This window comes from Actinomadura sp. NPDC048955 (genome assembly GCF_040649435.1).
GTDB classification, from domain to species: Bacteria; Actinomycetota; Actinomycetes; order Streptosporangiales; family Streptosporangiaceae; genus Spirillospora; species Spirillospora luteofluorescens.
The window spans coordinates 1-92,219 of the sequence record NZ_JBEZJI010000035.1 but is presented as its reverse complement, the minus strand read 5'-3'; the positions used below and the strand labels follow the sequence as shown (position 1 = coordinate 92,219).

The 92,219-nt window shown below is 72.9% G+C and carries 88 protein-coding genes, 3 tRNA genes and 1 pseudogene; 66 read left to right on the top strand and 26 right to left on the bottom strand.

What is annotated here, in order from left to right:
• Positions 1–140: 140 nt before the first annotated feature.
• Positions 141–923 (top strand): enoyl-CoA hydratase-related protein, encoded by a 783-nt coding sequence (locus AB0C84_RS28840; RefSeq protein ID WP_258944786.1) that lies wholly within the window; start codon positions 141–143, stop codon positions 921–923.
• Here AB0C84_RS28840 and AB0C84_RS28835 read toward each other — a convergent pair.
• Positions 910–1,281 (bottom strand): helix-turn-helix domain-containing protein, encoded by a 372-nt coding sequence (locus AB0C84_RS28835; protein ID WP_361072526.1) that lies wholly within the window; start codon positions 1,279–1,281, stop codon positions 910–912. The two genes, AB0C84_RS28840 and AB0C84_RS28835, sit on opposite strands and share 14 nt — an antisense overlap.
• Before the next feature lie 83 nt (positions 1,282–1,364).
• Between AB0C84_RS28835 and AB0C84_RS28830 the strand changes: the two genes are divergently transcribed.
• The 8 genes from AB0C84_RS28830 to AB0C84_RS28795 all read left to right on the top strand — a co-directional run bounded on the left by AB0C84_RS28830 (position 1,365) and on the right by AB0C84_RS28795 (position 10,237).
• The gene (locus tag AB0C84_RS28830) at positions 1,365–2,030 is read left to right on the top strand and encodes an NAD(P)-binding domain-containing protein (protein ID WP_361072523.1); all 666 of its coding nucleotides are present in this window, start codon (positions 1,365–1,367) and stop codon (positions 2,028–2,030) included.
• Between the two features lie 67 nt (positions 2,031–2,097).
• Positions 2,098–2,865: an SDR family oxidoreductase gene (locus AB0C84_RS28825; RefSeq protein ID WP_361072520.1), complete on the top strand. Its 768-nt coding sequence runs from the start codon at positions 2,098–2,100 to the stop codon at positions 2,863–2,865.
• Positions 2,866–3,036: 171 nt separating this feature from the next.
• Positions 3,037–3,987 carry an acyl-ACP desaturase gene (locus AB0C84_RS28820; protein WP_361072517.1) on the top strand — a complete coding sequence of 317 codons (951 nt, stop codon included), beginning with the start codon at positions 3,037–3,039 and terminating at the stop codon, positions 3,985–3,987.
• A 43-nt stretch (positions 3,988–4,030) separates the two neighbouring features.
• Positions 4,031–4,840 (top strand): serine/threonine-protein kinase, encoded by an 810-nt coding sequence (locus AB0C84_RS28815; RefSeq protein WP_361072514.1) that lies wholly within the window; start codon positions 4,031–4,033, stop codon positions 4,838–4,840.
• A gap of 48 nt (positions 4,841–4,888) precedes the next feature.
• Positions 4,889–6,844 carry a serine/threonine-protein kinase gene (locus AB0C84_RS28810; protein ID WP_361072511.1) on the top strand — a complete coding sequence of 652 codons (1,956 nt, stop codon included), beginning with the start codon at positions 4,889–4,891 and terminating at the stop codon, positions 6,842–6,844.
• Positions 6,845–6,905: 61 nt separating this feature from the next.
• Positions 6,906–8,210 (top strand): hypothetical protein, encoded by a 1,305-nt coding sequence (locus AB0C84_RS28805; protein WP_361072508.1) that lies wholly within the window; start codon positions 6,906–6,908, stop codon positions 8,208–8,210.
• A gap of 275 nt (positions 8,211–8,485) precedes the next feature.
• Positions 8,486–9,265 (top strand): electron transfer flavoprotein subunit beta/FixA family protein, encoded by a 780-nt coding sequence (locus AB0C84_RS28800; protein WP_179843434.1) that lies wholly within the window; start codon positions 8,486–8,488, stop codon positions 9,263–9,265.
• A 21-nt stretch (positions 9,266–9,286) separates the two neighbouring features.
• Positions 9,287–10,237, top strand: a complete 951-nt coding sequence (locus AB0C84_RS28795; RefSeq protein ID WP_361072505.1) for an electron transfer flavoprotein subunit alpha/FixB family protein — start codon at positions 9,287–9,289, stop codon at positions 10,235–10,237.
• A gap of 63 nt (positions 10,238–10,300) precedes the next feature.
• Here the strand turns inward: AB0C84_RS28795 and AB0C84_RS28790 are convergent, their stop codons facing one another.
• The 3 genes from AB0C84_RS28790 to AB0C84_RS28780 form a co-directional block, all read right to left on the bottom strand.
• Positions 10,301–12,103: a serine/threonine-protein kinase gene (locus AB0C84_RS28790; RefSeq protein ID WP_361072502.1), complete on the bottom strand. Its 1,803-nt coding sequence runs from the start codon at positions 12,101–12,103 to the stop codon at positions 10,301–10,303.
• A gap of 48 nt (positions 12,104–12,151) precedes the next feature.
• Positions 12,152–13,372, bottom strand: a complete 1,221-nt coding sequence (locus AB0C84_RS28785; protein ID WP_361072499.1) for an MFS transporter — start codon at positions 13,370–13,372, stop codon at positions 12,152–12,154.
• 140 nt (positions 13,373–13,512) lie between these two features.
• Positions 13,513–14,034, bottom strand: coding sequence for a TetR/AcrR family transcriptional regulator (locus AB0C84_RS28780; protein ID WP_338741153.1), 522 nt, complete (start codon positions 14,032–14,034; stop codon positions 13,513–13,515).
• 144 nt (positions 14,035–14,178) lie between these two features.
• Between AB0C84_RS28780 and AB0C84_RS28775 the strand changes: the two genes are divergently transcribed.
• Together AB0C84_RS28775 and AB0C84_RS28770 are read left to right on the top strand one after the other, a co-directional pair.
• Positions 14,179–15,354: a cysteine desulfurase family protein gene (locus AB0C84_RS28775; RefSeq protein WP_361072533.1), complete on the top strand. Its 1,176-nt coding sequence runs from the start codon at positions 14,179–14,181 to the stop codon at positions 15,352–15,354.
• 39 nt (positions 15,355–15,393) lie between these two features.
• A complete protein-coding gene (locus tag AB0C84_RS28770; protein WP_361072496.1) occupies positions 15,394–16,221 on the top strand; it encodes a DUF1206 domain-containing protein in 828 nt (275 codons plus the stop codon).
• A 183-nt stretch (positions 16,222–16,404) separates the two neighbouring features.
• On the opposite strand, the gene AB0C84_RS28765 is transcribed toward AB0C84_RS28770, so the two are convergent.
• Complete coding sequence (locus AB0C84_RS28765) at positions 16,405–17,490, bottom strand: DUF695 domain-containing protein (protein WP_361072493.1); 1,086 nt, start codon at positions 17,488–17,490, stop codon at positions 16,405–16,407.
• Positions 17,491–17,557: 67 nt separating this feature from the next.
• Here AB0C84_RS28765 and mnmA point away from each other — a divergent pair, with 67 nt between their 5' ends.
• Genes mnmA through AB0C84_RS28750 form a run of 3 tightly spaced genes read left to right on the top strand, consistent with a single transcriptional unit; the run spans position 17,558 to position 20,505 of the window.
• Positions 17,558–18,634: a tRNA 2-thiouridine(34) synthase MnmA gene (gene mnmA, locus AB0C84_RS28760; RefSeq protein ID WP_361072490.1), complete on the top strand. Its 1,077-nt coding sequence runs from the start codon at positions 17,558–17,560 to the stop codon at positions 18,632–18,634.
• Positions 18,635–18,658: 24 nt separating this feature from the next.
• Positions 18,659–19,471 (top strand): LLM class F420-dependent oxidoreductase, encoded by an 813-nt coding sequence (locus tag AB0C84_RS28755; protein WP_361072487.1) that lies wholly within the window; start codon positions 18,659–18,661, stop codon positions 19,469–19,471.
• A 32-nt stretch (positions 19,472–19,503) separates the two neighbouring features.
• Positions 19,504–20,505, top strand: coding sequence for a methionine synthase (locus AB0C84_RS28750; RefSeq protein WP_361072484.1), 1,002 nt, complete (start codon positions 19,504–19,506; stop codon positions 20,503–20,505).
• Between the two features lie 127 nt (positions 20,506–20,632).
• Here AB0C84_RS28750 and AB0C84_RS28745 read toward each other — a convergent pair whose 3' ends face one another.
• Positions 20,633–21,598 (bottom strand): hypothetical protein, encoded by a 966-nt coding sequence (locus AB0C84_RS28745; protein WP_361072481.1) that lies wholly within the window; start codon positions 21,596–21,598, stop codon positions 20,633–20,635.
• Between the two features lie 391 nt (positions 21,599–21,989).
• On the opposite strand from AB0C84_RS28745, the gene ligA reads away from it, so the two are divergent.
• Positions 21,990–24,158 carry an NAD-dependent DNA ligase LigA gene (gene ligA, locus AB0C84_RS28740; RefSeq protein ID WP_258944802.1) on the top strand — a complete coding sequence of 723 codons (2,169 nt, stop codon included), beginning with the start codon at positions 21,990–21,992 and terminating at the stop codon, positions 24,156–24,158.
• Between the two features lie 258 nt (positions 24,159–24,416).
• On the top strand, positions 24,417–26,531 hold the full coding sequence (locus AB0C84_RS28735; protein WP_344434288.1) for a bifunctional diguanylate cyclase/phosphodiesterase: 2,115 nt from the start codon (positions 24,417–24,419) through the stop codon (positions 26,529–26,531).
• 356 nt (positions 26,532–26,887) lie between these two features.
• Here the strand turns inward: AB0C84_RS28735 and AB0C84_RS28730 are convergent, their stop codons facing one another.
• A complete protein-coding gene (locus AB0C84_RS28730) occupies positions 26,888–27,136 on the bottom strand; it encodes a DUF6458 family protein (protein ID WP_179843423.1) in 249 nt (82 codons plus the stop codon).
• A 177-nt stretch (positions 27,137–27,313) separates the two neighbouring features.
• Here AB0C84_RS28730 and gatC point away from each other — a divergent pair, with 177 nt between their 5' ends.
• The 3 genes from gatC to gatB all read left to right on the top strand — a co-directional run bounded on the left by gatC (position 27,314) and on the right by gatB (position 30,803).
• The gene (gene gatC / locus AB0C84_RS28725; RefSeq protein WP_179843422.1) at positions 27,314–27,613 is read left to right on the top strand and encodes an Asp-tRNA(Asn)/Glu-tRNA(Gln) amidotransferase subunit GatC; all 300 of its coding nucleotides are present in this window, start codon (positions 27,314–27,316) and stop codon (positions 27,611–27,613) included.
• Between the two features lie 191 nt (positions 27,614–27,804).
• Positions 27,805–29,304, top strand: a complete 1,500-nt coding sequence (gatA, locus tag AB0C84_RS28720; RefSeq protein WP_179843421.1) for an Asp-tRNA(Asn)/Glu-tRNA(Gln) amidotransferase subunit GatA — start codon at positions 27,805–27,807, stop codon at positions 29,302–29,304.
• 14 nt (positions 29,305–29,318) lie between these two features.
• Positions 29,319–30,803: an Asp-tRNA(Asn)/Glu-tRNA(Gln) amidotransferase subunit GatB gene (gene gatB / locus AB0C84_RS28715; RefSeq protein ID WP_258944825.1), complete on the top strand. Its 1,485-nt coding sequence runs from the start codon at positions 29,319–29,321 to the stop codon at positions 30,801–30,803.
• A gap of 84 nt (positions 30,804–30,887) precedes the next feature.
• On the opposite strand, the gene AB0C84_RS28710 is transcribed toward gatB, so the two are convergent.
• The gene (locus tag AB0C84_RS28710; RefSeq protein ID WP_361072475.1) at positions 30,888–31,994 is read right to left on the bottom strand and encodes a PQQ-dependent sugar dehydrogenase; all 1,107 of its coding nucleotides are present in this window, start codon (positions 31,992–31,994) and stop codon (positions 30,888–30,890) included.
• A gap of 405 nt (positions 31,995–32,399) precedes the next feature.
• On the opposite strand from AB0C84_RS28710, the gene AB0C84_RS28705 reads away from it, so the two are divergent.
• The 4 genes from AB0C84_RS28705 (at position 32,400) to ilvC (ending at position 38,830) form a co-directional block, all read left to right on the top strand.
• Complete coding sequence (locus AB0C84_RS28705; protein WP_361072472.1) at positions 32,400–35,228, top strand: EAL domain-containing protein; 2,829 nt, start codon at positions 32,400–32,402, stop codon at positions 35,226–35,228.
• A 145-nt stretch (positions 35,229–35,373) separates the two neighbouring features.
• The gene (locus AB0C84_RS28700) at positions 35,374–37,245 is read left to right on the top strand and encodes an acetolactate synthase large subunit (protein ID WP_361072469.1); all 1,872 of its coding nucleotides are present in this window, start codon (positions 35,374–35,376) and stop codon (positions 37,243–37,245) included.
• A 5-nt stretch (positions 37,246–37,250) separates the two neighbouring features.
• A complete protein-coding gene (ilvN, locus tag AB0C84_RS28695) occupies positions 37,251–37,775 on the top strand; it encodes an acetolactate synthase small subunit (RefSeq protein WP_179833280.1) in 525 nt (174 codons plus the stop codon).
• A gap of 71 nt (positions 37,776–37,846) precedes the next feature.
• A complete protein-coding gene (gene ilvC / locus AB0C84_RS28690) occupies positions 37,847–38,830 on the top strand; it encodes a ketol-acid reductoisomerase (protein ID WP_179843417.1) in 984 nt (327 codons plus the stop codon).
• A 72-nt stretch (positions 38,831–38,902) separates the two neighbouring features.
• On the opposite strand, the gene AB0C84_RS28685 is transcribed toward ilvC, so the two are convergent.
• On the bottom strand, positions 38,903–39,697 hold the full coding sequence (locus AB0C84_RS28685) for a hypothetical protein (protein ID WP_361072466.1): 795 nt from the start codon (positions 39,695–39,697) through the stop codon (positions 38,903–38,905).
• A gap of 133 nt (positions 39,698–39,830) precedes the next feature.
• Here AB0C84_RS28685 and AB0C84_RS28680 point away from each other — a divergent pair, with 133 nt between their 5' ends.
• The 11 genes from AB0C84_RS28680 to AB0C84_RS28630 all read left to right on the top strand — a co-directional run bounded on the left by AB0C84_RS28680 (position 39,831) and on the right by AB0C84_RS28630 (position 53,354).
• Positions 39,831–40,418, top strand: a complete 588-nt coding sequence (locus tag AB0C84_RS28680; RefSeq protein ID WP_361072463.1) for a PadR family transcriptional regulator — start codon at positions 39,831–39,833, stop codon at positions 40,416–40,418.
• Positions 40,415–41,131 (top strand): ABC transporter ATP-binding protein, encoded by a 717-nt coding sequence (locus AB0C84_RS28675; RefSeq protein WP_361072460.1) that lies wholly within the window; start codon positions 40,415–40,417, stop codon positions 41,129–41,131. The genes AB0C84_RS28680 and AB0C84_RS28675 overlap by 4 nt, the downstream gene beginning before the upstream one ends.
• Positions 41,128–43,107: an FtsX-like permease family protein gene (locus AB0C84_RS28670; RefSeq protein ID WP_361072457.1), complete on the top strand. Its 1,980-nt coding sequence runs from the start codon at positions 41,128–41,130 to the stop codon at positions 43,105–43,107. Before AB0C84_RS28675 ends, AB0C84_RS28670 begins: the two co-directional genes overlap by 4 nt.
• A gap of 56 nt (positions 43,108–43,163) precedes the next feature.
• Entirely contained in the window at positions 43,164–44,705 is a 1,542-nt protein-coding gene (locus AB0C84_RS28665) for a DUF2079 domain-containing protein (protein WP_361072454.1), read from the top strand.
• Between the two features lie 426 nt (positions 44,706–45,131).
• Positions 45,132–45,770: a hypothetical protein gene (locus tag AB0C84_RS28660; RefSeq protein WP_258944813.1), complete on the top strand. Its 639-nt coding sequence runs from the start codon at positions 45,132–45,134 to the stop codon at positions 45,768–45,770.
• Between the two features lie 174 nt (positions 45,771–45,944).
• Positions 45,945–47,534: a phosphoglycerate dehydrogenase gene (gene serA / locus AB0C84_RS28655; protein ID WP_258944814.1), complete on the top strand. Its 1,590-nt coding sequence runs from the start codon at positions 45,945–45,947 to the stop codon at positions 47,532–47,534.
• Positions 47,535–48,335: 801 nt separating this feature from the next.
• Positions 48,336–49,280: an NAD(P)-dependent oxidoreductase gene (locus tag AB0C84_RS28650; RefSeq protein WP_361072450.1), complete on the top strand. Its 945-nt coding sequence runs from the start codon at positions 48,336–48,338 to the stop codon at positions 49,278–49,280.
• 6 nt (positions 49,281–49,286) lie between these two features.
• Entirely contained in the window at positions 49,287–50,213 is a 927-nt protein-coding gene (locus AB0C84_RS28645) for an RNA polymerase sigma-70 factor (protein WP_361072447.1), read from the top strand.
• Positions 50,214–50,492: 279 nt separating this feature from the next.
• Entirely contained in the window at positions 50,493–50,978 is a 486-nt protein-coding gene (locus AB0C84_RS28640) for a (2Fe-2S)-binding protein (RefSeq protein ID WP_361072444.1), read from the top strand.
• A 58-nt stretch (positions 50,979–51,036) separates the two neighbouring features.
• The gene (locus AB0C84_RS28635; RefSeq protein WP_361072441.1) at positions 51,037–52,086 is read left to right on the top strand and encodes a 3-isopropylmalate dehydrogenase; all 1,050 of its coding nucleotides are present in this window, start codon (positions 51,037–51,039) and stop codon (positions 52,084–52,086) included.
• 164 nt (positions 52,087–52,250) lie between these two features.
• On the top strand, positions 52,251–53,354 hold the full coding sequence (locus AB0C84_RS28630) for a branched-chain amino acid aminotransferase (RefSeq protein ID WP_179843406.1): 1,104 nt from the start codon (positions 52,251–52,253) through the stop codon (positions 53,352–53,354).
• Positions 53,355–53,406: 52 nt separating this feature from the next.
• Here AB0C84_RS28630 and AB0C84_RS28625 read toward each other — a convergent pair whose 3' ends face one another.
• A complete protein-coding gene (locus AB0C84_RS28625; RefSeq protein ID WP_361072438.1) occupies positions 53,407–53,961 on the bottom strand; it encodes a hypothetical protein in 555 nt (184 codons plus the stop codon).
• A 77-nt stretch (positions 53,962–54,038) separates the two neighbouring features.
• A complete protein-coding gene (locus AB0C84_RS28620) occupies positions 54,039–54,278 on the bottom strand; it encodes a cold shock domain-containing protein (RefSeq protein WP_338741195.1) in 240 nt (79 codons plus the stop codon).
• 385 nt (positions 54,279–54,663) lie between these two features.
• Here AB0C84_RS28620 and cimA point away from each other — a divergent pair, with 385 nt between their 5' ends.
• From cimA to AB0C84_RS28570, 10 genes and pseudogenes are all read left to right on the top strand, one after another.
• A complete protein-coding gene (gene cimA, locus AB0C84_RS28615; protein WP_179833293.1) occupies positions 54,664–56,241 on the top strand; it encodes a citramalate synthase in 1,578 nt (525 codons plus the stop codon).
• A 36-nt stretch (positions 56,242–56,277) separates the two neighbouring features.
• A complete protein-coding gene (locus AB0C84_RS28610) occupies positions 56,278–56,556 on the top strand; it encodes a GNAT family N-acetyltransferase (RefSeq protein WP_179843403.1) in 279 nt (92 codons plus the stop codon).
• A 263-nt stretch (positions 56,557–56,819) separates the two neighbouring features.
• Complete coding sequence (locus tag AB0C84_RS28605; protein ID WP_179843402.1) at positions 56,820–57,188, top strand: hypothetical protein; 369 nt, start codon at positions 56,820–56,822, stop codon at positions 57,186–57,188.
• 84 nt (positions 57,189–57,272) lie between these two features.
• Positions 57,273–58,793, top strand: coding sequence for a cellulose binding domain-containing protein (locus AB0C84_RS28600; protein ID WP_361072435.1), 1,521 nt, complete (start codon positions 57,273–57,275; stop codon positions 58,791–58,793).
• Between the two features lie 63 nt (positions 58,794–58,856).
• Positions 58,857–59,624 (top strand): fumarylacetoacetate hydrolase family protein, encoded by a 768-nt coding sequence (locus AB0C84_RS28595; RefSeq protein WP_361072432.1) that lies wholly within the window; start codon positions 58,857–58,859, stop codon positions 59,622–59,624.
• A gap of 10 nt (positions 59,625–59,634) precedes the next feature.
• Positions 59,635–60,270 (top strand): DUF2461 domain-containing protein, encoded by a 636-nt coding sequence (locus AB0C84_RS28590; RefSeq protein ID WP_361072429.1) that lies wholly within the window; start codon positions 59,635–59,637, stop codon positions 60,268–60,270.
• A 101-nt stretch (positions 60,271–60,371) separates the two neighbouring features.
• Positions 60,372–60,443, top strand: a tRNA-Gln gene (locus AB0C84_RS28585).
• A gap of 24 nt (positions 60,444–60,467) precedes the next feature.
• Positions 60,468–60,540 (top strand) — tRNA-Glu (locus AB0C84_RS28580).
• 489 nt (positions 60,541–61,029) lie between these two features.
• Positions 61,030–61,102: transfer RNA gene (locus AB0C84_RS28575), tRNA-Glu, on the top strand.
• A 79-nt stretch (positions 61,103–61,181) separates the two neighbouring features.
• Positions 61,182–61,772: pseudogene (locus tag AB0C84_RS28570) on the top strand (hypothetical protein); the annotation flags it as partial.
• A 10-nt stretch (positions 61,773–61,782) separates the two neighbouring features.
• Here AB0C84_RS28570 and AB0C84_RS28565 read toward each other — a convergent pair.
• Positions 61,783–62,544 (bottom strand): TioE family transcriptional regulator, encoded by a 762-nt coding sequence (locus AB0C84_RS28565; RefSeq protein WP_361072530.1) that lies wholly within the window; start codon positions 62,542–62,544, stop codon positions 61,783–61,785.
• A gap of 90 nt (positions 62,545–62,634) precedes the next feature.
• Between AB0C84_RS28565 and AB0C84_RS28560 the strand changes: the two genes are divergently transcribed.
• The 3 genes from AB0C84_RS28560 (at position 62,635) to AB0C84_RS28550 (ending at position 64,709) form a co-directional block, all read left to right on the top strand.
• Positions 62,635–63,774, top strand: coding sequence for an erythromycin esterase family protein (locus AB0C84_RS28560; protein ID WP_361072426.1), 1,140 nt, complete (start codon positions 62,635–62,637; stop codon positions 63,772–63,774).
• A 118-nt stretch (positions 63,775–63,892) separates the two neighbouring features.
• Complete coding sequence (locus tag AB0C84_RS28555) at positions 63,893–64,363, top strand: MerR family transcriptional regulator (RefSeq protein WP_361072423.1); 471 nt, start codon at positions 63,893–63,895, stop codon at positions 64,361–64,363.
• Between the two features lie 13 nt (positions 64,364–64,376).
• Complete coding sequence (locus tag AB0C84_RS28550; protein ID WP_361072420.1) at positions 64,377–64,709, top strand: YnfA family protein; 333 nt, start codon at positions 64,377–64,379, stop codon at positions 64,707–64,709.
• A 3-nt stretch (positions 64,710–64,712) separates the two neighbouring features.
• Here the strand turns inward: AB0C84_RS28550 and AB0C84_RS28545 are convergent, their stop codons facing one another.
• Together AB0C84_RS28545 and AB0C84_RS28540 are read right to left on the bottom strand one after the other, a co-directional pair.
• Complete coding sequence (locus AB0C84_RS28545) at positions 64,713–65,153, bottom strand: DUF6069 family protein (protein ID WP_361072417.1); 441 nt, start codon at positions 65,151–65,153, stop codon at positions 64,713–64,715.
• An 11-nt stretch (positions 65,154–65,164) separates the two neighbouring features.
• Positions 65,165–66,139: an NADP-dependent oxidoreductase gene (locus tag AB0C84_RS28540; RefSeq protein ID WP_361072415.1), complete on the bottom strand. Its 975-nt coding sequence runs from the start codon at positions 66,137–66,139 to the stop codon at positions 65,165–65,167.
• Between the two features lie 170 nt (positions 66,140–66,309).
• Between AB0C84_RS28540 and AB0C84_RS28535 the strand changes: the two genes are divergently transcribed.
• On the top strand, positions 66,310–67,299 hold the full coding sequence (locus AB0C84_RS28535; protein ID WP_361072412.1) for an AraC family transcriptional regulator: 990 nt from the start codon (positions 66,310–66,312) through the stop codon (positions 67,297–67,299).
• A gap of 55 nt (positions 67,300–67,354) precedes the next feature.
• Here AB0C84_RS28535 and AB0C84_RS28530 read toward each other — a convergent pair whose 3' ends face one another.
• The 3 genes from AB0C84_RS28530 to AB0C84_RS28520 are packed head-to-tail and all read right to left on the bottom strand — an operon-like array spanning position 67,355 to position 69,219.
• Positions 67,355–68,227, bottom strand: coding sequence for an alpha/beta hydrolase (locus AB0C84_RS28530; RefSeq protein ID WP_361072409.1), 873 nt, complete (start codon positions 68,225–68,227; stop codon positions 67,355–67,357).
• Positions 68,199–68,696: a hypothetical protein gene (locus AB0C84_RS28525; RefSeq protein WP_361072406.1), complete on the bottom strand. Its 498-nt coding sequence runs from the start codon at positions 68,694–68,696 to the stop codon at positions 68,199–68,201. Before AB0C84_RS28525 ends, AB0C84_RS28530 begins: the two co-directional genes overlap by 29 nt.
• A gap of 34 nt (positions 68,697–68,730) precedes the next feature.
• On the bottom strand, positions 68,731–69,219 hold the full coding sequence (locus AB0C84_RS28520; RefSeq protein WP_258938475.1) for a cupin domain-containing protein: 489 nt from the start codon (positions 69,217–69,219) through the stop codon (positions 68,731–68,733).
• A gap of 57 nt (positions 69,220–69,276) precedes the next feature.
• Here AB0C84_RS28520 and AB0C84_RS28515 point away from each other — a divergent pair, with 57 nt between their 5' ends.
• The 10 genes from AB0C84_RS28515 (at position 69,277) to AB0C84_RS28470 (ending at position 78,666) form a co-directional block, all read left to right on the top strand.
• Positions 69,277–69,972: a helix-turn-helix domain-containing protein gene (locus AB0C84_RS28515; protein ID WP_361072401.1), complete on the top strand. Its 696-nt coding sequence runs from the start codon at positions 69,277–69,279 to the stop codon at positions 69,970–69,972.
• 731 nt (positions 69,973–70,703) lie between these two features.
• Positions 70,704–71,150 carry a hypothetical protein gene (locus AB0C84_RS28510; protein WP_361072398.1) on the top strand — a complete coding sequence of 149 codons (447 nt, stop codon included), beginning with the start codon at positions 70,704–70,706 and terminating at the stop codon, positions 71,148–71,150.
• Positions 71,151–71,237: 87 nt separating this feature from the next.
• Positions 71,238–71,582, top strand: a complete 345-nt coding sequence (locus AB0C84_RS28505) for an NADH-quinone oxidoreductase subunit A (RefSeq protein ID WP_179843387.1) — start codon at positions 71,238–71,240, stop codon at positions 71,580–71,582.
• Positions 71,573–72,451 carry a hypothetical protein gene (locus AB0C84_RS28500; protein ID WP_361072395.1) on the top strand — a complete coding sequence of 293 codons (879 nt, stop codon included), beginning with the start codon at positions 71,573–71,575 and terminating at the stop codon, positions 72,449–72,451. The genes AB0C84_RS28505 and AB0C84_RS28500 overlap by 10 nt, the downstream gene beginning before the upstream one ends.
• Positions 72,444–73,307 carry a complex I subunit 1 family protein gene (locus AB0C84_RS28495; protein WP_361072392.1) on the top strand — a complete coding sequence of 288 codons (864 nt, stop codon included), beginning with the start codon at positions 72,444–72,446 and terminating at the stop codon, positions 73,305–73,307. The genes AB0C84_RS28500 and AB0C84_RS28495 overlap by 8 nt, the downstream gene beginning before the upstream one ends.
• Positions 73,308–73,317: 10 nt before the next feature.
• Positions 73,318–73,833: an NADH-quinone oxidoreductase subunit J gene (locus tag AB0C84_RS28490; RefSeq protein WP_258938480.1), complete on the top strand. Its 516-nt coding sequence runs from the start codon at positions 73,318–73,320 to the stop codon at positions 73,831–73,833.
• The gene (gene nuoK, locus AB0C84_RS28485; RefSeq protein WP_179843384.1) at positions 73,830–74,135 is read left to right on the top strand and encodes an NADH-quinone oxidoreductase subunit NuoK; all 306 of its coding nucleotides are present in this window, start codon (positions 73,830–73,832) and stop codon (positions 74,133–74,135) included. Before AB0C84_RS28490 ends, nuoK begins: the two co-directional genes overlap by 4 nt.
• Positions 74,136–74,175: 40 nt before the next feature.
• The gene (locus AB0C84_RS28480; protein WP_361072389.1) at positions 74,176–75,813 is read left to right on the top strand and encodes a proton-conducting transporter membrane subunit; all 1,638 of its coding nucleotides are present in this window, start codon (positions 74,176–74,178) and stop codon (positions 75,811–75,813) included.
• Positions 75,814–75,817: 4 nt separating this feature from the next.
• Positions 75,818–77,299 carry an NADH-quinone oxidoreductase subunit M gene (locus tag AB0C84_RS28475; protein ID WP_361072386.1) on the top strand — a complete coding sequence of 494 codons (1,482 nt, stop codon included), beginning with the start codon at positions 75,818–75,820 and terminating at the stop codon, positions 77,297–77,299.
• On the top strand, positions 77,299–78,666 hold the full coding sequence (locus AB0C84_RS28470; RefSeq protein ID WP_361072383.1) for an NADH-quinone oxidoreductase subunit N: 1,368 nt from the start codon (positions 77,299–77,301) through the stop codon (positions 78,664–78,666). The genes AB0C84_RS28475 and AB0C84_RS28470 overlap by 1 nt, the downstream gene beginning before the upstream one ends.
• Here the strand turns inward: AB0C84_RS28470 and AB0C84_RS28465 are convergent.
• Positions 78,663–79,778 (bottom strand): hypothetical protein, encoded by a 1,116-nt coding sequence (locus AB0C84_RS28465; RefSeq protein ID WP_361072380.1) that lies wholly within the window; start codon positions 79,776–79,778, stop codon positions 78,663–78,665. The genes AB0C84_RS28470 and AB0C84_RS28465 overlap by 4 nt on opposite strands.
• A gap of 124 nt (positions 79,779–79,902) precedes the next feature.
• Positions 79,903–80,301, bottom strand: a complete 399-nt coding sequence (locus AB0C84_RS28460) for an NUDIX domain-containing protein (RefSeq protein WP_258938485.1) — start codon at positions 80,299–80,301, stop codon at positions 79,903–79,905.
• Positions 80,302–80,385: 84 nt separating this feature from the next.
• Here AB0C84_RS28460 and AB0C84_RS28455 point away from each other — a divergent pair, with 84 nt between their 5' ends.
• Positions 80,386–81,339, top strand: coding sequence for a LysR family transcriptional regulator (locus AB0C84_RS28455; protein ID WP_361072377.1), 954 nt, complete (start codon positions 80,386–80,388; stop codon positions 81,337–81,339).
• Here AB0C84_RS28455 and AB0C84_RS28450 read toward each other — a convergent pair.
• The 5 genes from AB0C84_RS28450 to AB0C84_RS28430 form a co-directional block, all read right to left on the bottom strand.
• A complete protein-coding gene (locus tag AB0C84_RS28450; RefSeq protein ID WP_361072374.1) occupies positions 81,336–82,568 on the bottom strand; it encodes an NAD(P)-binding domain-containing protein in 1,233 nt (410 codons plus the stop codon). The two genes, AB0C84_RS28455 and AB0C84_RS28450, sit on opposite strands and share 4 nt — an antisense overlap.
• 83 nt (positions 82,569–82,651) lie before the next feature.
• On the bottom strand, positions 82,652–82,954 hold the full coding sequence (locus tag AB0C84_RS28445) for a DUF202 domain-containing protein (protein WP_179843378.1): 303 nt from the start codon (positions 82,952–82,954) through the stop codon (positions 82,652–82,654).
• Positions 82,951–83,340 carry a DUF202 domain-containing protein gene (locus tag AB0C84_RS28440; RefSeq protein WP_179843377.1) on the bottom strand — a complete coding sequence of 130 codons (390 nt, stop codon included), beginning with the start codon at positions 83,338–83,340 and terminating at the stop codon, positions 82,951–82,953. The genes AB0C84_RS28445 and AB0C84_RS28440 overlap by 4 nt, the downstream gene beginning before the upstream one ends.
• A 67-nt stretch (positions 83,341–83,407) precedes the next feature.
• Entirely contained in the window at positions 83,408–84,064 is a 657-nt protein-coding gene (locus AB0C84_RS28435; RefSeq protein ID WP_361072369.1) for a MerR family transcriptional regulator, read from the bottom strand.
• Between the two features lie 141 nt (positions 84,065–84,205).
• Positions 84,206–84,925 carry an IclR family transcriptional regulator gene (locus AB0C84_RS28430; protein ID WP_179843375.1) on the bottom strand — a complete coding sequence of 240 codons (720 nt, stop codon included), beginning with the start codon at positions 84,923–84,925 and terminating at the stop codon, positions 84,206–84,208.
• A 118-nt stretch (positions 84,926–85,043) separates the two neighbouring features.
• Here AB0C84_RS28430 and leuC point away from each other — a divergent pair, with 118 nt between their 5' ends.
• From leuC to AB0C84_RS28410, 4 genes are all read left to right on the top strand, one after another.
• On the top strand, positions 85,044–86,495 hold the full coding sequence (gene leuC, locus AB0C84_RS28425) for a 3-isopropylmalate dehydratase large subunit (RefSeq protein WP_361072365.1): 1,452 nt from the start codon (positions 85,044–85,046) through the stop codon (positions 86,493–86,495).
• 9 nt (positions 86,496–86,504) lie between these two features.
• Complete coding sequence (leuD, locus tag AB0C84_RS28420; RefSeq protein ID WP_361072362.1) at positions 86,505–87,092, top strand: 3-isopropylmalate dehydratase small subunit; 588 nt, start codon at positions 86,505–86,507, stop codon at positions 87,090–87,092.
• A gap of 203 nt (positions 87,093–87,295) precedes the next feature.
• Positions 87,296–87,484: a hypothetical protein gene (locus tag AB0C84_RS28415; protein WP_246395863.1), complete on the top strand. Its 189-nt coding sequence runs from the start codon at positions 87,296–87,298 to the stop codon at positions 87,482–87,484.
• A gap of 158 nt (positions 87,485–87,642) precedes the next feature.
• Positions 87,643–87,921, top strand: a complete 279-nt coding sequence (locus tag AB0C84_RS28410; protein ID WP_026403810.1) for an HU family DNA-binding protein — start codon at positions 87,643–87,645, stop codon at positions 87,919–87,921.
• A 105-nt stretch (positions 87,922–88,026) separates the two neighbouring features.
• On the opposite strand, the gene AB0C84_RS28405 is transcribed toward AB0C84_RS28410, so the two are convergent.
• Both AB0C84_RS28405 and cofC read right to left on the bottom strand, forming a co-directional pair.
• A complete protein-coding gene (locus AB0C84_RS28405) occupies positions 88,027–88,239 on the bottom strand; it encodes a hypothetical protein (protein WP_179843371.1) in 213 nt (70 codons plus the stop codon).
• Between the two features lie 10 nt (positions 88,240–88,249).
• Entirely contained in the window at positions 88,250–88,927 is a 678-nt protein-coding gene (cofC, locus tag AB0C84_RS28400; RefSeq protein ID WP_361072358.1) for a 2-phospho-L-lactate guanylyltransferase, read from the bottom strand.
• Positions 88,928–89,011: 84 nt separating this feature from the next.
• Here cofC and AB0C84_RS28395 point away from each other — a divergent pair, with 84 nt between their 5' ends.
• The 3 genes from AB0C84_RS28395 to AB0C84_RS28385 all read left to right on the top strand — a co-directional run bounded on the left by AB0C84_RS28395 (position 89,012) and on the right by AB0C84_RS28385 (position 92,123).
• Positions 89,012–89,920 (top strand): lysophospholipid acyltransferase family protein, encoded by a 909-nt coding sequence (locus AB0C84_RS28395; protein ID WP_361072354.1) that lies wholly within the window; start codon positions 89,012–89,014, stop codon positions 89,918–89,920.
• A gap of 17 nt (positions 89,921–89,937) precedes the next feature.
• Positions 89,938–90,927 (top strand): NAD(P)H-dependent glycerol-3-phosphate dehydrogenase, encoded by a 990-nt coding sequence (locus AB0C84_RS28390; protein ID WP_179849280.1) that lies wholly within the window; start codon positions 89,938–89,940, stop codon positions 90,925–90,927.
• Positions 90,928–90,998: 71 nt separating this feature from the next.
• Complete coding sequence (locus AB0C84_RS28385) at positions 90,999–92,123, top strand: D-alanine--D-alanine ligase family protein (RefSeq protein ID WP_338741285.1); 1,125 nt, start codon at positions 90,999–91,001, stop codon at positions 92,121–92,123.
• Positions 92,124–92,219: the final 96 nt, after the last annotated feature.

Genomic DNA, 92,219 nt, shown 5'->3' with positions numbered 1-92,219 from the left:
CCGGGCAGATCGCGAAGCGATGCCGCGTTCGCCCAGGCCCGGTCACGTAGCGAGCCGCCAGGCGAGCGAAGTGGGCCGGGACTCTGCAACACAGCTTAGGCTCGGGGCGTCCGCCGTTGGGTTGCACAGGGAGGGTCGCCGTGGGCGAGTTCGTACGGGTCGAGGTCGAGGACGGGATCGCGACGATCAGGCTGGACCGTCCGAAGATGAACGCCCTGAACGCCCAGATGCAGCGCGAGCTGATCGACGCGGCCCGGCAGGTCACGCAGGACGAGGCGGTCGGCGCGGTCGTGCTGTACGGGGGCGAGCGGGTGTTCGCGGCGGGCGCGGACATCAAGGAGATGGCCCCGATGTCGTACGCGGAGATGTCGGCGGGCCACTCGCGGCTGCTGCAGGACTTCGCCAAGGCGCTCGCGGCGATCCCGAAGCCGGTCATCGCCGCGATCACCGGGTACGCGCTCGGCGGCGGGCTGGAGGTGGCGCTGACCGCCGACTTCCGCGTCGCGGGCGAGAGCGCGAAGGTGGGGCAGCCGGAGATCCAGCTCGGCATCATCCCCGGCGCGGGCGGCACGCAGCGGCTGGCCCGGCTGGTCGGCCCGTCGAAGGCCAAGGACCTGATCTTCTCGGGACGGCACGTCGCCGCGGACGAGGCCCTCGCGATGGGCCTGGTCGACCGGGTCGTCGCGGACGACGCCGTCTACACCGCCGCCCGGGAGTGGGCGGCGACGTTCGTCGGCGGCCCCGCGATCGCGCTGCGCGCCGCCAAGCAGGCCATCGACCGGGGCCTGGAGGCCGACCTCGACACCGGGCTGGAGATCGAGCGGACGCAGTTCGCGGCGCTGTTCGCCACCGAGGACCAGGCGAGCGGTATGAAGAGCTTCATGGAGGAGGGCCCCGGCAAGGCCACCTTCACCGGTCGCTGAGCGCGCCGTCCCGCGTGTCGAGCACCTCCTCGGCGTAGCGCTCGGTCCAGCGGCCGAGGGCGGCGAGGGGTTCGAGCATCCCGCGCCCCGGCGCGGTCAGCTCGTACTCGACGCGCGGGGGCGCCTCGGCGTAGCGGCGGCGGGCCACCAGGCCGTCGCGTTCGAGGCGGCGGAGCGTCTCGGTCAGCACCTTGTGGCTGATGCCGCCGATCCGCGCCCGCATCTCGCCGGGACGCAGCGGGCCGTGCTGGAGCGTCCACAGCACGACGCCCGTCCAGGTGCCGGACAGCAGGTCGAGGCCGAGCCGCGTCCGGCAGTCGGCGATGTACTCGTACTCGTCCATGGGTTCGCCCGCCATCCTGCCCCTTCCGATACGCACCGGATGGTGCGGAACGGACCGCCTAACGTCCCGACCGACGGTAAACGAACGGGAGGGACGTCATGCGGATCGGAGTGCTCGGCGCGGGCGCCATGGCGGAAGCGCTCGCCACGCAGTGGGCGCGCAAGGGACACCGGGTGCGGATCGGGGCGCGGACGCCCGCGAAGGCGGTCGCGCTGGCCGGACGGATCGGGCACGGCGCGACCGGCGGCACGCTGCGGGAGGCCGCGGAGTCCGGGGACGCGGTGCTCCTCGCCGTCTGGCACGAGGGCGTCCAGGACGTCCTGCGCGAGGCGGGGCCGCTGGAGGGCCGCGTGCTGATCGACTGCACCAACCCCATGGAGCCGCCCTTCGAGCGGCTCAAGACGGCGGGCGGCCCGTCCGCGGCGCGGCGAATCGCCGACGCCACCGGCGCGCGGGTCGTCAAGGCCTTCAACACCTGCCACGAGAGCGTGTGGCGGATGACGCCCCCGGCGTTCGCGGGGCGTCCCCTCGGGGTTCCCCTGTGCGGGGACGACGAGGCGGCCCTCGCCGTGGTGCGGGGCCTGGTGGGCGACCTCGGCTGCGTGCCGATGGACGGCGGGAGCCTGGAGAGGGCCGGGCTCCTGGAGGCGGCGACCGCGTTCATGGTGGGGTTGTGGGTGGCCGGCGAGGACCCGGCCACGATGCTGCCGCCTCCGAAGTACGCTGGGGGCGACCCTGAGCGCACCTCAGAACTCGCGGGCTGAAACGTTATTTGTGTTTTTTGGGCGTGCTGTGGGGGTGCGCGAAGAACCGCCGATAGCATCTGCCGCCATGCGACATGCGTACCGGACCGCGCTCGTGACGGGGGCGTCCAGCGGTATCGGCGAGAGCTTCGCCCGCCTCCTGGCCGGCGGCGGCACCGACCTGGTGATCGTGGCCCGCCGGAGCGAGCGGCTGGACGGACTGGCCCGCGAACTCGTCGAACGGTACCGGGTGGCCGTGGAGGTCATGGCCGCCGACCTCACCGATCCCGCGCGGCGCGCCGAGGTCGAGGGGCGGCTGCGCGCCGAGCCGGTCGAGTTGCTGGTCAACAACGCCGGGTACGGGGCCTTCGGGGCGTTCGCGGAACTGCCGGTGGACGACCACCTGGCGCAGATCGAGCTGAACGTGGCCGCCCTCGTGCGGCTCACCCACGCCGCCCTGCCCGGGATGATCGCGCGCGGCCGGGGCGGGGTGCTGAACGTCGCGTCGATGGCGGGGTTCACGCCCTCGCCCGGCAGCGCCACCTACGGGGCGACGAAGGCGTACGTGGCGTCGTTCTCCGAGAGCCTGCACTCGGAGGTCGCGGCGAAGGGCGTCCATGTGACGGCGCTGTGCCCGGGATTCACCCGCACCGACGACGACGTCCCGGCCAACCTCCTCTGGCTGCGGCGCGAGGACGTGGCGCGGGCGGGGCTGGAGGCGGTGGCGACCGGCCGCGCGCTGTGCGTTCCCGGCATGCAGTACAAGGCCGCGCTCCCCGCGCTGCGCCTCGTTCCGAGGCCGCTGCTCAGGGCCGCCGTGAACCGCATGTGGCAACAGGCCGCCGACACGCGGTGACATGACGTCACGCCGTTTCGCGCGGATCTACAAAAGTTCCCGCGCCGCGCTTGTCGCGGTGCTGACTTGACGGGGCTCGTGCCGACTCGCGACGATCGAACCTACGCTTGAGTAGGTTGTGAACGGCCTGCTGGCGCCCGCAAAGACGACCTCGTCCAGCGAAGGAACCGCATGTCCCTGACCCCCGAAGAGAAGTCCCAGACCGGCCTCATGCTCGACCTCGAGCCGGTGGTCGAGCAGGAACTGAACCGGCACCTGTCGATGGCCAAGGAATGGTTCCCGCACCAGTACGTCCCGTGGAGCGAGGGCCGCGACTTCGACGGACCGCTGAACGGCGAGCCGTGGTCCATCGAGCAGTCGAAGGTGACACCCGAGGCGCGCGACTCGCTGATCGTGAACCTGCTCACCGAGGACAACCTCCCCGGCTACCACCGCGCCATCGCCACGGTCTTCGGCCGCGACGGCGCCTGGGGCACCTGGGTGAACCGCTGGACGGCCGAGGAGAACCGGCACGGCATCGCCCTGCGCGACTACCTCACCGTGAGCCGCGCGGTCGACCCGGTCGCGCTGGAGCGCGCCCGCATGCACCACATGGAGGCCGGCTACGAGGCCGACCACGGCGACTCGTTCCTGCACGGGACGGCGTACGTGTCGTTCCAGGAGCTCGCGACCCGCGTGTCGCACCGCAACACCGGCAAGGCGTCCGGCGACCCCGTCTGCGAGCAGATGATGACCCGCATCGCCGCCGACGAGAACCTCCACATGATCTTCTACCGGAACCTGATGGCCGCCGCGCTGGAGGCCGCCCCGAACGAGACGATGCGGGCGGTCACCGACGTCGTGACGTCGTTCCAGATGCCCGGCCACAGCATCGACGGCTTCCTGCGCAAGTCGGTCGTCATCGCCAACGCCGGCATCTACGACCTGCGGCTCCACCACGACGACGTGCTCGTCCCGGTGCTGCGCAAGTGGGGCGTCTTCGACCGCACCGACCTGACCGGCGACGGCGAGAAGGCCCGCGAGGAGCTCGCCGAGTTCCTGGATCACCTCGACGCCGCCGCCACCAAGTTCGAGACCCGCCGCGAAGAGCGCCGCGCCCGCCAGGCGGCCCGCAAGGGCTGACGAGCCGGGAAACCGGGGGGCGCTTTCCGGCGTCAAAGGGTGCATGGGGACGCACAGGCGACTGGGCGGATATCGGTTACTGGACGAGATCGGCCGGGGGAGCACGGCGGTGGTCTACCTGGCCATGGACGCCGGCGGCCGGGAGGTCGCGGTCAAGGAGCTCGTTCCGGAGCTCACGGGGGAGCCGGAGGCGATCAGCCGGCTGGCGCGGGAGGTGCGGGCGCAGGCGCGGGTGCGCAGCGCCTACGTCGCCCGGCTGCTGGACGGCGCGCTCGCGGCGCCGCGGCCGCACGTGGTCATGCAGTACGTGCCGGGCTGCCCGCTGAACGACCTCGTCGCGGCGTACGGGCCGCTGCGCGGCGACCGGCTCGTCCGGTTCGCGCGGCGGCTGGCGCTGGCGCTCGGGGACGTCCACGACGCGGGCGTGCTGCACCGCGACGTGTCGCCCGGCAACGTCATCGTGCTGGGCGACCGGCCGACGCTGATCGACTTCGGTATCGCGCACGAGTCCGGCGCGGAGCAGATCACCAGGCGCGGCATGGTCGTGGGGACGCCCGCCTACCTGGCGCCCGAGCTGATCGAGGGGGAGCGCGCCACCACCGCGTCGGACGTGTTCTCGTGGGCGTCGACCGTGGCCTACGCGGCGACGGGCCGCCCGCCGTTCGGGCGCGGGTCGCTGCACGGGGTGTGCTTCAGGATCCTGCGCGGCCAGGCCGACATCGGCGGTGCTCCGGAGCCGCTGGCGGGGCTGCTGCGGGCGGCGTTCCGCCGCGACCCCGCGCAGCGCCCCTCCGCGCGCTGGTTCGCGGGGGCGCTGGCCGCCACGGAGGGCGACGGGGTGGTGGCGGCCTGATGGCTGGATCTCGTCGGCGGGATGGGCAAGGGTAGGGTTTCGGAAACGATGAAGGGAGCCGTCACGTCCGGGGACCGTATCGGCCACTACAGCGTCCAGCAGACCCTGGGGGAAGGGGGCATGGGCGTCGTCTACCTCGGCGCCGACCCCGAGGGGCGCAACGTGGCCATCAAGGTGCTGCGGCCCGCGGTCGCGGGGGACGCCACGGCGCGTCGCCGGCTGGCCCGCGAGGTCGACTCGATGCGCAGGGTGCACAGCCCGCACGTCGCCGAGATCCTCGACGCCGACGTGACGGCCGACCAGCCCTACATCGTGACCCAGTACGTGCCCGGCCGCACGCTGGAGGAGATCGTCGAGGAGTCCGGCCCGATCTACGGGCCGGCGCTGCAGCGGCTCGGCGTGGGACTGGCCTCGGCGCTGTCGGCGATCCACGGCGCGGGGATCGTGCACCGCGACATGAAGCCCGGCAACGTGATGCTCGTGGACGGCGAGCCCGTCGTGATCGACTTCGGCATCGCGCAGGCCGCCGACGCGACCCGGCTGACCGCGACCGGCATGGTCATCGGCACCCCCGGCTACCTCGCCCCGGAGATCATCGAGGGCGAGGACGCGGGCCCGCCGTCGGACGTGCACGCCTGGGGCGGGACGGTCGCCTACGCCGCGACCGGCCGCCCGCCCTTCGGCTCCGGCACCTTCGAGTCGATCTTCTACAAGATCATGCAGAGCACGCCCGACCTGGACGGCGTGCCCGAGGCGATGCTGCCCGTGCTGCGGTCGGCGATGGCGCGGCACCCGGCCGAGCGCCCGACGGCGGTCAACCTGGTGCAGCTCACGCGCCGCATCCACCTCGAAGCCACCATCACCGACCAGACGCGCGTCGACCGGCACTACCCGGCGCCGGGCGCGGCGGGCGCGGCCGGTGCGGTCGGCGCGGTCGGAGCGTCGCGGCCGGATGATCCGGCGGCCGACCACTCCCGGCAGTTCTCCATGCCGGCGTCGTCGCCGCAGGACCCGCCGTCGCCCGGAACGTCCTCGGCGGCGGCCGGGCTGCCGGTTCCCTCGCCCGCGCCCGTCCCGTCGCCCGCGCCCGTCCCGGCCCAGCCGAAGGACTTCGTGGGCCAGCTGCCGCCCGCCGCGCCGCCGCCCGTCCCGCCGCCCGGGCCCGCGCCGTTCAAGGCGGGGGAGCAGTACGGGCAGCGCGGCTACGGGCCGCCCGCCCCCTACGACCAGGGGCCCTACCAGGGCGGCTATCCGCCGCCGCAGTACGGGCCCCCGCAGAACCAGCCCCCGCAGCCCCCGCAGGGCGCGCTCCAGCGCGGCCCCTACGAGCCGGAGGCGCGGCAGCGTCCCGACCAGGCCCGCGCCGACGGGTCCGAGCGCGACAAGGAACGGCGCAAGCCCTACGGCTGGTACCGGGTGCTCAGCCTCATCGTGCTGGTGGCGCTGCTCGGGTTCGCCAACATCGCGCCGCTGCTCGCCCTCGGCGTCACCGTCGCCGGCGTGTTCGTCCTGCGGATGGGCGACAAGGCGGCCAAGGGCATGGAGGGCCGCCAGACGCGGCGGGGGCCGCGCTCGGGCGACGCCGTGGCGGCGGCGTTCCGGACGCCGCTGCACCTGCCCGGCGCCCTGATGTCCACCGTGCTGTGGACGTCGCTCAGCGGCGTCGCCGGGCTGGTCCTGCTCGGCGTGCTGATCTTCGCGAACCCGGACATGAACGCGGCCAAGGCCATCGCCTACACGGCCATGGCGGTGATCGGGCTGCTGTGCCTCGCGCCGGGCAGCGGCGCGCCCCGCCGCCAGCTCGCCCGCGTCTGGGGCGCTGTGCTGCCGCGCGCCGAGGCCGCGCTCGTCGGCGCGCTCATCCTCGGGATCTTCGCCGCGGTGCTGGTCGGGCTGTCGCAGCGGCAGCCGCCCGACACCACGCCGGTGGACGGGATGAGCCAGGACCTGGAGAGCCTGCGCACCGACGTCCACGATCTCGTCGCGAGCATCCCCGGGACGTGACGCGCGGCGCTCCCGCGACGGGGGCGCGGCCCCTCTCGGGTCGGTAGGGTGGCGACCCATTATGAGCGGTGAGACGAGCCACCAGGCGCACATCGGTCCGTACCGGCTGCTGTCCAGGCTGGGCGGCGGTACCGGCGACGTCCACCGCGCCGCGGGTCCCGATGGCCGCGACGTGGCTATCCGGCTCCTGCCTCCGGGCGCCGCCCCCGATGTGGCGCGGATGCGCGAGGTGCTCAGCCCCTACGTGGCGGACGTCCTGGACGGCGAGGCCGCCGGCCCGCGCCCCTACGTGGTGTTCCGGTTCGTCCCCGGGCGCCCGCTCGCGGAGACGGTCGCCGGGCAGGGGCCGATGTCGGGGGACGCGCTGCGACGCATGGCCTTCGGGCTGGCCAAGGCGCTCGCCGCCATCCATCTGACCGGCCTCGCGCACGGCGAGCTCGGGCCGGGGACGGTCCTGGTCGTGGACGACGCGCCGGTCGTCGTCGACTTCGCGCTGACCGCCGGCGCCGACGCGGGCGACGACGTCAGCGCGTGGGCGGCCACGGTAGCGTTCGCCGCCACCGGCCGTCCGGACGCGCCCGCCGAGGCGCTGCCCGCCGACCTGCGCCCGCTGGTGGCGGCCGCCTCGCATCCGGACCCGGCCGCGCGGCCGTCGGCGGCGGAGCTGGCGGAGGCCTCGTCCCGCCTGAAGCTCCCGGCCGCCGCCCCCGCCCCCCGCCCCGCCGAGGCGCCCGCGCCCTCGGCTCCCGCCGCGCCGCCCGGCCCCGCCGCGCCGGGCCCCGCCGCGGAGCGGGAGACGGCGGCGCATGAGACGGCGGCCCATGACATGGCGGTGACGCTGGGCTGGGCGCGGCTGCTCGCGGCCATGGTCGTGGTGGCCGGCGTCGGTGTCGTGATCATGCTGCCGATCGCGGGACTCGTCCTGACCCTGGTCGCGGTGACGCTGCTGCGCGTGGCGGGCACCACGGCGCGCGGCTGGGCGTGGGCGTTCGGGCGGACGCTGCTGACCGTCCCCTACGCGGCGGTGTTCACGGTCGCCGTCCCGCTCGGGCTCGCCGCGGCGTCGGCGGTCGGCGGGAAGCTGGACTCCCTCACGGCCTGCGCGTTCGGAGCCGGAGCCGGGGCCGCGGTGCTGTGGACGGCGCCGGGCGTCAGCGCCCCGCGCCGCCAGTTGGAGCGGATGTTCCTGCCGGTGGCGCGGCGGCCGCGCGCCGTCGCCGCCGCGGTCGTGGGCCTCGGCGTGCTGTGCCTGCTCGTCGGCGTCGGCGCGATGACGCTGACGCCGAGCTTCTCGCCGACCTACGGGCTCCAGCGGACGCTGGAGAGCTCGATGGACCGCCTCCAGCACGCCGTCAACAGGGTGTGAGGCATGATGTCCGTCACGTCCGGTTCGGAACGCCTCATGCACCGCAAACCCCCCGGGCACGTGGGTAAGGTCTCACGAACTGGGATTTGCCAGTAGGCTACCGGTGAGTAACATTAGGGTGCACGGCCGAACCGGGGACCCGGCTCCGAAGCACGTTCGGGTGTTTGGCAGGCTGTGACTGCGAAAGCGCATGCCCGCGTCGACCCGTCATGGGCGGCGCCCCTCTGCCGCTTACCTCAGCGGCCAACTGAGTGCAGGGAGGTCGGCCACCGGCCATGAACATCGTCGTCCTGGTGAAGCAGGTTCCCGATACGGAGAGCCCGCGCAAGCTGAAGTCCGATGACAGCACGCTCGACCGCGCCGCGGCGGACGGCGTCATCAACGAACTCTGCGAGTACGCCATCGAAGAGGCGCTGCGCATCAAGGAGGCCCACGGCGGCGAGGTGACCGTCCTCACCATGGGCCCCGACAAGGCCACCGACTCCATCCGCAAGTCGCTGGCGATGGGCGCCGACAAGGCCGTCCACCTCCTCGACGACGGCCTCGCGGGCTCCGACGCGCTGTCGACCTCGTACGCGCTGGAGCAGGCGCTCGGACGCACCGGGTTCGACCTGGTCGTCCTCGGCGCGGAGTCCACCGACGCGCGCACCGGCATGATCGCCGCGATGCTCGCCGAGCGCCTCGGCGTCCCGCAGCTGTCGCTCGCCAACAAGGTCGAGATCGACGGGACGTCCATCAAGGTGCAGCGGCAGACCGACTACGGCTTCGACCGTGTCGAGGCCAGCCTGCCCGCGGTGGTGTCCGTGGTGGAGAAGATCAACGAGCCGCGCTACCCCTCGTTCAAGGGGATCATGGCGGCCAAGAAGAAGCCGGTCGAGACGCTCGGCATCGGCGACGCCGGCATCGACGCGTCCCGGGTCGGCCTGGCGAACGCTTCGACCGAGGTGGTCGACTTCGCCGAGGCGCCGCCGCGCGCCAAGGGCGAGATCGTCACCGACGAGGGCGACGGCGGTGCGAAGATCGCCGAGTTCCTCGCGTCGAAGAAGTTCGTCTGACCGAGGAAGGGGATTGCAGACATGGCCGAGATTCTCGTCCTCGTCGACCACGTCGACGGTGAGGTCAAGAAGGTCACGCTCGAACTGCTGACGCTGGCGAACCGGCTCGGCGAGGCCGCCGCGGTATGGGTGGGCCCGGGCTATGAGAACGCCAGGGACAGGCTCGCCGAGTACGGTGCCGGCAGGGTCTACGTGGCCGCCGACGAGGAGCTGACCTCCTACGTCGTCGCCCCGAAGGCCGCGCTGCTGGCCCAGCTCGTCGGCGAGAAGTCCCCGGCCGCGGTGCTGGTGGCCGCGACCGGCGAGGGCAAGGAGATCGCGGGCCGCCTCGCCGTCAAGACCGGCTCCGGCGTGCTCACCGACGTCGTGGACGTCGCCGACGGCTTCGTCGGCGAGCACTCCATCTTCGGTGGCGCGATCATCGCGCACGCCAAGGTGAAGACGGGCACGCCGATCATCGCGGTGCGGCCGAACTCGGTCGCCCCGGTGGCGTCCCCGGCCACCCCGGCCGAGGAGCAGGTGTCGGTCACGCTCTCGGACGCCGACAAGGGCGCCAGGATCGTGGAGAAGGTCGTCCAGGAGAAGGGCGAGCGCCCGGACCTGACCGAGGCCGCGATCGTGGTCTCCGGCGGCCGCGGCGTCGGCGGCGCCGAGAACTTCAAGATCATCGAGGGGCTGGCCGACTCGCTCGGCGCGGCCGTCGGCGCCTCCCGCGCCGCGACCGACGCCGGCTGGTACCCGCACTCGTTCCAGGTCGGCCAGACCGGCAAGACGGTGTCGCCGCAGCTGTACATCGCGGTCGGCATCTCCGGCGCCATCCAGCACCGGGCCGGCATGCAGACCTCGAAGACCATCATCGCGGTCAACAAGGACCCCGAGGCGCCGATCTTCGAGCTCGTCGACTACGGCGTGGTGGGCGACCTGTTCCAGGTCGCGCCGCAGCTCACCGAGGAGATCAGCAAGCGCAAGTGATCTCGCGCGGACGGCCCGGCGACGCTCCGTCGCCGGGCCTTTCGCGGTTCCGGCCCCCGTCGGTCAGGAGCGTTCGGGCGACGGGTACGGGACGGCCTTGAGCAGCGCCGGCTTCACCACGTCGTTGACCTCCGCGTAGGGCAGGACGGTGTCCAGCTGGCCGCACGCCGACTCGTACCCCAGGACCGAGAGGTAGAAGGCGACGCGCAGGCCCCTCGGGGTGAGCGCCATGGTGACGTCGCCCGACTTGACGAAGGCGGACGGGTTGTCGGTGCCCTGCGGCAGGCCGGCGCCGCCGCCCGTCTCGCCCCTGCCGCAGAAGGCTCCGCCCGGCTGGCCCGCCTTGATCCTGCGGTCCAGCGGCTTGAGGCCCTGCTCGGTCGGGACGCGGAACAGGTCGAGCGGCTTGTAGGACGCCCCCGTCTTGAGATCGACGGTCGCGGCCTGGGACTGGTCCCAGCCCGTCCCGCGCTCGCCGCGCAGCTCGACCTTGTACCAGACGGACAGCAGCCGGTCGTTGCGCAGGAGGATCTCCGGCGTCACGACATCGGTGTAGGCGCCGCGGCCGATGTCCTTCAGGCCGCCGCGCGTCTTCGCCCAGCGCTGGTCGAGCGGCGCCCGCAGCGCTTGGTTGATCTTGCGGTTGAGTGCGGCGCCCCCGCCCGTGACACGCACGAACCGGCCCTGTGCCTGGAACGTCATCCCGCCGCCGAGGCTCTGCCGCGGCTCGCTGAGCGCGACCAGCCGCGCGACGATCGGCTTGGGCGCCTCCTCCGCCGTCGCGACGTAGACCGCCGCGCCGCCGCCCACGGCCACGGCCGCGGCACCGCCCGCGACGGCCGCCGTGCCCTTCGCGCCGAGCGTGCCGATGACGCCCTTGCCCGCCGCGCCGGCCGCGCCGGCGCCGCCCGTCCCCGCGGCGCCTCCCGTCCCGGCCGCCCCGGCGGCGCCCGCGGCTCCGGCCGCCCCCGCCGACGCGCCGCCTCCGCCGAGTCCGAGCGCGGTCAGCGGGAACAGCACCGACAGCGCGGCGGCGGCGCCCGCGAGCGTGCGGACGCCGCGCCCCTCCCAGTCGGGCCCGTACGCGGCGGCCGCCACCGACTCCAGTTCGGAGACGAACGCGGCGGCGCCCATCGGACGGTCCCACGGGTTCTTCGCCAGCCCGCGCTCGATCAGCGGGCGGAGCGGCCCGGGGACGTCGTGCACCGGGATCGGGGCCGTGAGGTGGCGGCCCATCAGCGCGGTCTGGTCCTGCGCGGTGTACGGGCGGCGTCCCGTCACGCACTCGAAGAACACGCACGCCGCCGCGTAGACGTCGGTCGCGGGGGAGGCGGGCTCGTCCCGCCACTGCTCGGGCGCCATGTAGACGGGCGTCCCCGACCGGCCGGACGCGCCCGCGTCCACCGCGATGCCGAAGTCGATCAGCTTGCTCAGCCCGTCGGCGCGCACGATCACGTTCGCGGGCTTGTAGTCGCGGTGGACGATGCCGAGGCCGTGCGCGGCGGCGAGGCCGAGCAGCGAGCCCTTGAGCACCGCCAGGGCGGCCTCGGGCGCCAGCGGCCCCCGCTCGGCGAGCACCGACTTCAGCGGCGCCCCGTCCACCGCCTCCATGACGATCGCCGCGCCGTCCGGCGTCTCGACGAGCCCGAACAGCTGGGCGACGAACGGGTCGCGCAGCCGGCTGAGCAGGCCGGCCTCGCCGCGGAACCGCTCGCGGAACTCCGCGTCCCCGGCGAGGGCCGGCGAAAGATACTTGATCGCCGCCGGGCGGCCCGTCGCGTCGTGCCGCGCGAGCACGACGCGACCCTGCGCGCCCTCGCCGAGCACGCGCAGCTCGCTGTAGCCCGGAACCCGCCATCCGCTCATAACGCCCCCACACACCCGTCGTGGAAGGGGTTATATCGGATGGCGGCCTCAGGCGGCGACGGGTTCCGGCCGCGAGCCGTCCCGCGCCGGAGCCTCCGCGGGCTCGGCCGGGGCGGGAACGGAGACGTCCGCGGCCGTGCGCAGCGGCGCGTACCGGGCGCCCGCCGCGATCAGCAGCGCCAGCACGACGACCACGCCGACGCCGACCCGCAGGGACGTGGCCTCCGACAGGAAGCCGACCACGACCGGGCCGAGCAGCAGGCCGCCGTAGCCCATCGCGCCGACCTGCGCGACGGCCGCGGCGGGACGGTCCGGCGCGGCGGAGCCCGCCAGCGAGATCGTCGTCGGGACGACCGTGCAGACCACGAGCCCGGTCAGGAAGAACCCGGCGATCGCCACCGCCGGGACCGGCGCCAGCACGACGACGGTCATCCCGACGGCGGTGCCGAGGCCCGCGCCGACCAGCAGCCGGCGGGTGCCGACCCGCATCCGGACGCGGTCGCCGACGAGCCGGCCGAGCAGCATCGCCAGCTCGAACACCGGGTAGCCCGCCGCGGCGACGGCCTCGGTCGCGCCGAGCTCGTCGTGCAGCAGCAGCCCGCTCCAGTCGGCGATCGACCCCTCGGTCATGAACGCGATGAACGCGAGCACGCCGATCAGGTAGACGGCGGCGGGCATCCGGCGCGCCCTGCGTCCCGTCCCGGACGCGGCGGGCGCGGCGGGGTCGGGCAGGTAGCTGCGGCCGAGCGCGAGCCCGGCGGGCACCGACAGCAGCGCGGTGACCAGCACGGTCTCGGTGAACCCAAAGCCGGCCGCGGCCGTGGCGACGCCGAACAGGCCGCCGCTCATCGCGCCGACGCACCAGCCGGCGTGCATGCCGCTCATGATGGACCGGCGGTACGCCTGCTCGACGACGCTGCCCTGCGCGTTCATCGCGATGTCGGTGATCCCGAACGTCATGCCGAACAGCGCGACGGCGCCGAGGAGCACGCCGTAGGTGGGGGCGAGCGCCACCGCCGCGTAGGACAGTCCCGTCAGCGGCAGGGCGACCCGCAGGACGGTGCGGCTGCCGGCGCGCGCCATCACGCCGCGCAGCGCCTGCATGGCCGCGATCGCGCCGAGCCCCCAGACGAGGACGACGATGCCGATCTCGCCCTCGTTCGTCCCGAACTTGCCGGCCAGCGCGGGCATGCGCGCCACCCACACTCCGGTCAGCAGACCGGCCAGTGCGAAGGTCAGGAACGTCCCCGAACGGGCACGGAACAGCATTGTTCACCTCTTTCTCGGCTCGGCGGGGCGCACCCCGGCGGATGGCATGCGGCGTCGTGTGACGTGCGTCATGGAACGCTCCAAGCCCGGATGAGGGCGGAACGTCCGGAAGATCGGGTGGGGCGCGCGGCGCCCCGGCGTCAGCGCTCCAGCAGCTCCAGCAGCCGCTGTCTCAGCGCTCGGAGCTGTTCGGCGTCGTACAGCCCGGGGTCATGGCTGACCACCTCCCAGAGGCCCTCGGCCGCCAGCCTGACGACCGCCGCGTTGCCCGGGTCGGGACCGCCCGCCGGGTCGGGCGCGTGCCAGCGGCGCATCGCCTCGTTCAGCGGCTCGGCCTGCTCGGGGTCGGCGGCCGCGGCCGTGATGGCCGACCACCGCCGGTAGGCGCGGGCCTCACCGGTGAGGATCTCGAACGTGGCCTCGACGTAGGCGCGGGTGTAGGAGCCCGGCGTGCCGTCGTCGTGGGAGGCGATCAGGTCGTCGAACTCCTCGATGACCCGCGCCACCATGGCCCGCACGAGCGCCTCCTTGGTGGGGAAGTGGTAGAGCAGCCCTCCCTTGCTGACGCCGGCGCGGTCGGCGACCGCGCTGAGCGTCAGCGCCTGCGTCCCCTGCTCGAAGAGCACGGACTCGGCGGCGTCCAAGAGGGCTTCTCGTTTCATGACGCTCCTACTGTACCGGCTGGACGGTATACGGCCAACAGCGCCGTACCGGCCGCTATTCCGCCCTGGTCGGGAGGCGGGTTCCGGCCGTCCCCCCGGCCCCGCGAAGGGAACAGGAAGGGCGCGGATACTGTTGTCGGCGTGGTGACCTACCTCGACCATGCGGCGACCACTCCGATGCGGCCCGAGGCCGTCGAGGCGATGACGGCGGAGCTGCGCGAGCTCGGCAACCCCTCGTCGCTGCACGCGGCGGGCCGGCGGGCCCGGCGCGTCGTCGAGGAGTCCCGCGAGATCATCGCCGAGGCGTTCGGCGCCCGCCCGAGCGAGGTCGTGTTCACCTCCGGCGGCACCGAGGCCGACAACCTCGCCGTCAAGGGGATCTACTGGGCGCGCCGCGCAGCCGACCCGGCCCGCACCCGCGTGCTCGTCGGCGCCGTCGAGCACCACGCCGTCCTGGACGCGGTCCAGTGGCTCACCACCCACGAGGGCGCCCGGGTCGACGTCGTCCCGGTCGACGGGCTCGGCCGCGTCACCCCCGACGCGCTGCGCGAACTGCTCGGCTCCGGCGACGACGTGGCGCTCGCCACCGTGATGTGGGCCAACAACGAGGTCGGCACCGTCCAGCCCGTCGCCGAGCTGGCCGCCGCCGCCGGAGAGCGCGGCGTCCCGCTGCACACCGACGCCGTCCAGGCCGCTGGCCAGCTGCCCGTCGGGTTCGCGGCGAGCGGCGCGCAGGCCCTGACCATCACCGGCCACAAGCTCGGCGGCCCCATCGGCGTCGGCGCCCTGCTGCTGGCCAAGCCGAAACCGCCGGTGTTCCTCGACCCGGTGCCGCTGCTGCACGGCGGCGGCCAGGAGCGCGACGTCCGGTCCGGGACGCTCGACGCCCCCGCCATCGCGGGGTTCGCCGCCGCCGTCCAGGCCTCGCTCGCCCACCGCGACGCCGAGGCCGCCCGCCTCGCCGGGCTGCGCGACGAGCTGATCGCCGCCGTGCGGGACGCCGTCCCCGAGGCGGTGCTGAACGGCGACCCGGACGACCGCCTCCCCGGCAACGCGCACTTCTCCTTCCCCGGCTGCGAGGGCGACGCCCTCCTCATGCTGCTGGACGCGCGCGGCATCGCCTGCTCCACCGGCTCGGCGTGCTCGGCGGGCGTCTCCCAGCCCAGCCACGTCCTGGTCGCCATGGACGCGGGGGCCGAACGCGCCCGCGGCTCGCTGCGCTTCTCCCTCGGCCACACCAGCACCGAGGCCGACGTGAAGGCCCTCGCCGGCGCCATCGGCCCGGTCGTCGAGCGCGCCCGCCGCGCGGGTCTCAGCTGACGCTGGTTTGACCGTTCCTTGAACGGGGACAGCGTGGCCGTGACGACGGATGTGAGCCACGGGCTCAAGCAGGCGGCGGGACACCCCTGGTTCCACCACATGTCCCGGGTGGGGCTGGTCGCGCGCGGCCTGCTCTACCTCCTCATCGGCTGGCTGGCCCTCCAGGTCGCCTTCGGCGGCGGCGGGAAGGAGGCCGACCGCACGGGCGCGCTGGAGACCATCGCCGACAAGCCGGGCGGCCTCGTCCTCATCGGGCTGATGGCGGTCGGCTTCGCCGCGCTCGTCCTCTGGCAGGTCGCGGAGGCCCTGCTCGGCCGTCCCGTCCCGGACGGCGACAAGGCGACCAAGCGCCTGGGGTCGGCCGCACGCGCCGTCATCTACGCGGTCGCGTTCGTGGGGACCCTCGCGTTCCTCTTCGGCCACCACGGCTCGTCCAGCGACAAGCAGTCCAAGACCTACACCGCGCGGCTCATGGAGGCGCCCGGCGGCCGCTGGCTCGTCCTGGCGGTCGCGGTGGGCTTCGTCGTCGTGGGCGCGGTCATGGTCGTGAACGCTTTCCGGCACAAGTTCATGAAGGAACTGAAGTCCTGGGAGATGGGCAAGACCGCCCGCCGCGTCGTCAAGCCCCTCGCCATGGTCGGCAACACCGCCCGCGGCCTCGTCGTCGCCGCCGTCGGCGCCTTCCTCGCCTACGCGGCCATCAGCTTTCAGCCCGACAAGGCCCAGGGCCTGGACGGAACGCTCCGCGAGTTCGCCGACACCCCCGCCGGCCCCTGGGGCCTGGCCGCCATAGCCCTGGGCGTCATCACCTTCGGCCTCTACAACTTCTGCGAGGCGCGCTACCGCAAGGTGGATGCAAGCAACTAGCTCACAGGCTCGAACCCCGGCCACCGGTCACGGGCAGGCGCGTGGAGCGAGCGCAGCGAGCATGCGTCGAGCCGGGCGACCGCAGCGACACGCAGACAACCCGCACGGGCACGGAAACCCGCACCGTGGCGTGAGGATCGCCCGGCTCGCAACGGGGGTTCCAGGGGGTCGCCCCCCTGGAAGTTATGGCTGGTAGGGGGCGAGGGCTCGCCAGCCGGGGTCGTTGGTGGAGGCGACCTTGGCCTTGCCCTCCGGCCAGCCTGCGGCGAGCTGGTCGAGCTCGGAGATGACGCCGGAGTCGGGGTCGGCGTACAGGTGGAAGACGCGCAGGCCGTCGCCCGTCTCGCGGACGGCGAGGACGGCCCGGTCGCCGAGCTTGGCGAGCTTCTTCTCGAACGCGCGCAGCGCGCCCGACGACGGCTCGACGGGCAGCCGGTCGGGGTTGCTGTTGGCGTACGGGACGCTGATCGCCACGTGCAGGTCGCAGAGCGGGTAGTCCTGCCGGTGCAGCGGGAACCGGGCGCCGAGGCGGGCGGGGTGGCCGCGGGGCGTGCGGCCCTCGCCGGTCAGCCACGCGGGCTCGGCGAACGGCTCGGAGATCTGCTCCACGACCGCGGACAGCATGGACGGCGGCAGCGAGTCGATCGGCGCCTCGGTCGCGATCGTGATCTCGCCGACCCAGCGGGCCACGTCGTCCTCCCCGAGCGCCCAGTGCAGGACGTTCAGCGCGACCTGGAGCTGCTGCTCCTCGGAGACGAACAGGAAGTCGGGGTGGTAGGCGGTGATGTGCACGCGGGCGCGGTCGGCGTCGGCGCGCATGCCGAGCCGGACGTACTCCAGGTCGAACTCGTGGTCGCCGAGGATGAGGTCCTGCCCGAGCATCTCCGGGTCGGCCTGGCGGGACGGGTGGAAGCTCCAGCCGCCCGCCGCGGAGCCGGTCGGGGCGGAGCGCGCCCAGCGCTCGGTCAGGCCGCGCAGCTCGGGGTCGCCGCCGCCGGTGACGGTCAGCGAGGGGTTGCGGTCGTCGGCGCCGCCGATCTCCCACTGCAGCCCGGGATGGATCTTGTGGACGCGGCGGGACAGCTCCTCCATCGTCTCGGCGGACAGGCCCTCGCCGGGCACGGCCGGATCGGACTCCTCGGACTGCTCCGGCCCGGGGGCCAGCGAGGCCTCGATCGTCGGGCGGGCCTGCGCCCACCACTCCCAGAACTCGCTGATGGCGGGCGGTGCGGCGGCGGACGCCTCGCGCGGACGGCGGAAGATTCCCATAGCGGCCCCAATCGTACGCGGAAATGACGTCGGCGGACCGGGCCACGCCGCGTACGCTCGAAGGACTATGCCTCTCCGTGTACTCGCCGCCATGTCGGGCGGCGTCGACTCCGCCGTGGCCGCAGCCCGCGCCGCCGAGGCCGGGCACGACGTGACCGGCGTCCACATGGCCCTGTCCAGCAACCCCCAGTCGTACCGGACGGGGGCGCGCGGATGCTGCACCCTGGAGGACTCCAGGGACGCCCGCCGCGCCGCCGACGTGATCGGCATCCCGTTCTACGTCTGGGACCTCGCCGAACGCTTCCACCGGGACGTGGTGGAGGACTTCGTCAGCGAGTACGCGGCGGGCCGCACCCCGAACCCGTGCCTGCGCTGCAACGAGAAGATCAAGTTCGCCGCGCTGCTGGACCGCGCGATGGCGCTCGGGTTCGACGCCGTCTGCACCGGCCACTACGCGCGGCTCGACGGCGGCGTCCTGCGCCGCGGTGTCGACGCGGGCAAGGACCAGTCGTACGTGCTGGCCGTCTGCACGCCCGAGCAGCTCGCGCACGCCCTGTTCCCGCTCGGCGACACCTCCAAGGCCGACATCCGGCGGGAGGCGGAGCGGCGCGGCATCCAGGTCGCCGACAAGCCCGACAGCCACGACATCTGCTTCATCGCCGACGGCGACACCCGCGGCTTCCTCGCCGAGCGGCTGGGGGCGGCGCCCGGCCCGATCATCGACGCCGACGGCAACGAGGTCGGCGAGCACGACGGCGCGTACGCCTACACGATCGGCCAGCGCAAGGGCCTGCGGATCGGCACCCCGGCGCCGGACGGCCGGCCCCGCTACGTCCTGGACATCTCCCCGGTCACCAACACCGTGACCGTGGGGCCGCGCGAGTCGCTGGACGTCCACGAGATCACCGGTGAGCGCCCGGTGTGGCTGAGCGAGGCCCCGCAGGGCCCCTTCGGCTGCCAGGTCCAGCTCCGCGCGCACGGCGAGGTCTACGACTGCACGGCCGAGCAGACCGGGGACGATCTCCGCATCCGGCTGGCCACCCCCGCGCGGGGAGTGGCGACCGGCCAGGCCGCCGTCCTCTACGACGGCGACCGCGTCCTCGCCTCCGCCACGATCGCCGAGACCGCGCGCGTCACCGCCTGACCAGGGCGCCGGAAGGAGAGCGTGATGCGCTTCGGAGTCTCGACGTTCGTGACCGATGAGGGAATTGGTCCCACCGCGCTCGGGCGGGCGCTGGAGGAACGCGGGTTCGGTTCCCTGTTCGTCACCGAGCACACGCACATCCCGGTGAGCCGGGAGACGGCCTATCCGGGCGGCGGCGACCTGCCGCGCGTCTACTACCGGACGCTCGACCCGTTCGTCGTCCTGTCGGCGGCCGCCGCCGTCACCGCGCGGCTCCGGCTCGGGACGGGCGTCGCGCTGGTCGTCCAGCGCGACCCGATCACCCTGGCGAAGGAGGTCGCCTCCCTCGACCTGGTCTCCGGCGGCCGCGCCGCGCTCGGCGTCGGCGCCGGCTGGAACCGGGAGGAGATGCGCGACCACGGCACCGACCCGGCGACCCGGATGCGGCTGATGCGCGAACGGGTCCTCGCGGTCAAGGAGCTGTGGACGCAGGAACACGCCGAGTTCCACGGCGAGTTCGTCGACTTCGACCCGGTGTTCTCCTACCCCAAGCCCGTCCAGGACCCGCATCCGCCCGTACTGGTCGGCGGCTCGGGGCCGACGGCTCTCGACCGGGTCGCCGAGTACGGCGACGGATGGATGCCGCTCTACGGAACCGGCGACCTCGCCACCCGCATCGCGGACCTGCGCGGACGAACGAACCGCCGGGTGCCGGTCACCGTCTTCGCCGTCCCGGGCAGACCGGAGGCCCTCGCCGAACTGGAGGCCGCGGGCGCCGACGAGGTCCTGTTCCACCTGCGCACCGAGCCGGAGAACGACACACTCCGCAACCTCGACCGGCTCGCCGCGCTGCTGTGATCAGCGCATCGCGGCGCCGATAGGCTTCGAGGGTGACGAGCTTTCCGTGGCAGGCCGGGTCGGCGACCGGCGTCGGGTCCTATCCGGGGGAGGACCCCGCCGAGGCGCTGCGGATCGTCCTCGGCGAACTGCCCGACCTGCCGCACCTGCCCGAACTGCCCGCCCGCGGCCCCGGCGCCGACCTGGCGGGACGGACCGCCGGCCTGCTGGTCGAGATGCCCGTGCACCTGGAGCCGTCCGGCTGGCGCTTCTCCGACCGCCCGGGCCGCGACATGCAGCGCTCCCGCGACCACCTCGCCCGCGACCTGGACGTCCTGGAGGAACTCGCGGGCGCCCACGACGGCCCGTTCAAGATCCAGGTCTGCGGCCCCTGGACCCTGGCCGCCTCGATCGAACTGCGGCACGGCGACCGGGCACTGAAGGACCCGGGCGCCGTCCGAGACCTGACCGCCTCGCTGGCCGAGGGCGTCGCCGCCCACGTGGCCGACGTCCAGCGCCGCCTGCCGGCGGCGCAGATCGTCCTCCAGCTGGACGAGCCCAGCCTGCCCGCCGCCCTGGCCGGGACGGTCCCGACCGCCAGCGGCTTCTCCCGCCTACGGGCGATCGAGGAGCCGATCGCCGAAGAGGCCCTCCGCACCGTGATCGACGCGACGGACGCTTACCCCGTCGTCCACTGCTGCGCCCGGAACGTCCCCTACAACCTCCTGCGCGGCGCCGGCGCAAAGGCCCTCTCAATCGACCTGCGCCTAGTCCCAAGACGCGACGACGACGCGGTAGGCGAGGCGATCGACGCAGGGATAGCCCTGCTCCTAGGTGCAGTCCCCGCCACCGACGCAGCCCTCCCGCCCCTCAAGGCGACCGCCGAACCGGTGCGGGACCTATGGCGCCGCTTCGGCTTCCCACCCAAGCAACTGGCGGAACAAGTCGTGATCACCCCGACTTGCGGCATGGCAAGCGCCTCCCCTCGCCACGTCCGCGCCGCTCTGAAACGCTCCCGCGAAACCGCCCGCATGCTCCACGAAGCCGCCGAGTAACCCGGAACGCTTCGCGGCGAGCGCGCTGCGGCTGAGAACCGTGTAAGCCCCTCCTGGCAAGCGGAGGCAAGACCTTCTTCCTAGCTGGGGGGCGAGCCGCCGTTCTCTATCGCCGGCTCGTGCCTTGTCAGTTCACCCGCAGGGCGAAGCGGCCTCGGAGCCAGGCGAGGATGCGCTGGGCGAGGGGCAGTCTGATGCGGTGGATGCCGAGGATTACTAGGGGTTGGCGGCTCTGCTTGTCCCAGGCGGCCGGGAGGAAGACCGAGCCTGCGTGGACGTAGAACCTGGCTCCGGGGTGTGGGCGGTGGCCGTGGGGTGGGTGCCAGGAGAGTTGGCCTGAGCCGGTGATCTGGGTTGAGAGCCAGGTGCCCGGCTTGTCGCCGTTGGTGGAGAAGAGGGCCGCCTGCTCCAGTGCCTCCGGGGTGAACTGGCAGGCTCTGGCCAGATCGTCCGGTGTCTTGTCGAACAGCCTCATCGACTGGTGCAGGACCGTCAGCGCGGTGAACGGCGTGGCGCTGCCGGGGGTGTGACGCATCGGGATGCAGATCTCTCCGCCCTCGGCGATGACGAAGAAGTCGTTGGGTGTGCGCGAGCGGTACCAGGCGGGGCGTTCGCGCGAAGCGTGGGCGTCGCGGGACAACTGCCGCCGTAGTTCGGCCTTGGCCTGGTTCTTCTCCCAGTCGCTCAGCCGGCGCTCTGGGAAGCCCGCCGTGCGTTGGGCGTAGCGGTCCAGGGCGTGCTCGCTGAAGCCGATCCGGGCGGTCAGCTCGTTGCTCGCCAGCGCGAACGGGTCGATCTTCTCGCCGCCCAGGCCGCGGGCCCGCAGCCAGGCCGGGAAGAACTCGCAGCCGGTGGCCAGCCACTCGCCCTTCTCGGTGCGGGTCAGCTGCATGATCAGTGTTTCCTCGATGAGGACGAAGTGGCCGGAGCGGCTGCGCTTCCCGCTGAACGGGTGCGGCAACCGGTCGACGACGCGGCCCTTGCGCTTCTCCTTGTCGAGCCAGGTCCTGGCCTGGTCGCGGTTGTAGCCGAGGACCGCCGCCGCGCGGTCGGCCGCGGAATGAGTGATGATGACATGTCGTGCGTCGAGCACGTGTCTCCCTTTCTGGCATCCCCCCGGCCCGGGGGAAGAGTGTGCCGCCTGGTGATTCGCCTCGTCGGCATTTCGGCCGAAGAGATGCTTACACGCGCAGTTCCACCAGTGTCGGGGGGACGCGGACGCCGTTGGGGCGGGCGAGGGAGCCAGGGCGTGCCCCGCGGGGGCGCTGTTGATGATCTCGCTACCGGGGGTCCCGGTTCGTCCCGTAGAGGTGACCGACTGTCGATCGGACCGTCACGTCGCCGCCGGGCGGCGGGCCGCGGCCGTTGCGGCCAACAAGATGACAGATGTGGACAAAAGTAGCGAGCATGGATCGAAGTCCGACACGCTCGGCCGACCGCCCCTCGTGCGGCCGATTGTCGGACCCGTTGGCGAGAATGGGGGCATGACCATGAGCGACGGCGTTCCGGCCGAGGCGCGGCAGCGCCACAAGGAGCTGAGCGAGCGGCTCGACGAGGCCAACTACCGGTACTACGTCCTCGACCAGCCGACGCTCTCCGACGCCGAGTACGACCGGATGATGCGCGACATCCGCGCGCTGGAGGAGCGGCATCCGGAACTGGTCACGCCCGACTCGCCGACGCAGCGGGTCGGCGCGCCGATCGTCACCGACTTCGCGACCGTCCAGCACCTGGAGCGGATGCAGAGCCTGGACAACGCGATGAGCGCCGACGAGCTGCTCGCCTGGGACGAGCGGGTCGTCAAGGAGGTCGGCGAGGTCGCCGGCTACCTGTGCGAGCTGAAGATCGACGGGCTGGCGATCGCGCTGACCTACGAGAAGGGGCGGCTCACGCGCGGGGTCACCCGCGGCGACGGGCGCACCGGCGAGGACGTCACCAACAACGTCCGCACCATCGCCGACATCCCCTCCCGGCTGGCCGGCGACGGCTGGCCGGACGTGCTGGAGGTCCGCGGCGAGGTCTTCCTGCCGGTCGAGGGGTTCGAGCAGGTCAACGCGGTCCAGATCGAGGCGGGCAAGGAGCCCTTCGCCAACCCGCGCAACGCGGCGGCGGGCTCGCTGCGGCAGAAGGACCCGCGGGTCACCGCACACCGGCCGCTCGGCATGCTCGTCCACGGGTTCGGCGCGTGGCGGGGCGGGACGCAGCCCGACAGCCAGTCCGGCGCGTACGAGCTGATGCGCGGGTGGGGCCTGCCGGTCAGCGACCGCTACAAGGTCGTCGGCGGGCTCGGCGCCGTCCGCGAGTACATCGAGGAGTACGGCGAGGACCGGCACGGCACCGCCTACGAGATCGACGGGGTCGTGGTCAAGGTCGACCAGTTCGCGCTGCAGCGGCGGCTCGGGTCGACGAGCCGGGCGCCGCGCTGGGCGATCGCGTGGAAGTACCCGCCCGAGGAGGTCAACACCAAGCTCCTCGACATCAAGGTCGGGGTGGGGCGGACGGGGCGCGTCACGCCCTACGGGGTGATGGAGCCGATCAAGGTCGCCGGGTCCACGGTCGAGCGGGCGACGCTGCACAACGCGAGCGAGGTCAGGCGCAAGGGCGTGCTGATCGGCGACACGGTCGTGCTGCGCAAGGCGGGCGACGTCATCCCCGAGATCGTCGCGCCGGTGACCGGGCTGCGCGACGGGTCGGAGCGCGAGTTCGTCATGCCGGGCACGTGCCCCGAGTGCGGGACGGAGCTGGCGTACGAGAAGGAGGGCGACGTCGACATCCGCTGCCCGAACGCCAGGAGCTGCCCCGGCCAGCTGCGCGAGCGGCTGTTCTACCTGGCGAGCCGCAAGGTGCTCGACATCGAGGCGCTCGGCTACGTCGCGGCGACGGCGCTCACCCAGCCGCTGGAGCCGAGCGACCCGCCGGTGAAGAACGAGGGCGACCTGTTCCACATCACCGTCGACCAGCTGCTCCCGATCAGGAGCCTCGTCCTCGACCAGCGGACCGGGACGACCAAGACCGACCCGAAGACCGGCGAGCCGAAGGTCGTGTCGTTCTTCGCCAACAAGGAGGGCGAGCCGAAGAAGACGGTCGAGATCCTCTTCGAGGAGCTGGAGAAGGCCAAGCGGCAGCCGCTGTGGCGGGTGCTGGTGGCGCTGTCGATCCGGCACGTGGGGCCGTCCGCCGCCCAGGACCTCGCGCGCGAGATGCGCTCGCTGGACGCGATCGCCGAGGCGTCGGAGGAGGAGCTCGCCGCGGTCGACGGCGTCGGCCCGACCATCGCCGCGTCGATCAAGAAGTGGTTCGAGGAGCCCTGGCACCGCGAGATCGTCGACAAGTGGCGGGCCGCCGGTGTCCGGATGGAGGACGAGGGCGCCGCGGGCCCGCGCCCGCTGGAGGGCGTCACGGTGGTGATCACCGGGTCGCTGGAGGGGTTCAGCCGCGACTCGGCGACCGAGGCGGTGCAGCGGCTCGGCGGCAAGGTGTCCGGCTCGGTGTCGAAGAAGACGGGCTTCGTGGTCGTCGGCGACAGCCCAGGGTCGAAATACGACAAAGCGGTCAAGTTGGGCGTGCCGGTCCTCGCCGAGGAGGGGTTCCGGGTCCTACTGTCCGATGGGCCAGATGCGGCCAAAAACGTAACTATGCGCGCCGAGGCCTAACACGGTGTGGTTGCGGGGGTTTCGACCAGGGTTGCGTTACTCAGGGGTACACTTCCACTACCCACCGCCGAGGGACGGGCGTGGAAAGGAAATAACGGAACGTACGCAACCGGTTTCGCGAAGTTGAGCGAAGGCCGTACCCTCCCTCACATCACGACCCACACCTGAAATCTCCGGACGTAACACCCGGGGGGCGTCCCCCGAGGTCGGGGACGCCCGGTGCCGGGGGACGGCCCCCCGCAGCCCCCCGAGGATGTGATGAAGGACCCGAACAACACGCGGAACACGGCGCCACGCCGTGGCTCCCCGTTGTGGATCTACTTCGTCGTCGTCATCCTGCTCGGCGTCGCCGCCGGGGTCGCCGCGTTCTCCGGGCTGACCCGCGCCGACCTGGACGCCCTCGCCGGCACCCCGGTGTTCTGGATCCTCGCCTGCTTCATCATCTTCGGCGAGCTGAGGCCGATCATCACGCCCGGGAGCACCGAGAACAACGGCGCCACCACCTCGACCACGTTCTCGTTCGCCGCGCTGCTGTACGCGGGGCTGCCCATCGCCGCCGCCCTCCAGGCCGCCGCCGTGATCACCTGCGGGATCTTCCGCGGCCGCTCCCCGCACCGCATCGCCTTCAACGTCGCCCAGTACACCCTCAGCCTGGCCGCCGCCCAGCTCGTCCTCGCGCTCTCCGGCGACCTCGCGACCCCCTCGCGGCTGTGGGTGCCGCACGGCTCCGACCTGCCCGCGATCGCGCTCGCCGGCGCCGTCTACTTCGCCTGCAACGACACCCTCGTCGGCGCCGCCGTCGCGCTGCACGCCCGCGTCTCGCTCGTCAAGGCGCTCCGCTGGGACCTCGCCTACCAGGTCCTCGTGCACCTGGCGCTGCTCGGCCTCGCCCCGCTGATGGTGATCGCGATGGACCGGTCCGCCGTCTTCGTGCCGCTGATCGTCCTGCCGTTCATCGCCGTCTACCTCAACGCCTCCGTCTCGGTCCGGCGCGAGCACCAGGCGCTGCACGACGGGCTGACCGGCCTGCCCAACCGCAAGCTGCTGATCGTCCGCACCGAGGAGGCCCTCGCCGAGGCGCGCGGCGCGGACCGGCGGCTCCCGCGCGCCGCCGGCCTCGGGGCCCGGCGGCGCAAGGCGGCCGACCCGCCGGACCAGCGCGCCGGGCTGTTCCTGCTCGACCTCGACCGGTTCAAGGAGGTCAACGACACCCTCGGGCACCCCACCGGCGACCGGCTGCTGCAACTCGTCGCGCACCGGCTCACCCACAGCGTCCGCCCCGGCGACCTCGTCGCGCGGCTCGGCGGCGACGAGTTCGCGGTGCTGCTGCCCACCGTCCGGGACGAGGCCGCCGCCCGCGAGGTCGCCGCCCGGCTGCGCGCCGCGCTGTCCGAACCCGTCCGGCTGGACGGCATGTCGTTCGACCTTGAGGCCAGCGTCGGCATCGCGCTGTTCCCCGACCACGCGCCCGACTTCGAGCTGCTGCTGCAACGCGCCGACGTCGCCATGTACAACGCCAAGGAGGCCCGGACCGGCGTCGAGACGTACTCGCCCGGCAAGGACCGCAACTCCCCGGCCCGGCTCAGCATGCTCGGCGACCTGCGCCGCGCCCTCGACCGCTCCGAGCTGGAGCTGTTCTACCAGCCGAAGATCTCGCTGCGGGACGGCCACCTCGTCGGCATGGAGGCCCTGCTGCGCTGGCGCCACCCCGACCAGGGCCTCCTGGAACCCGAGGCGTTCCTGTCGGTCGCCGAGCAGACCTACCTGATGCGCTCGATCACCCACTACGTGGTGCAGGCCGCGCTCGCCCAGACCGCCGCGTGGTGGCGGGCCGACATGCCCGTCCAGGTGGCGGTGAACGCCTCGGGACGCGACCTGCTCGACACCGGCCTCACCGAGGTCATCGAGGAGGGCCTGCTCGCCCGCGGCCTGCCCGCCGCCGCGCTCCAGCTGGAGATCACCGAGCGCATCCTGATGAACGAGCCCGCCTACGCCTCCGACACCGTCAGCGCCCTCGCCGAGCTCGGCATCCCGCTCAGCCTGGACGACTTCGGCACCGGCTACTCCTCCCTCGTCCGGCTCAAGCGCCTGCCCGTCGAGGAGATCAAGATCGACTCCTCGTTCGTGCGGCGGCTGGCCGACTCGCCCGACGACGCCGTCATCGTCCGCTCGATCGTCGACCTCGTCCGCACCCTCGGCCTGCGCTCGGTCGCCGAGGGCGTCGAGGACCCCGCGACCGCCGAGAGGCTCCGCGAGATGGGCTGCGACGCCGCCCAGGGCTGGCACTTCTGCCGCCCCATGGACGCCGCGACCGCGACCGACTGGCTCTACTCCTTCGCCGTTCCCTCGGTCAAGGCCCCCGGAGGCGCCTGACCTGCCCGGCGGGCCGCCGCCACAAAGGTGCCGACCGCATGGCTGTGGGATCGCCCGCGTGGCCGTCCCGGTGTCCGTGAAGCCGGCCGGACCCTAGGATCACCTCCGCCGATGCGCTCGCTGCCGGGGACTCCCTGCGCGGTGCTCTGCCTCACGCCGAAGGACCGGGCTGCGGCGGAGCGCCGCCTTCTGGCAGGCGCCCCGTAACAGGGCGCGGGCTCACGTGCCCGCGCACGGCAGGACGCCTTCCGCGCCGAGCTCAAGTCGTCCGTCGGCGGACACGCCGGCGGGGCGCCGCCCGGGGAAGGCGGCGCCCTATGCCCGCTGCCGGGCGGGTACGTGCGGCGGTGCCGCGGTCAGTAGCGGCGGCGGGCCTCGTACTCGTCCGGGTAGTACTCCTCGCGGACCGCTGCCGGCGGGGGCCGGCGGTCGACGGCGCGCCGGGCGGACATGATCCGCACGATGCCGACGACCAGGCCGATCACGCCGCCGATCATCAGGATGACGCCGACCAGCCGGATGTCGATCCCGCTGATGTCGTAGTTGACTGCGTATGCCAGGATCGCGCCGATAATGATCAGGGCGATGCTGCCGCCGATGGTCACGGCGGTCTCCTCTCCTCGTCCCGGGGGTGGACGCAAGAAGCGTTCCCTCCGTGCGGGGATCAAACGGACGGTCTCGCCGACCCGCCCCGGGCGCGCCCCCGTAAACGGGTCGGGAGGCGGCGGTGCTGGCCCATAGGATGGCCGTGAACCCACTTCATCGCAGGAACGGTTTCTCGAATGTCCGCCATCTCCCGTGACGAGGTCTCGCACCTCGCCCGGCTGTCCCGGCTGGCGCTCGGCGACGATGAGCTCGACCATCTCGCCGCCCAGCTCGACCAGATCATCTCCGCGGTCGCGCGGGTGCAGGAGGTCGCGGCGGAGGACATCCCGCCCACCTCCCACGCGCTGCCGCTGACCAACGTCTACCGGACGGACGAGGTGCGGCAGTGCCTCCGGCCCGAGCAGGCACTCGCCGGCGCCCCGGCCGCCGAGGAGCAGCGCTTCCGCGTGCCGCGGATCCTCGATGAGGAGGCCTGAGCGGTGACCGGAACGGAGCGCAGCGGAGTGGAGGGCACCGTTCAGGCGGCACGCCCGGGGGGTCTGGGGGGTCGCCCCCCAGAAGTCGCACGTGCGGTGACCGGAACGGAGCGCAGCGGAGTGGAGGGCACCGTTCAGGCGGTACTGCCGGGGGGCCTGGGGGCCGTCCCCCCCCAGAAAGGACACGTGCGGTGAGTGAGCTGGTGAGGAAGAGTGCGGCGGAGCTCGGGGAGCTGATCGCCTCGGGTGAGGCGTCGGCCGTCGAGGTGGCCGAGGCGCACCTGGACCGCATCGCGGCGGTGGACGGCAGCGTCAACGCGTTCCTGCACGTCGACCGCGAGACGACGCTGGCGCAGGCCCGCGGGGTGGACGAGCGGCGCGCGGCGGGGGAGGAGCTCGGCCCGCTGGCCGGCGTCCCCATCGCGCACAAGGACGTGTTCACCACCGCGGACATGCCCACGACCGCCGGATCCAAGATCCTTGAGGGCTGGCGGCCGCCGTACGACGCGACCGTGACGGCGCGGCTGCGGCAGGCCGGGCTGGTGATCCTCGGCAAGACGAACATGGACGAGTTCGCGATGGGCTCGTCCACGGAGAACAGCGCCTACGTCACCTCCCGCAACCCGTGGGACCTGGAGCGGGTCCCGGGCGGGTCGTCGGGCGGGTCGTCGGCGGCGGTCGCCGCGTACGAGGCGCCGCTGTCCACCGGCACCGACACCGGCGGCTCCATCCGGCAGCCCGCCGCCGTCACCGGCATCGTCGGCATGAAGCCCACGTACGGCGGCTCGTCGCGCTATGGCGTCATCGCGTTCGCGTCCTCGCTCGACACGCCGGGCCCGTTCGCCCGCAACGTGCTGGACGCGGCGCTGCTGCACGAGGCGTTCAGCGGCCATGACGTGATGGACTCCACCTCGGTGGACCAGGCCGTCCCGCCGGTCGTGGAGGCCGCGCGCCGCGCCGACGTCAACGGGCTGCGCGTCGGGGTCGTGAAGGAGTTCGCGGGCGAGGGCTACGAGGCGGGCGTCTCCGCGCGCTTCAACGAGGCGGTCGAGCTGCTGGAGGCCCTCGGCGCGAAGGTCGTCGAGGTGTCCTGCCCGAACTTCTCCTACGCGCTGCCCGCCTACTACCTGATCGCGCCGTCGGAGTGCTCGTCCAACCTGGCGCGCTTCGACGCGATGCGGTACGGCCTGCGCGTCGGCGACGACGGCAGCCGCAGCGCCGAGGAGGTCATGGCGCTGACCCGCGCCGAGGGCTTCGGGCCCGAGGTCAAGCGGCGCATCATGCTCGGCACCTACGCGCTGTCGTCGGGCTACTACGACGCCTACTACGGCAAGGCGCAGCAGGTCCGCACCCTGATCAAGCGCGACTTCGAGGCCGCGTTCGAGCAGGTGGACGTGCTGGTCTCGCCGACCACGCCGACCACCGCGTTCCCGATCGGCGAGCGCGCCGACGACCCGGTCGCCATGTACCTGGCCGACCTGTGCACGATCCCGGCCAACCTCACCGGCAACGCCGCGATCTCGGTGCCCTGCGGCCTGTCGGACGGCCTGCCCGTCGGCCTGCAGATCATGGCCCCCGTCCTCGGCGACGACCGCGTCTACCGCGTCGGCGCCGCCGTCGAGCGGGCCCTCGAAGACCGCTGGGGCGGGCCGCTGCTGGCCAAGGCCCCGGAACTGGTGGAGGCGAAGTGAGCACTCCGGTCCTGATGGACTACGACGAGGCGCTGGCGAAGTTCGAGCCGGTGCTCGGCATCGAGACGCACATCGAGCTCGGTACCGCGTCCAAGATGTTCTGCGGGTGCCCGACGGCGTTCGGCGCGGAGCCGAACACGCAGGTGTGCCCGGTGTGCCTGGGGCTGCCGGGATCGCTGCCGGTCACCAACCACGCCGCGATCGAGGGCATCATCAAGATCGGCCTCGCGCTGAACTGCGACATCGTGGAGTGGTGCCGGTTCGCCCGGAAGAACTACTTCTACCCGGACATGCCGAAGAACTATCAGATCTCGCAGTACGACGAGCCGCTCTGCGTGGACGGCCACCTGGACGTCGAGGTCGACGGCGAGAAGTACCGGATCGGCATCGAGCGCGTCCACATGGAGGAGGACACCGGCAAGTCGCTGCACGTGGGCGGCTCGACCGGGCGCATCCACGGCGCCGAGTACTCCCTCGTCGACTACAACCGGGCGGGCATCCCGCTGGTGGAGATCGTCACCAAGCCGATTCCGGCGACCGGTGACCGGGCGCCGCTGGTGGCGCGGGCGTACGCGACGGAGCTGCGCGAGCTGGTCCGCTCCCTGGGCGTGTCGGACGTGCGCATGGAGCAGGGCTCGATGCGCTGCGACGTGAACGTCTCGCTGATGCCGCGCGGCGCCGAGAAGTGGGGCACGCGCACCGAGACCAAGAACGTCAACTCGCTGCGGTCGGTCGAGCGGTCCGTCCGCTCGGAGATCGAGCGCCAGGCGGGCGTGCTGGACGCCGGCGGCACCGTCGTCCAGGAGACCCGGCACTTCCACGAGGACACCGGCCGCACCACGAGCGGGCGCAGCAAGGAGGAGGCGCAGGACTACCGCTACTTCCCCGAGCCCGACCTGGTGCCGATGGCGCCGTCGCGGGAGTGGGTGGAGGAGGTGCGGGCGTCCCTGCCGGAGCTTCCGGCCGCGCGCCGCCGCCGCATCCAGCAGGAGTGGAACCTGTCGGACCTGGAGCTGCGGGACGTCGTGAACGCCGGCGCCGTCGACCTCATCGAGGCGACGGTCGCGCAGGGCACCGACGCCGCCGCGGCCCGCAAGTGGTGGATGAACGAGCTGTCGCGGCGCGCCACCGAGCAGGGCGTCGAGCTGGCCGAGCTGCCGATCACGCCCGAGCAGGTCGCCCGCGTCCAGGCGATGATCACCGCGGGGGAGCTGAACGACAAGCTGGCCCGCAAGGTGTTCGAGGGCGTCCTCGCGGGCGAGGGCGGCCCGGACGAGGTCGTCGCCGCGCGGGGCCTGAAGGTCGTCAGCGACGAGGGCGAGCTGTCCTCGGTCATCGACCAGGTGATCGCCGGCAACGCGGACGTGGCCGACAAGATCCGCGCCGGGAAGGTCGCCGCCGCCGGCGCCCTCGTCGGCGCCGTGATGAAGGCCACCCGCGGCCAGGCCGACGCGGGCCGCGCCCGCGAACTGATCCTGGAGAAGCTCGGCGCCTCCTGACCCGCGCCGGTGCCCGGCCCCCGGGGCGTCCTATTCAAGGTAGGACGTCCCGTCAGGTCGGTTCCTTTCGGCGGTGCCGGGCGCTCAGTGGAGGGGGACGTCGAGGATGCGGTCGTCGCCTGGACGGGGGGTGCCCCGGCCGTCCTGGTTGCTGGTCGTCACCCACAGTGAGCCGGCCGGTGTGCGGACGACCGCGCGCAGCCTTCCGTAGTGGCCCTGGAAGCGGGCGATGGGGGGTCCCGCCTCGCCGTTGTCAAGGGGGATCTGCCAGAGGCGCTCGCCGCGCAGCGCGGCGGCCCACAGGGAACCGTCCGCGTAGGCGAGGCCGGACGGCGACGCCTGGTCGGTCGTCCAGGTCAGGAGCGGGTCGGTGAAGCCCTTGCGGTGGCCGACGCCCTCGACGACCGGCCAGCCGTAGTTGCGGCCCTTGACGATCAGGTTGATCTCGTCGAAGCGGTCCTGGCCGAACTCGGTGGCGTACATGCGGCCCGCGCCGTCCCAGGCGAGGCCCTGGACGTTGCGGTGCCCGTACGTCCAGACACGGGTGCCGAACGGGTTGCCGGGCGCGGGTGCGCCGTCGGGGGTGACGCGGAGGATCTTGCCGCCGAGGGAGTTCTTGTCCTGGGCCTTGCCGCCCTCGCCGGTCTCGCCGGTGGTGACGTAGAGCATCTTGTCCGGACCGAACGCCAGGCGCCCGCCGTTGTGGATGGCGCCCTTGGGTATGCCGGTGACGATCGGTTTCAGGTCGCCGAGACGGCCGTCATAGGTGGCGCGCACGACACGGTTGTCGGACGCGGCCGTGTAGTACAGGTAGACGAAATGGTCGGTTCCGTAAGACGGGGACACGGTGACGCCGAGGAGGCCGCCCTCACCTTGTGCGTCCACGCCGGGTACCGTGCCGACCGTCGTCTTGCGGCCGGACGGCGCGACGCGCAGGAGCCGGGCGGTGTCGCGTTCGGTCACCAGTGCGTCGCCTCCGGGCAGGAACGCCACGGCCCACGGCACCTTGAGGCCGTCGGTGACAGTGCGGGGCATGCCCGGCATGCCGCTCGCGGTCCCGGACGGGGAAGCGGACGCCGGTGGCGGGGTCCGTCCCTCCCCGCCCCCGGACGGTGAGGACGAGCAGGCCGCGAGGAGCGCGGCCACCGAGGCCAGGACGGCCGGGACGAGGATGGTCGTGTGCTGTCGCATGGGCGCCTCCCGCAGGTGGTACGGATCCCCGGTGCTCACCGTTCCCTGTGACGCAGGGTAATCCCGGGCAAGGCGGCGATCCGGTGACGTTCGGCTTTCGGACGTCCCAAACGGATCCGAGACGAGGCCGTTCGTCGCGGGAAGGTCGCCCAGCCTCAATCGCTCCGTGACCTACCGAACGTACAGTGAGCGACACGGTGATCCCGTAGTGCAGCAACGTCGCTGATTGCCGGCAGGCGAGGCCGGTGCGCTCGCCACCGGTCCGCGCCGATCCGGCGCGGGGCACGATCCGTGACCTTCGGGCCGTTATCCAGGCGGCGGGGGTCGTGGACCCCGAACTCCCCTGGCACGGCGCGGCCTCCGCCAGGGCCGACCAGCCCATCGGGCAGGAAGGGACACGGCGCGATGAGCGGCGACTACGCCAGGCGGGTTCCGCCGCGTGCGCTGCCGGTCGCCTTGGCGGCGATCGTCGGTGTGCTGTACGCCACCGGCTCGCTGCTCGGCTGGGGCGGCCGCGCCTTCATCGCCTGGACCGAGGCGGGCGCCGCGGGCGCCGCCGCGATCTCCCTGCTGCTGTCGTCCCGGCGTCCCGACGGCCCGTCCGCCGACCCGGCCGGCGCTCCCGCCGGCATCTGGCGCGCGTCCTGGCGGTGGTACGGCATCGCCGCCGCCTCCTGGTTCGTCGGCGCGGTCGGCGGCGCGCTGGCGTACGGCTCGGGCCGCAGCGCCCTGTCGCTGTCGGTGCCCGACCTGTTCTACCTGCTCGCGCTGGTCGCGCTCGTCACGGGCCTGGTCGCGCCGATCCGGCTGCCCCGCGACGCGGGGACCTGGCTGCGCTACGCCGCCGACACCTACGTCTGCGCCTGCGCGCTGTTCGTCCTCGGCTGGGTGGCCCTGTTCGGGAACCTGTACCACCGGTCGGGTGAGTCGCCGCCGGAGTTCCTGCTGGAGCTGCTGTATCCGCTGATCGACATCGTGTTCGTCTGCGGGGCGCTGCCGTTCGTCCTCGGCGCCGCGCGCGGGCACCGCCGCCTCGCCTGGATGGGGTACGGCGCGCTGGCCGCCATCGCGGCGGCCGACATCGTGACCACCTTCGTCCGGCTGGACGGGGGCGGGTCCGCCGAGGACCCCTCCGACATCCTGCGCCTGGCGGGGCTGCTGCTCCTGCTGCTGGTGCCGTGGACGGGCCCGGCGGCCGAGCCGGAGCTGCCGGTCGACGACATCCCCGAGGACGTCGCGGCGCCCGCCGAGGAGTGCGGCCGCATGCTCGGCCCCGGTCTCGCGCCCGCCGCGGTGGCCGCCGCGGCCGCGCTGTTCATCGCGGGCCACTCGATCGCCGGCAACGACGGCCTGGAGCCGGCGATCTCGATCGCCGCGGGCTCGGCCGCGCTGGTGCTGATCGCGCGCCTGGCCGCGCTGCTGCGGGAGAACGAGGCGCTGCGCCAGGCCGTGGACACCGGCGAGGAGCACTTCCGGGCGCTGTCGGAGAGCATCAACGACGCGGTGCTGATCTGCGACCTGGACGCCACCGTCCGGCACGCCAGCGCGGGCGCCCTGCGGACCTACCGCTACACCCAGGACGAGCTGCTCGGCCGGCCGCTGAACGAGATCATCCACCCGGAGGACCTGCCGCGCGTCCAGCAGGTGTTCACCGAGTTCCTGGACGAGCCGTCCGGCGACGTCGGGCCGCAGGACGCGCTGCGGGTGTCGTGCCGGCTGCGCGCGGCGGACGGGACGTGGCTGCCGACGGAGTCCACGATCTCCCGCTACAAGGGCTCGGACGGGGCGCCGTCGCGGCTGCTGGTCACCACCCGCGACCTGAGCGAGCGGGCGGCGCTGCAACGGCAGGTCGCCCATCTGACCTTCCACGACGGGCTGACGGGCCTGCCGAACCGGTCCTACTTCGAGGAGCGCACGCGGGAGGTGCTGTCGCGGCAGGCGTCCGGCGGCAAGGCCGCGGTGGTGTTCGTCGACCTGGACGGGTTCACCGCCGTGAACGACTCCGACGGGCACGCGGCCGGTGACCAGGTGCTCGCGCAGGCGGCCCGGCGGCTGCGCGCGAACGTCCAGGCCGATGACACGGTGGCACGGTGGGGCGGCGACGAGTTCGCCGTCCTGGTGCAGCTGCCGCCGGACGAAGGTGAGACGCGCGCCACAGTGGAACTCGCCGGTCGGCTCCTTCGCGTGCTTTCGGTCGACCCATACCAGGTCGGTAACAAGCACATCGTGCTGACGGCGAGTGTCGGCATCGCGTTCGCCGCCGACGCGGAGCAGCCGAACGGCGGCGGATCGGACGCGGGGCGCCGGCTCCGCCGGGGCGCCGCCGAACTGATTCGCAACGGTGACCTCGCGATGGCCCGCGCGAAGGAGCTCGGCGGCGGGCGCGTCGAGGTGTACGCGCCGCACATGCACGCCGACGTCGTCAGGCGTCTGGAGCTTGGCAGCGACCTTCAGGCGGCGCTCGCCGAGGAGCAGTTCTCCGTGGAGTTCCAGCCGGTCGTCGACCTGGCCACCTCACGGGTGACGGGCGTGGAGGCGCTGCTGCGCTGGCGCCGGGGGAGCGAGGCGGTACCGCCGGAGGAGTTCATCGGCCTGGCCGAGGAGTCCGGCCTGATGATCCCGCTCGGCGACTGGATGCTGCGGGAGGCGTGCCGGGAGGTGGCCCGCTGGCGCGGCGACTCGTGGGACGTGGGCCTGTCGGTGAACTTCACCGCCCGGCAGATCGCCGCGCCGCGGTTCGTGGAGTCGGTCGCGGCGGCGCTGGCGGAGACCGGGCTGCCGCCGCAGGCGCTCACGCTGGAGGTGCGCGAGGAGGTCCTCGTCGAGGACGCCGACCAGAACGTCGAGCGCCTGTCCCAGCTGCGCGACCTCGGCGTCCGGCTCGCGATCGACGACTTCGGCACCGGGTACGCCTCGCTGGCCTACCTCGGGCAGCTCCCGGTCGACATCATCAAGATCGACCCGTCGTTCGTGGCGGGGCTCGGCTCGGACGAGACGCTGACGCTGCTCACCCGGACGATCGTGCGGCTCGGCAGCGACCTCGGGCTGACCGTGGTGGCGGAGGGCATCGAGCGGCCCGAGCAGCTGGAGCTGCTGCGGGAGATGGGCTGCCCGCGCGGCCAGGGATTCCTCGTGGCGCGGCCGATGGCGGCGCAGCGGGTCGAGTCGCTGGTGCGGACGAACCTCGCCGGGAAGGCCCGCCCGGGCGACGTCCCGCTCCCGCTGCCGGGATGACGGTGTGCGCGGTCATGCCGGCGGCGGCCGCCCCGGGGCGACATGCCGTCTCGACATATGAGACAAAGCGTCCACGGATTTGACCGGTGGCCGGACATCGGCGAAAGTGGGCACGTGCAGAGCACCTCCACCATCCTCGTAGTACTTGGTCGGCGCGCAGGCTGACCAAGCTTTCCGTCCTGCGCGCCTCCCCTCGACCGCCCCACGGCGGCGGGGGTTTTTTGTTGCCCGGCGAGCCAACACTCACTCCCCAAGGAACCGCAGAATCATGACGACCGAACAGATGACGGGAGCTCAGGCGCTGGTCCGCGCCCTGGAGAACGTCGGCGTCGACACGGTGTTCGGGATCCCGGGTGGCGCGATCCTCCCGGCGTACGACCCGCTGTTCGACTCCAGGAAGCTGCGCCACATCCTCGTCCGGCACGAGCAGGGCGCGGGCCACGCCGCCCAGGGCTACGCGATGGTGACCGGCAAGGTGGGCGTCTGCATGGCCACCAGCGGGCCGGGCGCGACCAACCTCGTCACGGCGATCTCCGACGCCTACATGGACTCGGTGCCGATCGTGGCGATCACGGGCCAGGTCGCGTCCTCGCTGATCGGCACCGACGGCTTCCAGGAGGCCGACATCGTCGGCATCACGATGCCGATCACCAAGCACAACTTCCTGGTCACCCGGGCCGAGGACATCGGGCGCACCATCGCCGAGGCGTTCCACGTCGCGGGCACCGGGCGGCCGGGCCCCGTCCTGGTCGACATCGCCAAGGACGCCCTGCAGGCGACGGTCGCGTTCGAGTGGCCGGTCGCGCTGCAGCTGCCCGGGTACCGGCCCGTCACCCGGCCGCACTCCAAGCAGGTCCGCGAGGCGGCACGGCTGATCGTCCAGGCGCGGCGCCCGGTGCTGTACGTCGGCGGCGGGGTGCTGAAGGCGGGCGCGGCCGCCGAGCTGAAGGTGCTCGCCGAGCTGACCGGTGCGCCGGTCGTCACCACGCTGATGGCCAAGGGCGCGCTGCCCGACAGCCACCCGTTGAACATGGGCATGCCGGGCATGCACGGCGCGGTCGGCGCGGTCGGCGCGCTGCAGCGCGCCGATCTGCTGGTCGCGCTCGGCGCCCGGTTCGACGACCGCGTCACCGGGAAGCTGGACGGGTTCGCGCCGCACGCCAAGGTCGTGCACGCCGACATCGACCCGGCGGAGATCTCCAAGAACCGGCACGCCGACGTCCCGATCGTCGGGGACGCCCGCGAGGTGATCGCCGACCTGATCGTCGCCCTGCAGAACGAGCACGAGGCGGGCCGCAAGGGCGACTACTCCGACTGGTGGCGCCAGCTCGGCGCCTGGCGCGAGACGTACCCGCTGGGGTACGACACCCCCGCCGACGGGTCGCTGTCGCCGCAGTACGTCATCGAGCGGATCGGGCGGATCGCGGGGCCGGAGGCGTACTACGTCGCGGGCGTCGGCCAGCACCAGATGTGGGCCGCGCAGTTCATCAAGTACGAGCGGCCGGGCGCGTTCCTGAACTCGGGGGGCGCCGGGACGATGGGGTACTCCGTCCCGGCGGCGATGGGCGCCAAGGTCGGCGCGCCGGACACCACGGTCTGGGCGATCGACGGCGACGGCTGCTTCCAGATGACCAACCAGGAGCTCGCGACCTGCGCGATCGAGGGCATCCCGGTCAAGGTCGCCGTGATCAACAACGGTAACCTCGGGATGGTCCGGCAGTGGCAGACGCTCTTCTACAACGAGCGCTACTCCAACACCAACCTGCACTCGGCCAAGCGGATCCCCGACTTCGTCAAGCTCGCCGAGGCGTACGGCTGCGTCGGCCTGCGCTGCGAGAAGGCCGAGGACGTCGACGAGGTCATCGCCAAGGCCATGGAGATCAACGACGCCCCCGTCGTGATCGACTTCGTCGTCCACCAGGACGCCATGGTGTGGCCGATGGTCGCGGCCGGCACCGGCAACGACGACATCAAGATCGCCCGGGACATGGCGCCCGACTGGGAGAACGGAGACTGACCCCGATGAGCCTGCACACCCTCTCGGTGCTGGTGGAGAACAAGCCCGGCATCCTGGCTCGGGTCGCGGCGCTGTTCTCCCGGCGCGGCTTCAACATCGAGTCCCTCGCGGTGGGCACCACCGAGCATCCGGAGATCTCCCGGATGACGATCGTGGTGAACGTCGCCGACCTGCCGCTGGAGCAGGTCACCAAGCAGCTCAACAAGCTGATCAACGTGCTGAAGATCGTCGAGCTGGATCCCTCGGCGTCCGTCCAGCGCGAGCTCGTGCTGGTCAAGGTGCGGGCCGACGCCGAGACCCGCTCGCAGGTCCTGGAGACCGTGACGCTGTTCCGCGCCAAGGTGGTGGACGTCGCGCCCGACGCCGTCACGATCGAGGCGACCGGCAACCGCGACAAGCTGGACGCGTTCATCAGGATCCTGGAGCCGTTCGGCATCAAGGAACTGGTGCAGTCGGGCATGGTGGCCGTCGGCCGCGGCGCCCGGTCCATCACCGACCGCTCGCTGCGGGCCATCGAGCGCAGCGCCTGACCCGCGACCCGACGCCGCCCCGCTGGGCGGCACCAACCACACCAACGAAAGGCAACAGCACTGTGGCTGAGATGTTCTACGACGACGCCGCCGACCTGAGCGTGATCCAGGGCCGGCACGTGGCGATCATCGGCTACGGCAGCCAGGGGCACGCGCACGCGCTCTCGCTGCGCGACTCGGGCGTCGACGTGCGGGTCGGGCTCCGCGAGGGGTCGGCCAGCCGGGAGAAGGCGGAGGCCGAGGGCCTGCGCGTGGTCACCCCGGCGGAGGCCGCCGAGGAGGCCGACCTGATCATGCTGCTGGCCCCCGACCACCACCACCGGGAGATCTTCGAGAAGGACATCAGGCCCGCCCTCGTCGAGGGCGACGCGCTGTTCTTCGGCCACGGCTTCAGCATCCGCTACGACCTCGTCCAGCCGCCGGAGGGCGTGGACGTGGCCATGGTCGCGCCCAAGGGCCCGGGCCACCTCGTGCGCCGCCAGTTCGTCGCCGGGCGCGGCGTGCCGGTGATCGTGGCGGTGGAGAAGGACGCGTCCGGCAACGCCTGGCCGCTGGCGCTGTCCTACGCCAAGGCCATCGGCGGCCTGCGCGCGGGCGGCATCAAGACGACCTTCACCGAGGAGACCGAGACCGACCTGTTCGGCGAGCAGTCGGTGCTGTGCGGCGGCGTCTCGGAGCTGATCAAGACCGGGTTCGAGGTGCTGACCGAGGCCGGCTACCAGCCGGAGGTCGCCTACTTCGAGGTCCTGCACGAGATGAAGCTGATCGTCGACCTGATGTACGAGGGCGGCGTCTCCAAGATGTACTGGTCGGTGTCCGACAACGCCGAGTACGGCGGCTACAGCCGCGGGCCGCGCGTGATCACGCCGGAGACCAAGGCCGCGATGAAGAAGATCCTCGGCGAGATCCAGTCCGGCGAGTACGCCAAGGAGCTGGTGGACGAGTTCGAGGGCGGCCAGAAGAAGTTCACGCAGTACCGCGAGGAGCTGGCCCAGCACCCGATCGAGAAGACGGGCGCCGAGCTGCGCCCGATGATGAGCTGGCTCAACGACTGAGCCGTTCGGTGAGAGCGCGGGGACCGGTGCCCGGTTCCCGCGCTTTCGCATGCCCGCGGTCAGCGCGCGGGCTCAGCGCCGGAGGCGGCGGCGGATCCTGTCGCGCAGGGAGGCGGGTTCGGCGGCCTCGGCCACGAGCAGGGCCAGGTGGCCGCCCTTGGTGAAGTAGAGGGTGACGTCCTTCGTGCCGAGGGCCCGCCGCTGGGCCGCCGTCTTGACGCCCTCGGCGCGCACCGAGCCGAAGCGGGCCTCGCGGGTGACGCCGAGGGCGGTCGCGGTGACGTGCACGTCCCAGCGCCCGGGTTCCACGGCGGCCGGGTCGGCGACGACCTCGAACCCGCCGGTGCGGCCCGCGCGGGGGTCGGCGACGAAGCCGTGCTCCTTGCCGGACGCGCGCTCCCGCAGGACGACGTCGACGGACGTCCGCCCGGTCTCGACGCGCTGGAGGGCGGCGAGGCCGCGGATGCGCACCTTCTTGCCCTGCCAGCAGACGGCCTCCAGGCGGTGCTCGACGCCGACCTCGGTGGTGATGTCGGCGTCCTGCCGGGAGACGCCGCGCAGGTAGGGGTACATCGCGTAGATCCGGCCGCCGACCACGACCGCCCCCGCCGGGGTCCCTTCGACCTCGTCCCGGATGAGCCGCTCCAGCTCCTCGCGCAGGCCGTGCTGGATGCAGAACGCCCTGAGCCGCGCGGACGCGGGCATCGCGGCGCGGGCGGCCTCGCTCAGCCCGTCCTCGCCGAGGACGCGGCGCGTGCCCTCCACGAGGCGCTCCCGCTGCGGGCCGTCGAGGGCCAGGAACCGGTGGTCGTACACGCGCAGGACGTCGCGGAGAACGCTGATGGTGCTGTCCGAGGTCACGGGCATCTCCTGATCGGCCGGGGACATCGGTCACGGTAAGGCCCCGGCCCGTCGCGCACAGTGAATTCCGGCCGGTGTGTCGCCCCGGATGCATACTCGGTATTGCCTGACCCATACTGGGTATGCATACTTGGTAGGCATGTCCATCCGACACGGTCTGCTGGCCCTGCTGTCCCAGGGGCCCCGCTACGGCTACCAGCTGCGCGCCGAGTTCGAGTCGTCCACCGGCGCCACCTGGCCGCTCAACATCGGCCAGGTCTACTCCACCCTGTCCCGCCTCGAACGCGACGAGCTCGTCACGCGCGTCGGCGCCGACGACGAGGGCCGGTTCGTCTACCGGATCACCCCGGCGGGGGAGGAGGACGTGCGGCGGTGGTTCGCCACCCCCATCGCCCGCTCCGACCGGCCCCGCGACGAGCTGACGATCAAGCTGGCGATGGCCGTCACCACGCCCGGCGTCGACGCCGCGCACGTCGTCCAGACCCAGCGCACCGCAACGCTGCGCACCCTGCAGGACCTCACCCGCCTCAAGGCCGACGCGCCCGCCGTCCCCGCCGGCCAGGGCGACCGCGCGTGGCGGCTGGTCCTGGAATCCATGATCTTCCAGGCGGAGGCCGAGGTCCGCTGGCTGGACCACTGCGAGGCCTACGTCGCCCGCGCCGAGCCCGCCGCCCCCTCGGCCCCCGTCGAGGTGCCCGCTCCGGCCGACGAGGAGGCGCGGCGATGAGCCTGCTGGCGATGCGGGAGGTGTCCCGCGACCACGGCGCCGGCCCGTCCCTCGTCCACGCGCTGCGCGAGGTGACGCTGGACGTCGCGGCGGGCGAGTTCGTCGCCGTGATGGGCCCGTCCGGCTCCGGCAAGTCGACCCTGCTGGCGCTCGCCGGCGGGCTCGACCATCCCACCGCGGGACAGGTCCTGGTGGACGGCGCCGACCTCGGCGCGCTCGGCAGGGCCGGGCGGGCCGCGCTGCGCCGCCGCGGTGTCGGCTACGTCTTCCAGGACCTCAACCTCATCCCGAGCCTCACCGCGGGCGAGAACGTCATGCTGCCGCGCGAGCTGGACGGCGTCCGCGCCCGCACGGCCCGCCGCGAGGCGCGGGAGGCGCTCGCGGAGGTCGGCGTCGCCGAGCTGGCCGACCGGTTCCCCGACGAGATGTCCGGCGGCCAGCAGCAGCGCGTCGCGATCGCCCGCGCGCTGGTCGGCGACCGGCGGCTCGTCCTCGCCGACGAGCCGACCGGGGCGCTCGACAGCCACACCGGCGAGGACGTCCTGCGCGTCCTGCGGGCCCGCTGCGACGCGGGCGCGTCCTGCCTGATGGTCACGCACGAGTCCCGGCACGCCGCCTGGGCCGACCGGATCGTGTTCCTGCGCGACGGCCGGATCGTCGACGCCACGCCCCGCTCGGCCGGCCCCGAGAGCCTCCTCCAGGAGACCCCGTGAACCGCTACGTCTTCGCGCTGCGCATGGCCCGCCAGGACGCGCTGCGCGCCAAGGGCCGCACCGCGCTGGTGCTGTCCATGATCGGCCTGCCGATCGGCGTCGTCGTCGCCCTGGCCGTGCTCAGCTCGACCGCCGAGGCGGGAGCCGGCGGCGGGGCGGGCGCGCCGAGCGCCGCCGAGTCGGCCGTGCTCGCGATGATCGTCTCGATGGTCGTGCTGGAGGTCGTCCTGCTCGCCGGGCCGGCGTTCATGGTGGACGCCCGGCGTCGGCGCCGCGACCTCGCGCTCGTCGCGGCCTCGGGCGGTGCGGGCCGGCACCTGCGCGCCGTCGTGCTGGCGAGCGGCCTGCTCCTCGGCGGGATCGCCGCGGTGGCCGGCGCCGGGCTCGGCATCGCCGCCGCGGCCGTGGTCGCGCGGGTCGCGTCCGGACCGGACGGCTTCGGCCCGCTCACCGTGCCGTGGGCCACGATCGCCGTGACGATGCTGCTCGGCGCGGGCAGCGGCCTGCTCGCCGCCCTGGTGCCCGCGCGCCAGGCCGGGCGGATGGACGTCGTCGCCGCCCTCGCCGGACGCCGCGAACCGCCCGGCCGGGCGCGGCGCGGCCTGCCGATCGCCGGCGGCGTCCTCGTCGTCGCGGGCCTGGCGGCCTCCCTGGAGGGCGTCCGGGTGCTGCGCGAGTTCGGCGCCGCGCTCGGCGCCGCGGCGATCATCATCGGCCTGGTGCTCGCCGCTCCGTGGATCGTCGGGGCGACCGGGCGGCTCGCGCCCCGGCTCCCGCTGCCGCTGCGCCTGGCCGTCCGGGACGGCGCCCGCAACCGGGCCCGCACCGCGCCCGCGGTCGCCGCGATCATGGCGGCCGTGGCGGGCGTCACCGCGCTGGCCATCGGGGGCGCCAGCGACTTCGAGCAGCGGCGGGTGGAGTACCAGGCGCAGTTGCCCCACGGCTCGGCGCTGATCCGGCTGCCGCAGGGCGAGAACCAGGGCGCCGCCGAGGCCGCCATCCGGCGCGACCTGCCGGGCGTGCCCGTCGTCCCGATCCGCACCCTTCCCGGGCCCTGGGGGGAATGCCTGGCGCAGGACACCTCGAAGTGCCCCGCGCTGTCCTTCTCGGCCGAGCGCGACGGGGCGGGCGTCAACGAGATCCTGCCGATCGTGGTCGGCGGCTCCCGCGAGGCCCGGATGCTGCTCGGCCGCGACGATCCCGCGGTGACCTCGGCGCTGGACGCGGGCAAGATCGTCCTGTTCCGGGTGCGGCCGCTCGACGACGGGACGGTCACCGCCGCCGCGACCTACTGGGACGACGACCGGGAGCACACGATCGCGCGGGTCGAGGACCTGCCGGCCGTCGCCGCCCAGGGCGACCCGCACGTGCCGGCCATCGTCCCGCCGAAGATCGCGGAGCGGCTCGCCGCGACGGCGGGCGTGCCCGTCCGGACGGAGGCGTACGGGGTCGACCGCGCCGACCACCGGGTCACCGAGGCCGAGCAGGCACGGCTGACCAGCACGATGAAGACCTTCAGCGACGACTCCAGCGCCGTCCGCGTCGAGCGGGGCTTCACCGAGTCGTACGGGAAGATCACGCTGATGCTCGGCGCGGTCGCGGCGGTCCTGGCGCTCGGCGCCACCCTGATCGCCACCGGGCTCGCCGGCGCCGACGCCCGCCCCGACCTGGCGACCCTGCGCGCCGTCGGCGCCCGGCCCCGCACCCGCCGGCTGCTGACCGCGGGCCGGGGCGCCTACATCGCCGGGCTCGGCTGCTGGCTCGGCATCGCCGGCGGGCTCGTCCCCGGCCTCGCGGTGACGCACCCGCTCACCGACGGCGTGGAGGAGACCGGCGCCGCCCCGCACGGCACGATCACCGACATCCCGTGGCTGCTCCTGCTCGCGATCGCGGTCGGCGTCCCGCTCGTCGCGGCGTGCGCCGCCGGCGCGGTGACCGGCGGCCGCCTCCCGAAGGCCGGGCGCACCCCGGGGTAGAAGCGCCCGCCGGGGCCCCTCGGCCGCGCGCCGGCGCTGGTGATAGCGTCCGGCGCGTGGTCGAGGCGGTTGCGGTGCAGGGACCGGCCGGTGAACCCGCCGCGGGCCGCGGGGGCGCCGCCCGGCGCCGGCGCGCCGCCCTGGCCGCGATGATCGCGGCGAGCGCGCTGCTGTACGGGGCGTACTCGCTGATGCGGCTGCGCGCCTTCCGGACGGGCAGCTACGACCTGGTGATCTTCGACCAGGCGATCCGCTCCTACAGCCGGTTCGGCATGCCGGTCGCCATCGTCAAGGGCGTCCACAACGACTTCGGCCCGGACTTCTCGATCCTCGGCGACCACTTCTCGCCGATCCTCGCGCTGCTCGCGCCGCTCTACTGGATCCACGACGGCCCGGGGACGCTGCTGGTCGCGCAGGCCGTCCTGCTCGCGCTCGCGATCCCGCCGATCTGGCGGTACACCGAGCGCAGGCTCGGCGCCCGCGCCGCCTACTGCGCCGCGGGCGCCTACGCGCTGTCCTGGCCGATCGCCGAGGCGCTCGCCTTCGACTTCCACGAGGTCGCCTTCGTGCCGCTGCTGTCGGCGCTGATGGTCGAGCGGCACGACGCGGGACGGCGGCTCCAGGCGGCCGCCGCCGCGTTCGCCCTGCTGCTGGTGAAGGAGGACATGGGGCTGCTGCTCGCCGGCTTCGGCCTCTACCTGCTCACCCGTCCCACCGGCCGCGGGCGGCGGGGCCTGCGCGAACTCCTGCCCCCCGGCGATCGGCGGGCGGGCCTGGCCTACGTCGCGGTGGGGCTGGCCGCGACCTGGGCCTGCTCCCGCGTGGCCGTCGCGGCGTTCGGCGGGGACAACGACTACTACTGGGCGTACGGGGCGCTCGGCCCTGACCTTCCCCACGCGGCGGTGCACGCCGTCACCCACCCGTGGGACGTCCTGCGCGTCCTCGGCGACCCACCGCAGAAGCTCCTCACGATGGCGCTGCTGCTGCTCCCGTTGCTCCTTCTGCCCTTGGCGTCCCCGCTGACCCTCACGGCCCTCCCTCTACTCGCCGAGCGCATGCTCGCCAGCCGGTTCGGCAACTGGTGGGAGCCGCACTACCACTACAACGCGTTCATCGTCGCCGTGCTCGTGCTGGCGGCGGCGGACGGCGCGGCGCGGCTGGGCGGGCGGGATCGGATCGCGCGCGGCCGGCTGGGACGGCTGCCGTCCGCCGCGCCGATGGCGGGGCTCCTCGCGGTCACGGTCGCGTGCGTGCCGTTCTTCGCCTACCGCCATCTGACCGATCCCGCGCTGTGGCGGCCGAACGAGCGGGCCCTGGCGGCGTCCGCGGCCGTCGCGCGCATCCCGGACGGAGCGCTCGTCGAGGCCGCCAACGGCCTCGGCCCGGCGCTGACGTCCCGCACCCGCGTGCTGCTGTGGGACGACCGCTCACACGGCGCGCCCTGGGTGATCGCCCAGGTGGAGCGGCTGGAGTTCCCGTTCGATTCGCCGGCCGAGCAGCGGCGGCGCGTCGGGGAGCTGAAGGCGGACGGGTACCGGGAGGTCTTCCGGAGGGGCGGTTACATCGTGCTGCACCGGGACGTCGCCGACCCCTGGTGAGGCGAGCCCCGGGGTGAGGCGGACGCCTGGGGAGGCGGACGCCGGTAAGGGCGAACCCCTGATAAGGCGAAACGCGGCATTTGGACAGATTGTCCGATGACCGATCATCGTCGCACGGGTCAGAATTTCAGTGAAGGCGCCGATCGGCCAATCATCCCTATCCTTTCTGGGTACTTTGCCAGATACTTGAAGAAAGCCGTTGCGGCCGCGGCCGGCGCGGGAGAACCTGCGCGAACACCCCGTGACCTTGGCCGGAGCGGGCTTGGGGCGTGTGCATGAGCGGTGTGAGGCGGAACGGCGGCGAGGCGAGGGCCCCGAAGGACGGCGGCCCGGAATTCCCCGCCCGGCGGACAATGCGGCGGGCGGGCGAATCCCCGGTGATCCGTGCGGCGGACCCGGGGACCGAACACGGCGAGGAGCCGTGACATGCCGGGGCGGGAGGACAAGGACGTCCGGCGCTTCGAGACGTGCGGGCGGGCGTGGATCGGCGTCCTGCGGCACGTGTGGGCGGCCGGGGAGGCGGGGCTGGAGGACGGCGGGCCCATCATCGAGGGGCCGCCGCTGCTGTTCGAGATCTGCTCGCTGAGCTGGGAGGACCCGATCCTGCACGAGTACGGCGACCGGGCCCGGCTCGTCCGCAGGGCGCAGGAGCGCACCCGCCGGGTCGTCCGCGGGCGGTTCTGGCCGCGGCTGCACGACCTGCAGGGCCACGACCAGATCCGGTGGGTGGTGGACCTGCTGCGCGCGAGACCGTGGACCACCAGCGCGTGGATCTCGCTGACGATCCCGGGCGAGCCGGCCGACGGGCTGCCGGCGCTGACCGCGCTGTCGTTCCGCATCCGCGGCTACCGGCTGATCATGACGGCGATGTTCCGGTCGCAGAACGTCCACCGCGCCTACCTGGCCTACATCCCGCTCCGCGAGGTGCAGGTCCAGGTCGCCGACGAGCTCGGGCTGCCGCCTGGGCCGCTGCGGGTGTTCGTGGACGTCCCGCACGTGCACGTCGGCGACGCCGAGCGGGTCGCGTCGGTGCTCGCCTCGGTGCCGGAGCCGAACGCCGCCTGACCGAAACCGGCGCCGCGGGACGAACCGGAGTTACTGGTGGGTCTTTCCCCGCCGCGAACCGCCGCCGCCCCCGGGTTATAGACTCACCGGAGGGGGCGAGGGCACGACGAGGTGACTCGCGACTTCACCTGCACGGCACACGAACACCTACTTTTCTCGAAGGACTGTTTCCACTTGAGCAAGCCCGTCGTCCTCGTCGCTGAAGAACTCTCCCCGGCCGGCATCGCCGTCCTGGAGGCCGACTACGACGTCCGCCACGTCGACGGCAGCGACAAAGACCAGCTGCTGCCCGCCGTCGCCGACGTGGACGCCATGATCGTCCGCAGCGCCACCAAGGTCACCGCCGAGGTGTTCCAGCACGCCAGGAGGCTCCGGGTCGTCGCCCGGGCCGGCGTCGGCCTCGACAACGTCGACGTGGAGGCCGCCACCAAGGCCGGCGTCATGGTCGTCAACGCGCCCACGTCCAACATCGTCACCGCCGCCGAGCACGCGATCGCGCTGCTCCTGGCCGTCGCCCGGAACGTGCCGCAGGGCCACTCCGCGCTCAAGCAGGGCGAGTGGAAGCGCTCCAAGTACACCGGCGTGGAGCTCCAGGGCAAGACCGTCGGCGTCCTCGGCCTCGGCCGCATCGGCGTCCTCGTCGCCCAGCGCCTCGCCGCCTTCGACATGAACGTGATCGCGTTCGACCCCTACGTGCAGGCCGCCCGCGCCGCGCAGCTCGGTGTGAAGCTCGTCACCATCGACGAGCTGCTCCGCGAGAGCGACTTCATCACCGTCCACCTGCCGAAGACGCCCGAGACCCTCGGCCTCATCGGCGACCGCGAGCTGCAGCAGGTCAAGCCCTCCGTCCGCATCGTCAACGCCGCCCGCGGCGGCATCGTCGACGAGGCGGCCCTCGACCTCGCGCTCAAGGACGGCCGCGTCGCCGGCGCCGGCATCGACGTGTTCAGCACCGAGCCGTGCACCGAGAGCCCGCTGTTCCACCACGACAGCGTCGTCGTCACCCCGCACCTCGGCGCCAGCACCCACGAGGCGCAGGAGAAGGCGGGCACCCAGGTCGCCCGCTCCGTGAAGCTCGCGCTGTCCGGCGAGTTCGTCCCGGACGCGGTGAACGTGCAGGGCGGCGCCGTCGCCGAGGACGTCAAGCCCGGCCTGCCGCTCGCCGAGAAGCTCGGCCGCATCTTCACCGCCCTCGCCGGCGGCGTCCCCGTCCGGCTGGACGTGGTGGTCCGCGGCGAGATCGCCGAGCACGACGTCAAGGTCCTGGAGCTGGCCGCGCTCAAGGGCGTCTTCGTGGACGTCATCGAGGAGGCCGTGACCTTCGTCAACGCGCCGCTGCTCGCCCGCGACCGCGGTGTCGAGGTCACCCTCACCACCAGCGAGGACAGCCCCGACTGGCGCAACGTCGTGCAGGTGCGCGGCACCATGGCCGACGGCTCCGTCGTGTCGGTGTCGGGCACCCTCACCGGCCCCAAGCACGCCGAGCGGATCATCGAGATCAACGGCTACAACATGGAGCTCGTCCCGACCGAGCACATGGCGTTCTTCTCCTACGTCGACCGCCCCGGCATCGTCGGCGCGGTCGGCAAGCTGCTCGGCGACGAGCAGGTCAACATCGCCGGCATGCAGGTCGGCCGCGACGCCAAGGGCGGCAAGGCGCTCATCGCGCTCACCGTCGACTCGGCCGTCGCGCCCCAGCTCGTCGACGCCATCACCCGCGAGGTCGGCGCCGACATGGGCCGCCGGGTCGACCTGGAGGGGTAGTCGGGGGTCTGGGGGTTGCCCCCCAGAATGATGCGCGGGTTAGTCGGGGGCTTCCCCCAGAATGATGCGCAGGTGAGCCGTCGCGACGGCTGAGCCTCGGGCGGGCGTCCAGCCATGTGCCGGACGCCCGCTCATCTCATATGCCGAGATTTTGAGCCACGGGTCGGGACAACCCGCCGAACCGGGGGTAGCCTCGCAGTAGTCATGCGGCGCTTCGTGGTAATCCTTCGCTGCCGCAGCGGGGCCTGATCATCGGCAGGCCGGCTCCCGCTGCGGAGGCTCTGCCTGGCCGTGAGTCCGATGCCGCGCCGGACCGTGCGAACCACGGCCCACCGGCGGCCCCTCTGGCCACCAGCTCAGCGATCGGAGCAACCCATCATGAACGACACCCAGAACAACGCCCCCGCCGAAGACGCCCAGGAAGAAGCCGCCCGCGCCCTGCAGACGGCCCTGGATAGAAGAGCCGATTGATCTTTCTCCTCCTTCGGGCACGGAGGGCCCTCCATCGTCAGGCGCAGCGGCTATCGCTGGCATCGCTCCGGCTCGCCTGGCGGCTCGTTGCGCGATCAGGTTCTCGCTTCGCTTGAACCTGCCTTCGGACGCGATCGCCACTTCTCAGGTTGTCGGTGGTTGCTCCCTCGGCTGAGGTGGGCGCGTCCGTTGGGCTTCGGGTCGCCCTTTGGGCCTGACAGTCCCAAGGCTCGCGGTCGGTGAGTGATGCGGTGTGATCTGCGTTACTGCCGTTCATGGGGTGTGGGGCCGTTTCGTCTTCTGTTCGTGAGCACTACGAACGGAGACGTCATGAAGATCTTCATCGCCGGAGCGTCGGGCGCGATCGGCGGCCACCTCGTTCCCCAACTGGTGGCGCGCGGACACGAGGTGGTCGGCACCACCCGCTCGGCCGCCAAGACCGCCGCGCTTCGGGCGCTGGGCGCCGAACCGATGATCGTCGACGCGCTCGACCCCGACTCGGTGGCCGACGCCGTGGCCAGGGCGGAGCCCGAGGTGATCGTCCATCAGCTCACCGCGCTGAGCGGACCGGCGGACTTCCGGCACGTGAAGCGGATGGCGGCGGCCACCGACCGGCTGCGCACCGAAGGCACCGACCACCTGCTGGCCGCCGCGCGCGCCGCCGGCGTCGGCAGGTTCGTGGCACAGAGCAACGCCATGTGGATGGAGCGGACCGGCGGGCCGGTCGCCGACGAGAACGGCCGGATCGAGCCCAGTCCGCCCGCGGACATCGAGAGGTCGGTGGCCGCGCTGCGCCACCTGGAGGAGGCGGTGACCGGTATCACCTGGGCCGACGGGATCGCGCTTCGCTACGGTGGCTTCTATGGGCCGGGGACCGGCATCAGCGCCGAGCGGGACGCCGTGATGACCGAGCAGATCGTCAGGCGGAGGTTCCCGATCGTCGGCGGCGGTGGCGGGGTGTGGTCGCTGGTGCACATCGCCGATGCCGCGTCCGCCACGGTCGCCGCCGTCGAACGCGGCAGGCCCGGGATCTACCACGTCGCCGATGACGAGCCGGCGCCGGTGCGCGTCTGGTTGCCGGAGCTGGCCCGCGCGCTCGGGGCCGAGCCGCCGCGCCGGGTTCCGGCCTGGCCCGTACGCCTGCTGGCGGGCAAGGGGCCGGTGGACCTGATGACGCGGGCCCGCGGCATCTCCAGCGAGAAGACCAAGCGCGAACTGGACTGGGCGCCGCGGTACCCCACCTGGCGAACGGGTTTCACCGACGGGTTGAGGTAGGCCGGCGTGTCCACCACCGACCTTTACGACGAGCTGCGACCGCGGGCGTTCGCCATCGCATACCGGATGCTCGGCAGCGTCAGCGAAGCCGAGGACGTGGTGCAGGAAGCGCTCCTGCGGCTGCACCAGACCCTGCGGCGCGACGAGCGGATCGAGTCGCCGCGGGCGTACATCGCCACGCTGGTCACCCGGCTCGCCATCGACCAGTTGCGCTCCGCGCGGGCACGGCGGGAGCAGTACGTCGGCGAATGGCTGCCGGAACCGCTGGCCGCCGATCCGTCCCCGGACGAGCAGGCGGAGACCGCCGACTCGCTGTCCCTGGCCTTCCTGGTTCTGCTGGAGAGCCTGTCGCCGCGGCAGCGGGCCGCGTTCCTGCTGCGGGAGGTGTTCCAGTACCCCTACGGCGAGGTCGCCGAGATCATCGGCACCGACGTGGACGGCACGCGGCACCTGGTGGCACGGGCTCGCCGCCGCGTCCAGGAGCACCGGCCGCGCTACCACGCCACTCGGCGGCAGCGGCGGCAGCTGGCCAAGCGCTTCTTCGCCGCCGTCGAGCAGGGGGACCTGCAAGCGTTCGAAGAGCTGCTGGCGGAGGATGTGGCCCTGCACGGTGACGGTGGCGGCAAGGTGCCGGCACTGGGCCGGCCGGTCGACGGACGGCGGCGCGTGGCCCACGTCCTGGCGGCGGTGGTGCCCGTGCTGGCCCGTGCCGGCGGCGTGCGCTTCCACGTCACCGAGGTCAACGGTCAGGCGGGCGCCCTGGTGTTCGACGTCCGGGACCTGCTGGTCGGGGTGATAGGGCTGGAGATCGCCGACGGCAGGGTGCAGACGATCCACTCCATCGTCAACCCCGACAAACTTCAGCACTTCGACCGGGTCGGCGACATCGGTGTCCTGGTGCATGCGGGCCGCCGAGCCGCCGGCGACGGTTGAACCGCTGGTCGGCGCGTCCCGCTCGTCCGGAGGCGCCGACGCGCGCTCGCCGGCGGGCGGGTGGGGCGGTGATGCGAGACTGGGGGAGTGACGGGCGATGTGAGCGGCACCGAAGTCCGTGGTGTGCTGGGGCGCGTCGCTGAGCTCGGGCCCTATTTCGAGCTCGCCGCCGAGGGGGTCTCGGAAGACTCTGCCTGGGGGGCGTTTCCGGGGAGTCCCGGCCGGCTTCGGGAAGTCGTCGGCGACTATGCCGGGCGGCTCGGGACCGATGAGGTCCGGGTGGCGGCCTCGTTGCTCTTCCAGGGGCTCGCGGCGCGGATCTGGTCGCCGGTCGTCGCCGCGGCGGCGCTCGGGGTCGTTCCCGACCTTTCGGAAGTGCGGTGGCGGTGGGCGCCGGGTGAGGCGATCATGCTGGGGCTCGCCGAGGTCCGCGGGTGGCGGGTCGCGAACGTGGGCGAGGCCGTCGAGATCGTCCATCCCATGGTCGTGGACGGGCTGCTGCGCCCGCTGCGGAAGGCGATGCTGGGCTTCGTCAAGCTCGCGGACGGGCTGGTCTGGGGCAACGCCGCCTCGGCGCTCGCCGGGAGCCTGAACGTGGGGACGGCAGACCCGGGGCGGGTCGCGATCGTGCGGGAACTGCTCGCGCGCGAGCCGCTCGCCGAGGCCGGGTCCTTCGGGCCGCGCGGGTACGTACGGAACAACTGCTGCCTGTACTACCGCGTTCCTGGTGGCGGCATGTGCGGCGATTGCGGGCTCGCGCGCTGATTGTCCGTGATGTGAGACGGAAGCCCAAGCACTGAGACGTTTGCAGTAGAGTGCGCCCATGGCTTCGCGCAGCATTCGTCTGGCCGTGATCCCGGGTGACGGGATCGGCCCCGAGGTGGTCGCCGAGGGACTGAAGGTCCTCGACGCCGTGTCCGGCGACCTCACGTTCGAGCAGACCTCCTACGACCTGGGCGCCGCCCGGTGGCACCGGACGGGGGAGACGCTGCCCGACTCGGTCCTGGACGAGCTGCGCGAGCAGGAGGTCATCCTGCTCGGCGCCGTCGGCGACCCGAGCGTGCCGAGCGGCACGCTGGAGCGCGGGCTCCTGCTGCGGACCCGGTTCGAGCTCGACCACTACGTCAACCTGCGCCCGGTGAAGCTGTTCCCGGGCGTCAGCACCCCGCTCGCCGGTGTGACCCCCGACGACATCGACATGGTCGTCGTCCGCGAGGGCACCGAGGGCCCCTACACCGGCGTCGGCGGCGTCCTGCGCAAGGGCACCCCCCACGAGGTCGCCACGCAGGAGAGCGTCAACACCGCCTTCGGCGTCGAGCGCGTCATCCGGTACGCGTTCGAGGTCGCGGCGTCCCGTCCGCGCAAGAAGCTGACGCTCGTCCACAAGGACAACGTGCTCACCTTCGCCGGTGACCTCTACCAGCGGACCCTGAAGCGGGTCGCCGCGGAGTACCCGCAGGTCACGACCGACTACTGCCATGTCGACGCGGCCACGATGTTCTTCGTGAGCCAGCCGCGGCGGTACGACGTCATCGTCACCGACAACCTGTTCGGCGACATCATCACCGACATCGGCGCCGCGATCGCCGGAGGCATCGGGCTCGCCGCGTCCGGGAACGTCAACCCCGACCGCACCGCGCCGTCGATGTTCGAGCCGGTCCACGGCAGCGCCCCCGACATCGCCGGGCAGGGCAAGGCCGACCCGACCGCCACGATCCTGTCGGTCGCCATGCTGCTCGACCACGTCGGCGAGGGCGACGCCGCCCGCCGCGTCGAGCAGGCCGTCTCGGACGACCTGGCCGAGCGCGCCGCGCTGGGCGCCCGGTCGACGTCCCAGATCGGCGACGCGATCGCGAAGCGAGTATCCGGCTAGGGGCACGCCGCCTCCGGCCAGACCGGGCGTGCCCTCGCGGCGCGCCCGGTTTTCCGTATGCGCGCGCGTGGAGGAGCAGGTCTAGACGAAGTAGGACAATGGGGACTAGGAAGCCGATGCGGCGATGGGGCCGCCTGGGCGATCCGCGAGAGGACGAGACCGCGATGAGCGACACCCTGGAATTCGAGATCACGCGCACCGAGCGGCCCACGGGGGCCGACGAACGCGCGCGGATCCTGGCCGAGCCCGGGTTCGGCCGGTACTTCACCGACCACATGGTCACGGTCCGGTACTCGGCCGAGCGCGGCTGGTACGACGCGAAGCTGGAGCCCTACGGGCCGATCCCGATGGACCCGGCCTCGCAGGTGTTCCACTACGCCCAGGAGCTCTTCGAGGGCCTCAAGGCCTACCGGCAGCCGGACGGCTCGATCGTCACCTTCCGGCCGTACATGAACGCGGCGCGGATGAACCGGTCCGCCCGGCGGATGGCGATGCCGGAGATCCCCGAGCAGCTGTTCGTCGACGCCGTCGAGCTGCTCGTCCGCACCGACAAGGACTGGGTGCCCGACACCGAGGGGCACAGCCTCTACCTGCGGCCCTTCATGATCGCCACCACCCGCGCACTCGGCGTCAACAGCCCGGCCCACGAGTTCCTCTTCATGGTCATCGCGTCCCCGTCCGGCCTCTACTACCCGCGCGGCATCAAGCCCGTCTCGGTGTGGCTGTCGCAGGACTACACCCGCGCGGCGCCCGGCGGCACCGGGGAGGCCAAGTTCGGCGGCAACTACGCCGCGTCCTTCGCCGGCCAGGCCGAGGCCGTCGCGCAGGGCTGCGACCAGGTCGTCTGGCTCGACGCGGTGGAGCACCGCTGGGTCGAGGAGGTCGGCTCGATGAACCTCATGTTCGTCTACGGCTCCGGCGCGCGGGCCCGGCTGCTCACCCCCGCGCTCACCGGCACCCTGCTCGCCGGCGTCACCCGCGACTCGATGCTCAAGCTGGCGCCCGACCTCGGCGTCCCCACCGAGGAAGGCAAGATCAGCATCGACGAGTGGGAGGCGGGCTGCGCCTCCGGGGAGATCACCGAGGTGTTCGGCTGCGGCACCGCCGCGATTATCAGCCCGGTCGGCCGGGTCAAGGGCCGGGACCGCGAGTGGACGATCGGCGACGGTGAGCCCGGCGAGATCTCGATGCGGCTGCGCCAGGAACTGGTCGGCATCCAGTACGGCACCCGTCCCGACCCCTACGGCTGGGTCCACAAGATCGTCTGATCGGTGCGCCGGCGGCGCGCGCTCGCGACGGGCGCGCGCGCCGCCGGGCCGGTCAGTGGCGGATCTGCACCGACGTCGTGACGGCCGGACCCGTGCTCGCCGGGGCGGCGCCCCGCGAGGACGGGTTGACGGCGTAGTGGAACGAGAAGCCGACGAAGGCCCGGCCGGGCCGCCCGCCGACCTGCACCGCGAAGGTGCAGGTGCCCGAGAGCGTGTACACCTTCCGGGCGCGGTGCGGGGCGACCGTGGAGTGCCAGTAGTAGCCGACGGGGACGACGTGCCGGTCGTGGTACCGGCCGTTCAGCCCGGTCGCCGTGCAGACGGCGTTGCCGCGGGCGATCGACCGCAGCTTCGCGCTGGTGATGCGGAACACCCACGGCATCGGGTAGCGCCTGGAGTGCGGCCCGGTCAGCCTTACCTGCGCGTGGAACGAGCCGACCGAGTCGTGGTAGGCGAACGACTGGTGCCGTTTCGTGAACACGTAGTGGTGGATGGGCGCGGCGCGTTCCGGGCGCTCGGCCGCGGACACGGCGGACACGGAGCCGAGCGCCATCACCAGCGCCGTTCCGGAAGCGGCCGCGGTCCGGCCGAATGTGTGCATACGCATTCCAGGAATTCCCCTCGAAAAGGTTCGCCGTCCCCCACGGCGGGTGGACGGACGCGATCAGTCCGCCGCCCCGGTGCTCAGCCGCGACCGGCCGACCGCACGTCCAGCGCGCGGTAGGCGTAGCCGTCCTGTTCGGCCTCCTCCCAGGTGAAGAGCACGCCTTCGCCCGGATCGAGGGAGGCGAAGGCGCCCGGTTCAGCGCGCACGACCGAGAAATGTGCCCAGACCTCGCCGGGCACGTCGGGTGAGACCAGCACCCCCCAGCCGGCCTCGTCGTCCCAGGACGCCACCGTCCCGTGGACCGGTTCGCCGCTCATCGGATCCCCTTCCTCCGGCGGACAGTGCGATCATTAATCGTTTTACCGTGACAGCGCAAGTGCCTTTCGAGGTAAGGAATGCATTCTCGCCATCCTTTGCTTGGCAATCGTTTTTTGTCGCGCAATAAACGCCAAGTGGAGAAAAGCGAGATATGACTCCGCGGTGGCGCGGGCGCCGCCGGCGCGGACGATCCGCGTCCCAACATCTGAGACGGATGTCCCAAATCCATGGACCATGTGGCATGATGAGCGCATCATGCGCCACAGCCTCGTGATTATCGGCTGGCGCGCCGGCAGCTAACGGGACACCGCCGGCGCGCAGACCTCTCACGTCCGTGAGGGGTCTTTTTTGTGCCCTGGCGCTGATCCCCCTGGGGGTTTTCACATGCAAGGCGACGCGTTCCACGTCTACGACACCACCCTGCGCGACGGCTCGCAGCAGGAGGGGCTCAACCTCTCCGTGCCCGACAAACTCGCGGTCGCGCGACATCTGGACGACCTGGGCGTCGGCTTCATCGAGGGCGGCTGGCCGGGCGCCAACCCCAAGGACACCGAGTTCTTCAGGCGGGCTCGAACAGAGCTCGACCTGAGGCACGCGCAGCTCACCGCGTTCGGCGCGACCCGCCGGGCCGGGGTGAAGGCGGCCGACGACCCCCAGGTCGCCGCCCTGCGCGACTCCGGCGCGTCCGTCGTGACCCTGGTCGCCAAGAGTCACGACAGGCACGTCGAACTGGCCCTCCGCACCACCCTGGAGGAGAACCTCGCGATGATCCGCGACACGGTCTCCCACCTGCGTGCGGAGGGCCAACGGGTCTTCCTGGACGCCGAGCACTTCTTCGACGGCCACAAGGCCAACCGCGCCTACGCGCTGGAGGCCGTCCGCACCGCCGCCGAGGCCGGCGCCGACGTCGTCGCGCTCTGCGACACCAACGGCGGCATGCTGCCGGACGAGCTCGCCGAGGTCGTGCACGAGGTCGTCGGCCACGGCGTCCGCGTCGGCATCCACTGCCACGACGACTCCGGCTGCGCGGTCGCCAACACGCTCGCCGCCGTCCGGGCGGGCGCGACGCACGTCCAGGGCTGCGCGAACGGGTACGGGGAGCGCAGCGGCAACGCCAACCTGTTCACCGTCGTCGGGAACCTCCAGCTCAAGCGGGGCATGAGCCTCGTCTCGGACGCCCAGCTCGCCGAGATGACGCGGATCGCGCACGCCGTCTCCGAGGTCACCAACGTCGCGCCGAGCTCGCAGCAGCCGTACGTGGGCGTGTCCGCGTTCGCGCACAAGGCCGGGCTGCACGCGTCCGCGGTGAAGATCGACCCCGACCTCTACCAGCACATCGACCCGGCCGCCGTCGGCAACGACATGCGGATGCTGGTGTCCAGCATGGCCGGGCGCGCGTCGGTCGAGCTGAAGGGCCGCGAGCTCGGCTACGACCTGTCCGGCGAGAAGGCCAAGGCCGTCGTGGACAGGGTGAAGGAGCTGGAGTCCACCGGCTACACCTTCGAGGCCGCGGACGCCTCGTTCGAGCTGCTGCTGCGCGAGGAGCTGACCGGCGTCCGGCAGCGGCACTTCGAGGTCGAGTCGTGGCGGTCGATCGTGGAGCGCCGCCCGGACGGGTCGATGATCAGCGAGGCCACCGTCAAGCTGCACGCCAAGGGCGAGCGGATCATCGCGACCGGCGAGGGCAACGGCCCCGTCAACGCCCTCGACAACGCGCTGCGGATCGCGCTCGGCCGCCTCTACCCGGAACTGGCGCGGCTGGAGCTGGTCGACTACAAGGTCCGCATCCTGGAGGGCGCGCACGGCACCGACGCGCGGACCCGGGTCCTCGTCGAGTCCGGCGACGGCGAGCGCGAGTGGGGGACGGTCGGCGTCGAGGACAACGTCATCGCCGCGTCCTGGCAGGCCCTGGAGGAGGCCGTCACCTACTGCCTGCTCCGCGCCGGCTACGAGGCGGGCTGACGGGAATCTCCTCGCGGGCGCGGGCATTATCAGGGCATGAGCACTGAGATCACCGACAACGCCGAGCAGGGCCGCTACGAGATCAGGCTGGACGGCGACCTCGCCGGGTTCGCCGAGTACGAGCGGGGCGAGGGCGCCGTCGTCTTCACCCACACCGAGGTCGACTCCGCCTTCGAGGGCAAGGGCGTGGGAAGCGCGCTGGCCCGCGGCGCCCTGGACGACGTCCGCTCCCAGGGCCTGTCGGTCGTCCCGCTGTGCCCTTTCATCAAGAAGTGGATCCTGAGGCACCCGGATTACAAGGATCTGGTGCGTTAACCCTGCCGCGGGACGTGTCGCGCCCGTGTCCGCGGACATACGGGGAGTGGTATCGCCCGTTCGACCGAACGAGTATCTTTCCGTGAGTATTGGCGCGGTTACGTAGAAAGTTCGTCAAAGCGACGAAACCGGTAGCGGATTTCAGTTGAAGGATCCACTATAGGAAGATGCACGGCACGTGCGAGGTTCCCGCGCGCCGTGTCCCCGTAGAATCCCTGCCCCTGTGAACCGACGTCCCGTGACCGACCTGCCGGAGTGATCGTATGCCCATCCGACCCTGGAGCCCCGAGGACCTTGGGCGTCCCACGGACGGCACCTGGGCCGACGTGGCGTTCGGTCTCGGCGAGACGTACGAGCGCGAGGGCCGCCTGGAGCAGGCGGCCCACTGGTACCGGCGGGCGGCCGAGTCCGGGAGCGCCGACGCCGCGCTGCGGCTCGGCGCCGTCCTCGGACGGATGGCCGACGCCGGGGCCGACCACGCGGCCGACGAGCTGCTGGCGGAGGCGACCCGCTGGCTCAGCGGCGCGCAGGACGCCACCACTCCCGACGCGATCGAGCTGATCACCGCTACGCTCAACCGGCAGATGCGGCAGGCCGCGCGCCGCGGACTCGAACCTGCCCCCGCCGGCTGACACCTTCGCGGGGCGGGTGGCGAACCGATCCGTCGCGCCGGTCGTCGGACTCCATGAGATCGGCGTCAGTGGAAGGTGGACGAGTTGAGCGGCGAGGACTCCGGGTACGTGCCCCCGGACCACAAGACGACCGCAGAGTTCGGCGTCACCAGGAAGTCCGCCGCGCCCGGAGAACCGGCCCGGCCGGGGACCGCGGCCGTACCGGCCGCCGACGATCTGGTGGACGACCTCTTCGACGGCGACGTCACGACCCATGACGTCCCCCAGATGGACGGCGTGGCGATCCAGGACCTTCCCGCCGACGACCCCGAGGACGATCTGGAGTCGACCTACCAGGACGGCCCGGGCGACGAGCCGGAGGACGACTTCGACACCACGCTCCGGGACGGCCCCGCCGTCGCCTTCCAGAAGCAGCCGCCCGCGGACACCGTGGACGAGCTGGATGTGACCGCGTTCCAGCCGCCGGTCACCTTCGCCGACATCCCCATGGAGCAGCCCTCCAAGCCCTCCAAGCCCACCCCGGCCGTCCCGCCTCAGGCCGCTCCGGCCGTCCCGCCGCCGGCGCAGCCGGCCGCCTTCGAGCAGGCCGCGGACCCGGCGGTGGTGTACGCCCCGCCTCCCGCTCCGTACCGGGAACCCGTCCCGGGGCCGAACCTCGTCCCGGAGCAGATGCAGCCTTCGGGGCAGGCGCCGCCCGCGCAGGTCGCCGCCCAGGCGGCGGCCGCCCCGATGCCCGCCGAGGCGCCGTGGACGGAGCAGTTCGCCTCCGGCGACGAGACGGTGAACCAGTCGGAGAGCGGCCCGGCGTTCGCCTACGGGACGCCCGGGGCGCAGCCTCCCGCCCAGAGCACGATGCCCCCGCACCACGGGGCGTCCGCCCCGCCGATGCCGCCGCCCGCGATGGCCTCGCCGTCCGGAGGGCTGCCCGGCGGGCCTGCCGGCGGGCAGCCGCCGTCCCGCTCGCGGCGGCCGATGGTCCTCCTCCTGCTGATCGCCCTGGTGGTGGTGCTCGTCCTGATCGGCGTCGTTGTGCTGATGCTCGGCAGCGGCTCCGAGACGAAGGGCAAGGCCGCCAACCAGAAGTCCCCGGCGGCGAGCACTCCGGCGACGCCTGGCGGCACGGGACCGGCGTCCCCCGGCGCGCCCTCGCCCGGCGGCGGCGCGCCCGCGACGCCCCCGCAGCCCGGGGCCCCCACGAACCAGCCGCCCGGAGGCCAGCTGCCGGGCGGGCAGCAGCCGGGCGGGCAGCCCGCCGCGCCGCCCCCGGTGACCACCGCCCCCATCGGGCCGCTCGTCCAGGGCAAGGGCATCACCTACCAGCTCGTCCAGCAGGACAGCGGGTACTTCGAGGGCAAGATGGTCATCACGAACCGCACCAGGAAGCCCCTGAAGGCGTGGAAGCTGACGTTCAAGTCGCCTGGCGCGGACGTGAAGAACATCTGGGGCGCCCGGCTCGTGCACGGCGGCTCCACCGTCGAGATCAGAAACCTGGACGGCGTGCCCCCGATCCAGCCCGGCGCGACGTGGGACGTCCAGTTCGGAGCGGCCGGAACGGCGGCCACCCCGAAGTCCTGCGAGCTGAACGGCAGGGCCTGCGGCTTCTGAGCGGGCGGGTCCGCGACCGGCGGGCGGGCCGCGGCTTCTGGACGGCGTACTAGGCTCTTGACCATGCGTATCGCCAGATTCTCCACCGACGACGGCATGTCCTTCGGTGTGGTGGAGGAGAACACCGTCGCCGTCATCGCGGCCCACCCCTTCGGTGAGCTGACCTTCACCGGGCAGCGCCTCCCGCTCACCGACGTCCGGCTGCTCGCCCCGATCCTGCCCAGCAAGATCATCGCGATCGGGAAGAACTACGCCGACCACGTCCGCGAGATGGGCGGGGACGAGCCGCCCGCGGAGCCGGTGCTGTTCTCCAAGCCGTCCACCGCCGTCATCGGCCCCGGGGAGGCGATCGCCTACCCGCAGAAGCTGTCCGAGCGCGTCGACCACGAGGGCGAGCTCGCCGTCGTCATCGGCCGGATGTGCCGCGAGGTCCCGGCGTCCCGCGCCGCCGAGGTCATCCTCGGCTACACCTGCGCCAACGACGTCACCGCCCGCGACCTCCAGGCGAAGGACGGGCAGTGGACGCGGGCCAAGGGCTTCGACACGTTCTGCCCGATCGGCCCCTGGATCGAGACCGAGATCGACCCCGCCGACCTGGCGATCTCCACGACCGTCAACGGGGAGGTCCGGCAGGAGGCCCGCACGTCCCTGCTGCTGCACGACATCCCGACGCTGGTCCAGTACGTCAGCCAGGTCATGACCCTGCTGCCCGGCGACGTCATCCTGACCGGCACCCCCGCCGGCGTCGGCCCCCTGGAGATCGGGGACGAGGTCACCGTCACCGTCGAGAACATCGGCAGCCTCACCAACCGGGTCATCGCCCGCGACTGAGGAGCCCCAGGTGTTCACCGGCTTCAGCGACGAGGCCTTCGCCTTCTACGAGGGGCTGCAGGCCGACAACAGCAAGCCCTACTGGACGTCCCACAAGGACGCCTACGAGCGCCACGTGCGCGAACCCTTGGCCGAGCTGTGCGCCGAACTCGAAGACGAGTTCGGCGCCGTCAAGCTCTTCCGCCCGTACCGCGACGTCCGCTTCAGCAAGGACAAGTCGCCGTACAAGACCCACCAGGGCGGCCACACCGGCCAGGGCTTCTACATCCAGATCGACGCGGACGGGCTCATGGTCGCGGGCGGCATGTACGCCCCGACCCCCGACCAGCTCCGCCGCTACCGCGAAGCCGTCGCCTCCGACACCAGCGGCGCCGAACTCCAGGCCATCGTGGACGGCCTACGCGCCGCCGCCATGGAGATCGCAGGCGACCGCCTCAAGACCCGCCCGCGCGGGACGGACCCCGACCACCCCCGGCTGGACCTCCTGCGGCACCGCTCCCTCTACGCCCGCGAGGGCTGGCCCGCCGACCCGTGGATGTCCGACCCCGGCGAGGTCATCGCCCGCGTCCGCGCGTCCTGGCGCCGCCTGCGCCCCCTCGTCACCTGGGGCCACGAGCACGTCGGACCGCCCGACTCCACCCGCTGACCCACCGAACGGCCAATCGTTTTGGTCCAACTCCCGCTGTCCTGTATTCTCCTTGAGGCGCGAGCGACCGGCCGGAAACGGCTCGGGAGCCCGTACCTCACTGGGGTATGGTGTAATCGGCAGCACGAGTGATTCTGGTTCACTTAGTCTAGGTTCGAGTCCTGGTACCCCAGCTGCGTCCGCCCAGGCGGACACACGCCCCCGTCGTCTAGTGGCCTAGGACGCCGCCCTCTCAAGGCGGTAACGGCGGTTCGAATCCGCTCGGGGGTACGTTGCGGGACTCCCTGCTCGTTGAGCCTTCGGCTCAACTTCGCCGGGGCCCGCGGTGTCTTCTCAGGGGGGCGACCCCCTGGAACCCCCGGTGTTCGGGCTTCGCCCTCACTTGGTTGGGGCGTACGTCTAGAGGGTTTTTTCTGCGACGTCCAAGAGGCGTTCTTCTGCGGCCGCGCTTGTTCTTCTCATCGTGTTGTGGGCGATTTCGGGATTTCGCGTTGGGTGCCGCATCTGCGTACAACGTAGTTGTCGGGCCTGAGGCCTCCGGTGATGATTTCGTTTTGTGGGCGTGCCTCTGCCTGTGAGGGGGCTCTCGGAGATGCGGTCGCACGGAGCCCGCTGCGCCTTCCCGGTCGACGGACGTGTTGTCGAGCCTGTGCGCTTGGGTGGGGTCGGGGTGTTTGGTTGGAAAGTGGGTCGAGGTGGGGGTCGGGGTCCGGTAAGCTAGGCGAGGCCGCGCGGGAGACCGCGAAGGTCATGAGTCCAGCCCCCGTCGTCTAGTGGCCTAGGACGCCGCCCTCTCAAGGCGGTAACGGCGGTTCGAATCCGCTCGGGGGTACCCAGCCAGTTCTGCGGCGCCGTTCTGCGCGTCGGCTCTTACTCTCTTCTCTCATGAGGCGCGTCATTCTGACGTTTTGATGAGGTGCTTCCTGCGCGGGCCGGGGAATGTTCCCGCCGTGAGGTGGGGGTCCAAGAGCTGGTACGCGGTGCTGGTGGCGGTCATGGTGCTCGTCACGGTGGACGTCCTGCTCGATGGTCCGCTCCGCCACCTCGACCATGTCGTTCACGACTGGAGCGACGCGCACATCCAGGGCTGGCGGCTGACGGCGGTGGACGTCTTCGCGGCACTCGGCCAGCGGGGCTACCTGGCCAGAATCATCATCCCGCTCGCGATCATCGCCGCGATACGGATGCGGTCCCTGCGGTACCTGTGGGCGAGCGTGCTGATCGTGGGCGTTCTCTCGCTGCTGCAGGTGCTGCTGAAAGCGGCGATACCCCGGACGTTCCCGATCAGCGGAACCGACGTGCTGTTCGTCCGCGGCGACGCCTACCCCTCCGGGCACACCCTCAACGGGTTCGTCCTCGTCTGGATCATCCTCGAACTGGTGGTCGTCGCATTCCCCGCCTCCTCCGGGGCTCTGCCGCCGCGACGCCGCCGCGACATCGCCGTGGTGACGGGAACGGTCACGGCGGTCGCCCTCACCGTGGTCGACAAGCACTGGCTCACCGACTGCCTGTTCAGCCTCGCCCTCGGCCCCCTGTTGCTGCAGGGCCTGCTCCTCCTGGATCCGTTCGCCACCCGGCGCGGTCGAGAACGTCTAGATACAGGGTCAACTGACCGGACGCGCCGAGCATGGCGAGGCCCCGCGCGGTGAGCCTGCGCCGCCAGTCGTCCAGCGCCTCGGCCAGGGGCCCGGCGCCGCCCGCCGTCCGGACCTGCCGGACCACCATGGCGATGTGCTCCAGCGGATAGCCGCCCCGCCTGAGAAGGTGGGCGAGCTCCGCGTCGCGGACGTCGTTCGCGCGGAACACGCGGTAGCCGGTCGCCGGGTCCCGGGCGGGGACGAGGATGCCGGCGCCTTCCCAGTTGCGCAGCGTCGCCGGCGTGACCGCGAGCCGGTGGGCGAGCTCGCCGATCGTCCGCGGGCCTGGAGCGTCCGTGGGCCCGGCACCCGGCTCGGCCATCAGATGGTCCACCGCGTTCTTCACCGCCGCGAGGGTCTCGCGGTCGCGGAGCACCTGCTCGTGGCCGCGGTCGATGACCAGCAGGGCGTCGTCGAGGTCGCCGTCGTGGACCGCGTTCATGATCCGGCCGCCGGCCGCGTGCCCGAAGGCCGGGACGAGGGCGAGGAAGGCGCGCAGGGCGGCCGCGTGCACCTCGGTGTAGATCCGGTAGCCGGTGGGCGTGCGGTCCGCGGGCGGGAGGAACCCGTCGCGCTCGTAGTTGCGCACGGCCTGCGCCGACAGCCCGTGCTCCCGCGCGAGGTCGGACGGCCTCAGGGTCAACACCGCTTTGAGACTTGGGAGGGAAGAAGGACGGTCACAGGCGAAAAAGTATCAAACGTTTTTTCAACGATACGATTTCACCACATGAGTCAGGACATTCGCGACTTCGTGACCGCTTCATGTGGCCTGCTGGCGTTCGGCGAGCCGACGCACCGGGAGCCGTCCTTCGGGCGGCTCCGCAACGAGCTGCTCCCGCGGCTGGCCGGCCACGGCTTCCGGTCGATCGCCATGGAGACCGACCGGGTGGCCGCCCTCGCCGTCGACGACTTCGTACGGGAAGGCGAGGGGAGCCTCGACGCGGTGATGCGCGAGGGCTTCTCGCACGGCTGGGGGGACGTGGACGCCAACCGGCGGCTGGTCGCCTGGATGCGGGAGTACAACGAGGACCGTCCCCCGCACGAACGGCTGGCCTTCCACGGCTTCGACGCTCCGATGGAGACCCTCAGCGCCCCGAGCCCCCGCGCCTACCTCGAACACGCCCGCGACTACATGGGACTCGACCTCGACATCGCGTCCCTCACCGGCGACGACCGGCGGTGGAGCCGCCCGGAGGCGGTCATGGACCCGGCCATGTCGATCGGCGCGACGGCGGAGGCCCGCGAACTGCGGGTCATCGCCGACGACATGCTCGTCGCGCTCTACGAGCGGGCGCCGGAACTGATCGCGGCGACGTCGCTCGCCGAGTGGTCCAGGGCCGAGATCCACCTCACCGCCGGACTCGGCCTGCTGCGCTACCACAGGCGGGCGACCCAGCGACTGGAGCGGAACGCCCGCATCTCGCGCCTGGCGGCCGCCCGGGACGCGCTCATGGCCCAGAACCTCCTGGCCATCCGGAACGCCGAGGAGCGGCGCGGCCCGACCTTCGTCTTCGCGCACAACACCCACCTGCAGCGAAACCCGAGCCATATGCGCATGGGGGACATGGATCTCACCTGGTTCGGCACCGGCGCCGTCATCGCGTCCCTGCTGGACGAGCGGTACGTCTTCGTCGCCGGGAGCCTGGGCCGCAGCGAGACGATCAAACTCGGGGAGCCGGAGCCGGACACGTTCGAGGGCGGCATGCAGAGCCGCATCACCACCTGGGGCCTGACGCCGGCGGCCGCGATCCCGTCCGCCCGCCGCCGCACCGACGCCGTCCCCGAGCAGGGCTACTTCCCCCTCGACCAGGCGGTCCTCGACACGGCCGACGCGGTCCTGCACATCAGCGACGGAGCGACCGTCTGAGCCCCCGCCGCCCCGGCCCGTGGCGGTGGGGATGCGCCCGGCGGCGCGCGGGGTTGCAACCGGTAGCGAGGTACAGGCTTACCGTCGGGTCGGGGGGCGGCTAGGACGAGGAGCAGGGATGGCCGAGACGCCGGGCGCCACGGGCGGCGGGTACGAGGGGCTGCGCTCCGGGCAGGTCGCGGAGGCGGCCGGGGTGAACCCGCAGACGCTGCGGTACTACGAGCGGCGGGGGCTGCTGGCCGAGCCCGCCCGGACGCTGGGCGGGCACCGGCTCTACCCGGCCGAGGCCGTCACGGTGCTGCGGGTGATCAAGACGGCGCAGCGGCTCGGGTTCACCCTGGAGGAGGTCTCCGGGCTGCTGGCCGCCGCGCGGCACCGGCACGGCCCCCGCGACGCCGGGCTCGCCGCCGGTGCCCGCGCGAAGCTGGAGGAGGTGGAGCGGCGCATCGCCGACCTGGAGGTGATCCGGTCCGCGCTCCGCGGCGCCCTCGACGCCGGCTGCGACGACCTGATCGCCTGCGCGGGGGAGCCGTGCTGCCCGCTGCCGTTCGCCGGTCCCGGGGCCGCGCCGGAGCGTTCCCGCGAATGAATACGGTTGCGGTATGACGATCGCGCGCTCCCTGGCCCTCTTCGTCCTCGCCGCGGTCGCGGAGATCGGTGGCGCCTGGATGATCTGGCAGGGCGTCCGCGAGCACCGGGGCGGCTGGTGGATCGGCGCGGGCCTGGTGGCCCTCGGCCTGTACGGGTTCGTCGCCACCTTCCAGCCCGACGCCCACTTCGGCCGCGTCCTGGCCGCCTACGGGGGCGTGTTCGTCGCCGGGTCCCTGGCCTGGGGCATGGCCATGGACGGTTTCCGCCCCGACCGCTGGGACGTCGCCGGCGCGGCCGTCTGCGTCCTCGGCGTCCTGATCATCATGTACGCCCCGCGCGCCTGAGCACTACGTTCCCGGTCCCTCGGCGCGAAGCGCCGCCCGGCTTCGACGGCCCAGGAGCGGAACGAGGACGACCGCGACGCCCAGGTGCATCAGCGCCAGCGTGGCCCGGGCACCGCCGGACGCCTCCACGTTCAGCACGGGCACGAACGACACCAGCAACACGGTGACGGCCAAGCCGGTCCAGATCGCCGGAGCCCGGTCGGTCAACCGACCCAGCACCGCCCGCGCCCCTGAGGCGAGCAAGGAGACGGCAAGCGTGACGCAGACGATGAGAGGCAGGCCGATGACCTGGGCTGGACGTCCGTCACCGGGATCGACGCGAAGTTCCACGTGCAGGGTGCGGGCGGCGGTCCAGAGCAGAGCCGTGGCCAGGACGGCGCCGCCCCACGCGCATGCGTGGATGCGAAGTTCCGGCGCGGCCGAGCGGGTGGAAGCGGTGGTCATGTGGGTCTCCTTCAGGGGACGAGGATGGTCTTGCCGTGGGTGCGGCCGGCTTCCGCGTCCCGGTGCACGGCCGGGAGTTCGGCGAGCGGACGGGTTGCCGCGACGTCCACGCGCACCCCGCCGTCGTCGATGAGGGCGATCAGTTCGGTGAGCTGCGCGGGGTCGTTGCGGGCGACGAAGTGCGTGGCGGCCACGCCCGATCCGGGCGGGGGCTTCACCGGGCCGGTGATCGAGACGAGGGAACCGCCGGGGCGGACGGCGCGGCATAGTGCCTCCGCGGCCTCGGGCGGCAGCGGGACGAGGTTGAACACCAGATCCACCGGACGGTCCAGCGCCCGATGCGGGGGGACCCGCGTGTAGTCGATGATCTGCTCGGCGCCGTAGCCGCGGACCCGGTCGGCGCTGCGCGGACCGGCGGTGGCGATGACGCGGGCACCGGCGCGCCGGGCCAGTTGGACGGCGAACATGCCCACGCCGCCGCCCGCGCCGTTGACGAGGATCCGCATGCCCGGCTCGATGCGGGAGTGGTCGAACAACCCCTGCCAGGCGGTCAGGCCGGCGACCGGGATCGCCGCGGCATGGGCGAGCGGGAGCCTGGAGGGCGCGCGAACCAGCCGGGCGGCGGAAGCGGTGAGGTATCCGGCCCCCGCGCCGCCCTCGTCGAGGCGGCCGACGACGCGATCGCCGATCGCGAAGCGCTCGACGCCGGCCCCTGCCAGGACGACCGTCCCGGCGGCCTCGGAGCCGAGGGTGAACGGCAGATCCAGCGGGACGACGTCCCGCATCATCCCGGCCCGGAAGCCGGCGTCCGAGGGGTTGAACCCGGCGGCCGCGACCGCTACCAGCACCTCGCCCGGTCCCGGGTCAGGACGGGGGACCCGCTCATAACGGATCACGTCCGGCCCGCCGAAGGCGTGGACGCGCGCCGCCGTCATCGTCGCGCTCGGGCTCGCGGCGCGCTGATCCGATCGGAGTTCTGGTGTCATGAGTCGTCCTCGATGAAAGGAGGAGGAGACCGCGCCCCGCACCGGTGCGGGGGGCGCGCTGATCTCGAGTGATTCGACCGTAGGGCCGGAGCCGTGGACGACCAATGCGCATCCATCTCGGATCTTTAAGCGAGCGTCTCCCCGATGAGCACCATCGCTAGGATCCGAGGATGGACGTGCTGAGCGACGTGATAGCCGTGATGCGCACCGGCGAGCCGCGATCGGCGCTGGTCGAATGGCCGGCGCCGTGGGGGCAGCGGTTCCGGACGCCGCGGGGGGCGGCGGGATTCCAAGTCGTCTTGCGCGGTTCCTGCTGGTTCATCCCTGAAGGTGGCGACCCGTTCCCGCTGGCCGCCGGTGACGTGGTGTTCCTTCCGCACGAGAGCCGGCACGGCCTGGCCGACGCTCCGTCCACGCCCTTGGCCGAGCACGTCTGCGATCCGCAGGACGACGTCAGGTTCGAGCGCAGGCACGCCGCCGCGCCGATCGGACGGCCGGGCGCCGGCTCTCCGGCCACGGTGACGCTGTGCGGGGCCTACGAACTCGACGCCGCCCGCGTCCACCCGCTGCTCGACGATCTGCCTTCGGTGCTGCATCTGCCCGCTCGGCTGGGACGCCATCCCCAGCTGCGCGCCGCGGTCGAGCTGCTCGGCGCGGAACTCGACGACCCGCAGCCGGGCACCGGCGCCCTCGTGCCCGCTCTGCTGGACACGCTGCTGCTCTACATCCTGCGGGCGTGGTTCGCCGATCAGCCGGCGGGCGGCGGGGCCACCGGGTGGGCGGCGGCGCTCGCCGACCCGGCGATCAGTACCGCCCTGGAGGCGCTCCACGACGATCCCGCGCGTCCCTGGACCGTTGCCGGCCTGGGCGCCCACGCGGGGCTGTCGCGGGCCGCCTTCTCCCGCCGTTTCACGGCGCTCGTGGGGCGGCCACCGCTGGCCTACCTGACCTGGTGGCGGTTGACGACCGCCATGCGGCTTCTGCGCGACTCCGACGCCCCTCTGAACGTCGTGGCGGAAAAGGTCGGATACGGCTCGGAGTACGCGTTCGCCAACGCGTTCAAACGCGAGTTCGACCTTCCGCCGGGACGCTACCGGCGCAACAGCCGCTCTCCCGGCAGGCCGGAGCCGGCGGACCTCGAACTCGCCCCGCGCGCCTGAGGTACGCCCGCGCCGCGACCGCCAGAGTGTCACCGGGCACCCCGTCAGGACGTTCTCAGCGCCGACTGCCGGCCCCGGTCTCCGTCCGGAATTCCAGCACGGCCCGCGCGACCTGATCGGGCTGTTCGGCGACCATGTTGTGGCTGCCGGCCAGTTCGAGCACGCGCAGGTGCGGCCGGTCGGCGGTGAGGGCCAGCAGGTCGCGGCGGATTCCCGCGCGCAGCGCCGGCATGAGGTCGCCGGCGCGGCCCGGCAGGCCGGGCAGGTTCTCGGTGGCCAGGACGAACAGGGCGGGGCAGCGGATGCCGGCCACCGCCGCGACGCCGTCCTGGAAGTACGGGTCGTACCTGATCTGCTTGGCCAGCGCGGCGTCCGGCCGCACGTAGACGCCCTCGCCGGTGGTGCGGAGTGCCCGTTGGGGCAGCATCGCGGCGTGGGCCTCGGGCAGCGGCCGGGCCATCGCCTCGGCCTGGGCGTCGAAGAGGGCCTTCAGTTCCGCCAGCAGCGCGGTCAGTTCGTCGTGCGGGATGCCCGTGTAGTGGTGTGGTGCGGTCTCGGCCGAGCGCAGGCCGTCGAGGTTGACGATGCCCGGCCCGTCCGGGTGGCGCAGCGCCCACCGCACCGCGACCATGCCGCCGAGGGAGTGTCCGACCACGAGCGGAGCGTCCAGGCCGAGACGGTCGATGACCGCCTGCACATCGTCCAGGACCGCCTCCCAGTCCCACGGCCCGTCGCCGGACAGCCCGTGGCCGCGCAGGTCCATCGCGACGACCCGGTGCGCGCCGGTCAGCAGCGGCGCGACCGCGTCCCAGTGCAGGAGGGTGCCGCCCAGGCCGTGGAGCAGCAGCACGGGAGATCCGCTGCCGCCGTGGTCGCGGACGGCCAGGCGGACGGGGCGGTCATCGATGATCACTTCTCGGTGCGGCACGGGGGCGCTCCCGGGGGCGGTTGAGCCTGTCTCGGATGGAGGACGTCGTGACGCCGCCGTCGGGATCCCTGTCGAGCTTGCCGCGTTTGACCAGGTCGTGGACGCCTTGCCGGGTGATGCCGAGCATCGCCCCGGCCGTGGCGTACGACACGGCCGCCGCCGCGGGGTGGCCGGTCGTGCGGGCCACCGCCCGCCCCAGCGCGGTGCCCCACCAGGAGGCGGGCGGGTCGAAGGGCGCGTCGCCGGGGAACAGCACCCCGATGAGCCGGGCCGCGGTCAGCGTGGCCCGCTCCCGGTCGGCGCCGAGCAGCTGGGCGGCCCAGACCTCGGCCTCCACGCGCAGCCTCGCCCTGATCGGCCCGAGGAGCTCGTCGGAGGTCAGCAGGATCTCCAGGGGGTCGAGGATCCGCGTCTCCAGCACCCGGACCAGCTCGCCCACCAGCTCGACGTGGTCTTCCGTGGTCGTCACTTGACGAAAGATAGCAAGTACTTGCTCTCTAATGTCAAGTAGCGTTCGGGGGAGGGCCGAGGATCTCGACGTGGTGGCGGGCCGCGACGTGCCCGAGGGCCGCGGGGTCGAACGGGCCCGGATCGGGGAGGCGAAGCTCGGCGGCCGGGGCGCCGGCGTCGGCGGCGAAGTCCTCGAAGCCGGACGGCGTGGTGATCTGCAGGCAGCGCAGCGGCTCTTCGGAGCCGACGACGAACGTGTGGGGCAGGCCGACCGGCAGGAGCACGAAGCTCCCGGGCCCGGCGACGAGTTCCTCCCCGTCGCACAGGAAGCGCGCCGTGCCTGACAGGACGTAGAACATCTCGTCCTCCTCCAGGTGCCGGTGCAGCGGCGGGGCGAAGCCGGCCGGGTTGAGGAACTCCGCGACGGTGAGGCGGCCCCGGGTCTGCGCGCCCGCGGCCTTGACGGTGACGAGGTTGCCGAGGAACCACAGTGCCCGGCCTTCGGCGCTTCCCAGGACGTAGGGACGGTTGACGGACGACACGGCCGCCTCCATTTGGAGAGACAACGTCTATTGAATGAGACGCTAGTATGCCTCGGCATGGACGTCAATGACGGCTCCGGACGCGGTAGGCGCCGCTACGACTCGCCGCTGCGCGACCGGCGGGCCCGGCAGACCCGGCAGGCGATCGTCGCCGCGGCGAACCGGCTCTTCGTCGAGCGCGGCTACGCGGCCGCCTCCCTCGCCGACATCGCCAAGGAGGCCGCGGTGGCGCGGCCGACCGCCTTCGCCGCCTTCGGCTCCAAGGCTGCGTTGCTGCGCGAGGTGGTGGACCAGGCCCTGGCGGGCGACGACGAGCCCGTACCGGTCGCCGAGCGCCCCTGGTTCCGCCCGGTGCTGGAGGGGAGGACGCCGCAGGCGGTCGTGAACGCCTACGCCGAGGTCTGCCGCCTCATCGGCGGGCGCGCCGCGGAGATCTTCGAGGTCGTCCGCCGGGCGGCGGACGAGGGACCCGAGACGGCCGACCTGTGGGAGACGATGCAGCGCAACCGCCGCGCCGGCGCCGCCATGGTGATCGATCGCATCGAGTCGCTCGGCCCCGCGTCCCACGACCTCGACCACGAGCGCGCCGTGGACATCGTGTGGATGTTCAACGACCCCTCCCACTATCGGGCCCTGGTCCGGACGCGCGGCTGGAGCGAGCAGGCCTACACCGCCTGGCTGGCCGACCAGATGCGCCATGCTCTGGGCCTCGGCACGCCGGGACGCCGTGAACCGCCCGCGAAGACGATTTAGCGTTCCGGCATGCGAGAGGGGCGGCCCCCCCGACCGCCCCTCCGCGTCCTTGAAAAGCTCCCGCCCGGCGGAGCCATTCTCGGTCCCGGGGCGTGTGAACAGCATGTTAGTCGAATGGGTGTTGGCGAAGAACTGGAAATGAGGATTCTCGTAAAAGCGGAGAGAAGTCGACCGGCTTCGCCCGTCTCGCGGAGCGTCGTCCTGCTTGCCCGAGTGTGCCGGAGAGATCCTCTGTGCTCGGGCGGCACGGGAGTGGAGAACATTGACGATCACCTCTCCGGTGGCGGGGCATTTATGCGGGAATCCTCTCCTGACCTCGGGTGTTACCTGGCATCATGTGCCGATGTAAGGGTGTGGCGGACGGGTAGTGCGCGACCGTTTTCGCAAGGCGATTCGGGGGTCACGTTGGGTCTGATTTGTCGCGATGGTCGGATCGGATAATGGCCAATGATTGGACTCTTAGGCGTAATGAAAACCGATGTCATTGGCTGGGCGGCCCGGGTGAAAAGGTGTTTCGGATCTTCGGCGTCGGTCGGAGAGACGAAGGCCCGCGCATATTTCATGGCAATTTCTGTAGGGTGCGACGCCCGGCGCCGGAGGGATCGCCGCCTCCCGGTCCTGGGGCCGCGCGGCGGCGCGCCACGACCGTCCCCGTCCACGCGCACGTCCTTGGCTGACGGATGAGGTTGTGGTCAACTTAAATCGCTGGCGATGGGGGGAGTGGGAGCCGAATGCAGCGTCATGTGGACGAGGTGCCGCCGGGAGCGTCGCTCGCCGAGAAGGTCGAGTGGCTCATCCAGAATCTCTGGCCGTCGGACGCGGACCCGCCGCGCAACAACGTGGAGACGGCCGCCGCCATCGCGCATGCCACCGGTGAGGACATCTCGTCCACCACCGTGTGGAAGCTGCGCACCGGGCGGCAGGAGAACCCGCAGCTGAAGACCCTGACGGCGCTCGCCACGTTCTTCGGCGTGCCGATCGGCTACTTCGGCTTCGCCGGGGAGTCCGGGCCCATCGGCGAGGACCTCACGCTGAAGGCCCTGCGCCGGGACGTCGAGCAGGGCATCATCCGGCCCGAGGTGCTGCGCGCCCTGGTCGACCTGTCCCCGGAGGCGCGCTGGGTCGTGGACGAGATGATCCTCGCCGCCGCCGAGGCCGACCGCGTGCGCCACGCCTGACGCCGGGCGGCGGCGCGGGGCGATGTTTCGCCGGGGACCTGATCAGGTAGAGGGCGACTAGAGCGTCACCCATACCCCGGAGGGGCAATGCCGCCGTTCGCCGCCGTCCTGTCGGTACTCGGGCTGGTGGCCGCCCTGGTCGCCGGGGTCTACGCGGTGTCGGCGGCGGTGGCGCCGCGCGGGTTCGAGAGCGGGCCGTTCCTGTCGGGGGCGCGCCCGGCCGAGCACGCGGTGTCGCGGTACCACGTGCGCTGGTACACGGTGTCGATGGTCTTCCTGGCCTTCGACATGGAAATGGTCTTCATGTTCCCGTGGGCGCTCGTCGTCGCGTCGATCGGCGTCAAGGCGGTCGTGGAGATGTTCACCTTCCTGGCGTTGCTGCTGGTCGGCGTCCTCTACGCGTGGCGGGAGGGGGTGTTCCGGTGGGTCTGAGGCGTTCCGCGGGTCTGGGACGGTTCGCCGCGCGGCGCCCGTTCGTCGTCTCGGCGGCGGACGGGACGAGCGACCGGCTCGCGGTCGAGCGCGCGATGCGGGGCCGCCGGTGGCGTCCCGCCCTGTCGCCCGCGGAGACCGGGATGCTCGTGGTGTGCGGGAACCCCGGGCCCGCGCTGGCCGGGGCCGTCGACGTGGTCTGGCGGGACATGCCGGAGCCCCGGGTGCGCGTCTCCGCCTCGGACCTGGAGGGCGTCGCCGGAGGTCCGCGTCCCGCCCTCGACCTGGACGCGGACATGGCCGACCGGGCCGACGACCGGGACGGCCTGAAGTTGGACGTCCTGCATGTGCCGCTGGGGCCCGTGCTGTCGTACTGGCCGGCGGGGTTGCGGGTCGATCTGACGTTGCAGGGCGACGTCGTCCAGGAAGCCGAGGTCACCGCCGTCGACACCGGCGGTGGGACGTTCTGGACGGAGGACCGCCAGGCCGCGTCCCGCCTGGACGGCCTCTCCCGGCTGCTGCACGTGGCGGGATGGGAAGCAGCCGGGGAGCGCGCCGCCGTACTGCGCGACGACGCCCTGGACGGTCCCGCCGACGACGCGCTGATGCGGCGGTTCGCCTCGTTCGCCCGGATGGTCGGGAGGTCGCGCGCGCTGGGGTGGATGACGCGGGGCTTCGTGAAGGAGCGGCTGGACGAGCGGCTCCGCGACATCGGCGCGGCCCTGGAGGGACGGCCCGTCCGGCCGCGCGAGACCTGGGACGAGACGGCCGCCGTCCTGCCGGCGCTCCTCAGCGGGGCGGAACTGGCCCGGGCCAGGCTGATCGTCGCGAGCCTGGACCCCGACCTCGGGGCGGTCGGCGATGGTTGAGGTGCTGGTCCTCGGCGCCCTCGCGGTGGCGGCGGCGTCGTTCGGCGGCGCGCTCGCCGGGCGTCCGGCCGAGCCGTTCCGCGAGGCCGCGCGGCTGCTGACGACGCAGCGGCGCGTCACGGCCAGGGCGGACGTGCTGCTCACCAGGATCGGGGTCGTGTCGCTGCCGGTGGCGGCGGCGCTGGCGGCGCTCGTGGTGCCGTTCGGCGACCGCGTCGCGGTCGGGACGCGGGTCGGCGTCGTCTGGTTCAACGCGATGGAGGTCGTCGCCTGGGGGTCGGTGTGGCTCGCGGGCTGGGGCGTCAACTCGGCGTTCGGGCTGGTCGGCGGGTACCGGTTCCTCGCGCAGGGGCTCGCCTACGAGCTCCCGCACATGTTCGCGCTCGTCACCGCCGCGCTCGCCGCGCACTCGCTCGACCTGCGCGCCATCGGGCACGCGCAGGAGGGTCTGTGGTTCGCGGTCTGGATGCCGGTCGCGTTCGCCGTCTACCTGGTCTCGGCGGCGGCGATGGCGTTCTGGGGGCCGTTCGACCATCCCGTAAGCGATGACCTTGCCGGGGGCGTCCTGCTCGAACTGTCCGGTCCTGACCGCCTCGTGTTCCTGGCGGGGCGCTACGGGCTGCTGGCGGCGGCCTCGGCCGTCGCCGTCCCGCTGTTCCTCGGCGGCGGCGCGGGTCCGCTGCTGCCGGCATGGCTGTGGTCGCTGCTGAAGACGTGCGCCGTCCTGGCGCTGCTGGTCTGGACGCGCCGGCGCCTGCCGGTGCTGCGCATGGACCGTGCCATGACCGTGGCGTGGACGGTCCTGATCCCGGCCTCGGTCCTGCAGGCGCTCGTCGTCGCGATCGTCGTGGTGTGAGGAGGGGGCAGTGGAGGCCGTCGCGTTCTGGGTGCTGGCCGTAGCCGCGGTCGGGGCGGGCGTCGCGGTGTTCGTCGTGGACTCCATGGCGCGGGCGACGTTCGCGCTGCTGGCCTCGTTCCTGTGCGTCGGCGGCGAGCTGCTCCTGATCGACCTGCACTACCTCGGCGTCCTGATCGTCCTCATGATGATCATGGAGATGCTGGTGATGGCCGTCTTCATGGTCATGTACATGATGAACCCGGCCGGGCTGATGCCGATGACGATGCTGCACAACAGGCGCGGCGCCCTCGCCGTCTCCGGGGCCGCCTTCGCCGCGCTGGCCGCCGGGGTGTTCACCGTCCCGTGGCCGCGGCGCGCGGGGCGCCCGCCGCGCGACCCCACGGTGGCGCTCGGCGAGGCGATCATGGGGCCGAAGATGCTGGTCATGATGGTGATCGGCGTCGCCATCCTGGCCACCATGATCGCGACGGTGGTGCTGGCCGCGCACCGGGGCCGCTACGACGGCGGGGACGGGACGCGATGACGCTGGAGGGGTTCCTGCTGCTCGCCGCCGCGCTGTTCTGCGTGGGCCTGTTCGGGGCGCTGTCGCAGCAGTCGATCGTGATGCTGATGATGGGCCTCGAACTCATGATCAACGGGATCGTGGTCGCCGGGGCCGCGTTCTGGTTCTGGGTGTCGCCCGGCAGGGCGGACGGGCAGGTGCTCGTCCTCGTCGCGATCACGGTGATGGCGCTGGAGATGGCGATGGGGTTCGCCGTCGTCACCGCCCTGTTCCGGGCCCGCGACGTGGACATGACCGACGACGCGGGGGACCTCAGGGGATGAGCGCGGCGAGCGGGGACGTCCGCGCGCGGGGAGCGCGCGGATGACGTTCCTTCCCGGGTGGCCGGGCGGCCTCGCGGTGGACGGGTTGTCCGCCGTCCTGCTCGTGACGCTCGGCACCGTCCTGGCGGCGGTCCTCGTCTTCGCGGCGGGGGAGGGGTACGGCGCTCGCTTCTTCGGCCTGATGCTCCTGTTCGCGGCGGCGATGGCCGTCACGGTGACGGCGACCGATCTGGTCCTGCTGCTGATGGGCTGGGAGGTCATGGGCGCGATGTCGTGGGCGCTCATCGGCTACGAGTGGTGGGACGCACGGCGGGTCCGGTCGGCGGGCGTCGCCTTCCTGACGACCCGGGCCGCCGACATGGGCCTCTACGCGGCGGCGGGCTTCGCGGTCGCCGGGGCCCACTCCCTCCGGCTGGACGACCTCGCCGCGGCCGGCGCGCCCTGGCGGGACCTGATCGCCGCCGGACTCGTGGTGTCGGCACTGGGGAAGTCGGCGCAGCTCCCGTTCTCGTTCTGGCTGTCGCGCGCCATGGACGGCCCGAGCCCGGTGTCGGCGCTCCTGCACTCGGCCACGATGGTCGCCGCGGGCGCGTACCTGCTGATACGCGTGCATCCGCTGCTGGCCGCGACGGGCTGGGCCGCCACGCTCGCGGCCTGGGCCGGGGCGGTGACCGCGCTGGTCCTGGGCGCCGTCGCGCTCGCTCAGCGCGACCTCAAGCAGCTTCTCGCCGCGTCCACGTGCGCGCAGATCGGGTTCATGGTGCTCGGAGCCGGCACCGGCGCGCCGGCCGGTGGGACGGCGCACCTCGTCGCCCACGCCGCGGTGAAGAGCCTGCTGTTCCTCTGCGCGGGCGTGTGGCTGGGCGTCCTCGGGACGAAGCGGCTGGACGCGTTGCAGGGTGCGGCGCGACGCCACCGGACGGTCGGCGCGGCGTTCGGAGTGGGCGCGCTCGCGCTGGCCGGTGCCCCTCCGCTGTCGTTGTGGGTCACCAAGGACGAGATCCTCGCGGGTGTCGGCGGCTCGCCGGCCCTCCTCGTGGTGGGGTTCGCGGCGTCCGTCCTGTCGGCCGCCTATGCCGCGAAGGTGTTGCTCGCCGCGTTCCGTCCGATGGGCGGAGGCGGGGTGCTCCGGGTGCCGTTCGCGCAGTCGGCGCCGCTGGTCCCGCTGGCCTTCGCGGCGGCCGTGCTCGGGGTGCTCGGCCTCCCCCCGGTCGCGGACGCCTGGCGGCGGCTGCTCGGCGTGCCGGACGAGAGCGGACCCGGACCGTGGACGGTCGCGCTCTCCGGTGCCCTCGCCCTGCTCACGGTCGGCGCGGTCATGGTCGTCCGGCGGATCCCCGAGCCCGCGTGGGCGCTGCACTGGCTCTGGCTGGAGGACGCCGCCTCAGCCGTGGTCGTCCGCCCGGCGTTCGCCACCGCGCGGGCGCTGGCCCGGTTCGACGACCGGGTGGTCGACGGCGCGGTGAAGCGCGTCGCGCGCGGCGGCCTGGCGGTCGCCGGTCTGGCCGGGCGCCGCGTGGAGTTCCGGGTGGACGGCCTCGTCGCCGCGGTCGGACGCGCGGCGCGCGCGCTGGGCGCCCTGGCGCGGCGCCCGCAGACCGGACAGGTCCACCTGTACTACGCCCAGGCCGCGGTGGTGCTCGCGGTGCTCGTCGTCGTCGCGGTCCTGGCCGGGTGAGCCGATGCTGAATCTGGTGATCTTCCTCCCGCTGGCGGTGGCGCTCGCGCTGCCCGCCGTCCCGCGCCGCGCGGTCCCCTGGACGTGGATCGGCGCCTGCGTCCTGGACCTCGCGCTCGTCACCGGGATGTGGGCGGCGCACGGCACCGGCGGCGGCGTCGCGTACGAGACGAACGTGCGGTGGATCCCGTCCGTCCGAGCCGGCTACCACGTCGGCGTGGACGGCCTGTCGCTGCCGCTGCTGGCCCTGACCGCCGTCCTGTTCGCCGCGTGCGCCGTGTACTCGCTGCGGCAGACCCACCGGGTGCGGGCCTTCGCGATCCTGTTCCTCTTCCTGGAGACCGTCTGCCTGGGCCTGTTCGCGGCTCTCGACCTGCTGCTGTTCTTCGTCTTCTTCGACCTGTCGATCGTCGGCATGTACTTCGTGATCCTGCTGTGGGGGCACGGCGACCGGACGAGGTCGGCGCTCCAGTTCTTCCTCTACACGTTCCTCGGATCGCTCGTCCTGCTGCTCGGATTCATCGGCCTCTATCTCGGCGCCGACCCCCACACGTTCGACATGGTCGAGCTGACCCGGACCCCGCCGCTGAGCGGCGGCCCGGCGGGGCTGACGCTCCTCGCCGTCGGGATCGGCCTCGGCATCAAGACGCCGGTCGTGCCGTTCCACACCTGGCTGCCGCCCGCCCACACCGACGCGCCCGCCGCCGGGTCGGCGATCCTCGCCGGGGTCATGCTGAAGATGGGCACCTATGGCCTCGTCCGGATCGCGATGCCGATGCTGCCCGACGCCTGGCGCCGCCACGCCCTGGTGTTCCTGATCGTCGGGCTGGCCGGCGTCCTGTACGGGGCGCTGGTCGCGCTGGCGCAGGACGACGTCAAGCGCCTGGTCGCCTACACGTCGGTCAACCACATGGGCTACATCGTCCTCGCGCTGGGCGCGGCCGGATACGCCACCGGCGACGCCGACGCGCGGCGGCTCGCCGTGGCCGGCGCGGTCACGCAGATGGTCAGCCATGGCCTCGTCACCGGCGCGCTGTTCCTGCTGTGCGGCGTCCTGTACGACCGGGCCGGCAGCTACGACCTCGGGCGGTTCGGCGGGATCGCGCGCGGCGCGCCCGTCTTCGCCGCGCTGACCGCGGTGGCCGCGTTCGCCTCGCTCGGGCTGCCGGGCCTGTCCGGATTCGTCGCCGAGTTCCAGATCTTCGCCGGGACGATCGGGAGCGGCACGGCGGCGACGGCGGTCACCGGCGCGCTGGCCGTCCTCGGCATCATCGTCACGGCCGCGCTGTTCCTGCGCGTCCTGCACCGCGCCGTGCTCGGGCCGCCCGGGGAGCTGACCCCGCTCGTCACCGACGTGCGCCGCCCCGAACTGGCCGCGCTCGTCCCGCTGCTGGCCCTGTCGCTGGTCATCGGGGTCGCGCCGCGCGTGCTGCTCGACACGATCGAGCCGCTGTCGGCGGCCGTCGTCGCGCTGGTGGGCCGCTGATGAACGAGAACCCCGCCGACCTCGCCCCCGAACTGTGCGTGCTGGCCGCCGCCGTGGCCGGGCTGGTGGCGGGGATGTTCCTGCCTCGCGCGAGGCAGTGGCCGGCCCCGGCGGCCTGCTCGGCCGGGCTCGTCGCGGGCCTGGCCTTCGCGGGGGCCGCGGCGGCCCACCCCGGCCTGATGGCGTTCGACGCCTTCTCCGTCGACGCGATCACGCACGTCACCCGGATCACCGTGCTCGGCTCGACGCTCGCCGTCGTCCTCCTGGCGGCCGGGCCGGTCCGGGGCCATCCGAGGGAGAGCGAGCACCACGTCCTGATCCTGCTGTCCGCGCTCGGGACGATCATGCTCGGCGCCTCGTCCGACCTGCTGGTCCTCGTCGCCGCGTACCTGCTGGCGAGCGTCCCCGCCTACGCCCTCGCCGGGTTCGGCAAGGACGCGCCCGGGACCGAGGCGGCGCTGAAGTACTACCTGATGGGCGCGCTGCTGGGCGTGTTCATGCTCGGCGGCGTGACGCTGCTGTCCGGCGTGGGACGCGGCACCGCCTACCCGGTGCTGCGGACCGGGCTCGCCGGCGCGCCCCCGGCGGCCGTCGCGGTGGGCCTCGTCGCGCTCCTGGCCGGGCTGCTGTTCAAGGCGGGCGCCGTCCCGGGCCACTACTGGGTGCCGGACGTGACCGAGGGAGCCCCGCCCGCGATCGCCGCGTACGTCACCACGGTCCCCAAGATCGGCGCGTTCGCCGCCCTCTACCGCTTCGGCGCGGAGATCTCCCCGGACGGCTGGCCCGTCCTGCTCGCCGTGATCGCGGCGGCGACGATGACGCTCGGCAACCTCGCCGCGTTCGGGCAGGACAACGTCCGGCGCCTGCTGGCGTACTCGACCGTGAGCCAGGCGGGCTACCTGCTCGTCCCGGTCGCGATGGCGGGACGCACCGACCTGGCCCGTCCCGCGCTGCTGTACTTCGTCGCCGCCTACGCGGTGACGAACCTCGGCGCCTTCGCGGTCGTGGTCGCTGCCGGCCGCGACGACCTGGCCGGATACGCCGGCCTGCTGCGCGCCTCCCCGCTCCTCGGCCTGTCCCTCGTCGTCTGCCTGCTCGGCTTCGTCGGGACGCCGCCGACCGCCGTGTTCGTCGGGAAGGTCCTGATGTTCGGTGCCGCGCTGGACGGCGGCCACGCATGGCTCGCGGCGGTGGCCGCCGTGAACACGGTCGCCAGCGTCTTCTACTACCTGCGCTGGATCGTCCCGCTGTTCCGGCGGCCGTCCGTCCCGCCGCCCCCGGCGCGCGGCGCCACCGCGATCGCCGCCGCCGCCGCGCTGCTCTCCCTGGCCCTCGGCATAGCCGGAGGCGCCGCCCTCACCGCCTAGGGGGCGTAGCGCTGGGCGAGGGTGCGGAAGGCGAGCTTCGGCTCGAAGTGGCCGGTCCGCTCGTAGCCGCGGCCCGTCTCGGGCGGCAGCACCTTGACCAGGGAGAACCCGGCCATGTCGAGGTCCCTGGCGGGATCGGGGGAGTAGGGGCCGTCGGGCTCGATGAAGTCGTAGACGAACGCGCCGTACACGCCCTCGGCCTCGTACACGTCCAGCAGCTCGGAGATGTAGCGGGCCTGCGCCCCCTCGTCGCGGACGTAGCCCGGCGGGATGACGGGCGGGTCCTGCGACCAGTCGACGATGTCGAACCCGTCGCCTCCGCGCCTGTCCGCGCCCCGGTAGGTGCAGCATCCGAACTCGGTGATGACGACGGGCTTGCCGAACCGGTGCAGGGCCCGGACGTCCTGGACGTAGGTCGCCTCGTTCGTCTCGTCCCGGTACAGGTCGACGCCCACGACGTCGAAGCCGCGCCAGGCGACCTCCTCCCAGACGCCCGAGGTGTAGGTGAGACGGCCTCCGAACAATGGCCGGACGGTCTTGAGCGCCCGTGCGAGGAACGCGTTCAGCCGCTCGTTGTAGCCCTCGCCCGCCGGGGTCCCGAGGTTGCCCGCGCGCTCCCGCCAGTCCCCGCCGGGCACCAGCCCGTCCATGAAGATCGTCAACTCGCACCCCACCGAGATGCCGACGCCCGGGTGGGTGCGGCGGAGCCCCTCGGCCGCCCTGGCGACGGCGGTGAGGAACCTCAGCGTCGTCCGCGCGTCCCTGTCGAACCGGCGGGCCTCGAACCACACGAACATGCCCTCCCGCGCCGCGCAGCGGGCCGCGAGCATGAGGCGCCCGAGGTCGGAGCCGAGCAGGATGATCGCGTTGCAGTGCAGGTCGCGGCGGATCGCCCGGATCTCGCGCCGCACGTACGCGGGCTTCCACACCTCGCGTTCGGTGTCGTAGTTGACGCCGTGCTGCGGCAGCGGCCGCCCCCGGACGGGCGCGGCCGACGCGGTGCCGGTCATCGCGTCGCAGGCGATCATCGCCGCCCCGGACACGGCGGCCGCCGCCGTGCCGGCGAGCACGGTCCTGCGGCTGATCCGCGCCATGGGTTCCGTCTGTGACAAGGTCTGCTCCTCGCTGGTCGGGCCGCCCGCCACCGAGCCTTCCGGGGGCGGCCGTGCCCGGGCAGCGGCCACCGGACCACGCCCGCGCAGACCAAAGTCGCCGGGCGCGGGGTCCGAAGGTCGATCAGGCGAGCATGCCGTGCCGCTCGGCGAGGTCGAGGGCGGCCTGCGCGGCCGGGGCGAGCAGGTGCCGGTCGCCGCGCCCGACGTAGACGTACTCGTCCACCTCGCCGGCCGCCGCCATCGCGCCCCGGTAGGCGGCGGTGAAGCAGGCCATGCGGACGTGGGCGAAGTCGGGCTGGTCGTGGGCCGGGGCCCGGATCACGCCCAGTTCCCGGAAGGACGTCCGGTCCAGCTCCAGATCCAGCTCTTCGCGGACCTCCCGGGACAGGGCCGACCAGTCGTCCTCGCCAGGCTCCCGTTTCCCGCCGGGCAGGTACAGCAGGTCGCGGCCACGGGACCGGACGGCGAGCATCCGGCCGTCCGACACCTGGATCCACGCGACCACGTCAAGATCTTCCACGACGGCCATTGTCCTCCAGGGCGCCCCGCGGCGCGCGGCCGCGGGCGGCGGACCGTCGCCGGCCGGTGGCCGTATGCTCCGGGGGTGCGCGCCGAAGCCCTCGACCCCGTCCTGCTGCGGACCTTCGTCGCCGTCGCCGACCTGGGCTCCTTCACCGCCGCGGCGGCCGCGGAGGGCTACACGCAGTCGGCCGTCTCCCGGCAGGTCGCGACGCTGGAGGACGTCTGCGGGGTGGAGCTGTTCGCGCGCGGCGCCCGCGGCGTGCGGCCGACGCCCGCCGGGGAGTACCTGCTCCCGCACGCGCGCGCCCTCCTCGACCGGCTCGCCGACACCGCCCGCGCCCTCGACGGGCTGCGCCGGCTCGACACCGGGACCCTGCGGCTCGGCGCGTTCGCCACCGCCAACGCCGTGCTCGTCCCGCGCGCGCTCGCCCGGTTCCGGGCCCGGCACCCGGGCGTCCTGCCGCTGCTGCGCGAGGGCACGACCGAGCGCCTGCTGCCGATGCTGGAGGCGGGCGACCTCGACATCGCGCTGGTCAGCACGCACAAGGTCCCCTCGATCGCCGCCGACGGCCTGGTGGCCCTGCTGGACGACGCGCTGCTCGTCGCGCTGCCGTCCGGCCACCGGCTCGCCGCGCGCGAGCGCGTCCCGCTCGGGGAACTGGCGGACGAGCCGTGGATCGTGGCCGACGACCCGGCGGCGATCGCGGCGCTCCACGCCCGCTGCGAGGCGGCCGGGTTCGTGCCGCGCACACCGCTGCGGGTCGCCGAGTGGATCTCCAAGCTGGGGCTGGTCGCCGAGGGGTTCGGCGTCACGCTCGTCCCGGCGCTGGCGGCCTCCGCCATGGCGCGGGACGGCGTCGTGCTGCGCGCCGTGGCGTCCGGCCGGCCCCGCCGCGCCGTCTACGCGGCGGTGGGCCGGCACGCGCGCAGGTCCCCGCCCGTCACCGCGTTCCTCGCGGACCTGCGGGAGGTGGCCGCCGAGCTCGCCCCCGGGGCAGAGCCGCCGCGCCCCGAGGGCGGGGAGCACCGGCCCTAGGGGACGGCCGCGACGATCTCCACCTCCAGCAGGGCGTCGGGGTGGAAGAGCCGGGACACCTCGACGGTCGTGCTGGTCGGCGGCGGGCCCGTGAAGTACCGCCTGCGGACGTCGCCGTACTCGCGCAGCCGGTCCAGATCGGTGACGAACGTCCGGATGTTGACCACGTCCCCGAACCCGGCCCCGTGCGCGGCGAGGATCCGCTCCAGCAGCGACATGATCACCTCCGACTGGCGGGTCATGTCGCCGGGCTTGTCGACCGCGCCGTCCTCGCCGAGGGCGATCTGCCCCGACACGTACAGCATCGGGCCCTGCGTCACGTAGGCGGTGTGGGAGTAGGCCGGGTTGGGCGGAGCCGGGACGGTGCCGGGGTTGCCGAGCGTCACGCGCATGGGCGGGGTCCTCCTGATGTGGTCGGTGAGGGAGACGAGGTCGTGGCCGCCGAGCCCGGCGGCTAGCGCGGCGTCCGTCCGGGCCCGCACGGCGGGCAGGACGCCCGCGAGCGGGGAGCCGTCCAGGGCGAGGCCGAGGTCCTTGGCCGCCAGAGCGAGCGTGAAGCGCGGCGCGTCGCCGCCGGTGTGCTCCTTGAGGCGGCGGGCCTGAGGGCTGGTGCGCCCGAGCGCGTCCAGGGCGAGGCCCGGGTCGACGCCCAGCCGGTCGGCCAGGGCCAGCGCCTCGCCGAGAACGGCGAAGTTCCCGACGAGCGCGCTGTTCACGACCAGCTTGAGCGAGGCGCCCGAGCCGGGCGGCCCGACGTGCCGGACCTCCCCGAGGACGGCGAGGGCGCCGGCGCAGCGGGCGAGATCGTCCGGCTCGGCGCCGGCGAGGATCACCAGCTCGCCCGCCTCCGCCTGCGGGAGGCTGCCGGAGACCGGCGCGTCGACGTACCCGATCCCCTCGGGGAGCCGGCTCCGGACGCGGTGGACGGCGTCCGGGCCGATCGTCGACATGTCGGCGACCACGGCGCCGGGCGGCAGGGCCGCGGCGGCGCCGTCCGGGCCGAGCAGCACGGCCTCGACGGCGGCCGCGTCGGTGAGCATCGTGACGACCAGCTCGCGGTCCCGGGCCGCCTCGGCGGGCGTGCCGCGGACGGCGGCGCCCGCCTCCGCGAGCGGCGCGGCCCGGGAGGGCGTGCGGTTCCATACGGTCAGGTCGTGCCCGGCGGCGGCGAGGCGCCGGGCCATCGGGACGCCCATGCGTCCCAGTCCGAGAAAGGCGATTCGTGTCATGGCGCGACCGACGCTAGACGCTCAGCACTCATGCCACCAGCGAAGACTTCGCACGCCAGTCATGCGTGGCACGCATGCCTCGATCAGAAGGCGAGGACGGCGGCGACTCCCGCCAGCAGCATCGCCAGACCGGTCGTGATCATGATGGAGACCGGGTCGGCCGCGCCCGCTCCGGAGGGCAGGGCGCGCCGTGCGTGGAAGCTCCTGCGGGTTCGGCGCAGCATCAGCGCGGCCCCGCCGCACACGACCGCCGCCGCGAGGACGGTGCCCGGAGCCGAGGGGGCGAGCCGCACGCACAGCAGCCCCGCGCCGATCAGGGCCAGGGTGGTGCGCGACCACGCCAGCGCCGTCCGCTCCGGCTGCGCGCCCGGGTCCCGGAGTTTCACCGGGTGACCAGCAGCGCCACCAGCAGGACGATCGCGGCGCCCGCCAGCCCGTAGGAGATGACCGGGGCCAGCGCGGGCGGCGGCAGCGTCTCGGAGCGGCGCAGGGCGCGCTCGGTGCGCAGCCACCGGCGGAACGCCAGCACCGCGACGAGGGCGCCGCCCGCGGCGAAGCCGACCGCGAGCACCTGCCGCAGCGGCGAGTCGATCAGGTCGCGGGCCAGGGCGAGGCCGATGCCGCCCGCGATCAGCGCCAGCGCCGTGCGGATCCAGGCCAGGAACGTGCGCTCGTTGGCCATGGAGAAGCGCGGATCGGGGTCGTCGCCCTCGGCGAGCAGGCGGTCGGTCCACCTGCCGCCGGAGGAGCCCGGAGGCGTTGTCGCGGTCATCGCCTTTCATATTAGGCGAAGAAAGTGAAAGCCCTAAAACGGGGGCGTGAATGGCAATTCCGACCGTCTATCCCGGAAATGCCTGGTGGGACGGGTCGGGCGCGGCGAACCGGCGCGCCGAGGCGTCCTCCTGCGCCAGCCGGTGCAGGGACGTGAGGACCTGCTCGTAGAGGATGGTCGAGACCAGCAGCGAATGGACGGTCCGGGCCCGCGGGGCGCCCTCGGCGACCCGTCCGATCTCGTGCTCGGCGACCTCGGCGGCGGCCTTCACGTAGGGGCGCAGGTCCTTGAGGGTGATCGGGAAGCCGAGCCGGCGCAGCGCCACGAACCCGTGCGCCAGCAGGTCGCGGGCGGGGGCGCGGTCGCCGACCCGCCAGCCGAGCTCGCGGACGATGGCGTCGACGTCCTCGCGGGCGGCCCGCCAGTGCGGGTCGTGCGGTGCGGCGACGTGCGGGCCGACCGCGTGCTGGGTGGTGGCGAACAGCTCGTGCATGCCGACCCCGTCGTCCTCGACGGCCTCGATGATCTCCTGGATCGCCGAGATCGACATGTCGCCCACCTCGCGCAGCGCGCTGATCAGCCGGAGCCGATCCAGGTGCCGCCCGTCGTACTCCGAGCGCGTGGCGCTCACCGCCGAGCCCTTCGGCAGCAGGCCCTCCCGGATGTAGAACTTGATCGTCTGGACCGTCAGCCCGCTGCGGTCGCTGAGCTCGGAGATCTGCACGTTGCACCCCCTTGACCGAAGGCAACGGTAGCGAGGTCGGAGGCGCGGAGACCGGCACAATCTCAGGTCCGTCCGGCTTATGGGGATTCGCACCGCGGCCGGATCAGGCCGCGTGTCCGGGACGTCCGGCCGGCACGTTGATCAGGACGCCGTGCGGCGCATGCCCTCGGAGATCTTCTCGGCGGCGGCGGCGACGGGCGCGGCGTGCAGGCGCCCGGGGGAGCGGGTGAGGCGTTCGAGGGGCCCGGACACCGAGACGGCGGCGATCACCCGTCCGGCGGCGCCGCGGATGGGGGCCGAGACGGAGCCGACGCCCTGCTCGCGCTCGCCGACGCTCTGCGCCCAGCCCCGGCGCCGCACGGACGCCAGCGTCGTGGCCTCGAACTTGGCGCCGCGCAGCCCGCGGTGCAGCCGGTCGGGCTCCTCCCAGGCGAGCAGGATCTGCGCGGCCGACCCCGCGGTCATCGGCAGCGCCGCGCCGACCGGGATGGTGTCGCGCAGGCCGCTGGTGCGCTCGGCGGCGGCCACGCAGACCCGCACGTCCCCCTGGCGGCGGAACAGCGACGCGCTCTCGCCGGTGTGGTCGCGCAGCTGGGCCAGGACGGGCTGCGCGATCGCGAGCAGCCGGTCCTCGCCGGCCGCGACCGCGAGCTCGGCCAGCCGCGGCCCGAGGATGAAGCGCCCCTGCGTGTCGCGGTGGACGAGGCGGTGGTGCTCCAGCGCGACGGCCAGCCGGTGGGCGGTGGGGCGGGCCAGCCCCGTCGTCTGGACGAGCTGGGCGAGCGAGGCCGGACCGGCCTCCAGCGCGTTCAGCACGAGCACCGCTTTGTCAAGTACGCCGACTCCGCTAGAGTTGTCCATGCATTGATATTGCCGTCTCGTAATTTGAGATGCAAATCGAGGTGGCCGAGACCGCCCGGGGTGACCGGGACCACGGCGCGACGCAGCGCCGACCGACCAGCACAGGTGAGGTGGAGTGATGGGCCGAACACTGGCCGAGAAGGTGTACGACGCTCATGTCGTACGGCACGCCGAGGGCGAGCCCGACCTCCTCTACATCGACCTGCACCTCGTCCACGAGGTCACCAGCCCGCAGGCGTTCGACGGGCTGCGGATGGCGGGCCGCCAGGTCCGCCGCCCCGACCTGACGATCGCCACCGAGGACCACAACGTCCCGACCACGGACCTGCTCAAGCCGATCGCCGACCCGGTGTCGCGCACCCAGGTCGAGACGCTGCGCAAGAACTGCTCCGACTTCGGGATCCGGCTGCACCCGATGGGCGACGAGGGCCAGGGCATCGTCCACGTCATCGGCCCGCAGCTGGGCCTGACCCAGCCGGGCATGACCGTCGTGTGCGGCGACTCGCACACCTCCACGCACGGCGCGTTCGGCGCCCTCGCCTTCGGGATCGGCACCAGCGAGGTCGAGCACGTCCTCGCCACGCAGACGCTGCCGCAGATCCGGCCGAAGACGATGGCCGTCACGGTCGAGGGCGCGCTGCCCGAGGGCGTGACCGCCAAGGACCTGATCCTCGCGATCATCGCACGGATCGGCACCGGCGGCGGCCAGGGCCACATCGTCGAGTACCGCGGCGAGGCCGTCCGGTCGCTGTCGATGGAGGGCCGCATGACGGTCTGCAACATGTCCATCGAGGCCGGCGCCCGCGCCGGGATGATCGCCCCGGACGCGACCACGTTCGCCTACCTCAAGGGCCGCCCGCACGCCCCGCAGGGCGAGGACTGGGACCGGGCCGTCGAGTACTGGACGTCCCTGCGCACCGACGACGACGCGGTCTTCGACCGGGAGGTCGTGATCGACGCGGCCGAGCTGACCCCGTTCGTCACCTGGGGGACGAACCCCGGCCAGGGCCTGCCGCTCGGCGGGTCCGTGCCCGACCCCGCGTCCTACGACGACCCGGCCCAGCGCCAGTCCGCCGAGCGCGCCCTGGAGTACATGGGCCTGACCGCCGGGACGCCGCTGCGCGACATCGCGGTCGACACCGTCTTCGTCGGCTCCTGCACCAACGGGCGCATCGAGGACCTGCGCGCCGTCGCGGGCGTGCTGGAGGGCCGCAAGGTCGCCGACGGCGTCCGGATGCTGGTCGTCCCCGGCTCCATGAAGGTCAAGAAGCAGGCCGAGGAGGAGGGGCTGGACGCCGTCATCTCCGCCTCCGGCGCCGAGTGGCGCGAGGCCGGCTGCTCGATGTGCCTGGCGATGAACCCCGACAAGCTCACGCCCGGCGAGCGCAGCGCCTCCACGTCCAACCGCAACTTCGAGGGCCGGCAGGGACCGGGCGGGCGCACCCACCTGGTGTCGCCCGCCGTCGCCGCCGCCACCGCCGTCACCGGCCACCTGGCCGCGCCCAGTGACCTCGGCGAAGCCGCCGGGGGGTCTGGGGGGTCGTCCCCCCAGAACGAAGCCGACCTCTAAGGAAGCACGATGGAAGCGTTCACCACCTACGCCGGGCGCGCGGTGCCGCTGCGCCGCAGCAACGTCGACACCGACCAGATCATCCCGGCCGTGTGGCTCAAGCAGGTCAGCCGCACCGGATTCGACAAGGGCCTGTTCTCCGCCTGGCGCGAGGACCCGGACTTCGTCCTGAACCAGCCGCGCTACGAGGGCGCGGGCATCCTGGTGGCCGGGCCCGACTTCGGCACCGGATCGTCCCGCGAGCACGCCGTCTGGGCGCTGCAGCAGTACGGCTTCCGCGTCGTGATCGCGCCGCGGTTCGGCGACATCTTCCGCAACAACTCCACGAAGATGGGCCTGCTGCCGGTCGTCCTCACGGGCGAGCAGGTCGAGGCGCTGCAGAGCGCGGTCGAGAAGGACCCCGCCCTGGAGATCACCGTCGACCTGGGCGAGCGCGAGGTCCGCTGGGGCGCGGACACCGCGACGTTCGAGATCGACGACTACACCCGCTGGCGCCTGATGGAGGGCCTGGACGACATCGGCCTCACGCTGCGCCACGCCGAAGCGATCGGCGACTTCGAGGCCGCCCGCACCGCGCTGCTCCCCACCACGGTCTAGCCCGCGGAGGTCCACGGCACACCGCCCTTGGCGCCGGATATCGGGAGGTATCCGGCGCTACGGGCGCGCCCGAACGTACCCCGGGCGAGACGGTCGGCATGGGCGCGGGGGAGAATCACCCTAGTGAGCAACGAACGCCGACCGTTGGGGGACTCCAAGTGAGCACGGCCCCGTGGACAGGGCCAGAGTGGGACGATCCGACGTTGACGCAGCTCGCACGCCAGTTGCGTGACGCTCATCGCGCCGTGGCGCCGCTCCCGCCCCAGGACCGGCAGCGGCTCATCCGGCACCTGCTGGCGATCACCGATCTGGCCAAACGGGACGCCGAACTGGCCGCTCGCAGGCTGGACGCGTTCCTCGCCGATTTCCAAGAGGGGCCCGACGTCGGTTAGCGTGCGCAGTGGCCGGATCTGGTCCGGTCACCGGGCGAGACGGGGGCGAGACCGACAAAAACGCCAGCGACACGCCATCGTTTGCGTGCAGGTGATTGTGTCCATGGTGGTGGTCCCTTAGTTTCGTTCGGGCAAGGGGGGAACTAGAGGAGTAACCCATGAACAAGCGTGAGCTGGTCGACGCCATCTCTGACCGGCTGGGCAGCAAGAAGGCCGCAGCCGAGGCCGTCGACGCCATCCTGGAGGCGATCCAGACCGCCGTCGCCAAGGGCGACAAGGTCGCGATCACCGGGTTCGGTTCGTTCGAGAAGGCCGACCGGCCTGCCCGCACGGCCCGCAACCCCGCAACGGGCAAGACCATCGAGGTTCCGGCGACGTCCGTGCCGAAGTTCAAGGCGGGCGCCGACTTCAAGAACCTGGTGGCCGGCAAGAAGTAGTGCCTCACCGCGTCAGCGCCCGGGACCGCAGGGTTCCGGGCGCTGACGCGTTCCCGGGCCCGGCCCGGCCGCGCCTGCCCGGGACGTCTGTGCGGAGCGCCCCGCTCAGGCGGGCGGGGAGGGCAGCGGGAAGGTCGACAGCGTCACCACCGAGACCCGGTCGCCGTCCAGCGCCAGGTTCACCCGCTGGCCGAAGCGCAGCAGCCGCAGGCCGCCCGCCGCGAACGCCTCGGCGTCGAAGGGCAGTTCCGTCCCGTCGTCGAGGAGCACGCTCCCCGAGCGGGTTCCCGCGTCGAACGCCTTCACCGTCCCCTGCATGCCCCAGACTCTAGGCCAACGAGGGCAGGCGGGACGCGACGGCCGTGGTGCGGGGACCGGCGCCCAGGGCGAGCGCCGCGCGGAGGTCGTCCGGTGTGTCGACGTCGCGGCGTACGCTGTCGGTGCCGGGCAGCAGGATCTCCCGGGCGCCGCGGGCGCGGTGGGCGGTCCGCGAGCCGCTTCCGAACGCGGGGGAGAACGGGACGCCCGGGCGGGCCGTGTAGAGCGTCGTGCCGACGCCGGCCGCGTCCGGCACGAACGCCTCGGGCACGGCGCCGGCGGCGTCCAGGACGCGCGCGAGTTCAAGAGGCCGCAAAGCGGGCAAATCAGCCGAAAGCGCCCCGACGCCGGCGTCGGGGGCCAGCTCGCGGCCGCGGCCGGCGCCGTAGACCAGGGCCGGGTTCAGGCCGGCATCCGGAACGTCCGGAACGATCCGGGCGCCGAGGGCGGCGAGCTCGGCCGCCGGAAGGGGATCGTCGGTGACTACGATCACGTCGCGGACCCGGTCGCAGCGCAGCGCGGCGGCGACCGTGTCGGCCGCGACCGCGAGCGCCAGAGCCTCACGGTGCGGCCCGGCCGCCGCGGACATGCGGGTCTTGGCCCTGGCGAGGACCTTCACGGGGACGACGAGCGACCACCGGAGCGGCGGCGTCCCGTGCGCTTGCGCGGGGGGTGCTGGTGTAGACATGGCAACTCGACACTATGCGCACGCAACCGCGACACTTGAGGACACCCCAGGTTCACCTGTGGGACGGATCGAGGGAGGGGCGAGATGAGCGGACCGAAGCAGGGGGCCGCCCCCTCGCAGGAGGGACGCCCGGGCCACCGCTACTCGCCGGGATGGCGCACGCTCACGATCGTCATCTTGCGCCCGCTGCTGTACGGGCTGCTCAGGCGCGACTGGCGCGGCCGGGGCAACGTCCCCAGGAAGGGCGGCGTCATCATCGCCGCCAACCACATCTCCGAAGCCGACCCCCTCGCGCTCGCCCACTTCGTCTACGAGTCGGGCCGCTACCCCGTCTACCTGGCCAAGTCCACGCTGTTCGACGTGCGGTTCATCGGGGCGGTGCTGCGCGGTACCGGCCAGATCCCGGTCTACCGCGACAGCGCCGACGCCTCCCTCGCCCTCAGGGACGCCGAGAAGGCCCTGCTGGACGGGGAATGCCTGATGTTCTACCCGGAGGGCAGCTGCACCCGCGACCCCGAGCTGTGGCCCATGACGGGCCAGACCGGCGCCGCGCGGATGGCGCTCAAGACCGGCGCCCAGGTCGTCCCCGTCGCGAGCTGGGGCGCGCACGAGCTGATGCCGTACAAGAAGGGCGAGCAGAAGGGCCTCGCGGGCAGCCTGAAGAAGGGCGTCCACCCTCTGCCGCGCAAGAGGATGCAGGTGATCGCCGGGCCGCCCGTCGACCTGACGCGCTACGCGGGGCTCCCGCTGGACCGCGACACCCTGCGCGCCGCCACCGACGACATCATGGCCGCGATCACCGCCCTGCTCGGCGAGCTGCGCGGCGAGGAGCCCCCGGAAGTGCCCTTCGACCACCACAAGGTCCTGGAGGAGCGCCGCCGCGCCGCGCAGGAGCAGGCGGCCGAGACGGCCAGGGGCGCGGTCCCCGAGCAGGCCAGACCGTCCGGGCCCGAGTCCGCCCGCGCGGCCGAACCGAAGGCGGCCGACTCGTGACCTTCCGTACCGCGGTGATGGGCTCCGGCTCCTGGGGCACCACGTTCGCGATGATGCTGCACGACGCCGGCGGCGAGGTCGTCCTGTGGGGACGCCGGCCGGAGGTGGTCGAGGGCATCAACGAACGGCACGAGAACGCCGACTACCTGCCGGGCGTCCCGCTCCCCGAGACCGTCCGCGCGACCCTGGACCCGGCGGAGGCCCTGCGCGGCGCCGACTTCGTCGCGCTCGCCGTCCCGGCGCAGACGCTGCGGCACAACCTCGGCGGCTGGGTCCCGCTGCTGCCGCGCGAGGCCGTCCTGGTCAGCCTGATGAAGGGCGTCGAGCTCGGCACCACCCGCCGGATGTCGGAGGTGATCCGCGAGGTCGCCGACGTCCCCGAGGAGCGGGTCGCGGTGTTCAGCGGCCCGAACGTGGCGCGCGAGATCGCCACCGGCGAGCCCAGCGCCGCCGTCGCCGCGTGCGTGGACGAGGACGCCGCGCGCGGCCTGCAGGCCGCCACCATGACGTCCTACTTCCGCGTCTACACCTCCACGGACGTGATCGGCGTCGAGCTGGGCGGCGCGGTGAAGAACGTCGTCGCCCTGTGCGTCGGGATGTCGGTCGGGCTCGGGTTCGGCTCCAACACCCAGGCGCTGCTGATGACCCGCGGGCTGGCCGAGATCGCCCGGCTCGGCGCCGCCCTCGGCGCCGACGAGCACACCTTCGCGGGCCTGGCCGGCATGGGCGACCTCGTCGCCTCCTGCGTCTCGCCGCTCGCGCGCAACCGCACGTTCGGCGAGAACCTCGGCCGCGGCATGACGCTGGACGAGGTCATCGCCGTCACGAAGCAGACCGCGGAGGGCGTGAAGTCGGCCGAGGCGGTGCTGGAGCTGGCGCGCAAGCACAACGTGGAGATGCCCATCACCGAGGCCGTCACCGACGTGCTGCACCGCGGCGTCCCGATCAAGGAGGCGGCGATCTCGCTGATTTCGCGGTCTCCCAAGCCCGAGCGGTACGGGGTGTGACGGAATGACCGCGCACCGCGCCCGGTTCGCTCGTGGCCGACCCGTGCTGATCACCGGTAGGGTCGGGCGTCATGTCCCAGGTTTCTAGGATCCGCGTGGCGGTGGTCTTCGGCGGGCGCAGCTCAGAGCACGCGATCTCCTGCGTCACCGCGGGAGCCGTCATGGCCGCCATCGACCGGGACCGGTACGAGGTCGTGCCGATCGGCATCGCCCGCGACGGGCGCTGGGTGCTCCCGCCCGCGGACCTGCGCCTGGCGATCGAGGGCGGCCGGCTCCCGGAGGTGACCGCGGAGGGCGGCGTCCTCGCGCTGCCGTTCGACCCCGACAGCCGCGGCCTGATGGTGGTCCGGCCGGGCGAGGTGCCCGCGACCCTCGGCGACGTCGACGTGGTCCTGCCGCTGCTGCACGGCCCCTACGGCGAGGACGGCACGATCCAGGGGCTGCTCGACCTCGCCGGCATCCGCTACGTCGGCGCCGGCGTGCTGGCCAGCGCGGTCGGCATGGACAAGGGGTTCATGAAGCTCGTCTGGCAGGCGCGCGGCCTGCCCGTCGGTCCCTACGTGCTGGTCGGCGACCGCGAGTGGCGGCGCGAGCGCAAGCGCAAGCTCGACGAGATCATCAGGGAGCTCGGCCTCGCCGACGGCACGCCGGTGTTCGTCAAGCCGGCCCGCGCCGGGTCCAGCATGGGCATCACCCGCGTCACCGACGAGGCCGGCCTGGAGGCCGCGGTCGAGACGGCCCGCGAGCACGACCCGAAGGTCATCGTCGAGGGCGCCATCGAGGGCCGCGAGATCGAGTGCGGCGTCCTGCAGGGCGTGGACGACGGTCCGGCCGAGGCCAGCCTGCCCGCCGAGGTGCTGATGGCGGGCGAGCACGACTTCTACGACTTCGAGACGAAGTACCTCGACGGCTCCACCACCATGGCCGTGCCGCCGGACCTGCCGCCCGCGGCGATCGAGGAGGTCCGCCGCATCGCCGTGCAGGCGTTCGACGCCCTCGACTGCGAGGGCCTCGCCCGGGTCGACTTCTTCCACACGCCCGACGGCCGCTGGATCCTCAACGAGATCAACACGATGCCGGGCTTCACCCCGGCGTCGGCGTTCCCGCAGATGTGGGCCGCGACGGGGCTGGACTACCCCGCGCTGGTCGACCGGCTCATCCAGACGGCGCTCCAGCGCTCGACGGGGCTGCGCTAGCTGTACTTGGCCATGATCTTGGTGACACCTGACCGGTAGGTGTTTGATCAGCAAGAAGACCTCCGGGCGTAGTGGAGTTTGCACGCTTCACCAGCA

Coding starts and splice junctions, on each gene's coding strand:
- AB0C84_RS28430 (WP_179843375.1), bottom strand. CDS start 84,925: ATGGACAACTCTAGCGGAGTCGGCGTACTTGACAAAGCGGTGCTCGTG.
- AB0C84_RS28780 (WP_338741153.1), bottom strand. CDS start 14,034: ATGAAACGAGAAGCCCTCTTGGACGCCGCCGAGTCCGTGCTCTTCGAG.
- AB0C84_RS28545 (WP_361072417.1), bottom strand. CDS start 65,153: ATGACCACCGCTTCCACCCGCTCGGCCGCGCCGGAACTTCGCATCCAC.
- AB0C84_RS28515 (WP_361072401.1), top strand. CDS start 69,277: ATGGACGTCAATGACGGCTCCGGACGCGGTAGGCGCCGCTACGACTCG.
- AB0C84_RS28540 (WP_361072415.1), bottom strand. CDS start 66,139: ATGACACCAGAACTCCGATCGGATCAGCGCGCCGCGAGCCCGAGCGCG.
- AB0C84_RS28805 (WP_361072508.1), top strand. CDS start 6,906: ATGAGCGGTGAGACGAGCCACCAGGCGCACATCGGTCCGTACCGGCTG.
- AB0C84_RS28685 (WP_361072466.1), bottom strand. CDS start 39,697: ATGCCCGTGACCTCGGACAGCACCATCAGCGTTCTCCGCGACGTCCTG.
- AB0C84_RS28470 (WP_361072383.1), top strand. CDS start 77,299: ATGAACGAGAACCCCGCCGACCTCGCCCCCGAACTGTGCGTGCTGGCC.
- cimA (WP_179833293.1), top strand. CDS start 54,664: ATGCAAGGCGACGCGTTCCACGTCTACGACACCACCCTGCGCGACGGC.
- AB0C84_RS28625 (WP_361072438.1), bottom strand. CDS start 53,961: ATGCGTATGCACACATTCGGCCGGACCGCGGCCGCTTCCGGAACGGCG.
- leuC (WP_361072365.1), top strand. CDS start 85,044: ATGGGCCGAACACTGGCCGAGAAGGTGTACGACGCTCATGTCGTACGG.
- AB0C84_RS28555 (WP_361072423.1), top strand. CDS start 63,893: ATGGCCGAGACGCCGGGCGCCACGGGCGGCGGGTACGAGGGGCTGCGC.
- mnmA (WP_361072490.1), top strand. CDS start 17,558: ATGCCTCTCCGTGTACTCGCCGCCATGTCGGGCGGCGTCGACTCCGCC.
- ilvC (WP_179843417.1), top strand. CDS start 37,847: ATGTTCTACGACGACGCCGCCGACCTGAGCGTGATCCAGGGCCGGCAC.
- gatC (WP_179843422.1), top strand. CDS start 27,314: ATGTCCGCCATCTCCCGTGACGAGGTCTCGCACCTCGCCCGGCTGTCC.
- gatB (WP_258944825.1), top strand. CDS start 29,319: ATGGACTACGACGAGGCGCTGGCGAAGTTCGAGCCGGTGCTCGGCATC.
- AB0C84_RS28650 (WP_361072450.1), top strand. CDS start 48,336: ATGAAGATCTTCATCGCCGGAGCGTCGGGCGCGATCGGCGGCCACCTC.
- AB0C84_RS28755 (WP_361072487.1), top strand. CDS start 18,659: ATGCGCTTCGGAGTCTCGACGTTCGTGACCGATGAGGGAATTGGTCCC.
- AB0C84_RS28680 (WP_361072463.1), top strand. CDS start 39,831: ATGTCCATCCGACACGGTCTGCTGGCCCTGCTGTCCCAGGGGCCCCGC.
- AB0C84_RS28475 (WP_361072386.1), top strand. CDS start 75,818: ATGCTGAATCTGGTGATCTTCCTCCCGCTGGCGGTGGCGCTCGCGCTG.
- AB0C84_RS28595 (WP_361072432.1), top strand. CDS start 58,857: ATGCGTATCGCCAGATTCTCCACCGACGACGGCATGTCCTTCGGTGTG.
- AB0C84_RS28630 (WP_179843406.1), top strand. CDS start 52,251: ATGAGCGACACCCTGGAATTCGAGATCACGCGCACCGAGCGGCCCACG.
- AB0C84_RS28795 (WP_361072505.1), top strand. CDS start 9,287: ATGGCCGAGATTCTCGTCCTCGTCGACCACGTCGACGGTGAGGTCAAG.
- ilvN (WP_179833280.1), top strand. CDS start 37,251: ATGAGCCTGCACACCCTCTCGGTGCTGGTGGAGAACAAGCCCGGCATC.
- AB0C84_RS28785 (WP_361072499.1), bottom strand. CDS start 13,372: ATGCTGTTCCGTGCCCGTTCGGGGACGTTCCTGACCTTCGCACTGGCC.
- AB0C84_RS28810 (WP_361072511.1), top strand. CDS start 4,889: ATGAAGGGAGCCGTCACGTCCGGGGACCGTATCGGCCACTACAGCGTC.
- AB0C84_RS28710 (WP_361072475.1), bottom strand. CDS start 31,994: ATGCGACAGCACACGACCATCCTCGTCCCGGCCGTCCTGGCCTCGGTG.
- AB0C84_RS28480 (WP_361072389.1), top strand. CDS start 74,176: ATGACGTTCCTTCCCGGGTGGCCGGGCGGCCTCGCGGTGGACGGGTTG.
- AB0C84_RS28635 (WP_361072441.1), top strand. CDS start 51,037: ATGGCTTCGCGCAGCATTCGTCTGGCCGTGATCCCGGGTGACGGGATC.
- AB0C84_RS28835 (WP_361072526.1), bottom strand. CDS start 1,281: ATGGCGGGCGAACCCATGGACGAGTACGAGTACATCGCCGACTGCCGG.
- AB0C84_RS28825 (WP_361072520.1), top strand. CDS start 2,098: ATGCGACATGCGTACCGGACCGCGCTCGTGACGGGGGCGTCCAGCGGT.
- AB0C84_RS28815 (WP_361072514.1), top strand. CDS start 4,031: ATGGGGACGCACAGGCGACTGGGCGGATATCGGTTACTGGACGAGATC.
- AB0C84_RS28800 (WP_179843434.1), top strand. CDS start 8,486: ATGAACATCGTCGTCCTGGTGAAGCAGGTTCCCGATACGGAGAGCCCG.
- AB0C84_RS28440 (WP_179843377.1), bottom strand. CDS start 83,340: ATGACCGCGACAACGCCTCCGGGCTCCTCCGGCGGCAGGTGGACCGAC.
- AB0C84_RS28605 (WP_179843402.1), top strand. CDS start 56,820: ATGCCCATCCGACCCTGGAGCCCCGAGGACCTTGGGCGTCCCACGGAC.
- AB0C84_RS28705 (WP_361072472.1), top strand. CDS start 32,400: ATGAGCGGCGACTACGCCAGGCGGGTTCCGCCGCGTGCGCTGCCGGTC.
- AB0C84_RS28385 (WP_338741285.1), top strand. CDS start 90,999: ATGTCCCAGGTTTCTAGGATCCGCGTGGCGGTGGTCTTCGGCGGGCGC.
- AB0C84_RS28535 (WP_361072412.1), top strand. CDS start 66,310: ATGGACGTGCTGAGCGACGTGATAGCCGTGATGCGCACCGGCGAGCCG.
- AB0C84_RS28610 (WP_179843403.1), top strand. CDS start 56,278: ATGAGCACTGAGATCACCGACAACGCCGAGCAGGGCCGCTACGAGATC.
- AB0C84_RS28620 (WP_338741195.1), bottom strand. CDS start 54,278: ATGAGCGGCGAACCGGTCCACGGGACGGTGGCGTCCTGGGACGACGAG.
- AB0C84_RS28765 (WP_361072493.1), bottom strand. CDS start 17,490: ATGGGAATCTTCCGCCGTCCGCGCGAGGCGTCCGCCGCCGCACCGCCC.
- nuoK (WP_179843384.1), top strand. CDS start 73,830: ATGACGCTGGAGGGGTTCCTGCTGCTCGCCGCCGCGCTGTTCTGCGTG.
- AB0C84_RS28790 (WP_361072502.1), bottom strand. CDS start 12,103: ATGAGCGGATGGCGGGTTCCGGGCTACAGCGAGCTGCGCGTGCTCGGC.
- AB0C84_RS28410 (WP_026403810.1), top strand. CDS start 87,643: ATGAACAAGCGTGAGCTGGTCGACGCCATCTCTGACCGGCTGGGCAGC.
- AB0C84_RS28495 (WP_361072392.1), top strand. CDS start 72,444: ATGGTTGAGGTGCTGGTCCTCGGCGCCCTCGCGGTGGCGGCGGCGTCG.
- cofC (WP_361072358.1), bottom strand. CDS start 88,927: ATGTCTACACCAGCACCCCCCGCGCAAGCGCACGGGACGCCGCCGCTC.
- AB0C84_RS28395 (WP_361072354.1), top strand. CDS start 89,012: ATGAGCGGACCGAAGCAGGGGGCCGCCCCCTCGCAGGAGGGACGCCCG.
- AB0C84_RS28675 (WP_361072460.1), top strand. CDS start 40,415: ATGAGCCTGCTGGCGATGCGGGAGGTGTCCCGCGACCACGGCGCCGGC.
- AB0C84_RS28450 (WP_361072374.1), bottom strand. CDS start 82,568: ATGACACGAATCGCCTTTCTCGGACTGGGACGCATGGGCGTCCCGATG.
- AB0C84_RS28660 (WP_258944813.1), top strand. CDS start 45,132: ATGCCGGGGCGGGAGGACAAGGACGTCCGGCGCTTCGAGACGTGCGGG.
- AB0C84_RS28820 (WP_361072517.1), top strand. CDS start 3,037: ATGTCCCTGACCCCCGAAGAGAAGTCCCAGACCGGCCTCATGCTCGAC.
- AB0C84_RS28735 (WP_344434288.1), top strand. CDS start 24,417: ATGAAGGACCCGAACAACACGCGGAACACGGCGCCACGCCGTGGCTCC.
- leuD (WP_361072362.1), top strand. CDS start 86,505: ATGGAAGCGTTCACCACCTACGCCGGGCGCGCGGTGCCGCTGCGCCGC.
- AB0C84_RS28390 (WP_179849280.1), top strand. CDS start 89,938: ATGGGCTCCGGCTCCTGGGGCACCACGTTCGCGATGATGCTGCACGAC.
- AB0C84_RS28510 (WP_361072398.1), top strand. CDS start 70,704: ATGCAGCGTCATGTGGACGAGGTGCCGCCGGGAGCGTCGCTCGCCGAG.
- ligA (WP_258944802.1), top strand. CDS start 21,990: ATGACCATGAGCGACGGCGTTCCGGCCGAGGCGCGGCAGCGCCACAAG.
- AB0C84_RS28550 (WP_361072420.1), top strand. CDS start 64,377: ATGACGATCGCGCGCTCCCTGGCCCTCTTCGTCCTCGCCGCGGTCGCG.
- AB0C84_RS28560 (WP_361072426.1), top strand. CDS start 62,635: ATGAGTCAGGACATTCGCGACTTCGTGACCGCTTCATGTGGCCTGCTG.
- AB0C84_RS28405 (WP_179843371.1), bottom strand. CDS start 88,239: ATGCAGGGGACGGTGAAGGCGTTCGACGCGGGAACCCGCTCGGGGAGC.
- AB0C84_RS28505 (WP_179843387.1), top strand. CDS start 71,238: ATGCCGCCGTTCGCCGCCGTCCTGTCGGTACTCGGGCTGGTGGCCGCC.
- AB0C84_RS28830 (WP_361072523.1), top strand. CDS start 1,365: ATGCGGATCGGAGTGCTCGGCGCGGGCGCCATGGCGGAAGCGCTCGCC.